Consider the following 113,490-nt stretch of genomic DNA (forward strand, 5'->3'; position numbering starts at 1 on the left):
GCCGGGGTGAGTTCGGCGATGGAGAGCAGCACCTCCTGGAGCACCTGTTGCCGACGGGACGCCGACAGCGTCGGACGCCTGGAGGAGGTGACGGTCATCGCCGAGCACAGGCCCCGTGCCAGCAGTCGGGACCCGCGCTCGTCCAGGTCCGGCCTGCGGTCCGCGATCATCGACGCGATGAGCCGCATGCTGCGGGAGACCTCGCCCCGCAGCAGTCCGTACTGCTCGGCCGGGAGCCCCCGCGCCTCACGGACCCAGAGCACCCCGAGCCGGTCGTGTTCCGTGGCGGTGCGGGCCAGGCTCCGCGTCACCGTGTCCAGATCGGCTCCCCGGACCTCGGCGATGGTCTCCCGGAACGGTTCCATCTCGTTCGTCACCGCGGCGGTGAGCAGCTGCGGTTTGCCGCGGAAGTGCCGGTAGAGCGCCGAGGGGCTCACGTTGACGGCGTCGGCGACCATGTTCATGGACACGGCCTCGTAGCCGTGCCGGTGGAACAGGTCGGTCGCCGCCGCGATGATCAGTTCGCGGCGGTTGCGGGGCCGGGTGCCGCGCTCGGGTCCCTCAGCCACCTCGTCTGCCATGGTCCTCCCCACTCACCGGCCGCGCCGCCTCGCCCGGGGCCCCGTGGGCCCCCTCCCGGTGAGCCCTGCGGAGCTCGCGTTTGAGGATCTTACCGGTGCCTGCCAGCGGCATCTCGGAAACGAGCTCGGAACTCCGGGGCGACTTGTAGGACGCGATGTGCGCCAGGCAGTGCTCGCGCAGTTCTTTCGTGGAGGGCTGGTGCCCCGGCCGCGGCACCACCACGGCGTGCACGCGTTCCCCCCAGACGGGGTCGGGGACGCCGATCACCGCGCACGAGGCCACCCCGGGGTGGCCGGCCAGCACCGACTCGACCTCGGCCGAGTACACGTTCTCCCCGCCCGTGATGATCATGTCCTTGATGCGGTCCACCACGTGGACGTACCCGCGACCGTCCATGAACCCGGCGTCCCCGGTGTGCATCCACCCGCCGCGCAGGGCCCGTTCCGTCTCCTCCGGGCGTTGCCAGTAGCCCACCATCACGTGGTCGCCGCGCACGACGATCTCCCCGACCGTGCCCCGTTCCACCTCCCGGTCCCGCTCGTCGACCACCCGGACCTCGGAGTGCGGCGCCGCCCGCCCGGCCGAACGGCGCAGCTCCTCGTGTTCGTGGTCGGCGGGGAGCAGGACCGTGGCGATGGGGGCCAGCTCGGTCATGCCGTAGGCCTGGGCGAACCCGGCTCGGGGGAAGAGCTGGCGCACGCGCTCCAGCAGGGCGTCGGAGATCGGCGAGGTCCCGTAGGTCACGTGCCGGACCCCGGACAGGTCACGCCGCTCCGCGTCGGGGTGGTCGACCATCATCTGGAGCATGGTCGGCACCAGGAGCACGTCGGTGACCTGTTCGCGCTCCAGGACCTCCAGGACCTCGCCCGGGTCGAAGGACGGCAGGAACAGGTGCGTCGCCCCCCGGATGAGTCCGGTGAGCCAGATGAAGGCCCCGGCCAGGTGGAACATGGGTGCCACGTGCAGCGCGCGGCCGCCGGTGCCGGTCGTGTCCCCGGACGCCAGGAAGCCCAGCGCGCTCACGGCGACGTTGTCGTGGCTGAGCATGACCCCCTTGGGGGTGCCGGTCGTTCCTCCCGTGTAGAAGATCCCGAACAGGTCGTCGCCGCCCCTGCGTGAGTCGGGGACCGGCCCCGCCCCCGCGACCAACTGCTCGTGGTCGACCATGTCACTGGGGCAGGGCCGGCTTCCGGAGTGGACGAGTTCCCGCAGGTCGGGGCAGCGGTCGAGGAGTTCGCGGCCCGCCTCTCGTGTGTGGTCGTCCACGAACAGGACCCCGACCCCCGACTCGTCCACGGCGTGGGCCAGCTCGGGCACGCTCCACCGGAAGTTCAGCGGGACGAGCACGGCGTCGGCCCAGGGCACCGCGAGCAGCACCTCGTGGAAGTGCTCGGAGTTGAGTGCCAGGACACCCACCCGGTCACCGGACGACACCCCCCGCTCGCGCAGTGCTCCGGCCAGGCGGGCCACCCGGTTGACCGACCGGGCCACGGTGAGGTCGCCGTCGCGGTGCCGTACCAGCGGGCGGCCGGGGTCCTGCTGGAGGGCGTTGTGCAGGTACTGCGTCAGGTACATGGCGTGCTCCGTCACGGTGTTCGGGGGGGCGGCGACCGCGGCGGGCGGCGCGCTCGGTGGTCGAGAGGTCGGGGGGCGGCGGACCAAGGGGGCGGGGGTCAGAGCTGGCGGGAGATCACCTCCTTCATGATCTCGGTGGTGCCCCCGTAGATGCGCTGGACCCGCTGGTCCACCCACAGGTGCGAGATCGGGTACTCGGCCATGTAGCCGTAGCCCCCGTGCAGCTGGAGGCACTGGTCGACCACCCGCGACGCGCGCTCGGTGGTCCAGTACTTGGCCATGGCCGCCGTGGCGGCGTCCAGTTCCCCACGCAGGTGCCGGGCGAGGCAGTCGTCGAGGAACGTGCGCGCCACCCTGGCCTCGGTGGCCGCCTCGGCCAAGGTGAACCGCGTGTTCTGGAAGTCGAAGACCCGACGGCCGAAGGCGGTCCTCTCCTTGGTGTAGGCGAGCGTGCTCTCCACGGCGGTCTCCATCGCCACGACCGCGGTGATGGCGATGGTGAGCCTCTCCTGGGGCAGCTGTTCCATCAGCTGGGCGAACCCCCGGCCGGGTTCGCCGCCCAGCACGCGGTCGGCGGGCACCCGCACCTCGTCCAGGAACAGCTCGGAGGCGTCCTGGCCGCGCTGGCCGATCTTCTCCAGGACGCGACCGCGCCGGAATCCGGGCCGGTCGGACTCCACGAGGATCAGTGACAGACCGTGCGCTCCCTCCCCGGGCCCGGTCCGGGCCACCACGATCACGAGATCCGCCTGGGTGGCGTTGGTGATGAACGTCTTGGACCCGCTGATCACGTACTCGTCACCCTCGCGACGGGCCCGTGTGGCCACCGCCTTCAGGTCCGAACCCGTCCCGGGCTCGGTCATCGCGATCGCCGCCACCACCTCGCCGGTGGCCATCGGCGGCAGCCAGGCGCGCCGCTGCTCCGGCGTTCCGTAGGCCAGCAGGTAGGGGGCCGCGACGGTGGAGTGCACCGCCACTCCCCACGCGGTGTCGCCCGCGCGCGCCTGTTCCTCCACGAGCACGGCCTCGTGCGCGTAGGTGCCGCCGCCACCGCCGTACTCCTCGGGGATGGACAGGCACAGCAGTCCCGCCCGCCCCGCCCGGTGCCACAGCTCGCGGTCCACCTTGTGCTGTTCACGCCAGCGCTCCTGGTGCGGCACCAGCTCCCGCTCGCAGAAGACGCGCGCCAGCTCGCGCAGTGCGGCCAGGTCCGCCGCGTCGGTCCCCGTCTCCTCGGTTCCCCGCATGTGTCCGTTCCCTCCTAGACCATGAACCCGCCGCCGCAGACCAGGGTCTGTCCGCTGACGTAGTCCGACTCGGGCGCGCAGAGCAGGTAGACGGCACCCGCCGCCTCCTCCGGGGTACCGCCCCGTCCCAGGGGGATCGAGGACTCCATGTGCCGCAGCAGCTCGGGGTTCAGACCGACCCTGAGGTCTCGGCCCTGGATGTTGACGGTGGTGTCGCCGTCGGCGGAGGCCGCCGTCAGCCGGGTGTGGATCATGCCGAAGGCGACGGCGTTGACGGTCACGTTGTAGCGCCCCCACTCCTTGGCCAGGGTGCGGGTGAGTCCCTCCACCCCGGCCTTGGCCGAGGCGTAGTTGGCCTGCCCCGCGTTACCGCCCACCCCCGCGATGGACGAGATGTTGACGACCTTGCGGCACGGCACGGTCGCTCCGGCGGCCCGTTCGGCCTTCACGGCGGCCGAGATCACCGGCTGCGCGGCGCGCAGGAGCCGGAACGGTGCCTTCAGGTGCACGTCCAGGATCGCGTCCCACTGTTCGTCACTCATGCGCTGGATCACGTTGTCCCAGGTGAAGCCGGCGTTGTTGACGATGATGTCGATTCCGCCGCAGGCCTCCACGGCCGTGTCGACGAAGGCTTCGGGGAAGGAGGGGTCGCTCACGCTCCCCACGTGGGCGGTCGCCCGACCACCCCGTTCACCGATGAGCTCCACCGTCTCCCTCGCGGGGCCCTCGTCCAGGTCGTTGAGCACCACGTGGGCGCCCTCGGAGGCCAGCTTGAGGGCGATCGCGCGGCCGATGCCACGCCCGGCCCCGGTCACCAGCGCGGACCTACCGTCCAACTTCGTCATCGTTCTCCGTGCCCTTCGTCAGTGGGTCGAGTGCCACGGTCGCCTCGCCCGTCAGTGTGGTGGTGCCGTCGGCGAGCCGGACCGTCAGCCGGATCGTGGCCCGCCGTTCGCCGTCCCCGTCCTCGATCGCGCTGACCGTTCCCGAACAGACGGGACGCGCGTGGACCGGAGTGATGGCGGTGAACCGCACGCGCAACGACCGCAGGCGCTCCTGCGGCGCCCAGGCCGTCAGGAACCGCCCCACGTAGGCCATGCTGAGCATGCCGTGGGCGAACACGTCGTCCATGCCCGCCCCGCGCGCGGCGTCGAGGTCGATGTGCACGGGGTTGTGGTCGCCGGACCCGCCCGCGAAGAGGGCGAGCGTGGTCCGTGAGACCGGTTCCAGGCGCAGGGGCGGCAGGTCGTCTCCGACACGGAGTTCCGTGCCCGTCACCGGTCGGCCTCCGTACCCCTGACGACCACGACGTCCTCCAGTTCGGCGACGGTTCCGCCCGTCTCGTCGGTGACGACGAAGGAACGGGTGAGCAGTTCCATGGCCCCGCCCTTCTTGACCGTGTGGCCGGTGACGCTCCCGCGCAGCGTGACCGTCTGGCCCGCGTGCACCATGCGGTGGTAGGTGAAGGCCTGCTCCCCGTGCAGGACGCGGCGCGGATCGGCGCCCAGTTCCTCGATCCAGCGGAGGGGCTGGGGGACCTCGTGCTGGATCGCGGCCAGGAAGGTCGGGGGGACGGGCAGGTCGGGGTGGCCGGCGGCCCGGGCGGCCGCCACGTCCAGGTACACGGGGGAGGTCTCTCCGATCGCCTCGCAGAACAACCGCAGTCGGCCCCGTTCCAGCAGAAGGGACGCGTCCGGCATCGGGGTGCCGACCACCTCGGCGGAGAGCGGCATGTCAGTCCTCCCGCTGGTAGAGCGTGACCACGCAGGCTCCGCCCAGGCCGATGTTGTGCTGGAGGCCCACACGCGCCCCCTCCACCTGGCGGTCACCGGCACGGCCCTCCAGCTGCCACACGAGCTCGGCGCACTGGGCCAGTCCGCTCGCCCCCAGCGGATGGCCCTTCGAGAGCAGCCCTCCGGAGGGGTTGGTGACCACGCGCCCGCCGTAGGTGTTCTCCCCGTCCAGGACGAACCGCTCGGCGGTCCCCTCCCCGGTCAGGCCCAGGGCCTCGTAGGTGAGCACCTCGTTGGTGGTGAAGCAGTCGTGCAGCTCCACCACGGGAATGTCCTCCGGTCCGATCCCGGCCGTCTCGTAGACCCGCGCGGCGGCCCTTCGGGTCATGTCCGCGCCCACCAGGTCGATCGGGTCGCCCTCGAAGGACACGGGCCGGTCGGTGGTCATGGACTGCGCCACCACACCCACTCGGGCGTCCAGTCCCCGTTCCCGGGCGAACCCGGCGTCGCACACCAGCACCGCCGCCGCCCCGCAGGTCGGGGGACAGCACTGCGACCTGGTCAGTGGTCCGAACACCGCGGGCGCGGCCATGACCTCCTCGACCGTGACGGGATCGCGCAGAACCGCGTTGGGGTTGGCCGCGGCGTGCCGACGGGCCTTCACCGCGATCCGTGCGAACAGGTCCGGGCGGGTGTCGTAGCGCTCGGCGTAGGCCGCGCCCGCGCCGCCGAAGAGCCGGGCCGCGAGCGGGGCACCGGGGTCCGACCCCGGCACCGCGTCCAGCGCCGCGGTGAAGCGGTCGAAGGGGCTGGGGCGGTCGTCCCAGACCGTGCCCAGTGCCCCGGGGCGCATCTGTTCGAAGCCGAACGCGAGCACGCACCGGGCCGCCCCGCTCTCCACCGCCTGTCGCGCGAGCCACAGCGCGGTCGAGCCCGTCGAGCAGTTGTTGTTCACGTTGACCACAGGGACTCCCGGGAGTCCGACCTGGTAGAGGCTGTTCTGACCAGAAGTGGAATCACCATACACATAGCCCGCATAGGCCTGATCAATGTCGGCCAGCTCCACGCCGCTGTCAGTCAGCGCCGCCGTGATCGCCTCTACCGCGAGGACGTCGTAATTTTCACTTCTTCTTGGCATCGAGAATCGGGACATGCCGACCCCCGCGATGCGCACACGCGACACCATCTTCACCCTCCCGCAGAATCCCCGGCTACACATATTGTGCTTCTCTGAGAACGCTGATTCACTTACTGTGTACACGAAAGTCGGGGCCCTGCCAATGGTCCCCCCAAGAGAAGGACGGTCCACGGTGACGAAGCAGCAGACCGCAGCGGTGGTGAAGGACGGCTTCCAGTACCTCGAAGGGGCGCGCTGGTACAAGGGAGAACTCTGGTGCTCCGACATCCCCCGAGGCCTCGTCCACCGCCTGGACCCGCGCACCGGCGAGTCCCACGTGGTCGCCGACCTTCCCGACGCCAAGCCCTCGGGCCTCGGCTTCCTCCCGGACGGCACCCCCCTGGTGGTCACCCAGGCCGACTCCGTCCTGCGCCGCATCACCCCCGGCGGCACCACCGAGGTGGTCGCGGAACTCGGCGACGTCGCCGTCGCCGCCAACGACATGTGGGTGGACGACCAGGGCCGGGCCTACATCACCCAGATCGGCTACGACCTGTTCAACGGGGGCGAGGTCGCCCCCGCTCCGGTCGTGGTGGTCAGCCCCGAGGGCGAGGTCTCCACGGCGGGCGAGGGGCTGGTCTGCCCCAACGGCGTCGGCCTCAGCCCGGACGGCGGCACCCTCTACGTGGCGGAGACCTTCGGGTTCCGGCTGAGCGCCTTCGACGTCGACGCGGGCGGCGCGCTGTCGAACCAGCGGGTCCTGCGCCAGTTCGACAGCCTGGAGCGCGACGCCCTGGACGGGCTCTGCGTGGACTCCGAGGGAGGGGTCTGGGTCACCGCGCCGTTCTCCAGCCAGGTCCGTCGGCTCTCACCCGAGGGCGAGGTCACCGAGGTCGTGAACACCGCCACCGCTGGCCACTGGGTGGTCTCCTGCGCACTGGGCGGCCCGGACGGGCGGACCCTCTACCTCTGCGCGGCCGAGACCGACATGGGGCGGATGGCCAACAACTTCGAGGGCTCCTCCCGTCTGGAGGCCGCCACCGTACGCATACCCGGCCCCCTCGTCGGCTGAGGAACGACACCCATGCCCACGTCCCACCGCGCCCCCTCGGCGCGTCCCCCCGTCCGACTGTACGAACCCATACCCGACGACCGCGACGCGTTCTGGCGGCAGCTCAGGCAGACCTACGGAGAGGTCGCCCCGGTCTACCTGGAACCGGGGGTGCCCGCGTGGCTCCTGCTCTCCTACGAGGTCAACTACCGGGTGATGTCCGACAACGCCACCTACCGGTGCGACCGCGACTACTGGCACGACCTCGCGAAGGGGGTGATCCCCGCGGACTCCGGGGTCCGGGCCATCAACGAGAAGCGCGAGTCCGTGCTCTACGTCGACGGAGAGGAACACCGCTTTCTCTCCGAGGGTATGCAGAAGGCCTTCAGCGCACTGGACGAGCGGCGCGTGATCGGCCAGATCCAGGAGGTGGCCGAAGACCTCGTGGACTCCTTCTGCGAGCGCGGCCGGGCCGACCTGATCGGCGAGTACGCGCGGCTCCTCCCCCTGCACGTCCTGGGCCGCCTCCTGAACCTGGGGCCGGAGGACGTGAACGAGCTCGCCACGTCCATGGGCAAGCTCTGGGGAGGCGGCGCGGACTCCCCCGAGGGCGCCCGCGAGCTGAAGGTCCTCCTGACCCAGTTGGCCAGGAGCCGGCGGGCCGCCCCCGGCGAGGACCTGCCCTCGTACCTGATCGCCAACGGGCAGAGCGACTCCCAGGTCTGTGACCAGCTCACCCTCATCGTCGCGGGAACCAACGACCTCGTCACCAACTCCATCGGGGCGTCCCTGCGTCGACTCCTGATGGACCAGTGGCTGGCCTCCCACCACACCGGCTCCCAGATGCTGATCTCGGAGACCGTGAACTACGTGTTGCTGCACTCCACCCCCATGGAGGTGCTGGTGGGCCGGTTCCCCACCCGTGACGTACGCCTGGGTGACTACCACATCAAGGCCGGGGACTGTCTGCTGCTGGGCTTCGCCGCGGCCAACACCGACCTGCTCGACCGCACCCCCCACGCGCAGACCGCCTTCACCCGGGCGCACCTGACCTTCGGAACCGGGGCGCACCGCTGCCCCCGGTACGGCCGGGACCTCGGGCAGTCGATGGCGGAGATCGCCCTGAGCACGATCACCAGTCGACTCCCCGACCTGCGTCTGGCCGAGCCACCCGAACGGCACCGCTGGGTGCCCCACGTCAACGTGCGGGCCCTGGTGGACCTGCCGGTGCTGTTCACCCCCGCGCACCCCAGGTCGGCCCCCAGCCCCCTGCGGCACCGGCACTCCCAGCCGAGGAACCGGCCCGAGACCCCCGGGCCCGAGAGCCGCTCGGAACCCACCCCCTGGTGGCGGCGGTTCGGGCTCTGGGGCTGACGCCGGAGCCTCCCCGACCGCACGCCGCCCCGGAGCCTCCTCCCATCCCCTTCGGGGTGGCGTGCCCCCTCAGCTGCAACCGCTGGTGGCGCCGCAGCCCTCGCACGCGTAGCAGCTGCCGGCCGGGCGCATCCTGGTCCCGCACGTGGTGCACAGGGGCGCGTCGGCCACGAACCCCTCGGAGAAGTGCTCGCTGGGGTGGCCCTCCCCCGCCGGGGCCTCGCTCGGGGCGGCCGACTGCGCGTACGACTCCACCTGCACGGCCGCCTGGGCCGGGTCCTCGGCGTGGAGCCGGGCCTCGCGCTCCGAGGCGGAGAGGACCCCCAGAGCCGCCCGCTCCTCGTGTGGAAGGTGGTCCAGGGCCAGGCGGCGGAAGATGTAGTCCACCACCGACTGCGCCATCCGGATGTCCGGATCGTCCGTCATGCCCGCCGGGTCGAACCGCATGTTGGTGAACTTCTCCACGTAGGTCTCCAGCGGCACCCCGTACTGGAGGGCGATGGAGATCGCGATGGAGAAGGCGTCCATCACCCCGGCCAGGGTGGAGCCCTGCTTGCCGAGCTTGAGGAACACCTCTCCGAGCCCGCTGTCCGGGTAGGAGCCCGCCGTGATGTAGCCCTCGGCTCCGCCCACGGAGAACGAGGTGGTCTCACTCGGCCGCTTCTTGGGCAGGCGCCGCCGCACCGGTTGGGGCGCCTCGCCCGCCTCCCCCGACGTCCCCGAGGCGGACAGCGGCTGCCCCACCTTGCAGTTGTCCCGGTAGACCGCCAGTGCCTTGAGTCCCAGCCGCCAACCCTCGTGGTAGATCTCCTCGAAGTCGGTGACGGTCGCGGCCTCCGGAACGTTCACCGTCTTGGAGATCGCCCCCGACAGGAACGGCTGGGTGGCCGCCATCATGCGCACGTGCCCCATGGGCTGGATGTAGCGGCGCCCCATCGCGCAGTCGAACACCTCGTAGTGTTCCCGCCGCAGCCCGGGCGCGTCGACCACGTGCCCGTGCTCCGCCACGTGGTCGACGATCGGTGTGATCTGCTCGTCCGGGTACCCCAGGTTGCGCAGTGCGCGGGGGATCGCCTGGTTCACGATCCGCATGGAGCCGCCGCCGACCAGCTTCTTGTACTTGACCAGGGAGAAGTCGGGTTCGATTCCGGTCGTGTCGCAGTCCATCATGAACCCGATGGTGCCCGTGGGGGCGAGGAGGCTGGCCTGGGCGTTGCGCCATCCGTGGCGTCGACCGACCTCCAGGCACCGGGCCCACTCCTCGGTGGCGGCCGCGTGGACGGGTTCCTCCAGGGTCCCGACGGGGCGCAGGTCGTCGTTGGCCGCCGCGTGTTTGAGCACGACCCGTTCGTGGGCCTTCGCGTTGCGCCCGTAGCCCTCGTAGGGGCCGACCACCCCGGCGAGTTCGGCCCCGCGCCGGTAGGCGGCGGCGGTCATCAGCGAGGTGACCGAGGCGGCCACGGCCCGTCCGCCCTCCGAGTCGTAGGCGTGGCCGGTGGCCATGAGCAGGGCGCCCAGGTTCGCGTAGCCGATCCCCAGCTGCCGGTAGGCGCGGGTGGTCTCACCGATCCGCTCCGTGGGGAAGTCGGCGAAGGTGATGGAGACGTCCATCGCCGTGATCACCAGTTCGACGAGGCGGGTGAGGCCCTCGACGTCGAACGTGTCGTCCTCGCGCAGGAACTTGAGCAGGTTGACGGAGGCCAGGTTGCAGGACGAGTCGTCCAGGCTGAGGTACTCGCTACACGGGTTGCTCGCGGTGATGCGGCCGCTCTCGGGGGTGGTGTGCCAGTCCTGGATGGTGCCGTCGTACTGGATGCCGGGGTCGGCGCACTCCCAGGCGGCCCGGGCCATGCGGTGGAAGAGGTCCCGGGCGTCGACGGTGGCGATGACCTCGCCGGTGGTGCGGGAGGTCAGGCCGAACTCGGAGCCGGTCTCCACGGCGCGCATGAAGGCGTCCGTCACCCGCACGGAGTTGTTGGCGTTCTGGTACTGGACGCTGAACATGTCGTCGCCGCCCAGGTCGACGTCGAAGCCCGCGTCGCGCAGGGCGCGGATCTTGTGCTCCTCGCGGGCCTTGGTCTCGACGAACTCCTCGATGTCGGGGTGGTCCACGTCGAGCACCACCATCTTGGCCGCCCGCCGGGTGGCGCCGCCGGACTTGATGGTCCCGGCGGAGGCGTCGGCGCCCCTCATGAACGAGACCGGGCCCGAGGCGGAACCGCCGGAGGACAGGAGCTCCTTGCTGGAACGGATGCGCGACAGGTTCACTCCGGCACCGGAGCCGCCCTTGAAGATCAGCCCCTCCTCCTTGTACCAGTCCAGGATCGACTCCATGGTGTCGTCCACGGACAGGATGAAGCAGGCGGAGACCTGGGCCTTCGAGGTGGTTCCGACGTTGAACCAGACCGGGGAGTTGAAGCTGAACAGCTGGTGGGCCAGGGCGTACTTGAGCTCGTGGTCGAAGACCTCGGCGTCCTTGTCGGTGGCGAAGTAGCCGTGGGAGCGGCCGGTCTCGGTGTAGACGCCCACGACGCGGTCGATGAGCTGCTTGAGGCTCCACTCGCGTTCGGGGGTGCCCACGGTGCCCCGGAAGTACTTGCTCGCGACGATCTGGGTGGCGTTCACGGACCAGCTGGCGGGGAACTCGACGCCGCGCTGCTCGAAGTTGACGGACCCGTCGCGCCAGTTGGTGATGACGACGTCGCGGAGTTCCCACTCCAGGGTGTCGTACGGGTGGACGCCCTCGGTGGTGTTGAACCGGTCGATCGTCAGCCCCCCGGCCGCGCGCCCCGTCGTACCGCTGCTCTTGCGTGCCATGGCGGTGTCTCCCCCCGAAGGTCATGCGCGGACCCGGCGTTGACCGCGCGGACGTCTCATGTGTGTTCGGGGTGGCGCGGAGGGCGCGGCGTTCGCCGTGCTCCCGCCCACCTCGCGGTGGCCGTACCGGCGCGGCCCGTGCTACCCGGTGGTGTCGACCACGGGCTCCCCCTCGCGGTCCTGTCGCAGGCTGGCGATCTCGGCCTCGAAGTCGGCGAGGCTCTCGAACCCACGGTAGACGCTGGCGAAGTGCAGGTAGGCGACCTCGTCCAGGTCGCGCATGGGGCCCAGGATGGCCAGGCCGATCTCATGCGCGGGCACCTCGGCCACTCCCCGGCCGCGGATCTCCTCCTCGACCTGCTGGCCGAGTTTGGCGAGGGCGTCCTCGGACACGGGGCGGCCCTGGCAGGCGCGGCGCACTCCGGCGATGATCTTGGTGCGGCTGAAGGGTTCGGTCACCCCGGAGCGCTTGGCCACCATCAGCAGGACGGTCTCCTGAGTGGTGAAGCGGCGCTCGCAGACGGGGCAGGTCCGTCTGCGGCGGATGGCCGCGCCGTCGTCTGTGGACCTGCTGTCGATCACCCTGGTGTCCGGATGACGGCAGAACGGACAGTGCATCCCGGTTCACCTGGCTTTCTCTACCCGACCAACAACCCTAGGCTTCTACTTAACCACAACTTGTTGACCACAGCCCCCATGCCAACACCAGATGTTGTGGTCGAACCTAGGTGTTGAGACGGACGCCCGCAACCCTGGCACCGGCGCGTCCCCAATCCCGGGACAGGGGGCGCCGAAGCACACGGTTCGGGGAGGTGGAAACGGGGATGTGCGGCCCTGGGAGCCGTTTCCCAGGATAAGGGGGCGCGGGCGCGCGGCCCGCCGGACGCCACACCGTGACGCGTCCGAATTCCCCCGCGCCCGTCCGGCGCGCGACGCGGACGCGGCGACGCGAGACGAACCCCATACGGAGGTCGCGCATTCGGACGACAACGGCCCCCCTCGTGTCCGCGCATATGTGCGACCCGGAAAATCGGCGCGCGAAAACACAATGGGAAATCGCCGGGACCCGTCCACGGCTTCTCGAACGCTTGTTTGATATCACCGTGTGCAAGGACTAAAGTTGACCTTGATTTCACACCGGCTTCGCCGTCCGGTCCGCGTGGCCCGTGACCGGCCGCACACGCGGGCCCTGACCGAACCGAACACCGAGGAGGCCCGGCCGTGCCGGAGGACAAGCCCGGAGCCGTCGGCTCAGGACCCACCACCGTTCTTTCGCCCGTGGGCGACCCGGGCGCGTCCGCGCCCGACACCCCCAGACTCACCGCACGCCAGCAGAGCGTCCTCAACTGCATCCAGAAGTACGTCCGCGAGCGGGGGTACCCGCCGTCCATCCGGGAGATCGGCGACACGGTCGGCCTGTCCAGCCCCTCCAGCGTGGCGCATCAGCTCAAGGTGCTCCAGCGCAAGGGGTACCTGCACCGGGACCAGAACCGGCCGCGCGCCGTGGAGCTGCGCACCCCCGGCCGCGGGGCCTCCCAGACCCTCACCCAGGAGGAGCTCACCGCCGACTCCACCCGCGCGGCGTCCGTCCCGCTGGTCGGCCGGATCGCCGCCGGCGGCCCGATCCTGGCCGAGGAGGCGGTCGAGGACGTCCTGGCGCTCCCCCGGCAGCTGGTCGGTGAGGGGCGCCTGTTCATGCTCACCGTGGTCGGCGACTCCATGATCGACGCCGCGATCACCGACGGCGACCTGGTCGTGGTGCGCCAGCAGCAGACCGCCGAGAACGGCGACATCGTCGCGGCGCTGCTCGACGACGAGGCGACCGTCAAGGTGCTGCGCCGGGAGCCGGACGGGCACGTGTGGCTGATGCCGCGCAACGACGCCTACGAGCCCATCCAGGGCGACCAGGCCACCATCCTCGGCAAGGTCGTCACGGTCATGCGCCGCGTCTGAGCTACTGGTCCCGGAGCCGGGGGCGCGGGGCGGGCCGCTACGCTGAGGGCGTGTCGACACCTGCCTGCGCTCCCGTTCCTCCCGCCCCGCACCGGCTCCGGGCCGCCCTGGCCGCCTCCGTGGCCGCCGCGGTCCTGATGGTCAGCGCGTGCGCGCCCGACGACGGCGCCGACCCGGTGCTGCCCGGCGCCCCCGGGCGGGAACGCGAGGTCTCCTTCGAGGGCGGCGGCTTCACGGTGCCCGGAACCTTCACCGCGCCCGCCGACACCGGCGGCACCGTCCCCGGGGTACTCATCATCTCGGGCAGCGGCCCCACCGACCGCGACGGCAACGGCAGTGTGCGCCCCGACGCCGACACCAACCTCAACCTCGCCCGCGTGCTGACCGGCGCCGGGGCGGCGTCCCTGCGCTACGACAAGTTCGGCAGCGCCGACCCGGACCGGATGAGCGAGGCCGAGGAGGAGGCCCTCGACCAACCGGTGGACCCGCTGGTCTTCGACCGGCAGATGGCCGCCGCCTACGCCGAGCTGGTCGCCCAGCCCGAGGTGGACCCCGAGCGCACCCTCGTCCTGGGGCACAGCGAGGGGGCCCTGTTCGCACTGCGCGCCCATGAGGTCCTCGACGCGGAACCCGCCCTGGTACTGGCCGCCCCGCCGGGTACGCGCATGCTCGACCTGATCGACCGGCAGGTCTCCGAGCAGGTGCGCGTCGCCGAGGCCCAGGGCGGCATCGACGAGGCGGGCGCCGCGCGGATGCTGTCCGACCTGCGGGCGGGGCGGGCCTCGGTCCGCTCCGGCCGCGCCCTGCCCGAGACCGACGCCACCGGCCTGTTCGACGAGAACGGCGCCGACTACCTGGCCTGGATCGACGCCTTCGACCCGGTGGAGCTGGCCGAGGACCTGCCCGAGAACACCCCGGTGCTGGTCCTGTGGGGCGAGCGGGACGCGCAGGTGAACCAGGAGGAGGTCGACCGGCTCATGACCGGTCTGCCCGGCGCCGAGCGGGTGGACCTGGCCGGGGCCGACCACATCCTGCGGGAGTACGACGACTCCCCCGGGGCCGTCGCACCCGACGCGGACCGCGCGTTCTCCCCCGACGTGGCCCCGGCGCTGGAGCGCTTCCTCGACGGCCTCTGGTAACGGGGCGGAGCCGCCCTAGTCGTCCTCGGGGGCGGGCAGCTGGTCCACGACGGAGCGGGCGAGGAGCTGGGCCCTCTCCTGCGCCGTCGCGCCGTCCAGGGAGTCGAGTGCGTCGTAGTCGGTGGCGGCGGTGTAGCAGGACTCCAGGTACAGGTTGGAGACCCGCACCCCCACGCAGCCCACCTCGAAGGCGCCCTCCTCCACCCAGGTGAGGGCCTCGTCTCCGAGACCGTCGACCGGGCTGGCGTCGTTGCCGTCCGCCGTGGCGCGCAGGGTGTCGGCGGCGGTGTCCTCGCCTCCCTCGACGGGGGCCGCGACCAGGACGAGGGTGGCGGCGGAGGGCACGGAGCCGCCGGTGCCCTCGGGCGTGGCCCAGCGGCACTGCCATCCGGTGCCGAACGCGTCCTGGGCGGTGCCCACGGTCTCCTCGAGCTCGTTCTCGTAATCGGGCACCAGATCGGCGAGGGTATCGGTCTCCCCGACCCCGCACTCGGGGGCCGCCTCGAACTCTCCGCGTTCCACGCGGTCGCCGAGCAGGTACCAGGCGAGCCAGCCCGCCAGGGCGAGGACGGCCGCGACGAGCACGACCAGCAGGGTGACGGCCAGCGCCCGGCTCTGCGGCGGGGTGGCCCCGGGGTCCTCGCGGGGACCGGAGACGGGCGGGGGGCCGGGGTGCGGGGAACTCACAGGACCTCCCCCAGCTGTTCGGCGAAGCCCACCACGGTCTCACGGGCACGGTCGAAGGGCACGGGATCGTCCTCCTCCACCGCGCTGTAGGACACGCGGACCAGGAGGTTGTCGTGGTGGAAGGCGAGTTCGGCGGTGCCGGGGACCTGACCGCGCCAGACCTCGGCCCGGCCTCCGGAGCCCAGCTCCACCGGCCGACCGCGCTGCGGGACCACGTCCTCCTGGGCGCGGGCCGCGGCCTCGTCACCGGTGACGACGGGTTCGGCCGAGGCGTCGGTGAAGCGCGCCGACAGGTCCACCCGCAGCACACCCTGGGGGTCGGTGTCGAGCCCGGCGGTGGTCCACACGCACGCCGTGCCCTCTCCACCCGCCAGGGGACCCCCGGTGTCGGTCTCCAGGACCGCGCCGGGCAGTGCCCGGGCGACGGCGTCCTCGGGGACCACCCCGCACGGTGGCGCCGAGGTGTGGGCGTCGCCGCCGTGCGGCTGGTCGGGGTCGTCCCCCGTGAGCCAGAGGCCACCGCCGACCGCGGCGGCGGAGACCACCACGGTGCCCGTCACCACGACAGCCGCCCGTACCCAGGGCCGGGGTCCAGCACCCGTCGCAGAGCCCACCGGCCACCGCCTCCCCATCAGTTGTCACACCCAAGGTAGAGGGCGGTGGTCGCGGCCGCGACCACCGCCCCGCACGACGGATCAGCCGACGACGATGTTCACCAGCTTGGGCGCGCGGACGATGACCTTGCGCACGGTCTTGTCCCCGATGAAGCCCTGGGCCTTCTCCGAGGCCAGGGCCAGCCGCTCCAGCTCGGCGGGGTCGATGTCGGGAGAGACCGACAGCTTGTCCCGGACCTTGCTCTGGACCTGCACCACGCAGGTGACGGACTCCTGGACCAGCAGGGCCGGGTCGGCCTCGGGCCAGTTGCCGACCGCGACCGAACCGGTGCGGCCGAGCTTCTCCCAGCCCTCCTCGCCGATGTAGGGCGCGAAGAGGGACAGGGCGACGGCCACGAACTCGGCGGCCTCGCGGACGGCCGGGTCGGCGGCGCCGGGGCCGGAGTCGATCGCCTTGCGGGCGGCCGAGACCAGTTCCATGCAGCGCGCGATGGCGACGTTGAAGCGCTTGTCCTCGACCAGGGCGGTGACCTGGTCGATGGTGCGGTGGGTGAAGCGGCGCAGATCGGTGTCGCCCCGGGCGGGGTCGGCACTCGGGGCGCTGCCCGCGCCCGCCTCGCTCATCACCCGGTAGGCGCGGTTGAGGAACTTCTGGGCGGCCACGACGGACACGTCAGCCCAGTCCACGTCCTCCTCGGGCGGGGAGGCGAACAGCATGGTGAGCCGGACCGCGTCGACACCGTAGGCGTCGATCTCCCTGCCCAGGTCCACGCCGTTGCCCAGTGACTTCGACATCGCCCGGCCCTCGTTGATGACCTGGCCCTGGTTGGTGAGCCGCCGGAAGGGCTCGGTGAAGCCGACCATGCCCATGTCGTACAGGACCTTGGTGAAGAAGCGCGCGTACATCAGGTGCAGCGTCGCGTGCTCCTTACCGCCGATGTAGTGGTCGACGGGCCCCCACTTGTTCACCTCGTCGGTGTCGAAGGGGGCGGTGTCCAGGTGCGAGGAGACATAGCGCAGGAAGTACCAGGACGAGTCCACGAAGGTGTCCATGGTGTCGGTGTCCCGCTCGGCCGGACCGCCGCAGGACGGGCAGTCCACGTGCAGCCACTCCTTGGCGGCGGCCAGCGGCGAGATGCCCTTGGGCGCCAGCTCGGCGCCCTGGAGGTCGGGCAGGGTGACCGGCAGCTGCTCGTCGGGGACGGCGACCTCGCCGCAGGACGGGCAGTGGATGATCGGGATCGGGGTGCCCCAGTAGCGCTGGCGGGAGAGCAGCCAGTCGCGCAGGCGGTAGTTGACCGTGGCGTCTCCGGTGCCGCGCTCGCGCAGGATACCGATGATGCGCTCGATGGCGTCGGTCTTGGTGAGGCCGTCCAGCGGACCGGAGTCCCGCAGGAGGCCCTCGCCCGCGGTGGCCACCCCGGTCTCGGACGGGTCGGCCTCGCCGGTCTCGACGACCACCCGCACGGGCAGGTCGAAGGCCAGGGCGAAGTCGAGGTCGCGCTGGTCGTGGGCGGGCACCGCCATGATGGCGCCGTGGCCGTACCCGGCGAGCACGTAGTCGGCGGCCCAGACGGGCATGCGCTCGCCGTTGACCGGGTTGATCGCGTAGCGGCCCAGGAACACGCCGGTCTTGGGGCGCTCGGTGGTCTGGCGCTCGATGTCGGAGAGCTTGGCGACGTCGGACCGGTAGTTCTCGAACGCCTCGCGCCGCTCGGGCGCGCACAGCTCCTCGGCCAGGTCGGCGTCGGCGGCGACGACGAAGAAGGTGGCCCCGTACAGGGTGTCGGGCCGGGTCGTGTAGACGGTGACCGGCTCGTCGCGGCCCTCGATCTCGAAGTGCACGTCGGCACCGGTGGAGCGGCCGATCCAGTTACGCTGCATGGCCAGGATCTCGTCGGGCCAGCGCCCGTTGTCGAGCTGGTCCATGTCGTCCAGCAGCCGCTGGGCGTAGTCGGTGATCTTGAAGTACCACTGGTTGAGGGCGCGGCGCTCGACCTCGGAGCCGCAGCGCTCGCACCGGCCCTGCACGACCTGCTCGTTGGCGAGCACGGTCTGGTCCTGCGGGCACCAGTTGACCAGGCCGTCCTTGCGGTAGGCCAGCCCGCGCTCGAAGAAGCGGGTGAACAGCCACTGGTTCCACTTGAAGTACTCGGGGTCGCTGGTGTGCAGGCGGTGCGACCAGTCCAGGGCCAGCCCGTAGCGGCGCATCGAGGACGCCTGGGTCTCGATGTTGGCGTACGTCCACTTGTAGGGGTGGTCGTTGTTCTTGATGGCCGCGTTCTCCGCGGGCAGGCCGAAGGAGTCCCAGCCGACCGGGTGCAGGACGTTGTCGCCGCGCTGGAGGCGGTAGCGGCCGATGACGTCGCCGATGGCGTACGCCTCCGCGTGGCCCATGTGGAGGTCACCGGAGGGGTAGGAGAACATGTCGACGACATAGGAGCGGGGCCGGGTGTCGCCCGGGTCCATGTCGGCCTCGAACGGAAGCTCGGCGGCCCAGCGCGCCTGCCACTTGTCCTGGAGGGCGCGGGCGTCGTAGGTGTCGCCCGTCGTCTGGTCGCCGTCTACCGCTGTCATCGCTGAGTGTTCCTTAGCCGGTTCTGGGTGTGTTGCCTTCAGGTTAGCGGCTGGGCCGCCCGTGCGAAGACCGGTTTCCCGCCATCTGGGACGAGCCCGGGAACCCAGCCCCCGTCACGGAGGGTGAGCGCCGTGCCGGAGGCCAGGGAGCCCAGCGCCCCTCCCCACCGACCGCCCGGTTTGTTACTCTGCCGTCAAAGTGGCGCAGAACACGCGATACAGGTCACACCTGTCTCTCGTTTCACCTGTCCGGATTCACTTGTCTGCGGGAGGCCCCCATGTTCAACCTGTCTGTTCTCCTTGAGGACGGCGCGCGTTCCGCGCCCGAGAAGGAGTGCCTGGTCTTCGGCGACACCCGGCTCAACTACGCGGTCACCGACATGATCGCCAACCAGGTGGCCAACCTGTTGGTCGCCCGGGGCGTGCGCCCCGGCGACAGGGTGGCGCTGGCCAGCCCCAACCTCCCGTACTTCCCGTTCGTGTACTTCGGCGCCCTCAAGGCGGGGGCCGTGGTGGTGCCCCTGAACGTCCTGCTCACCCCGAGGGAGATCGCCTACCACCTGGAGGACTCGGGTGCCCGGGCCCTGTTCGCCTTCACGGGAACCCCCGAACTCCCGCTGGGAGAGCGCGCCTTCGAGGCGTTCGGCCAGGTGGAGGGCTGCGAGATCTTCGTGGACATGCCCGCGTCGGCGGGGGCCACCGAGTCGGCGATCGACGGCGCCGAGACCCTCTGGTCGGCGCTGGCCGGCCAGCCCGGCACCTTCGAGTCCGCGCAGTCCGGGGCGGACGACACCGCCGTCATCATCTACACGAGCGGCACCACCGGTAAGCCCAAGGGCGCCGAGCTCAGCCACCACAACCTGATGATGAACGCTGTGGTCGCCTCCAGCCTGGTCAACGCGCATCCGGACGGCCGCGACGTCTCCCTGACCGTCCTCCCCCTGTTCCACATCTTCGGCCAGACGGTGATGCTCAACGCCTCCCTGTACCGGCACGGCACCATGGTGCTCATGCCGCGCTTCGACGGCGACCAGGCGCTGGAGCTCATGCAGAAGGAGGGCGTCACCGGATTCGCGGGCGTGCCCACCATGTACTGGGGCCTGCTGAACGCCGCGCGCGGCGCCGAGCCCGGCCGGTACGACCTGGAGGGCATCGCCGCCAACGTGGTCGACGCCGTCTCCGGGGGTTCGGCCCTGCCCGCCCAGCTCGCGGAGGACTTCACCAAGCTGTTCGGCGTGGGCATCAAGGAGGGGTACGGCCTGTCGGAGACCTCACCGGTGGCCTCCTTCAACAACCCCGCCACCGGCGCCAAGACCGGCTCCATCGGCCGTCCGGTCTGGGGCGTGGAGATGAAGCTGATCGACCCCGAGTGGAACGAGGTCGTGAGGGAGGGCGAGCGGGAGCCGGTCGGCGAGATCGCGGTCCGGGGCCACCTGGTCATGAAGGGCTACCACAACCGCCCCGAGGTCAACGCCGAGGTCATCAGAGACGGCTGGTTCCGTACCGGCGACATCGCCCGCCGCGACGACGACGGCTTCTACTTCATCATCGACCGTTCCAAGGACATGATCATCCGGGGCGGTTACAACGTGTACCCGCGCGAGGTCGAGGAGGTCCTGATGACCCACCCGGGCGTGAGCCTGGCCGCGGTCGTGGGCATCGCGCACGAGACGCACGGCGAGGAGGTGAAGGCGTTCGTGATCCCCAAGGAGGGCGCGGAGGTCTCCTCCGAGGAACTGACCGCCTTCGCACGCGAGCGGCTGGCCGCCTACAAGTACCCGCGTGAGATCGAGTTCCGTACCGAACTGCCGATGACCTCCACCGGCAAGATCCTCAAGCGCGAACTGCGCGCCGACGGCTGAGCCGTCCCGTCCGCCTCCCTGGACCCCGCCGCTCAGGCGTGCGGGGTCCAGAAGGCGGCCAGGTGGGCCGTCCCGTGTTCCAGGGACTTCCAGGAGCCGGTGAACGTCAGCACCGCGACGGAGGAGGTCGGGAAGCCGGAGCGGTTCGTCCGGGCCAGCAGATCGCCCTCGGCTCCACCCGCGAGGGCGTCGGCCACGGCGTGCAGTCCGGGGTTGTGTCCGACCACGACCAGGTCCGCGACGTCGTCGTCCGTCTCGTTGAGCACGGCGATCAGGTCACCGGTGGTGGCCTCGTACAGGCGCTCGTCGTACACGGTCCGTGGTCGCCGCGCCAGTTCCGGGACGACGAGCTTCCAGGTCTCGCGGCAGCGGGTGGCCGTGGAGCACAGGGCGAGGTCGGGGGTGATCCCCGACCCCGCCAGCCAGCGCCCGACCGCGGGAGCGTCCCGGCGCCCGCGGTCCGCGAGGGGGCGTTCGTGGTCGTCGGTGTCGGGCCACTCGGCCTTGGCGTGGCGGAGGAGGACGATGCGGTGCGGTGTGTTGGTCACGCGGTCTTCCTGCCACCGGGGGCCGCCGGTCAAACACCCTCCGCCGGTCCGGTGCGGCCGCTACCCCTTGACCGCTCCCTGGACCAGACCGGAGACCATCCAGCGCTGCACCAGGACGAAGAACACCATCACCGGGATGGTGATGATCGTGGAGGCCGCCATGACGTGCCCCCAGTCGTTCGCGTACTGGCCGAAGAACTGGCGCAGGCCCACGGCCACCGTGTAGTTGGAGCTCTGCGTCATGAAGGTGAACGCCAGCACGAACTCGTTCCAGGCGACGATGAACGAGAAGATCGCCGTGGCCACCAGCCCCGGGGCCACCAGGGGGAACAGCACCTTCCAGAACATCTGGGGCCAGGTGGCGCCGTCGATGTAGGCGGCCTCCTCGACCTCCTTGGGGACCGCGGCGACGAAGCCGCGCATCATCCACACCGCCAGGGGCAGGGACAGCGCCACGTACACGATGCTCAGCCCGATCACCGTGTTGAGCATCTGGAGGTCGCGGACCTGGATGAACAGCGGGATGACCAGCGCTTCCAGGGGCACCATCTGCACGATGAGGATCATCACCAGCACCGCGGTGCGGAACCGGAAGCGGAACCGCGCCACCGCCACGGCCGCCAGCATCGACAGCACGCACGCGAAGGCCACGGTGATGGCGGCGACCGTCAGCGAGTTGCGCAGGTAGGTACCGAAGTTGCCCTCGGTCATGACGTACGTGAAGTTGTCCAGTGTGAACGAGGTGGGCAGCAGCGCCCCGGTCCCCGAGGTGGTGCTGTCCGAGAACGCGCTCATCAGCATGAAGTACACGGGGAACAGGGTGAAGAGCAGCAGCACGCTCACCCCGGCGGCCTTGCCGACCACCCGCCAGGCCCGGAGCGCGCCGCCCCGGCGCCGGGAGGCCCGGACCCGCGCCTCCCACGCGTCGGAGGGCGTCTCAGCGGTGTGCGTGTCCATCGGACCTCCTCGAACGGGCGGGGCGCTGACGGTGGCGGGCGAACGGGTCGGGGATCATCTGAGTTCGTCCTCCCGGAACAGCGCGCGCAGGTAGACGACGGTGATCCCGAGCAGGAGCAGGGTGAGCAGGGCCGCGATGGCCGAACCCGTGCCGAAGTCGTTCTGCCCGAAGGAGCGCACGTAGGCCCACACGCCCAGGTTGAGCATCTGGGAACCCCCGACGTCGCCGCCGGGCATCAGGTAGATCTGGGCGAACACCTTGAAGTCCCAGATGGTGGACAGGACCGTCACCACGGCGAACACCGGGCGCAGTGTCGGGAACGTGACGTGCCAGAAGCGCTTCCACGCCCCGGCTCCGTCGATCCGGGCGGCCTCGTGCAGTTCCTTGGGCACCGTGAGCAGCCCCGCCAGGACCGTGACGGCCACGAACGGGAACCCGCTGTGCACGATGTTGAGCGTCACGATGGCGTAGAACCAGAATCGGTCGGCGAACCAGTTGTAGCCGGAGGGGTCGATCAGGCCCAGTGACTTCAGCGCCTGCGCCACCACCCCGTGGTCCACGTCGAAGATCCAGATCCACACGTAGGTCCCGCTCACGGCGGGCATCGCCCAGGCCACCATGACGCACGAGACCACGACCACCCGCGTGATCGGCCGGAGGTTGGCCAACAACAGGGCGACGAGCGTCCCCAGGACCACGGTCGCCACCACCGCCACCAGGGCGAACACCACCGTGTTGACCAGCACGACCCGCCACAGGTACGGGTCCGTCAGCAGGGAGAGGTAGTTGTCCAGCCCGATGAAGTCGGACTCCCCCGAGACCAGGTTGCGCAGCTTGAAGTCCCGGAAGGACAGCCACACGATCCGGCCGATGGGGAACAGCAGCAGGAGACCGATGACCCCCAGCGGGGGTACCAGGAGCACCCAGGGCAGGAGGGCGCGCCGCCCCCGCATTCCCAGGAGCGGCGCGCGTCGGCCGCCCCTGGGCGGCCGGACCGGTGTTGCGGGTTGCAACCTAGTTTCCTCCGTTGAGGATGGTCTCGATGGACTCGGCGGCGCGGTCGGTCGCCTCCTCCACGGTCGCTTCGCCGTTGAGGATGTCCTGCTGCATGCCGACGATGATCCCCTCGGCCTCCACCTGCGACCAGGCGGGGACGGCCGGGGTGCTCTTGCCCGCCTCCAGCAGCTGGGTGGCGAAGGGCTCGACCAGCGGGTCACCGGACTCGGCGTAGGCCTGGATCTGGTCGACACCGGCCGGGAAGAAGCCGCTCTCCTCGCCCCAGCGGTCGAAGAACTCGCCGTTGGTCAGGAGGTCGACGTACTCCCAGCCCGCCTCCTCGTTGCCGGTGCCCTCGAACACCGACAGCAGGGAACCCCCGGCGAAGGAGTCCGTGTACCCCTCGTCCTGACCGGGCAGCACGAACGCGCCGAGCTTGCCCTCCAGGTCGGGGTTGGACTCGACGATGGCCTTGGGGTTGGAGCTGTTGGAGATCGCCATGATGGCGTTCTCGTCGGCGAGCGACTCCATGACGTCGATCTCGTTCCAGTTCACCGCGCCCGTGGTGGACAGGCCGTCCTCCAGGGACAGGTTGGTGAAGAACTCGACTCCGGCGCGGCCCTCCGGCGTGTTGATGGTGGAGGTCCAGGTGCCGTCGGACTCCTGGACGGCGACCTCGCCTCCTCCGCCCCAGATCCACGGCATGACCGAGTACTGGGCCTGGCCGGGCACGGGGAAGCCGATCATGCCGTCCTCGGCCTCGGCGAGGTCCATCGCGGTCTCGCGGAGCTCCTCCCACGAGGTCGGCTCCTCGTGACCGTGCTCCTCGAAGATGTCCTTGCGGTAGATGATCGAACGGATCGACGCGTACCAGGGCACACCGTAGACGGCGTCGTCGATGACGCCCATGGAGTACATGTCCTGTTGGAACCGGGAGGGGTCGTCGACGTAGCCGGAGAGGTCGTGCAGGGCTCCCGCGTCGGCGAACTCTGGCGTGAAGGTGGTGCCCAGCTCGACGACGTCGGGCATGGTGCCGCCCGCGATCGCCGTGCTGATCTTGTTCTGGGCGTCGGACCAGGGCACGAACTCGACCTCGACGTCGGTACCGGTCTGCTCGGTGTAGGCCTCGTTGACCTCGTCGAAGAAGGCGCTGGCGTCCGGGTTGGTGCCCTCCATGATCCACACCGTGAGGGCGTCGGTGGAGCCGCCGCCGTCACCGTTCCCGCCACCGCCGCCACCGCAGGCGGTCGCCGCAAGCACCAGGGTCAGTGTGGCTGCGGGGAGGGTGACGTACTCGTGTACTCGTCTGCGGGCCATCGGCTCGCCTCCCGTTCCTTTCGAGGGTCCCCTGAGGGTTGGTAGGAAACCTACGTAAAGAACGACGACTTGTGAAGTAAACCACTGCGACTTGTGTCTGACCTGTTAGCGGGCGAATCCGACCGGGGTTCCCGGCCGGTCGACCCGGCCGGTCAGTCGCCGAGGCCGGTCACCTGACGCAGGGTCGGGACCAGTTCGGCACGCTTGTAGACGGCCAGGCCGATGGCGGCGCAGAACGCGGCGAGCATGTGCGCGAACACCATGCGGTCGCCCTGCGCGAGGCGCTCGGCCGTCTCCTCCTCACCGATGGAGTGGGCCTCCCAGGCCGTGGAGACGGCGAACTCCAGCTCCGGCGGGAGCATCTCGGCGACGGTGCGGGCCACGGCCTCGCGCGAGTCGGCCGGTTTCCACACCACACCGGTCTCCTGCACGCGGCGGCCCAGGAAGGCGGCGATCACCCTGAGTTCGGACAGGACGTCGTCGACGTCGTCCGCCGCGCGGGGGACGACCCGGTCGAGTTCCTCCCGGTTGTGGTCCGCGTAGGCGCCGATCAGGTCGATCGCGGTCCGCCGGACGTGCTCGGGCAGGTCGTGCGCGGGGGTCGGGTCGCCCTGGGGCGCGTTGTCGTCGGAGGACACGGGGTGGGTCCCTTCACGGCTGCTGAGTGTGACGGCTCCATGATGCCGCCTCGGGGCCCCCGCGTCGCGCAGGCCGGGGCCGGACACCGGGGTGTCCGCGCAGCGCGAACACCCCGGCGCGGTCAAAAGTCCGGACGCAGCGGCATGTGCGCGTCGGTACCGTCGAGCCGGACCCCGAGGATCTGGTGGAGTTGGACCACGTCCCGCTCGAAGCCCAGGACGCACCCGGCCATGTAGAGCCGCCACACCCGCGCGGTCCCCTCCCCCACCTCGGCGACCGCCTCGTCCCAGTGGCGTTCGAGGTTGGCGCCCCAGTGACGCAGGGTGAGGGCGTAGTGCTCGCGCAGGTTCTCCTGGTGGCGGATCTCGAAGCCGGCGTCGTTCATGGCGGTCTGGATCTGGGCCGGGCCCTCCAGCTCGCCGTCGGGGAACACGTACCTGTTGATGACACCCTTGGTGTTCATGGGCTTGAGGTTGTTGCTGGGCCGCGTGATGCAGTGGTTGAGCAGTCGGCCTCCCGGCACCAGCTTCGCGTGCAGCGAGGCGAAGTACGGGTCCAGGTTCCGGGCGCCGATGTGCTCGGTCAGCCCGATCGAACTGATCCGGTCGAAGCTGGCGTCCGGAACGTCCCGGTAGTCCATGTGGCGGATCTCGGCGAGACCGGTCAGCCCCTCCTGGGCGATCCGTTTGGCTCCCCACTCCGCCTGCTCCTTGGACAGGGTCACCCCGACCGCGCGCACGCCCAGCTCACGGGCGGCGTGGCGCACCATGCCGCCCCACCCGCAGCCGACGTCCAGCAGACGCATGCCCTTCTCCAGCCCCAGCTTGCGCGCGACCAGGTCGTACTTGCGGAACTGGGCGGACTCCAGGGCCCCGTCGAAGGAATGCACCCGGTCCAGGGCCCCGTCCTCCTCGTCGAAGACCGCGCAGGTGTAGGTCATCGACGGTCCCAGGACCAGCTCGTAGAACTCGTTGGAGACGTCGTAGTGGTGGTGGATGACCTCGGCGTCGCGCTGTCTGGAGTGTCTGGGCCCCCGTCCGAGCAGGGCGCCCCTGCGCATCTCCTGCGGTGGGGGCGCCACCCGGTTCACGAACTTCACCCACCCCACCGACCCCACGATCGCGAACAGGTCCCGGACGGTGACGTTGACCCCCTCGGCGAAGGTGAAGTCCGCCATGTGCCTCAGCGCCGTGTACATGTCGCCCTCCAGCTCCAGGTGTCCGGAGACGTAGGCGCGGGTCAGGCCCACCGCGTTGGGCGACTGGGCCAGGTAGTTGACGGCCACCGGGGTCCGCACGTTCACGGTGACCTCGCTGTTCGGGTCGCCCGCGCGGCTCCCGTCGTAGGCGGTGAACCGGATGGGCGCGTCGGGTCCCACGACGCGCTCGAAGATCTCTGCAAGCCGCATGCTCTTGTCCTTTCCGTCCCGTGTGCGGCCCCTGCCTCGGGCCACCGCCCGGTGGAGCCGTCAGTGCTCGGCGATGGGTGCTTCAGCGGTTACGCACGCACTTGGCGTACAGGTCCAGGAGTCGGCCCCGGGGGTCGTAGGTCTCCTTGAGGTCCTGGTAGTCGGCGCCGTTGTAGAGCGCCCAGAAGTCGTCCTCCGAATAGAAGGAGTCGGAGTACAGGGACTTGTGGCCGCCCAGCCGGGTGACCTCCTCCTCGACCCTGCGGTTGTGGTGGGCGCGACGCTGCCCGGGGACGGTGTCGACCAGGCCCCAGAACCCGAAGTTCACGTACAGGCGGTCGTTCTCCAGGGGGTAGAGCGGCCACACGTGCTGGTCGGCGGCGAGCCCGGCGCGACGGGGTTCGCGAAGCCTGAGCGGGCACATCCACAGGGGGGTCATGCCGATCTCGGCGTGGTAGAAGTCGAGGAACTCCGCCCCCCGCTCCACGCCCACCTCGACGTCCTGGATGAGGGGCTCCTGCTGGGGGCGGCCTCGGTAGTGGTTCAACAGCCGGGAGAAGTCGGTGCGCCGGTCCCACGCGACCAGCCTGCGGTAGACGTCGGACCGCTTCAGGGACCGGGGCCACAACGGGCGGACGAACCGGTTCTGGGTGCCGAACGCGCGGGAGCACCAGAACCAGTCGGTGTCCCAGCGCCACAGGTAGTCGTGCACGGTGAGGTAGTCGCCGGGCCCGACGGCTCCCCCCACCGGGTCGGCGTAGCGCGGGATGGACCGGTAGTAGACGTCGTTCCCCGTGTAGTCGCTGGTCCAGGGGGCGTGGTCGGTGAAGCGGGCCAGCGTGAGGTACAGCTCGTCGGGGCCGAACACCACACCGTCCGCGAAGTCCACCGGCTGGCCCTCGTGGGAGGCCTCGGCGCAGATCAGGGCGAGCGCGTCCATCGCGGTCGCCGCGTCGCGGAACCGCAGGTGGCGCAGGTGCACGTAGGGGGAGACGGGGTCGAGTTCCACACGCAGCCGGAGGGCGTACCCGAGGGTGCCGTAGGAGTTGGGGAACCCGTGGAAGAGGTCGGCGTGCGCGTTGTCGCGGGTGGCGGTGACGACCTCGCCGGAGCCCGTGAGGATCTCCATCTCCTGGACGGCCTCGTGCGGGAGGCCGTTACGGAAGGAGGAGGACTCGATTCCGAGGCCGGTGACGGCCCCGCCCAGGGTGATGGTGCGCAGCTGCGGGACGACGGTGGGCATGAGGCCGTGCGGGAGGGTCGCGGCGACCAGTTCCTCGTAGGTCGTCATGCCGCCGACGTCGGCCAGGCGCTCGACCGGATCGATGGAGATGACGCCGGAGAAGGCCGACACGTCCAGGGCGGGCGCGGAGGAGCGTTCACGGAACCGGAAGAGGTTGGAGGTCGGCTTGGCCAGTCTGACCGGGGCGCCCTCCGGAAGGGCCCGGTAGTCGCGCAGTAGGCGCTGGACGGCCGCGACGTGTCCGGCGTGCCCCGAACCGGAGGACGGCCCCCGTGGGGACCGGGGGCCGGGGCTGGAGGTCGTACCGGGCTGTTTCGGAGTCATACCGGGTTCCCCTGACTGTCGGCGACACGGTGCGGGTCGGCCAGGACCGGTGGTGGCATGCCGCGGCAGGCCGATCCCCTCAGTTCTACCTACCGGTATCCGTCCACGGCCACCCCATTTCGGTACGTGTCTTACCCGCTCTCGGGCGGGGACGCTCGGCGCGGGGGCGGTGGAATCCGCGAGACCGAAACCCTCGTCACGGCCGCCACCTGGAGTGACGCCGGTGTTACCGCACGGTCCGCATAGGATGCCGTTCTGTGCGCATCGCTCTCGTTGACTCCGGTATCGGCATGCTGTCCACGGCCTCGGCCCTGCACGCGGCCCGCCCCGACGCCGACCTGTACCTGTCCATGGACCCCGACCACATGCCGTGGGGCCCCCGCACCCCGGAACAGGTGATCGACCGGGCCCTGGCCGGGGCCCGCGCCGCCCTGGAGGCGGCGGGCGACCTGGACGCCGTGGTCGTCCCCTGCAACACCGCGTCGGTGCACGGACTGGAACGGCTGCGTACCGAACTGGAGCCGGGTATCCCGGTGATCGGGACGGTCCCCGCGATCAAACCGGCGGCCGCCGCGGGCACCCCCATCGCGGTGTGGTCCACCGAGGCCACCACTCGGAGCTCCTACCAGCAACGGCTCGTGGCCGACTTCGCGCGGGGCGTGGACGTGACGCAGGTCGCGTGTCGGGGGCTGGCCGAGGCCGTGGAGTCCGCCGACCCGTCGCTGATCGACACCGCGGTGGCGTACGCGGCCTCACTCACCCCGCCCGAGGTCAGGGGTGTGGTGCTGGGGTGCACGCACTACGACCTCGTGGACGCCGAGATCTCCGGGGCCCTCTCCGGGCGGGCCGAACTGTTCACCGCGGCCCGGGCGGTGGCCGCCCAGACCCTGCGCAGGGTGGGCGGAGCCGAACACACCGACGGGCGCGGTACCCCGGCCCCCGACCGGGTCGGCCGGGTCACCGTCCTGACCAGTGGTCGGGCGGCAGAGCTGCCCCGGGCCGCTCTGGCCTACCCGGCGGGCCGGTCACTCCTGCCCCGCTGAGCACAGGACCGGCCGCGCGTCATCTGCTCCGGAGTTCTAGGCCGACCTCTGGTCGCCCGCCCGCGAGTGGGCCGGGGCCAGCCGCTGTCCGCGCACCGGAGCCTCGTCGGGAAGGGTCCGGGGTTCCTCCACCCGAGGTCGGTCCGGAACGGTCCGCTGCTCCAGCACCGGCGCGTGGTGGCGCACCGGCTGGTGGTCGTCCGCCGACGCGTACTCCTCCACCGGGCGAAGACCCGCCCCGGGGGCACCGGTGACCGGACTGGTCCCGCCCGGCCGCTCGCGCACCCGAGCGGGATCGGGGACGATCGCGCCCGCGGCCAGCGTGCGGACGAGGTCGCGCACTCCGGCGGTGTCGTTGTCGTGCAGCAGCGTCTCCAGCAGGGACAGCGCGGCGCGCTGGTCGCCCGGCTGCTCGCGGACGTGCCTCCACTGCGGCTCGGTGGCCACGTCGGAGAGCATCAGGGTACGGCCGACCTGCCCGAGTGCGCTCAGCAGCGCGGAGTCGTGCGGACGTTCCATGAGCGCCACGTTGACCTGCTCGGCCTGCTGCTCGGGGTTGACCTCCTCGGCCTTCTGCGCGCGGAGGAAGTCAAGGATGCCCGTGGCAGGGGCAAGCGGCCGGATCGTCTGCATTCCCCGCACCATGGACCTCACCTCCACCAGGTCTCCGGTGATCTCCTCGGCACCGCCGAGTTCGCTGATGAGGCGCTCGGCCCGCTGCGCCGAGCACTCCGCCACCCAGCGCGCGCCCCGGCCGCTGGCCAGCCTGGACGCCGCCAGTGCCAGCTCGGCGCCCCGACGGGGGGCACCCACCCGCTCGAAGTAGCGCGACCAGGTGGTCACACGCACACCGAGCCGCCAGTCGTTGCGGACACTCCCCTGGCACACGAGGTTCTCCACCGACTCCACCCACGCCGCGCGCAGCTTGGGGTAGGTCTCGGCCTCCTCCACCGTGGGCAGCAGGCCGATGGCCTGGCGGGCGTCGCACAGACCCAGCCGGGCCAGCCACGACAGCAGCCGCGCGCGCTCGAACCGGATCACCCGTTGCAGGGCGGTACGGCGCGGGTTGGCGACGGCCCCCTCGCCCGTACGGCCCCCCAGGGCGAGCTCGGCCTCCATGCGGTCCAGCGCGTCGAGGGCGTCGGTGTGCTTGTCCTGGTGACGCAGGGCCCTGACCAGGGCGAAGACACCGTCCGCGCCGAGCACCGCCGGGCCCGTGGCCGTGTGGTCGTAGCGGCGCAGCTCGGCCTCGGCGCGGTCCGCCTGGCCCTCGTCGATGAGGAGGTGGACCCGGGCCAGGGTGAAGGCGGGCCAGGCCGGGGTGCTCTCCCAACCGGACAGGCGCCTGGCGGAGAGGAGTTCGCGGCGCTGGTCGGTGGTGCCCCTGGCGTCGATGTTGGCGTGGCAGCGGACCAGCGTCTCCAGCGCGGAGACCGGCAGCGGCCCGTACTGGTGCGGCGCGGGTTCGTCCTCGACGACCGCGCGGGCCTGCTCCAGGGCCCGGCGGCCCTCGGCGAGCGAACCCACGCGCACGGCGAGCGGCCAGTGCGCCAGGAAGAACAGCGTCGGCGGCCCGAACACCCCCGGCACCGAAGCGGGAACCGCCGTGGGCGCGGGGTTGTCGGACTTCGTGGCCTCCCCGACGAGACGGCGGGCGGTGCGCATCGACGACCGGGCCAGCGCCTCCACCCTGACCGCGTCGCCCGCCTCGCTGAGCTCGGGCAGCGTGGTGACGGCCTCGGCGAGCTCGTCCTGCCCGGCGGCGCGGAGCTGGCGTCCGGTCTCCCCCACCCATGTCCACATCGTCATGGTGTCTCCCCCCTGTGCCATGTGCGAACAGAACGTAGCAGCGCGGTGACGGAGCTGTCTGGAGAACGCGCAAACCCGGTGCGGCCCGGGCGGTCCGGCCCCTCAAGGGCCGGGCCACGGCCGATAGGATCGGAGGTGTCCAGCGAGCGGCTGGTGTACGGCGGCACGAGGGAGACGAGAGCACCGATGGGATGGCGCGACCGGTTCGGACTGCGCAAGGCCAACCGCAAGGGCAAGGCCCGCTTCGACCGGGCCTCCGAGGATTCGGACATCAAGGCCCTGATCGACTTCGCCAAGAGCCGGGTGGGCGTGGAGTTCTTCGTGGAGCCCGAAACCTTCGCCACACGGACCACCGCCGTCGCCGTCGCCACGGACGGCGAGTGGATCAGGCGGCGCTGCGGCTCGCCCGACGTCATCCGCAAGGTCGCCAAGAACCTGGCCAAGCCCGCCTACGACGTACAGATCGTGGGCTACCCGCAGCGGATGCGCGACTGGACCGCGCGGAACAAGCGCGGCCTGTCCATGGACGAGTGACCCCCGGCTGGTGCGGGCGGAGCCTACCGTCCCGGGGTGAGACCTGCCACGTCCGCACCCCCTCTGAGCATGTCCGAAACCCGTCACCGGGTCATTTTGGGCATTGATGACGAGTCCTTGCCGCGACTTCCTCGCCGAACGGGTTCCCTAACGGCCTCCATCCGTCGCATACTCGCCTGGGAGGGGGGACTCTGATGAAGCAGGATCTCACTGCCTTGTGTTGCGAGTGCGGCATGGTCCGCGAGGTGAGCGACCACCAGAGTGTCGGCGAGGCGCAGTCCGCCTACGGGCTGGCCCGCTGCGTGGTCTGGCGCAAGTGCCGGCCGTGCGGCTACCGCACCTACCACGCCTACCTGCGCGCGGACGAGGAACGCGACGAGCTGGAGGACGCCCTGCGGCTCGACGGCGCTCTGGCCGCCGAGGCCCTCGACGAGGAGGTCGAGCAGCTCCGGCTGTGCGGGATCGAGATCGGCCACGCCCCGGTGCCCGCGATCTGGGACGGCCAGTCGGTGGGCATGGTGACCCAGCGGCTCACCGACCACGCCTACGCGATCGTGCTCGACCCCGAGGCCTCGGTGGTGTCCCGGCTCAAGCTCATCGACATGATGTGGAACGAGCTGCTGGTGGGCGAGCACGACGACCGCTGGCAGATCCAGGAACCGGAGGACGACTCCCCCGGATACGCGATCCGTCTCTTCGGCTACCGCACGCGCGGCTGAACGTCCCCCGCCACCGGCCGTGGCACGGCCCCGCGCCACGGCCGGTGGGTCAGGCCGCGGACTCGTCCTGGTCGGCCGCGGCCTTCTCCGCGAGTCTGCGCAGCGCGGAACGGGCCACCTCGGGGTCGGCCGTCCCCCAGTAGGGCGGTAGGGACGCCCGCAGGAACCCCCCGTACCCGGCGGTGGCCAGGCGGGGGTCGAGCACGGCGATGACGCCCCGGTCGTGGGTCGAGCGCAACAGGCGCCCCGTGCCCTGGGCGAGCAGCAGCGCGGCGTGCGTGGCCGACACCGACAGGAACCCGTTACCGCCGTGCGCGGAGACGGCGCGCTGCCGCGCCGAGGCCAGCGGGTCGTCGGGGCGCGGGAAGGGGATGCGGTCGACGATCACCAGCTGGAGCGAGGGCCCCGGCACGTCCACGCCCTGCCACAGGGACAGGGTGCCGAACAGACAGGACCGCTCCTCCTCGGCGAACCTGCGGACCAGCTGCCCGGTGGAGTCCTCCCCCTGGCACAGAATGGTCTGGTCCAGGCGTTCGCGCAGTTCCTCCGCGGCCTGTTGGGCGGCGCGCATCGAGGAGAACAGGCCCAGAGCCCGCCCGTCGGAGGCCTCGATGAGTTGGGCGATCTCGTCCAGGTAGGCCTCGGAGAGGCCGTCCCGGCCGGGCTTGGGCAGGTGGCGGGCGACGTAGAGGATGCCGCTCCGACCGTGGTCGAAGGGTGAGCCGACGTCCATGCCCCGCCAGCGCGGCTCCCCGGCGGCACGGTGCGGACCGTCCTCGTCGGTGTCCCCCGCGGCCTCCGGCGCGCCCGGGTCGGGCGGCTCGGGCGCGGCTGCCTCCACCGGAGCGGGTTCGGGTACCGTCGCGACCCGGGCGGCGCGCTCGGCCGCCTCCTGGGCGACCTCCCGTCCCAGCCCCCACTGCCGGGCCAGGGCGGTGAAGTCGCCGCCCAGGGTGAGGGTGGCGGAGGTGAGCACCACGGTGCGGTCGCCGAAGAGCTTCTCCCGCAGCAGCCCGCCCACTCCGAGCGGTGCCACGTTGAGTGTCGGCGGCCGCGCCGGGACCTTGGTGAGCCAGACGATCTCCGTGCGATCGCGCAGCGGTGGCTCGAAGGACTCCAGGACCCGTTCGGCGGCCTCGCGGACCTCGCCCAGCGCGGCCAGGGCCAGACGCCGCTCGGAGGCGGTATCCGGGTCCAGCTCACCGCCCGGGGAGGGCCCGATCGCCGCGACGCACGCGGCGGAGGCGTCCCGGGTGGCGGCCACGGCTCCGGCGAGCCCCTCGTCGATGTGGTCCAGACGCCCCTCGGGCACCTCGGTGAACATCAGGGCGAGACCGTCCGCGCACTCGGAGAGGCGTTCGCTGATCCCCGGTTCGACCAGGCGGGCCGCGCGCTTGGCCGCGGTGGTGACGGAGCGCTCGGTGAGGCTGCCGGTGGCCACGGACGTGGCCCGGTCGACGAGTTCGTGCGCCTCGTCGATCAGGATCGTGTCGTGCTCGGGCAGGATGTGGTAGCCCTGCGACATGTCGATGGAGAGCATGGCGTGGTTGGTGACCACCACGTCCACCCCGGTGGTGGCCTCGCGCGCGAACTCGGCGAAGCACTCCTGGCCGAAGGAGCACACCCGTGCGCCCATGCACTCGTTGCCGCCCACGGACACCTGGCGCCAGGCGAGGTCGCTCACGCCCGGGACCAGCTCGTCGCGGTCGCCGGTGAGGGTCTCCTCGGCCCACTCGTGCACGCGGGCGACCTGGCGGCCCAGGGACGAGAGCTGGCGGGCGTCGAAGAGTTCGCTGCCCTCGGCCTCCTCGTCCGAGGCGGTCTGCATACGGTTGCGGCACAGGTAGTTGCGGCGTCCCTTGAGCACGGCGAACGTGGGTTCGCGAGGCAGCAGCGGGGCGAGGGCGGCGGCCAGTCGCGGCAGGTCGCGGTCGATGAGCTGGTTCTGGAGCGCGATGGTCGCGGTGGAGACGACCACGGGGGTCCGGGTCAGCATCGCGCGTCTGATCGCGGGAACCAGGTACGCCAGGGACTTGCCGGTGCCGGTACCGGCCTGGACCACGAGGTGTTCGCGTTCCTCGACCGCCGCCGCGACGGCCTCGGCCATGGTCTGCTGGCCCACTCGACTGCTGCCGCCCAGGGCCTTGACGGCCGCGGCGAGCAGAGTGGGAACGTCGGGGAGATCTGCCACGGATCGACAGTACCCGCCGGTGACGACAGGTTCGGCGTTGTCCACAGGCAGGGCTGGTCCGGCCCTCGCGCCGAACCGCCCCGCCCGTGGTTCGGGCGAGCGTGGCCCGGCATGCCCTCGAACTCGAAGGCGACCCTCCCAGCGGTCCCGGTACCGGCCCACCCACTCGTCGACCTGCTCCCACGGGCCCTCCGTCAAGGACGAGGAGCCATGCCGAGCGCGCGGCGACCACGGGGACGTACGTCATCCACGGGAACGACGGCTTGGTCCACGTCATCCGGTTCGAGGAGAGAGGCGCTTCGGATCAGGACCGGCGGACGCCACGGGGATCGCTCACCGTGGCGTCGACACCGGCGTCGGCCAGCTCGCTGAGCTCGGCGGCCAACAGCGACCGGGCGGCGTCGCTCAGCCCGGAGACCCGTTCCAGGGCCACGCTCACCGACGTCACCCGGGCGTCGTCGATCGCCTCCTCCAGACGGGACACCACCTGTTCCGCCGCGAGGAAGTCGATCTCGCCCCGCAACCGCACGTTGAGCCGGTTCCCCTCCCGGGTCACGCTGTGCATCGGCGACGGCGGCTCCGAGGGCGTCTGGAGCATGTGCAGGTCGTAGTCGTCGGAGAGCCGCTCCAGGGCCGCCACCCCGCGCACGCTGTTGCCGGCGTCGTCCAGGGGCGGACTGAACACGCCCACCCCGAAGGCGCCGGGAGCGGCCGCGAGGATGCCGCCGCTCACCCCGCTCTTGGCGGGGATGCCGACGCGCAGCCCCCACTCCCCGGCCCGGTCGTACATGCCGCAGCTGTTCATGATCGACAGGGTGTGCCGCGCGGTGCGCTGGGAGACCACCCGCTCCTCCGTCACCGGGTTGACCCCGCCGACCGCCAGCGTCGCGGCCATGACCGCCAGGTCGCGCACGGACACACTGAGGGAGCACTGCCGGAAGTAGTCCTGGACGGCGTCCTCCACCTGCCCCACCAGGACGCCCCCCGCCAGGCTCAGGTACCCCAGGGCCCGGTTCCGGTGCCCGGTCTCGGCCTCCGAGCGGTAGACGTCCCCGTCCACCTCCAGGTCGCGCCCGGCGAAGGAGGACAGCACCGAGCGGATGCGCTCGAAACGCCGGTGCGGATCGGCGTTCTCCACCAAAGAGGTGGTGACGATCGCGCCCGCGTTGATCATGGGGTTCTCGGGACGACCGTGCTCGTCGAGGCTGATCGCGTTGAAGGGTTCTCCGCTGGGTTCGGCTCCCACGTGCTCGTGCACCACGTCCAGCCCGAGCTGTTCCACGGCGATGGCGTACACGAAGGGCTTGGAGATCGACTGGATCGTGAACCGGTGTTCGGACTCCCCCACGCAGTAGGAGCGGCCGTGGGCGCTGACCGCCGCGATCCCGAACCGGTCCGGGTCGGCGCCCGCGAGTTCGGGGATGTAGTCCGCCACCCGGCCGCCGGTGAGCCCGGCGACCTCCTCACGGATCTTGTCCAGCACCTGGATGACGGGGCTGGTCTCGTCGGCGGGGTCGTGGTCCATCCGCCCAGTCTAGGAAGGAGGGGGACGGTGGGGGCACCGGCCACGCGGACCCCACGAAAACGACGAAACGACCCCGCGAGGAGGACGGAGTCCCCCGAGCGGAGTCGTCTCGGAATCGAGTGGAGCTATGGGGATTCGAACCCCAGACCTCCTCCATGCCATGGAGGCGCGCTACCAACTGCGCCATAGCCCCGTGCGCCTTGCGGCGACGGTTCGATTCTATCGGATGTCTGGCAGTGCCGGGAACATCGTGGGTGTCGGGCACCCCACAACGGCGCGGCGCACCGCTCGGGCCCGAGTTCACCCGGGCTTCGGCACGGATACCCCCATGTTGGACACGGGCGTTTCCGGGGTACCGGATGGTGGTTCGAGTTCTGGACATCCCCCGACAGAGAGGCCTCCCCCGGATGCGTGTCCGTTTCCTGATCCCCACGGTGATCACCGCACTCCTGCTGGCGTTGGGCGCGGTCCCCGCGTCCGCCGCACCACAGGGCACCCTGGCCCTGGCCGAGGGGGAGGACTTCACCTTCTCCTACTCGACCCCCGAACCGCACGCCGCCAACTGGGTCGGCCTGTACCGCTCCTCGGGGGGCGGCCCCGTGGACGAGGAGTACGTGGCTCCCTCGCTCGTCTGGCAGTACGCGCCCGAGTCCGAGGGAACGGTGCGGTTGTCCGCCGACTCCCTGGAGCCGGGGTCCTACACGGCCTTCTTCCTGGCACGCGACGGCTACGCCTGGCTGGCCGAGCCCGTGGAGGTGCGCCGCTCGGCCCAGGGGCCGACTACCTTCCCCGTCGAGGCGGCCACGCTGCACAACGCGCGACAGGGCGAGGCGTACGAGGCGACCCTCGGCGGCCTGGTCTCGGGAGGCGGCGGGGGCACGGAGTTCACGAAGGTCAGCGGTGACGCCTGGGTGAAGGTCTCCCCGGACGGCACCCTCACCGGCACCCCGCGCGCCTCCGCCCACCGCGAGCCTCCCGCGGGCGTCACCCGCCCCGACCGCTCCTCCGCGAGCGTGACGGTGGAGGCCACCGGCGTGGACGGTTCCTCCGCGCGGCTGGACGTCACCATCCCGGTCCGTCGCCACACCGATCCGCTCGTCGACGAGCTGGGCGTGATGAGTCTCAACACCTGGCACGGCGGCACGCAGGTCAACGGCTACCACGAGAAGCAGTTGCGGTTCCTGTTGGAGAGCGGCGCCGACGTCGTCGGGCTCCAGGAGACCCAGGGCAGGCACGCGGCCCGGCTGGCGCAGGCCCTGGGCTGGTACCACTGGCAGGGTTCGGGAAGCCTCGGGGTGATCAGCCGGTATCCGATCGTCGAGGAGTACGGCGAGGTCAACGCCTCCGGCGGCGTGCGGATCGCGCTGGACGGCGAGGAGTCGCAGGTGAACCTGTGGAACGTGCACCTGGGGTACACGCCGTACGGCCCCTACGACTTCTGTTTCGACGGCATGGACGTGGAGCGGGTGCTGGAGCGGGAGTCGGCTTCGGGCCGCACTCCGCAGATCACCGACACCCTCGCCGCGATGTCCCACCAGGTCGACGCGGCCGATGACGTGCCGGTGCTGCTGGTGGGGGACTTCAACGCACCCTCGCACCTGGACTGGACCGAGGAGCTCCGCGAGAAGAACTGCGGGTACGCCGACGTGCCCTGGCCAACCTCGGTGCTGCCGACGGAGGCGGGGTTCACGGACTCCTACCGGGTGGCCAACCCCGACCCGGTGAGCGCGCCCGGCATCACCTGGTCTCCCCTGTATCCGTTCAACGAGGGGTCGACCGGCCGGGTGGAGCCGCAGGACCGGATCGACTTCGTGTACCACGCCGGCGACCTCACGGTGCGTGAGTCGCGTGACGTGGTCGTCGGCGACCCGGCTCCGGTGCCCGAACACCGGGACAACGAGTGGACCACCGACCACGCGGCCGTACTCACCTTCTACTCACTGCCCTCCTAGCCGCTCGCGGCCGACCGGACCCGGGGCTCCCCCCGCCGTACGCCGCCCCCAAGGCGAGGCAGCGGTGAACTCCCCCTCCGGTCGGTCCTCGGCCGCTGCCTGCCCCGCCCCTCCCTTCGAAGGGGCGGGGCAGGGGCCCGGGGCTCGCGCTCCGGGCGCCCCACCGGCACGGCGGAGCCCGCGAACCCGGCTCCCGTCCCGGGCGGCGAACCCGCCTCCGGTCCTGGCGTCGACGCGCCCACCCCTCATAGGCTGGGAGGGCACGCCACAGCGAAGGAGGAGCCGATGGCCTCCGACCGGGACCGGTACGTCGCGGCCCTGCTGCGCTGGGAGGAGCACGGTGCGCTGTGGCGGGTGGTGGCGCGCACGGGTTCCACCGCGACGGTGTCGCTGCTCACCTGCGACGGCGGTACCGAAGTGGACCGCATCACCTCGGACTCCCCCGACCTGCTCTCCTTCCTGGGTGAGCGGACGAGTTCCGAGGAGCCACTCAGTCGCGCTCCTCGGCGATCGACCTGATCCCTTCGAGCCTGCGGTCCCAGGCGGCGGCGATCCCGCGCAGGTCCCGCCCGACCTCGTCGAGCCGGGCTCCCTCCACCTCGTACACCACCGATCGTCCGCTGCGCCGGGTACGCACCAGGCCTACTCCGCGCAGCACCTCCAGGTGCTTCACGATCGCCTGACGCGTCACGGGCAACTCGAGGGCGAGTTCCGACGCGGAGGCGGGTTCCCTCCCGAGCCGGACCAGGATGCTCCAGCGGGTGTCGTCCCCCAGGGCCGCGAAGACCGGTGACAGGGCCGAGTCCACCCGCCTCATCTCCTCTGCGCGCGAACGAGTTCCACCAGCGCGGCGAGACCGCCGTCCCACCCCCGCAGCTCCGCCGAGGCGCTGTCGGCGGCGTCCCCGAACCGATCCGCCAGGGCGTCGAACCCGACCTGGACCACGGTGAGCAGGCTCCCGCTCCCCGAGGCCCGCACCTCGAAGGTCACCAGGGTGCTGTCGGCCGCTCCGGGGTCGGTCTCGGGCTCCATGGCGATCCGGTAGGCGAACCGGCGCGGCGCGTCCACCTCGACGACCCGGCCCCGGAAGGTCCCGTGCTCCTCCCATCGCAGTTTCATCGGCGCCCCCACGCGGGCCTCGAACTCGGCCCCGTCGAAGGCGAACCAGTTCGCGAAGTGCTCCGGGGTCGTGAGGACCCTCCACAGCCGTTCGGGGCTGGCGTCGACGCGGACGGTGCGCTCGACGGTGCGGGGGTCGAGCAGGCTGCGCGCGGCGGCGAGCTCGACCTCCCAGCCCTCGCTCCGTTCGGCCACGTGCCGACGCAGCTCGGCCTCGGCCAGCCCCAGACCCTCGAACCCGCTCTCCACGACCGAGAGCGTGACCCCTCCCGGCCGCTCCTTGACCCAGATCTCCACCCGCGTGGACTGGGTTTCCTCCACCCTGCCGAGCCAGCTGAACACGGCGTGGTGCGGGGGGTCGAGCTGGTCGGTGCGGACCCTGAACTCCCCGTGGGTGGGGTCGTGGATCAGGTGGACGCCGTCTCCCAGTTCCTCGATCCGGTGGTCGACCACCCGTCCGTCGTTGATGAACCAGCCCGGCCGCGAAACCAGGGCCCAGACCCGCTCGACGGTGGCGTCGATGTCCACCGTGCGCTCGATGCTGTCCATACCAGCCTCCCTTGTGCAACTCCAGGGTTGCACAAGGAGTCGCGATAACGCAACCCCGGGGTTGCACCATGGCGTGCCGTCTAGGATCGCTGTACGAGACCCCCTGTTCGGAGCCCCGCATGAACGCACTGCTGTGGTCCGGAGCCGTCGGCTCCTGGCTGTTCGTCGTCGTCTTCCTCCTCGACGGGCTCACCCGCCCCGGCTACCGCCCGGTCCGACACCCGGTGAGCGCGCTCGCGCTCGGTCCGCGCGGGTGGGTCCAAACGACCAACTTCGTCCTGTGCGGCCTGCTCGTCGCGGTGGGCTCCCTCGCCCTGCCCGGGTCCACCGACAGTGTCGCCCTGGCGCTCGCCGTGGGGGTGCTCGGCCTGGCCCTGGCCGCCTCGGGCGTCTTCCGCATGGACCCGATGCGCGGCTACCCGCCCGGCACCCCCGACACCACCCCGGAGGCGTACTCCCGCGCCCACCAGCTGCACGACTGGGCGGGCATGGTCGTGTTCCTCCTGCTTCCCGGCATCGCGCTCATCGGGGTGTTCGCCCTTGGAGGCCTCGGGTGGAAGCTCGGATCAGGGGTCGTCGCGGCCGCGGCCGCCTGGGCCAGCTGGACCTTCGGCGTCCTCTGGGAGAGGGACGCGCCCCGCACCGGTCTGGTCCAGCGGGCCGCGATCGTCACCAGCCTGTCCTGGCTCGGCGTGGTGTTCGCCCACGGAGCCGCCTGACCGGGGGCCCACAGCCAGAGCCGGTTCAGCGCGAACTCCCCCGGGGGCGTGGGGGGTCGCCCCCCACAGAAACGACGAGACGACCCGGCGAGCGCGTTCACGCGCGAGCAGAGTCGTCTCGGAGTCGAGTGGAGCTATGGGGATTCGAACCCCAGACCTCCTCCATGCCATGGAGGCGCGCTACCAACTGCGCCATAGCCCCTGGTAGGCCGGGCGGTTTCCCCGCTCGGCACGCCTCAACTCTACAGGAGGTCGAGGGCGGGTCGGACCAGTGGGGAACCCGGGGTGACCGTGGGGTGTTCCGGGGCACGGGGTCGGGCTCCGGTCGGGCCGAATACTCTGGTGGGGTGGCCGAATCAAAGTTTGAGATCCAGATGCTCCATGACCGCCTGCTGGTGAAGACGGTCCCGGACACGAGTGAGCGTCGCAGCAGCGCGGGTCTGGTCATCCCGGACACGGTGAAGCTGGCGACCCGCCTGGCGTGGGGTGAGGTCCGGGGGGCCGGGACGGGGGCCCGTCACGTGAAGACGGGCGACCGGGTGCTCTTCGATCCCGAGGAGCAGGGCGAGGTCGAGGTGAACGGCGAGCGTTACGTCATTCTTCGGGAGCGGGACGTCCACGCGGTCGCGAACGAGGCCCCGGAGCGGGGCACCGGCCTGTATCTGTGAGTGTCGGGGCCCGGCACCCGGGCCCCTCTCTCCGTGTCCGCCCCCTTTCACCCTTCGCCTGCCCGCCTCCTCTTCACCGCTCCCGCGAAATGGCCTTGACCAGTGACATGAGGCACAGGTTGTGCGCTTCCAGGGCGGGGACCCGGGCCGTGGTCACGTGGACCCAGCCCGCGTAGAGCGCGGACCACATGAGCTGCTGCGCCCACAGCGGGGTGATCCTGGGGTCGATGGTGCCGTCCTGGTGCCCGCGTTCGATGATTCCGTAGAGGGCGAGGTCGCTGGGGCCGCACTCCTCCTCGCCCTGTTCCCGAACCCCCTCCTCTGCCGTGAAGGAGAGCATGGCGACCTGGCGTAGCGCGAAGTACTCCGAGACGAGGCGGGAGAACGCCTCGATGGCGGTGCCCTCGGTGGTGCGTGCGCGTTCGGTGGCCTCGTTGGCCAGTTCGTCGGTGTAGTCACCGAGGGCCGCCACGAGGTCCGCGCGTTCGGGGAAGTAGCGCTGAAGCGTACTCCGGGCCACCCCGGCCCTGGTGGCCACCTGGGACAGCGGCGCGGACCGGTTCTCACCCAGCACGTCGACGGCGGCGTCGAGGATCGCCCGGCGGGTTCGCGCACGGGTCCTGGTCTCTTCCTCTGAGGGAGCGCTCTTCACCATGCCCCCAATAGTAGGGGCGTCGGTAACCTGTTGACAATAATCGGTCGCCTATGACCTAATTTCAACCATGACTGATCACCCACCGGCAGATGCCGCCCCAACCACGACCCCGACGGAAGCCCCGCCGGAACCGCGCTTCGCCCAGTTGAGGGTGCTCTGGTCCTTCGTCCGCCCGCACCGGAGCAAGCTCCTGCTGGGTCTGGTCCTGGCGCTGTTCGGCTCCGCCCTGGAGCTGGCCAACCCGATGGTGGTCAAGCTCGTACTGGACACCATCTCCGAGTCGGGCAGCCTCGCCGTGCCCATCGCGATCCTGCTCAGCCTGTTCGGTGTCGGCCTGGTCACCGGCCTGTGGCACTGGATCGTCCTCGGCACCGTGGCGGAGAAGGTCGTGCTGGAAGCGCGCACCTCCCTCGTGCGCCGCTACTTCCGCGCGGCCCTGCTCCCGATGTCCAGGCGCCCCTCCGGCGAGCTCGTCACCCGCGCCACCTCGGACACCGTCCTGCTCAAGGAAGCCGCCTCCAGCAGTGTCATCAGCCTGGTCAACGGCAGTGTGCTGATGGTCGGCACCCTGGTCATGATGGGCGTCCTGGACCTGGTCCTGCTGTCCGTGACCGTCGTCGCGGTGGTCGTCGTCACCGTCCTCTTCCTGACCCTCATGCCCGCCATCGCCCGGGCTCAGGAGAGGGCGCAGAACTCCCTCGGCCTCATGGGCGGCGTGCTCGACGGTTCGCTGCGGGCGATCCGTACGGTGAAGGTGAGCCGGGCCGAGGAGCGCCTGGGATCACAGATCCTCGAACACGCGGAGGACGCGGCCCGGTACGGCGTCCGCTCGGTCCGCCGCGAGGCCCTGGCCTGGACCATCGCCTTCGGCGGAGTGCAGCTGGCGATCATCGCCATCCTCGGTGTGGGTGCCACCCGGGTGGCCTCCGGGGAGATCGCGGTCTCCACCCTGGTCGCGTTCCTGTTGTACGCCTTCACCCTGATGAACCCGGTCATGGAGCTGTCCCAGAGCGTGACCACCCTCCAGTCGGGTATCGCGGCCGCCAAGCGCATCCGCGAGGTGGAGGACATCCCGCTCGAACCGACCGCCGTACCCCGGCACGGGTCCGACCCCGCGCCGGAGCCCTCCCCCGACGGGCCCCTGCTGGAGCTGAGCGGTGTCACGGCCCGGTACGCGCCGGGGGCGGCCGCCGCGCTGACCGGTGTCGACCTGGCCGTCCCCCGACGCGGCCACACCGCGATCGTGGGCCCGTCCGGCGCGGGGAAGACCACGGTCCTGTCGCTGCTCCTGCGGTTCCTGGAGCCGGAGGAGGGCCTGATCACGGTCAACGGCACCCCCTACCGGGAGCTGTCTCCGCGGCAGGTGCGCGGACACTTCGCCTACGTCGAGCAGGACACTCCCGTGGTGCCCGGCACCATCCGGGAGAACCTGCTGTTCACCAACCCGGAGGCCACCGACGCGGACGTCCGCCGGGTCCTGGACGAGGTCCTGCTGACGGAGAAGGTGGAGGCCTTGGAGGAGGGTCTGGACACCCCCCTTGAGGCGAACTCGATCTCCGGGGGCCAGCGCCAGCGCATCGCCCTGGCCCGGGCCCTGCTGGGTTCGCCCGACGTCCTGCTCCTGGACGAGGCGACGTCACAGGTGGACGCCATCACCGAGGCGGCGATCACCCGCAGCGTGCGCGGGCAGGCGGAGCGGGGAGCCGTGGTGACCATCGCGCACCGCCTGTCAACGGTGATCCACGCGGACCGCATCCTGCTGATGGAGGACGGCCGCATCCGCGCCCAGGGCACCCACGGCGAGCTGTTGGAGCGCGACGAACTGTACCGGGACCTGGTCGCGGCGCTGCACATCACCGAGACGGGCGACCGTGACGAGGAGGTCGCCGCGGCACCGGCGGGCTGACCGGGACACGGCGGTGGGTGCGGGGCCCGTGCCCCGTACCCGCGGCCTCACTCCCCCACGGGGGCTCCCACCCGTTCGCCCGCCCCGGGTGACGGAACCCCTCCCAGGTCGAAGACCGTGTCACAGGCGTCACGCACCGACGCGTCGTGGGTGGCGATCACCACCGCGCACCCCTCGTCGGCCATCTCCCCCAGGGTGTCGATGACCATGGCCCCGTTGGCGTGGTCCAGCGCTCCGGTGGGTTCGTCGGCCAGCACCAGGTCGGGACGCCCGACCAGGAGCCGGGCCAGCGCCACCCGCTGCTGTTCGCCCCCGGACAGGTGGTGCACCCGGTCCCGGCCCCGCCGGGGCAGGCGGACACGGGCGAGCGCCTCGCGCTGCCGTTCCCGGTCCCGGCAGACCACGTCGAGGTTCTGGCGCACGGTGGCGTTCTCGATCAGCGCGTAGTTCTGGAACAGGTAGCCCAGGTGGTCGCGGCGGAAGCGGCGGCGGCGCCCCGGTCCCCACCTGGTGACGGGGCGGCCGTCGAAGACGATCTCGCCGGAGTCGGGCTCCTCGAGGAGGCCGAGGCAGTTGAGCAGGGTGGTCTTGCCGCTTCCGGAGGCTCCGACGAGCGCCAGGAGCTCTCCGGGCCGGATGTCGAGACGAATCCCCTCCCAGAGGACGCGTCGTCCGAAGGACTTTCCGAGGTCGTGTGTGCTGATCACGCCGTACTCCTTGGGTCGGGGGCCTGGTCATGCCTGGGACGCGCCCTCGCGCACCACACGGCGGTGGAAGCCCGCGAGGGTGACGGTGACGAGCAGGAGGCCGGAGGCCGCGATGGCGACGGCCAGGAGGGGCTGGTACCCCAGCGCCGCCACCGATTCACCGGTGACGGGGTTGGCGGGGTCCGCCCGCCACGCGAGCTCGACCCGGGTCCGCCAGACGGCCCAGCCCACGAACAGCACGGCCAGGGCTCCCTCGACCGTGAGGAGTCGCCGGTGGACGGCGAGGAACCCCCACCCGGCGAGATGGCGGGCGAAGATCGTCTGGGCCCGGGTCCGCACGTGGATGACGCACACCGAGACAGCGGTCATGAGCAGGACCACGGTGGCCGCCGACAGGTTGAAGGTCTGGAGCCGCAGGTCGCGGACGAGCTGTGTCTGGAGGTCGGCCGCGCTGGTGACGACCATCTGGAGCCCGTTGACGTAGGTCGAGAACGGCGGTCGGGCGATGGACGCCTCCGCGACCCCGGGGTCGGGGAAGACCAGGCCCGCGCCGGTCGCGTAGGAGACGTAGCTGTGGTCGTCCAGGACTCCCCCGTTGGGCAGGACCACCACCACCGGGTCGTCCAGGTGGGACCGGCTGTGGTCGTCCCCGGGCTGCTGTGACCCGTACGTGAAGACCCGCTGACCGGCCTCGGTGGTCTCCACACGAAACTCCGGGGCCGGTTCCTCGCCGACGAACTCCAGCCAGGGGCCGAACCCCGCCACGAGCGCGTCCCTCTCCCCCGCCCGGTTCTCGGGAACGAGGAGGCGGACCCGCGCCTCCGGTTGAACGCGGTCGCCCCCGACCGCGATCACCTCCTGCTGATCCAGGTAGGTGTCGTTGACCACGAGCACGTCGTAGTCGGGGCGCGGCGTGCCGACCGGCAGGAGGTTCTCGGCCCGTTCCCGGGCGGTCAGGACGAGCTGGCCCTCGGCGTCGGCCTGGCGCAGCCAGCCCGCGACGAGCCCCTGCATGTCCTCCCGGTCGTCGGTCAGGTCGACGCTGCCGGTCAGGGAGAGTCGGGACGCCTGACCCGCCTCCGCGTAGCTGTCGAGGCTCTCCGCCTGGGCCCGGACGTTCTGGGCGGAGACGACGACGTGCCCGATCACCACGAGCACGAACACCAGCGCGGGGACCCGCACGAGGTAGGCCCCGGCCCCGGCCAGGCGGGCGGGAAGCCTCCCCTTGAGGGCGGCGGGGATGTCGGTGGCGTGCACCATGGCCAGAGCGAACGCGTGGGCGGCCAGGGCGGCGCCGAGGAGTAGTGCGAGGAGTTGGCCCGAGATCGCGGCGAACAGCGTCAGCTGTGACCACCGGTTGTAGACGTACAGGGCCAGGAGCACCAGGGCGGCGGCGCCGAGCCCCGGGCCCAGGTGGAGACGGGCCAGCTGGGCCAGGTCGCGTCCGAGGATGCCGGCGTAGGAGTGGCCCTGGAGCCGCAGTACGCCGTAGGAGCGGGCGTTGAGGAGGACTCCGGAGGCCGTGACCGTGACGGCGAACAGCAGGAGGATGACCAGCGCCGTGTCGAGGTCGCCGCCGTACCGGTACAGGTCGGTCCAGTTCAGGTCCTGGGCGCCGACGCTGGAGACCTCGCGCAGTCCGATCCCGGCGAGCTCCCGCTCGAAGCGTTCGGTGTCGGCCGCCGTCCCGAAGACGAGGTAGAACCCGCGCGGGTCGGGCTGTTCGAGGTGGGCGAAGGGGTGCACGTCCGTGCGCATCGTGTGCCCGAAGGAGGGGTATCCGGCCGTCAGCCAGTCCGCCGCGAGAGCCCCTTCGGCCCCGGGCGCCAGGTAGAGGTGCCGCATGTTGCCGGGGTCGTACAGGTCGGGTGTGTGCAGGGCGACGGAGACCCCGGTGTCGCGGGCGAAGCGCTCGACCGTGTCGACGATCGTCGGCAGGTCGGCCTCCCCGGTGTTGCTGTTCACCCAGACCACGCCGGAGGGGACGGTGATCGCCATTTCCTCGTAGGTGCGTACCGTGACGAATGCAAGAACGGCCGCGACCAGAAGAAGGACGACATGGGTGAAGGTGACACTCCGGTGCAACACCGAGCACTCCGATAATTAGGGGGAAAAGGGACGGCGGTTCGCCGCCGCCCCCGCGGCCGTTCAGTTCAGCAGGAACTGACGTCGTTGTTCCAGTAGGTGGCGTTGTTCCGGTCCGCTCGCGGTGCGCTCGCGTACGACCACCGGCCCGCGGGCGCCTTGCCGGTGGAGGTGACGGTGCCCACCGCCGTGGACGAGTGGCACACGGCTTCGTGCAGGTAGTTCGAGTAGACCCGGGACGTGGTCATGCCGTGGTCCCACTTCCCGCCGCCGACGTTCTGGATACGGGCGGCCACGGGAGCGATCGCAGCGAACGCGAGAAATCCGGACAGAAATACTACGAGAGACGTACGTTGAACACTGCGCACTAATTCACCTTCTCCTCGGATTGGGAGTGCACGACAATCCAAGCAGAGAGCGTCGATTCTTTTTGGGGAATCACCAGGAGAAAGGAGTAAACATGCCGAACGGCAGGATTCCCGCGCCGCGTGCGCGAAGAGAATTTCTGGTCGGGCCGCGAACCCGACCTCGGAACGACCCGGCGCACACCCGGGGGGCGTGGGGGGTCGTCCCCCCACAGAAAACAACGGAACGACCCGGCGAGGAGGACGAAGTCCCCCGAGCAAGGTCGTTCCGGAGAGAAGTGGAGCTATGGGGATTCGAACCCCAGACCTCCTCCATGCCATGGAGGCGCGCTACCAACTGCGCCATAGCCCCGTGTGGGAGTCGTGGGGGCGTGTGCCCTTCCGACTCCCTGAACCTTAGCGGATGTTGGGCGGTTCGTCGAAACGGGTTCAGGCGTCGTCGCTGAGCACCACGGGCTCGGGGAGGCTGGCGGCGTTGTGTTCCATGAGCCGCCAGGTCTGGCCCCGGGTCTGGAGCACGGACCAGCAGGCGTTGCTGAGGGGCCCGAGGATCTCGCGCTGGTCGTCGGGGATGCCGAGCATGCGGGCGATGCCGACCCTGAGGGCGGCCCCGTGGCTGACGATGACCAGGAGCCCGCCGGGGCGGGTCCTGGCGATGCCGCGGTCGATGGCGGCGTGCATGCGGTCCCCCAGGTCGGAGATGTGCTCTCCGTCCGGGATGTCCATGCGGGGGTGTTCGACGGGCCAGCGTTCGGCGAGTTCGGTGGCGGTGTGCCCTTCCCAGGAGCCGCCGAAGCGTTCGCGGAGCCCCTTGTCGTACTCGACGGGCAGGCCCGAGGAGCGGGAGAGGTATCCGGCGGTGTCGGCGGCGCGTTTGAGGTCGGAGGCGACGATGAGGTCGGGTGCCAGTGTGGCGAGCAGACGACCGGCCCGTTCGGCCTGGGCGTGGCCGACCGGGTCAAGGTCGATGTCGGTCTGTCCCTGGAAGCGCTTCTCGACGTTCCAGGCGGTGCGTCCGTGCCGCCAGAACAGCACACGAGGGGTGTCGCTCACGTGGTGTGTCTTTCTCGTTCGGCGACCGGGCGGCCGCGGAGGCTACGACTCGTCCAGCGGGGTGCGCTCGGCCCCGCGGGCGCCCTCGGGGAGTTCGATCTCCGGGCAGTCCTTCCAGAGGCGTTCGAGGCCGTAGTAGCCGCGCTCCTCCTCGTGCTGGATGTGGACGACGATGTCCGCGTAGTCCAGGAGGACCCAGCGGCCGTCGCGTTCGCCCTCGCGGCGGACGGGCTTGGCGCCGGACTGGATGCGGAGCTGGTCCTCGATCTCGTCGACGATGGCGCGGACCTGGCGGTCGTTGGGCGCCGAGCACAGGACGAAGGCCTCGGTGATGACGAGCTGCTCGCTGACGTCGTAGGCGATGATCTCCTGGGCGAGCTTGTCGGAGGCGGCCTCTGCGGCGACCTTCACGAGTTCGAGGGCCCTGTCGGTGGCTGTCACGTTGTGCCTGCTGCCTTACTTGGTCGGGTGCGGGTCCGCTGGGTGCGGTCAGGGCTCCAGGTAGAGCCCGGTCTTGTGGATGTAGCGGACGATGCCGTCGGGTACGAGGTACCAGATGGGTTCGCCCTTGCGGACGCGTTCGCGGCACTCGGTGGAGGAGATGGCGAGCGCGGGGACCTCCACCAGGGAGACCTTGCCCTCGGGCAGGCCGGTGTCGCTGAGGTGGTGTCCGGGCCGGTTACAGCCTACGAAATGCGCGAGGTCGAAGAGTTCGTCGACGTTGTGCCAGCTCAGAATGGCGCCCAGGGCGTCTGCTCCGGTGATGAAGAAGAGCTCCACGTCGGGGCCGTAGGTGGCGCGCATCTGGCGGAGGGTGTCGAGGGTGTAGGTGGGGCCGGAGCGGTCGATCTCGACGCGGTCGACCCTGAACTGGGGGTTCTCGGCGGTCGCGATGACCGTCATGAGGTACCGGTCCTCGGAGGGGGTGACCTTGGCGAGGTCCTTCTGCCAGGGCTGGCCGGTGGGGACGAAGACCACTTCGTCGAGCCCGAAGAGGTGGGCGACCTCACTCGCGGCGACGAGGTGGCCGTGGTGGATGGGGTCGAAGGTCCCGCCCATGATGCCGACCCGGGTCGGCGCGGCGCCGCCCGGTCTGGCGGGCGGGCTCCCCCCGTGGGAGCCGCCGGTGGCCTGGTGTGTCACTGTGCGCTCCGTTTCGCCGTGGCGCTGGGGTCGTGCCGGTTTCGGCCAACCGAGATTAGCCGACCCCATGGGCCGACGCCGCTCTCCGGGCGGGCGGCCCGGTAACAGCTGGAACGCGGGGCGGTGTCCCGTACTTCCCGGAGGGGTTCGTGAAACACTCGGGAATCACGTCATATCTCGATGGCCCGTAACCGTGGCCAACGGGCATCGTGCCGCATAACATGCCGATATGGCCAACTCACCAGACCGCGTACGCGTCCGGCTCACCGACATCTCCCCGCGTGCCTACGAGCACCCCGCCGACCGTGGCGCCCTGGTCGCGCTGCGATCGCTGTCGGGCTTCGACACCCTCGTCAAGTCCCTGTTCGGGCGGATCAACGAGCGTTCGCTCCGCCTCATGTTCCTCTCCAGCGCCGTGCGGGTCAGCCCCACCCAGTTCCCGGAGCTGCACGACTACCTCCGTGACGCCGCCTACGTCCTCGACCTGGACGAGGTTCCCGAGCTCTACGTGAAGATGGACCCGCAGCCCAACGCGATGGCGATCGGCCGCAAGAAACCGTTCATCGTCATGACGACCGGCCTGTTCGACCTCTTCAACGACGAGGAGAAGCGGTTCGTCATCGGCCACGAGGTCGGTCACGTGCTGAGCGGGCACTCGGTGTACCGCACCATGCTCCTACTGTTGGTGTGGCTGTCCACGAAGATCATGTGGATTCCGCTGGGCGCCATCGCGATCCAGGCGATCCTGGCGGGGCTGCGGGAGTGGCAGCGCAAGTCGGAGCTGTCCAGCGACCGCGCGGGGCTGCTGGCCTGCCAGAACCCCGAGGCCGCCAAGCGTGCCCTGATGAAGCTGGCAGGCGGCTCGAACCTCTCCCAGATGAACCCCGACGCGTTCATGGAGCAGGCCCGCGAGTACGAGAGCGGCGGCGACGCCGTGGACAGCGTCCTCAAGCTGATGACCACCCTCCCGCAGAGCCACCCGTTCGCGGTGGTGCGGGTGGCCGAGCTCCAGCGGTGGACCGAGAGCGGCGAGTACCAGCGCATCCTGGACGGCCAGTACTCCCGGCGTTCCACCGACCGGGACGCCAGTGTCTCCGAGGAGGCGGCGAACGCGGCCAACTCCTACCGCGAGGGCTGGAGCCGTTCCTCCGACCCGCTGGTGAAGACCATCCGGGACGTGGCGGGCGGCGCGGGGCGTGCCGGGGGCCAGATCTTCGACACGGTGGCCGACCGCTGGCGGGGCGGCCAGAGCGGCGGCTCCGACGGTGACGCGAACCGGGGCGGCGGCCAGTAGCCGCGTCACGACCGCGCGGGGGCGGTGCCCGGTCCGGCCGGGTACCGCCCCCGCGGCCTGTCCGGAGGCCGGCGGTTGGCCCGGCGCCCGCCGTCCCGCTGCCGCCGTTCAGCCGCGGCCCGGGAGGCTCCGGTCCGGCCCGGACGGTCAGCCCCAACCGCGCGCGAGCGCCGCGCGTACCTCCTGCCAGGCCGCGCGTTCGGGGTCGATGACGGCGAAGTGGTCGATCCCCGGGACCTCCCGGTAGTCGACGGTGTCCCCCGCCCGGCGCGCGGCCGCCACGTAGTCGCGGCTGTGCTCGACGGGAACGCGCTGGTCGAGGTCCCCGTGCACGACCAGTAGGGGCAGGCCCACGGGGAGCCGGTGCAGGGGCGAGGACTCCGCGTAGAGCTCCGGCGCGGGGTCGGCGCCGAGGAAGGGCACGACGGCGTCCTCTCCCAGTCGGGCCTCGGCGCAGCGGCGTAGGTCGGTGATGGGGGCGAGCGGCACCACGGAGGTCACCGGGGAGTCGGCGGCGGTCATGAGTGCCAGGTGACCCCCGGCCGAGTGGCCGACGGCGACCACGCGGGAGGTGTCGAGGCCGGGGTCGCGGTCGGCGGTGGCGGCGAGGAGGTCGAGGGAACGGGCGACGTCGTCGCGGGTCTGCGGCCACCCGCCGCCGTCGTCGCCGGTGCGCCGGTACTCGACGTTCCACACGGCCCATCCGGACGCGGCGAGGTCGCGGGCGAGCGGGTCCATCAGGCGGGCGTCGTGCAGGTCCCGCCACCAGCCGCCGTGCAGGAGCACCGCGACCGGGGCGGGCCCGTCGGTGCCCTCGGGGCCCCTGCGGTGGACGATCTGGCTCGGGTGCTCACCGTAGGACGTCGTCGTCACCGGGGTCTCCTCGTCTCGTGTGCGGTCCCGGCGCTCCTTCGGGGCTCTCCGGAGGCGCCGGTGCCGCCCGCGCCGTGGGGTCCGCCGGGCTGCTCGGACGCCACCGCCGGTGCCGGGTGGCCGGTGCCTCGGAGGAACGTAGCAGGTCGAGGCGGGGGCGCGGCCCGTCGGCCCGTCCCGTGGGAGGCCTGCGGCTGCCCGCCCGGAAGGGCGCGGGCCAGGTGGCTCCCGGGCCGGAGTAGTCCTGGTCGGCGGCGGCGTGGAGAGTCCACTGGGGGTCGTAGAGGTGCGGCCTGGCCAGGGCGCACAGGTCGGCGCGGCCCGCCAGGACCGTCGAGTTGACGTCGTCGTGGGAGGAGATGGCGCCGACCGCGATGACGGGCACCCCGAGTTCCCGGCGGACGCGTTCGGCGAAGGGCACCTGGTAGCTGCGCCCGTAGGCGGGCCGCTCGTCCGGGGTGACCTGTCCGGTGGAGACGTCGATGGCGTCGGCGCCCGCGTCGGTCAGTGCGCGGGCGATGCGCACGGCGTCGTCGGCGGTGGTGCCGTCCTCCACCCAGTCGGTGGCGGAGATGCGGACGGTGAGGGCCTTGTGCTCGGGCCAGACGGCGCGGACCGCGGCGAAGACCTCCAGCGGGTAGCGGAGCCGTGCCGTGAGGTCGCCCCCGTAGCGGTCGGTGCGGTGGTTGGTGACCGGGGACAGGAAGGAGGAGAGCAGGTAGCCGTGGGCGCAGTGGAGTTCGAGGAGGTCGAATCCGGCGCGGTCGGCGGAGCGGGCGGCTCGGACGAAGTCCTCGCGGACGCGGGCCATGGCGGCGGGGTCGAGTTCCCCGGGCACCTGGTTGACGCCCTCCCGGTAGGGCAGCGGTGAGGGGGCGACCAGGGGCCAGTTCCCGGCGGGGAGGGGCTGGTCGATGCCCTCCCACATGCGCCGGGTGGAGCCCTTGCGTCCGGCGTGGCCGAGCTGGACCCCGATCCGGGCTCGGCTGTGGGCGTGCGTGAACGCGGTGACGCGGCGCCAGGCCGCCTCCTGCTCGGGCGTGTACAGGCCCGCGCAGCCGGGGGTGATGCGGGCGTCGGCGGACACGCACACCATCTCGGTCATGACCAGTCCGGCGCCGCCGAGCGCCTTCCCGCCCAGGTGGACGAGGTGGAACTCGCCGGGCAGCCCGTCCACGGCCGAGTACATGTCCATGGCCGAGACGACGACGCGGTTCTCCAGGAGGAGGGGGCCGAGCCGGAAGGGGTGGAACATGGGCGGTCGAGGCGCGGGTGCGGCGGTCTCCGGGGCCGGGGTTCCGGCTCCGGCCGGGGGCGGGGCCGGGGCCGCGGCGGGCCGCCCCGTCCCGGGAGACACGGCGGCCGGATCGGCGGTCTTCCTCGCGGGCTCCTCGGACGGGCGGTCGGCGGGCCCCGCCAGATCGCCCGCGACCTGGCGGGCGAACCAGCGGTCGACCCGGGCGACGAACTCCGGGTCGCGCAGGCGCAGGTTGTCGTAGGTGACCCTGCGGCTCCGGGTGAGCAGGTCGAAGGCGAACTGGAGCGGTTCGGCGTCCACGTGCAGGGCGATGTCCTCGAACCACTCCAGGCTGGCCCGCGCCGCCCGCTGCGTACTGGCCACGACGGGACGGCGTTCGTCCTCGTAGGCGCGCAGGGCCGCCTCCGTGGTGGGCTGTTCGCGTAGGCACACGGCGAGGGAGAGCGCGTCCTCCATGGCCAGTTTGGTGCCGGAACCGATCGAGAAGTGGGCGGTGTGCGCGGCGTCGCCGAGCAGGACCGTGGTGCCGTGGTGCCAGGTGCGGTTGCGCACGGTGGTGAACCGCTGCCAGCGGGAGTTGTTGGGGCGCAGGCGGTGCCCGCCCAGGACTCCGGCGAAGAGCTCCTCACAGCGGGAGACCGCCGCCAGGTCGCTCTCCCCCGGTGCCAGGTCGCGGTCGGTGAACCCGGCCGCGCTCCACACGTCCTCGGTCATCTCGACGATGAACGTGCTGGCGTCGGCGGAGTAGGGGTAGCAGTGCAGCTGAGCGACCCCGTACGGGGTCTCCAGCACGTGGAAGTTGAAGGCGTCGAAGACCAGGTCGGTGCCGAGCCACATGAAGCGGTTGCGGTGCCGTTCGAGCTCGGTGCCGAAGTCCGCGGCGCGGGCGGTTCGGGTGCGGCTGTGCGCACCGTCCGCCGCGACGACCAGGTCGTGGGTCCGGGCCAGTGCGTCGGCGGGCGGGGCCTCGGTGGAGCCGATGGTCCGGACCCCGAGTTCGTCGCAGCGGTCCCGCAGAATCCGGAGCAGCCGACGGCGGCCGATGGCGGCGAACCCGTGCCCGCCGGAGGTGGTGACGCGGCCCCGGTGGTGGACGTCGACGTCGTCCCAGCGGGCGAACTCCGCCGCCATCGTCTCGTAGACCACCGGGTCGGCGTGTTCGATGCCGCCCAGGGTCTCGTCGGAGAGCACCACGCCGAACCCGAAGGTGTCGTCCAGGGCGTTGCGTTCGTAGACGGTGATGTCGTGGGTGGGATCGAGCTGGCGGGCCAGGGCCGCGAAGTAGAGTCCCGCGGGCCCCGCCCCGATACACGCGATGCGCATCGTGCGGCCTTCCTGTTCTGAGGTGTCCCGTCACCGCGCGTCCGGGTCGGCTCCCTCACGGAGCCGGAACCGTTGGAGCTTGCCGGTGGCGGTGCGGGGCAGCGCGGTGAGGAAGACGACGGCGCGCGGGGTCTTGTAGGGGGCGATGCGCGCGCGGACGTGCTCCCTGAGCCGGTCGGCCAGCGCCGTGTCGGGGGTCAGCCCCGCGCGGGGCACCACGTAGGCGCGGACCGCCAGGCCCCGGTCGGGGTCGCGGACGCCGACCACCGCGGTCTCCTCGACGTCCGGCGAGGTGAGCAGGGCCTCCTCCACCTCCGCCGGGGCGATGTTGTACCCGGCGGAGACGATCATGTCGTCGCTGCGGGCGCGGTACCAGAAGTACCCGTCCTCGTCGCGCACGTAGGTGTCACCGGTGTGGTTCCACCCGTGGCGCACGTACTCGCGCTGGCGTTCGTCGGCCAGGTAGCGGCAGCCGACCGGCCCCCGGACGGCCAGGTGTCCGGGTTGGCCGTCGGAGACGGGAGCGCCCTCGTCGTCGAGGATGGCGGCCTCGAACCCGGGGACGGGGCGCCCGGTGGAGCCGGGGCGCATGTGCTCGTCGGTGGCGGAGACGAAGATGTGCAGCATCTCGGTGGCGCCGATGCCGTCGAGCATCCGGATACCGGTGGCGTCGTACCAGGCCCGCCAGGTGGCGGCGGGCAGGTGCTCGCCGGCGGAGACGCAGCGGCGCAGCGTGGACAGGTCGCGGCCCTCCAGCCGGGGCAGCATCGCCCGGTAGGCGGTGGGCGCGGTGAACACGATCGTGGCGCCGCGCTCGGTCACCGCGTCCAGGAGCGTTTCGGGACGCGGCCGTTCGAGGAGGACCGTGGCGGCCCCCGCCCGCAGCGGGAAGACGAGCAGTCCGCCGAGGCCGAAGGTGAAGGCGAAGGGCGGGCTGCCGACGAAGAGGTCGTCCGGTTCGGGCCGCAGGACGCGGGCCGAGTAGGTGTCCGCGACGGCCAGGACGTCGCGGTGGAAGTGCACGCAGCCCTTGGGCTCGCCGGTGGTGCCGGAGGTGTAGGCGATCATGCAGGCGTCGTCCGCCGCGGTGCGAACGGCGTCGAAGCGTGCGGGCGCCCCGCCGTCCCGGTGGGCCGCGACCCGGGCGCTGAGGTCGTCGGGGCCGGAGCCCCCGTACACGAGGACGTCGGGGGCCCGGTCCCCGAGGTCGGCGCCCGCCTCGGTGAGGTCGTCCAGGAAGCGGGCGTCGCAGAGCGCGTGGGTGATCTCGGCGGATCGGAGCAGGGTGGCCAGCTCCCCGGCACGCAGGACCGGCAGGACGGTGACCACCACGCCCCCGGCCTTGAGGACGGCGAGCCAGCAGGCGGCCAACCAGGGGGCGTTGGGCCCGCGCAGCAGGACCCGCTGCCCGGGCCGCAGGCCGTGCTCGTCCACCAGGACGCGCGCGACGCGGTCCACGCGGTCCCGCAACTGACCGTAGGTGAGACTCTCGTGCTCGCCGACCACACAGCGGCGGTCGGGGCCCAGGCGTGCGATGGTGCCGTCGAGCAGCTCCTCGGCGCAGTTGAGGCGGTCGGCGTGCTCCAGCGGCCGGATCAGCGGCCATTCCTCGGGCGGGGGCAGGTGGTCCCGGGTGAAGGTGTCCTCGTGCGCCGAGGCGGTGAGCGTCACGGCGGCGGGGGTCGCGGGCGGGGTCGGTTCGCCGGTGGGGGTCGAAGGGTCGGCCGGGTTCTGGTGCGACATGCTGGGCCTCCGTTGGGCGGGGGACGTCAGCCGGTGGTGCCGGGGCCTGTTCCTCGGATTGTCGCGCGCTCGCGTCGCCGGCCCGCGAAGGCATCCACAGGACGTCCTAGAGGTGGCGGGCGATGATCTGGCGTTGGACCTCCGAAGCGCCCTCGTAGATCCGTGGTGCCCGTACCTCCCGGTAGAGGTGTTCGAGCAGGTGCCCTCGGCGCAGGGCGCTGGCGCCGTGCAGCTGTACGGCGGCGTCCACCACGAACTGGGCGTTCTCGGTGGCGACGAGCTTGGCCATGGCGGACCGTGGTGTGATGTCGGGGCCGCCGGAGTCGTACTCGCTCGCGGCCGCGTAGACCATGAGCCGGGCGGCCTCGGTGCGGGTGGCCATCTCGGCGAGGGTGTGGGCGACGGTCTGGAGAGCGTCCAGTGGTCCGCCGAACGCCTGCCGTCGCGCGGCGTGCTCCCGGGCGGCGGCGAGGGCGGCGTCCGCCATGCCCACGGCGAAGGCTCCGACACTGGGCCGGAAGAGGTCCAGGGTGCGCATGGCCACGGCGAACCCGTGGTCGGGAACGCCCACGACGTCGTCGGGGCCGACCTCGACGCCGTCGAAGACCAGGTGGCCCAGGGCGTGCGGGGAGAGCATCTCCAACGGGGAGCCGGTGAGCCCGGACCGGTCGGCCGGGACGCAGAAGGCGGTGACCCCCCGGGAGCGGGCACCGGGCGTGGTGCGGGCGAACACGGTGTAGAAGTCGGCGTCGGGCGCGTTGGAGATCCAGGTCTTCTCGCCGTGCAGGCGCCAGCCGGACCCGACGGGGTCGGCGCGCAGCGCGAGGGCTGCGGCGTCGGAGCCCGCGTCGGGTTCGGTGAGGGCGAAGGCGGCGACGGCCCGGCCGGTCGCGGCCTCGGGGAGCCAGCGCCGCCGTTGGTCGTCGGTGCCGGACTGTAGGAGCGGGTAGGCGCCCAGTCCCTGGAGGGCGAGCGCGGTCTCGGCGTGGGTGTCGACGCGCGCCAGGTGTTCGCGCAACAGGCACAGGCGGGTGGCGGGTGCCTCGCGCGGGGGGCCGTCGCCGGTGGCGCCCGGGAAGAGCGCCGGAAGCAGGCCGGACGCTCCCAGCCGCAGCAGCAGGGCGCGGTCCACCCGGCCCCGGGGTGCGGCGACGGCCGCCGCAGGGGGCGTCGCGGCGGGCGTCGCGGCGCCGAGATCGGCGGCACGCTCACGGACCCAGGACGCGAACACGTGGTCGATGTCGATGCGGGGGAGCTCCATGGGCGGCCTCGGCTCTCGTCGTTACGTGATCCACGCCACATCATCAATGTACAATAATCTTGACGACCGTCAACAGTCCTCTATGAGGTGTGGTGTGGCGCGCACCGGACCTCCGATGGCGACGGGCGCCGTCCGGGGGCGGAGCGCGGAGGCCGCTATCGTGTCCGCGTGACGTCCAACAGCGACCGGCGAGCCGGGGCCGCCGACCCCCCGCCGGACGAACCCACGCGTACCGCGACGGAGGCCGAGCGCCGACGGCCCCGGTCACTGATCGTCTCCTTCTTCGGCACCCACGCCCGTGACCTCGGCGGATGGATCGGCGTGGGCGACCTCATCGCACTGATGTCCGGGCTCGACGTGGACGGACCCGCCGTGCGCTCGGCCGTGTCCCGGCTCAAGCGTCGGGGGCTGCTGGAGCCCGAACGGCTCGGCGGGGCGGCCGGGTACCGCCTGTCGGAACGGGGGCGGCGCATCCTCGCCGAGGGGGACCAGCGCATCTTCGGCCACCGGGTCGCCCGCGTCGAGGACGGCTGGGTGCTCGTGGTGTTCTCGGTGCCGGAGTCCGAGCGGCGCCGCCGACACGCCCTGCGCGCCCAGCTCACCCGGCTGGGTTTCGGAACGACCGCCGCCGGTGTGTGGGTCGCCCCCGCCCACCTGGCGCCGCAGGCCCGCGCGACGCTGCGCGACCTCGGCCTGGAGGAGCACGCGGAGCTCTTCCACGCCTCCCATCTGGGATTTCGCGACCTCACCTCGTCCGTGGAGCGCTGGTGGGACCTCCCCGGACTCCAGGCCATGTACCAGGACTTCCTCGACGAGCACGAACCGGTCGCGGCCGCGTGGCGGCGTCGGAGCACCGAGGACTTCCAGGACCGGCACACGCGCGCGGCGGCCTTCGCCGACCACCTGCGGGCGGTGGACGCCTGGCGCCGGATGCCCTACCTCGATCCCGGCCTCCCACCGGAACTGCTCCCCGACCGCTGGGCGGGCAGCCGGGCGGCGCGGGTCTTCTTCGAGCTGCACGCCCTGCTGCGCGGCCCCGGCCTGGAGCACGTCCGATCGGCCTCGGCTCCGGGCGGCCCCGCCGACCCGTAGCCCGACCGGGCCCGGCACGGTCGGGAGCGCCCGGACGCCGGTCCGCCTAGGCGACCGGGCCGGGGACCACGGCGACGCCGACCAGTTCGACCAGGGCGTCCGGCTCGAACAACTCCACCACTCCGAGCAGTGCCATGGCCGGATAGTGCCGGCCCAGGTGGGCGCGGTAGGCGCGGCCGATCTCGCGGGTCGCCGCCCGGTAACCGGGGACGTCGGTGGTGTAGATGGTCAGGCTCACCAGGTGTTCGGGGGCGCCCCCGCAGGCCCGCAGCGCGGTGACGACATTGGCCAGCGCCACCCCGAACTGGTCCGGCAGCGGCCCGGCCGCCAGGGCGCCGTCCGGCCCGGAGCCGATCTGCCCCGACAGGTGGACGGTGCGTCCCGGAGCGGGTACCACCGCGTGCGAGAAGCCGGGGGTGGGTCCGAGTTCGGGCGGGTTGACGAGCGTGTGCGGGCTGGCGGGCAGCGGCATGGCTCCGGGGTGGTCGGTCTCCACTAGCGCCCCTTCCACTCGGGGTCCCGGCGGCCGGTGAAGGCGGCGTGGAACTCGGCGTAGTCGGCGCTCTTCATCAGGAGCGCCTGGGTCATGGCCTCCAGCTCGATCGCCCCGGACAGGCCCATGTCGAGCTCCCGGGAGAGCAGTGCCTTGGTCTGCGCGTACCCGAAGGCGGGCCCCTCGGAGAGCCGGGTGGCCAGCCGGTCGACCGCTTCGTCGAGGGCGTCGTCCTCGACCAGCTGGCTGACCAGCCCGTAGCGGTCGGCCTCGGCCGAGTCGAGGGTGTCGCCGAGCATGAGGATCTTCGTCGCGTTCCCCAGGCCCACCATGCGCGGGAGCAGGTAGGCGGCGCCCATGTCCGCGCCGGACAGCCCCACCTTCGTGAACAGGAAGGCGAAGCGGGCGGAGCGGGCCACCACACGGAAGTCGGCGGCCAGGGCCAGCACTGAGCCCGCCCCGGCGGCGATCCCGTGCACCCCCGCGATCACCGGCACCGGGCACTCGCGCAGGGCACGGACCACCTCACCCGTCATCCGGGTGAAGGCCAGCAGGTCGTCGGGGTCCATCTCCAGGGTGCGGCCGATGATCTCGTCGACGTCTCCGCCCGAGCAGAACCCCCGGCCCGCGCCGCGCAGGACCAGGACCCGGGTGTCGCCCCGGTGCGGGAGTTCGGTGACCAGGTCGCGCAGGTCCGCGTAGGCCTCGAAGGTCAGCGCGTTGAGCCGGTCCGGCCGGTCGAGGGTCACCGTGGCCACCCCGTTCTCGCGGCCGAACCCGAAGTGGCGCCAGTCCTCGGTCAGGGGCGCGGACGCCCGGAAGGGGCTCATCGTTGGATACCTCCGCCGTCGATGGTCAGTGACTGGCCGTTGACCGCCCCGGCCAGGGGGCTCGCCAGGTAGGTGACGGCGGCCGCCACCTCCTCGGGTTCGATGAGCCGCCCCAGGGGCCCGGCCGTGGCCAGTGCCGCCTCGGCCTCCGCGAGCCCGCGACCGGTGTGTTCGGCGATGCGGGCCACGGAGCGCTCGGTCATGGGGGTGCGGACGAAGGAGGGGCAGACCGCGTTGCTGGTGACCCCGGTGCCCGCGACCTCGGCGGCCACCGACCGCGCCAGGCCGAGCATCGCGTGCTTGGAGGCGGCGTAGGCGGCGGTGTAGCGGGAGCCGGTGTGCGCCGCGGTGGAGGCGACGAAGACGATCCGGCCGCGATCGCGTTCGAGCATTCCGGGGAGGATCGCCCGGGTGAGGAGGAAGGCGGAGGTGGCGTTGGCGCGCAGGTGGTCCTCCCACAGGTCGAGCCCGGTGCGCCGCAGGGGTGCGCTCCGTGCCGTGCCCGCGTTGTTGACCAGGACGGTCACCGGCCCCAGTCCGTCCGCGAGGGACTCCACGGCCCGTTCGTCGGTGACGTCGCAGACCCGGGCGGTGACGCGCAGACCGTGCGCGCGGGCGCGGCGTTCCATGGCGGCGAGCCGCCCGGAGTCGCGCCCGAGGGCGACCACCTCGTCACCGGCGTTCGCCAACGCGAAGACGACGGCCCGCCCGATACCGCCGGAGCCACCGGAGACCACGACACGCCGTTCGGAGTCAGCCATGCCCGGAATGTATCACCGGACCGTGACCGTCGTCACTGTTCCGACATAAGACTGGTGTGTATGGGACAGAAGGAACGGAAGGTGTCTTGGGTGGGGAGGGCGACCCCAACGGGACGGCGCCGACGACACGGGGGTCGTCGGCGCCGCGAGGGGCGGACCGGTGCGGCCACGGGGGCCGGGCGGGCTAGAAGGCGGGACCGGCCTCGAGGGCGTCCTCGATGGTCTGGGCGCGCTGCTCCTCCACCGTCTCGACCAGCTCGGCCTCGTGCGCCTCGATCTCGGCGGTCACCTCGGCGGCCAGCGCGCGCAGCGCGACCTCCTGGGTGACGATGCCGCCGCGCACGCGGTTGTTGTCGCCGACCTGCGCGGTCGGGCTGTTGTCGGAGGCGGTCAGGGTGCCGCCCACGATGTTGTTGTCGATGTACACGCCACCGCTGACGCCGGTGACCGTCAGGTCGCCGTCGATGTAGTTGAGCGAGCTGGCGAAGCCCTCGGTGGCGCCGGCGCCCACGGCCACCGGGCCGTTGCCGCCGGTGTAGGTCGCGTCACCGATGACCTCGCTGTCGACCAGGACACCGCCGGAGCCCGCGTCGGTGACGGACAGGTCGCCGCGGACGACGCTGTCGAAGATGTCCACGTACTCGACGCCCTCGGCGCTCACGCCGCCCAGGCGGGAGCCGCTCACGTAGACCTCACCGACACTGGCGCTGACGGAGGAGGCGGAGGAGTCGACCACGAAGACGAAGCCGTCGTTGTCGGCGCCCTCGGCGGCCGCGGCGCTCAGACCGGAGACCGAGGTGCCGTCCTCGAGGTAGGTGCCGTAGGAGCCCGAGTTGACGACGTCGCCGCCGACCTCGGTGTCCGACGCGTCGAAGTAGCCGCCGTTGGAGACGGTCACGGTGCCGTCGATCTGGCCACCGATGATGTGCAGGTTGGCGTCGCCCTCGACGGTGACCTTGCCCTGGATGACGGTGCCGTCAAGGAAGCAGCTCGCACCGGCCGGAACCTTGAGATCAGTGGGCAGGGTGACCGCGCCACCGTGCCCCGAGCAGAGAGTGACCAGGTCCGCCTGGGCGGGGGCGGCCATGAGGGTGACGCCGCCGATGGCCAGGGCCGCGGTGGCGGTGGACGCAGCGATCTTGCTCCCGAGCTTCATGCGGGGGAATTCCTTTCGTCGTGACCGGTGGGGTCCGACGCTCCTGAGGAGGGTGCGGGAAGAGCGCCGTGTGGACACCACAGAGAAAGTACCGAGCCCACAGCGCTTTGGGAATACTTGCAGGAGAAGATTCGCCTCTGTCCAGGTTTCCACCAGAAGAACGATCTCTGTGACCTCGGTTACCTCTGGGGCGTGGGAAACCCCCTGGTGAGCGCGTGCTCCGTGTGCCGGGAACGGAAGTGGGCCGCCCGGTGTCCCGAGCGGCCCGAGGGGCGTGCGCCCCGAGGTCCGGTACCTACTTCAGATGGCCGTCGCCGGTGACCACGTACTTGGTGGAGGTCATCTCCGTGAGCCCCATCGGCCCTCTTGCGTGCAGTTTCTGGGTGGAGATACCGATCTCCGCGCCGAAGCCGAACTCGCCGCCGTCCGTGAAGCGCGTGGAGGCGTTGACCACCACGGCCGCCGAGTCCACCCGGCTCACGAAGTACCGCGAGGTGCTGAGCGAGTCGGTGACGATCGCCTCGGTGTGCTGGGTGGAGTAGCGCCTGATGTGCGCGAGGGCGGCGTCGACGTCCGGCACCACCCGGACGGCCAGGTCCAGGGACAGGTACTCGGTCGCCCAGTCCTCCTCGGTGGCCTCGACCACCGTGGCGCCGGTCGGGTGGGCGGCGGCCGCCGCGAGGACCCGCGCGTCCGCGTGCACGGTCACCCCGGCCTCGGCCAGGGAGGCGAGGACCCGGGGCAGGAACGCGTCGGCGACCGCCTCGTGCACCAGCAGCGTCTCGGCGGAGTTGCACACCGAGCATCGCTGGGCCTTGGCGTTGGTGGCGATGGCCACCGCCTTGTCCAGGTCGGCGTCGGCGTCCACGTACACGTGGCACAGGCCCTCGCCGGTCTCGATGACGGGGACCGTCGAGTCGCGGACCACCGCCTGGATGAGCGAGCCGCCGCCGCGCGGGATGAGCACGTCGACGAGGCCACGGGCCCGCATCAGAGCCGTGGAGGACTCCCGGGTGCGGCCCGGCACCATCTGGACGGCGTCGACCGGCACCCCGGTGCCCTCCAGGGCGTCGCGCAGCACGCCGATGATGGCGGTGTTGGAGTGGTAGGCGGAGGAGGAACCGCGCAGCAGTGCGGCGTTGCCGCTCTTGAGGCACAGGGCCGCAGCGTCGGCGGTGACGTTGGGGCGTCCCTCGTAGATGATGCCGATGACACCGAGCGGGACCCGGATCTGCCGGAGGTCCAGGCCGTTGGGCAGGACACCGCCGCGCACCGACTCCCCCACCGGGTCCGGCAGCTCGACGACCTCGCGGACCGCCTCGGCGATGGCCTCGACCCGCGCCGGGGTCAGGGTGAGCCGGTCGACCATGGCAGCGCTCGTACCGTCCCTGCGGGCCCGTTCGACGTCCTCGGCGTTGGCGGCGGTGATCTCGTCCGCCCGCTTGACCAGGGCGTCGGCGATGGCCAGCAGGGCGCCGTCCTTCACCGCGCGGCTCAGCGGGGCGAGCTCGGCCGCCGCTTCCCTGGCGCGTTCGGCGACCGCGTGGACCGCGCGCTCGATGTCACTCATGGCAGTCATCCTTGTCAGGGCTTCCTTGCTCGGGAGGCCGCCCGGGCCGGTGGACCCACCCCTTCGTAGGGCACCGGACCAGCGGAATCCCTCTCAGCGTATAGCGCCGCGCCGCCGCGCACGCGGAGTTGTCCACAGGGTGGGACGCCGCCTCCAGATACCGCTCAGGTCCAGCCGTAGCGTTCCCGCAGGACCGCCGCGACCCGCCAGAACAACTCCTCGTCCATCACGGCGGCCTCCCTGCGGATCGACGCCTCGTCGAACTCGAAGAGGCGGTCGACCCGTACGAAGGAGTCGCGGCCCTCCCGGTCCCAGGCGCCCGCGCCGATCGGCAGCCAGTCCTGGCGTTCGCGCTCGTCCGGCACCTGGGAGGAGAGCATGAGGCCGTGCAGGCGCTCGCCCCGGCGGCCGACCACGAGCAGGGGGCGGTCCTTGCCCTGGGCGGGGTCCTCTTCGTAGGGCACCCAGGTCCACACGACCTCGCCCGCGTCGGCGAGGCCATCGCGCTCCGGCGCGTAGACGAGTCGGGTGGCGTTGCGCCCGGTGGGCACCTCCCGCACTGCGCCCTCCTGAGGGTGGGCCTCCGTGCCCTGTTGGAGACCGCGTCGCGGAGCCGCCTCCGCGCGCCGGTCGGTGCCGTCGCGCCCGGGGGTCTCGCCCCGGCGCGGGTTTCCTTGTTGTGTCGTGTGTTGGCTCACGCACCGCATCCTAGGACCCGTTCGGCCGCTCCGCACCGTGCGTCGACGGACCGGGCACGGACGGTGGGCGGAAGGCGGCGGGCGCCAAGGGGCGCCTCGGGGCGCCGCGAGGCCGGGCCGTAGTGTCGACCGCATGCACCCCGCACCACTGCCCCCCGTCCACGGTTCCTCCCCTCCGGTCCCGCGGTGAGCGCCCCCTCGAACGGGACTCCCGGCGACGGCTCGGGCCGACGCGTCCTGGTCACCGGCGGCGCCTCCGGGCTGGGCGCCGCCCTGGTCCGCCGGTTCGCCGCGCGCGGTGACCGGGTGATCGCCACCGACCTCGCCGAACACGCGCCCGACGCGCTCCCTCCGGGCGTGGCCTACCTGCGCCTGGACGTCACCTCCGACCACGACTGGGCGAACGCCCTCACCCGTGTCGAGGACCTCTGGGGCGGCCTGGACGTCCTGGTCAACAACGCCGGGATCGCGGCGGGCGGGCGGATCGACGTCCTCACTCTCGACGACTGGCGATCGATCACCGACGTCAACCTGTTCGGCGTGGTCCGGGGCTGCCGGACCTTCGCCCCGCTCTTCAAGGGTCAGGGTTCGGGGCACGTCGTCAACGTGGCCTCCATGGCTGGGCTCGTGCACCCGCCGGTGATGAGTTCCTACAACGCGGTCAAGGCGGCCGTGGTCGCGCTCAGCGAAACCCTCCGGCACGAGCTCGCACCCTACGGCGTCACCACCTCGGTGGTCTGCCCGTCGTTCTTCCGTACGGGACTGGCCTCCTCCCTCAGCGGCAGCGACCCCGAGGTGGAGGCGTCGGCGACCCGGCTGATCGACGGGTCGAGACTGTCCGCCGAGGACGTCGCCGCGCGGGTACTGCGGGGTGTGGACCGGCGTCGGCCCGTCATCCTCACCGACCGGGCGGGACGGACCGCCCTCCGCGCCAAACGGTGGCTGCGGCCCCTGTACGACCTGGCCATGCGGCGGGTCGCCGAGGGCGTGCGCCGCCGCGTCGATCCCGCCTCCCTCACGGCGGACCACCCCACGGAGAACCGCGTATGAGCAAGGGGACCATCATCATCACCGGGGCCTCGGCCGGGCTGGGCGCCGAGATGGCGCGCCAGTTCGCCGCCCTCGGCTACGACCTCGGACTGTGCGCCCGGCGCACCGCACCGATGGAGGAGCTCCGGGACGGGATCACCTCCGCCCATCCCGGGCGCCGCGTGGTCCTGAGGGCCCTGGACGTCACCGACGACGACGCGGTGTTCCGGGTCTTCGGGGAGATCGCGGGCGAGTTCGGCACGGTGGACCGGGTGATCGTCAACGCCGGGCTGGGCAAGGGCGCTGCCCTGGGCACCGGGCGCCACGACGCCAACCGGCGGACCGCCATGACCAACTTCGTCGGGGCCCTGGCCCAGGCCGACGCCGCCATGGAGATCTTCCGCGCGCAGGGGCGCGGCCACCTCGTCCTGGTCTCCTCCATGTCGGCTCTGCGCGGGATGCGCCGGGCCATGACCGTCTACGCGGCCACCAAGGCCGGGGTGAGCGCGATCGCGGAGGGGCTGCGCGCCGAGCGGGTGCCGGGCCTGGACGTCTCGGTGGTCCACCCCGGCTACATCCGTTCGGAGATGAACGAACACGTCACACAGCGGACCCGGTTCATGGTCGACACCGAGCCGGGGGTCAGGTCCATGGTGGCCGCCATCGAGCGGCGCCGGGTGAGCGCCTACGTACCCGCGTGGCCGTGGGTGCCGATCGGCTTCCTCATGAAACGGCTGCCCCTGTCCGTGGTCACCAGGCTCACCTGAGTCCGACCGCTCCCGAGCGCCGGGGGTTCCGGGGCGACCGCCTCAGAGCTCCCGCACGGTCCGCATGATGCGCTCGCGGGCGTGCCCTCCCTCCGGGACGGGCACCAGAGGATGGATGTGGAAGGCGCCCTCCTCCTCGTGGAACTCCACCGACCCTCCGGCCGCGCGGACCCGGTCGCGCAGGAGCCGGGTGTCCGGCAGGAGCAGGTCGCGGGTGCCGATGTACAGGTCCACGGGCGGCAGCCCGGCCATCGGCCCGTACAGCGGGCTGAGCCGGGGGTCGGTGAGGTCGTCGCCGTCCGCCCACTCGGCCGCGGCCTCCAGCATCCCGGCGGGGGCCAGCCAGGGGTCGGACCCCTCGACCTCCGCGATGTCGGGGTTGGACATCGTCAGGTCGGTCCAGGGGGAGATCAGCACCAGACGTGCCGGAACGGGCAGACCGGCCCCGGTCAGCGTCTGGGTGAGGGCCAGCGCGAGCCCTCCCCCAGCGGAGTCGCCCGCGACCAGGGTGCGCCCGGGTGACACGTCCGCCAGGAGCCCGCGGTAGACAGCGGTCACGAACGGGAAGGCCTCGCGGTAGGTGTACTCGGGGGCCAGGCCGTAGACGGGTACCTCCACGCGGCAGCCCGCGTCGGCCATCCGGGAGACCAGTACCCAGTGCCACGCGGAGACCTCGCTCACGTAGGTGCCTCCGTGCAGGTAGAGCACGGCCCTCTCCGGCGCCGTACCGACGCGGGGACGCACCGTGTACACGGGGAAGCCGCCGGTCTCCCGACGGTTCACCCAGTGCCGAGCGGTGAGCCAGTGCGGAGGGTCGGCGTCCTCCTTGGGCCCGTGGAGCCACGCGCGGGTGTCCGCCGCCGACTCCAGGGTCGGCTTGCGCAGGACCCTCAGGGCCAGCGCCGCCAGGTGCGTCACCAGACTCGCCACGCGTGCCACCCTCCTCGGTACGTCCCGTCAGCGGCCCCGGTCGGGTCCGTCAGAGCACCACGAGGTCGTCGCGGTGCACGAGCTCGCGCTCGTAGGAGGGGCCCATCTCCCGCGCCAGCCACCGGGTGGATCGGCCCATGAGGTCGGGAACCTCGGCGGCGTCGTAGTTGACCAGCCCCCGGGCCACCACCGCCCCCTGCTCGTCGCGCAGGTCCACCGGGTCGCCCGCGCTGAAGTCCCCCTGGACCCTGACCACCCCCGCGGGCAGCAGCGACGCCTTCTCCCGCACCACCGCCCTCACCGCGCCCGGGTCCAGGATCAGGCTCCCCCGGCCCGCAGTGGCGTGGGCCAGCCACAGCTGGCGGGCGGAGGGGCGTCGGCCGTCGGCGGGGGCGAAGAACGTCCCCACCCGCTCGCCGGACAGCGCAGCCCGGGCGTTGGCGGCCGAGGTCAGCAGGGTGGGCACCCCGGCCTCGGTGGCGATCCGCGCGGAGTCCACCTTGGTGACCATCCCGCCGGTGCCCACACCCCGCCTGCCCGCGCTCCCGATGTCGATCCCGTCCAGGTCGGCCCGGCCGCGCACGAGGTGCACCACCGAGGTCCCCTCGTCCGCCGGGTTGCCGTCGTAGAGCGCGTCGACGTCCGACAGCAGGACCAGGGCGTCGGCCCGCATCAGGTGCGCCACCAGGGCGGCGAGGCGGTCGTTGTCGCCGAACCGGATCTCGTGGGTGGCCACCGTGTCGTTCTCGTTGACGATCGGCAGGGCGCCGATGTCCAGGAGTCGGCGCAGGGTGCGCTGGGCGTTGCGGTGCTGCACCCGCCGCATCATGTCCTCCACCGTGAGCAGGACCTGGGCGGCGGTCAGCCCGTGCCCGGCCAGCTCCGCGGCGTAGGAGGCCACGAGCAGGCCCTGGCCCACGCTCGCGGCCGCCTGCTGCGAGGCCAGGTCGTGCGGGCGGCGGGCCATACCGAGCGGCGTCATCCCGGCGGCGACCGCGCCGGAGGAGACCAGGATGACCTCCTGCCCGAGGGCCCGCCGGTCGGCCAGGACCTCGACCAGGTCCCGGATACGACCGGAGTCGATCAGACCGTCCGGGGTGGTCAGTGAGGAGGACCCCACCTTGACCACGACCCGGCGGGCTCCGGCGACCGCCGACCGTCCGGCCGCCTCCAGGGCGTCGACGTCGCTCCGCCCGGCCCGCCGGCCGGTGTTGTACTGGGTGTCTGCGCTGTGCACCACGAGGGGCTTTCCATCCGTGGCACGGCGCCCTGCCGAGCGCCGTGCTCGTACCTTGTCTGGGTTCGGCTGGTGTGGAGCGGTCGGTCCCCGCGCGGTTCAGCCCAGCCGGGCGTCGGACCCGCGCGGGCCGGACGGGACGGCCTCGGCGTCCAGCGAGTTGTCCCAGTCGAAGACCACGGCGTCCTCGTCGGTGCCGATCTGCACCTCGGCTCCCTGGACGGCCCCGGCCTTGGCCAGCGCGTCCTCGATACCGAGGCGGTTGAGGCGCTCGGCCAGGTAGCCGACGGCCTCGTCGTTGGAGAAGTCGGTCTGGCGCACCCACCGGGCGGGCTTGTCGCCGCGCACCTGGAAGGAGTTGTTCCCGAGCGGCACGACCTCGAACGGGACGTCACCGATCATCTTGGGGCGCAGGACGATGCGGGTGGGCTCCTCGACCGGGGCGCTCCGGCGGGCCTGCGCCACCTGCTCGCCCAGCGCGAAGGAGAGTTCCCGGAGCCCCTCGCGGGAGGCGGCCGAGACCTCCATCACCCGGTAGCCGCGCTCCTCCAGCATGGGGGTGACCATGTCGGCGAGGTCGCGGGCCTCGGGCACGTCGACCTTGTTCAGGGCGACGATGCGCGGACGGTCGGACAGGTCCACCCCGGCCTGCTCGCCGTACGCGGACAGCTCCGCCTCCAGGGCGTCCAGATCGCTCACCGGGTCGCGGCCCGGCTCGTAGGTGGCGCAGTCCAGCACGTGCAGCAGGGTGGAGCAGCGCTCGATGTGGCGCAGGAACTCCAGGCCCAGGCCCTTGCCCGCGCTCGCGCCGGGAATCAGTCCGGGCACGTCGGCGATGACGTACTGGGTGGAGCCCGCCTCGACCACGCCCAGGTTGGGGACGAGGGTGGTGAACGGGTAGTCGGCGATCTTGGGCCGGGCCGCCGACATCGCCGCGATCAGCGACGACTTCCCGGCGCTGGGGAAGCCCACCAGGCCGACGTCGGCGATGGTCTTCATCTCCAGGCGGACGTCGAAGGCCTCGCCCTCCTCGCCCTTGAGGGCGAAGCCGGGGGCCTTGCGCTTCTTGGAGGCCAGCGCGGCGTTGCCCAGGCCGCCGCTGCCGCCCTGGGCCAGGACCAGGCGGGTGCCGTGGCCGACCAGGTCGGCGAGGACCTCGCCGTTCATCCGGGTGACCACCGTGCCGTCGGGGACGGTCAGGACCAGGTCCTGGCCCTTGGCCCCGGCCCGGTGGCCGCCCTGGCCGGGGGTGCCGTTCTGGGCGTCGCGGTGCGGGCGGCGCTGGTAGTCCAGCAGGGTCGCGCTCTGGGTGTCGACCTCCAGGACGACGTCGCCGCCCTGACCGCCGTTGCCGCCGTCCGGTCCGCCCAGCGGCTTGAACTTCTCACGGTGCACGGAGGCACAGCCATGCCCGCCGTTCCCGGCCTTGACGTGCAAGACCGCCTCGTCGACGAAGTCAGGCATAACTCTCCCCGTTACTCATGCGGTCCCCACCACCCGGAGGGAACCGGTACTCCACGCGTGTCACCAGTGACAACGCGAAGGGCGGGCCAGTGTTCCCTGGCCCGCCCCGAAGAATCGCCGTTCCGGCGCGGCCTAGACCGCGGCAGGGACGATGTTCACGGCCTTGCGGCCGCGGAAGTTACCGAACTTGACCTCACCGTCGACCAGGGCGAACAGCGTGTCGTCGCCGCCGCGGCCCACGTTGGCACCGGGGTGGAACCTGGTGCCGCGCTGACGGATGAGGATCTCGCCGGCAGAGACGGTCTGACCGCCGAAGCGCTTCACGCCGAGGCGCTTGGCGTTCGAATCACGACCGTTCTTGCTGGAAGAAGCGCCCTTCTTGCTTGCCATGTCTCCAGGCCTCCTACTTCGCCGCGATGCCGGTGACGCGCACCTGGGTGTGCTTCTGGCGGTGTCCCTGGCGCTTCTTGTAACCGGTCTTGTTCTTGTACTTCAGGATGTTGATCTTGGGGCCCTTGGTCTCGCCGAGGACCTCGGCGGTGACCGTGTAGCCGCTCAGCTTGTCGGCCTCGCTGATGACGTTGTCACCGTCGACCACAAGGATGGGCTGCCACGTCAGGGTGGCGCCGGTCTCGTCGGAGACCCTGTCGATGTTCAGGACGTCATCGACAGACACCTTCTCCTGTCGGCCGCCCGCTCGCACGATCGCGTACACCGGGTAACTCTCTTCCTGCTCGCTCAACGAATAATGCGCTCACTCATGACCGTGATGCCACGATCCACGAATCGCCTGTAGCGGGGCGCGGGGATCTGAGGGAAACAAACCCCTTGGTGGAGAGCACTGCGGTCTCGGGGCGCGCGAACATTTGGGGCGCGCCGACGCACCGTCCATCAGATTACCACCGACCCGACACAGGCCCGCACACGTGCCCTGGCCCGGAACCGGTCGTGACCGGTTCCGGGCCAGGCTGTCTTCCCGCCTGGACCGCTGGTCAGCCCACGTCGACCGCGGTGCTCTCACTGGTCTGCGAGGTCGCCGCCGCCTTGGTCCGCCGCGTACGGCGGCGCTTGGGCCGTTCGGTGGCGCCGTCGGCGTCACCGTCCGCGGAGGCGGGTGTCTCGGTGGCGTCGGTGTCCGAGCCCTGCTCGGCACCGTTCGCCTTCGTCCGCTCACCCTCACCGCTGTCGGTCGGGGCCGCCTTGCGGGTGGTGGTGCGCCGACGGGTCTTCTTGGCCGGGGCCTCCTCGGCGGCGGGGGCCTCAGCGGCCTCCTGGGCGGGCTCCGCCTCCTGGGCGGCACCCTCCGGGGCCTGGGCGGGCTCCGCGGCCTTCTTCGCGCGGGAGGAGCGCTTACGCGTCTTCTTCGCTGGTGCGGCCTGCTCGGCCTCGGGGACCCGCTCGGACTCCGGCGCGGCCTCCTCGACCGCGACGGGCTCGGGCTGGTCGGCCTCGGCGGACGCCGGCTCCGCGGCCCTGCGGCCACGGCTCCTCTTGGCGGGCTTCTCGGACTTCTCCGGCTTCTCGGCCCCGCCGGACCCCTCCGTCTGCTCGACGGGCTGGTCGGCGGTGTCCTCGGCGCTCACGGGCCGGTCGTCGCCGTCCTGGCGGTCGGCCTTGGCGGAGGCGTCCTTGTCGCCGGAGGCGTCGGCCTCGCCCTTGCCCTTCTTCTTCTTGCGCCCGCCGGTGCCGCCACCGCCGCCGCCCTTGTTCTCCACCGGGTCGCTGGAGAGCAGGAGGCCACGGCCGTTGCAGTGGTCGCAGGTGTGCGAGAAGGCCTCGAGCAGCCCCTGGCCGACCCGCTTGCGGGTCATCTGCACCAGACCCAGCGAGGTGACCTCGGCCACCTGGTGCTTGGTCCGGTCCCGGGAGAGGCACTCCAGCATGCGGCGCAGCACCAGGTCGCGGTTGGACTCCAGCACCATGTCGATGAAGTCGATGACGATGATGCCGCCGATGTCGCGCAGGCGCAGCTGGCGGACGATCTCCTCGGCCGCCTCCAGGTTGTTCTTGGTGACCGTCTCTTCGAGGTTGCCGCCCTGACCGGTGAACTTGCCGGTGTTGACGTCGACCACGGTCATGGCCTCGGTGCGGTCGATGATCAGCGAGCCGCCGCTGGGCAGCCAGACCTTGCGCTCCAGCGCCTTGTTGATCTGCTCGTCGATCCGGTAGGCGGAGAAGACGTCGCGGTCCTCTCCCCAGTGCGAGAGCCGCTCGGAGAGGTTGGGCGCCACGTAGTCCACGTACTCGTGGACGGTGGTCCAGGCCTCCTCCCCGGAGACGACCAGGCTGGAGAAGTCCTCGTTGAAGACGTCGCGCACCACGCGCACCGTCAGGTCCGGCTCGCTGTTGAGCAGGGACGGGGCGTTGGCCGACTTGGACTTGCGCTTGATCGAGTCCCACTGCTTGGCCAGACGCGTGATGTCGCGCTCCAGCTCCTCCTCGCTGGCACCCTCGGCGGCGGTGCGCACGATCACGCCGGCGCCGGAGGGCATCACCTTCTTGAGGATGGTCTTCAGGCGCGCGCGCTCCTTGTCCGGGAGCTTGCGGCTGATGCCGGTCATCGACCCGCCGGGCACGTACACCAGGTAGCGGCCGGGCAGGCTGATCTGGCTGGTCAGGCGGGCGCCCTTGTGGCCGACCGGGTCCTTGGTGACCTGCACCAGGACCGACTGGCCGGACTTGAGCACCGACTCGATGCGCTTGGGCTGGCCGTCCAGGCCGAAGGAGTCCCAGTTGACCTCGCCCGCGTACAGCACGGCGTTGCGGCCCTTGCCGATGTCGACGAAGGCGGCCTCCATCGACGGCAGGACGTTCTGGACCCGGCCCAGGTACACGTTGCCCACGTAGGAGCGGTGCGTGGCCCGGTCCACGTAGTGCTCGACCAGGATGTCGTCCTCGAGGACGGCGATCTGGGTGCGGTCGCCGGTCCGGCGCACGACCAGGTCGCGCTTGACCGCCTCGCGGCGGGCCAGGAACTCCGACTCGGTGACGATCGGCGCGCGGCGCCGGCCCTGCTCGCGCCCCTCGCGGCGGCGCTGCTTCTTGGCCTCCAGACGGGTGGAGCCCCGAACCGCCTGGACCTCGTTCTCGATCGGCCGTTCCTGACGCGGCTCGCGCACCTTGACCACGGTGTTGGGCGGGTCGTCGTGGGTGCCCTCGCCGCCGGAGCCCGAACGGCGGCGACGGCGACGGCGGCGACGGCTGCCACCGCGCTCACCCTCGGCCGCGTCGTCCCCGGACTCGTCCTCCGCGCCGTCCTCGTCGGCGGCGGAGCGGTCGTCAGCGCCCCGGTCGGCGGTGTCCTCGGGTCCGGCGGAGTCGCCGCGGGCGTCGTCGGTGTCGGCGTCCTCGCCGCCCCGCGAGCGTCCGCGTCCGCGTCCGCCCCGGCGACGACGCCGGCGGCTGGGACGCTCGTCGGTACCGGTCTCCTCGGCGGGGGCCTCGGCGGTCGCGTCCTCGGTGTCGTCCTCGTCCTCGTCGACCTCGACGACCGGTTCTGCCTTGGGGCGGGTCCGGGCGGGAGCGCTGGCGACGGGGGGCTGGAAGAGCATCCCGCCGGGCGGCTGGAAGACGGTGCCGCCGGTGTCGGCGACGTTCTCCTCGGCCTCCTCCGCGGGCTGGTCGACGGTCTCCGGGGCGGGGGCCCCGGACCGGGCGGAGCGGGTGCGGCTCCGGCCGCGCGCACGGCCGCGACCGTTCTCCCCGGCCTCCCCGGTGCCGGTGTCGCTCCCGGCCTCGACCGGAGCGTCGGCGGCCCCGCTGCTCTCCGGCGCCGCCTCCGCGGTCGCGCGGCCACGGCCCCGGCGCTGCGGTGCGGCCACGGGGGCGTCGTTGGGCCTGCCCGCGGCGCGCACGGTACGCCTGCGCGTGGCGGAGGCGGTCACCGAGGTGTTCACGGTGCCGACCTCACCGGTGCCCGCCAGCTTGGTGACCGGCGTGGTGGGAGCGGAGAAGACGTCGTCGGGTTCGGGGGGTGGTCCCGCAGCGCGGCGAGCGCCCTTGGCCGGAGCGGGAGTGGTCACCCGCACCGCGCCGTCCCCCTCCGGGGGCGCCGCCGCCGTGTTCTTGGTTGTTTCAGTTGTACCCGCGGCGCCTTCGGCACCGTTGTTGGGCTCGTTGTCGAGCATCCGGGCGGTCTCCCGTCAAAGCGCTCGGGCGCACCTCGACCTCATCGGTCGGCGGGGCGGCTCGCGAGAGCTGTCGTCGCTGTGTCAGCGCCGACGGCACCAGGTGTGCCGTCGGGGCAAAGTCCTGTGGTTCGCCCATGTTTCCCCGCTTCGGGGCCCTTCATGTCGAAGGACCCGCCATGGGCGGTGACGTCCGTGGTGAGCGGGTGCGTCGATCGTTCGTCTGGTCGTGCGCGGCCCCGGTGCTCCCTGTCGCGGCAGCTTCGGGTCGGTCCGCGTCGAACGGATCAGCGATCACACCTGTCGCCTCGTCCAGTGGCCCCTGCGCCAGCCTGGTCATCGTCGGTGATGACGGCGGCGCGAGGTCGGCCAGATGGCGGAGGCCGGTCAGCACGTCGTCTGGTCGTACAGCAGGTGTCGTGTGCCGTATGACCATTCGAAGTATGGCATATGTCGCGTGTCGGTCCCCAGGGACGCGCCCGTGGGATGCGCGACATACGTCGATGTCGAGGACGGCCGGGCGGGTGTCGAAGCGGCGCCGGCCCTTCTTCGTCATCCGTTCCACCTCGACGCTCTCGGCGGCCAGGTAGGTGGCCACCGCCTTGGCGGCGTCGTCGGGGTCGACGTCCGCCATCTCCACGCGCCACTCGGAGGCCTCCAGCCGTTCGGCCAGGCCCGGAGTCCGGGCCTCGACGACCTCGACCACGTCGATCCCCTCGGGCATCGCCGCGTCGATCGCGGTCCTGACCTGGTCGGGACGGCGGGCCTCGGCCAGGGTGAGCTCAAGGTACTCCGCCTCGCTGGCGACCCCGGTCGGGGCCGCGCCGGTGTAGGAGACCTTGGGGTGCGGTGAGAAGCCAGCGGAGAAGGCCACGGGTACCGAGGCCCTGCGCAGGGCTCTCTCCAGTGCCCGGGCGATGTCCCGGTGGCTGGCGAAGCGCATGCGGCCGCGCTTGGCGTAGCGCACGCGCAACCTCTGACCGGGGTTGGCGGTGGAGGGTGAGGTGGTGCCCTCGTGTGCGGGGGGCAGCTCAACTCCTTTCCTCAGTGCCCCCTTGGAACCGGGCCGCCCGCGGCGGCCCTCAGGGGCTGTTCCTCGTCCTGTTCAGCGTACGGTGCGCCGAAGTGCGCACGCGCCAACGGGACACGCATACCGGTACCTCCCCCGACCGCCCCCGATCGAAAAGTCCCGACCGGGTCCGAGCGAACTTCCGAACCGGCGTTCACCACGAGAACACAGGGGTCCGGAAAAAAAATCCAAAGAAATCCCGCAACCGTGGCAACCCCCGGGACCCCCCGCGAGTCTTACTTCACGTACGGCCCGGCGCGAGCGGGGCGCCGGGCCGTACACCTTCCTTCCCGGACACTCCCCCGGTGCCATCGGCACGACGGGGTCGAGCCACACGGCGGAGAGCGCCCGGAGCGCGAATCCTACTCCCTTTCCCCCCGGTGCACACCGATCGCCCCGGTTGTCCCGGTTCTGCCTCCGTGCGCACGGGCCCCGCACCCCACGCGAGGGGCCGGTCCCACCCCCGGCGGGACCGGCCCCGTTCCTTCGTCTCAGAGCACGCTCAGCGGCAGCATGGGGCGCCCCCCGGCCTGGTCGTTGATCTGGATCTCCGTGCCCATCGTGGGGCACACACCGCAGTCGTAGCAGGGGTTCCAGCGGCAGTCGTCGATCTCCAGGGACTCCTCGCCGTGCAGGGAGTCCTGCCAGTCCTGCCAGAGCCACGAACGGTCCAGCCCGGCGTCCAGGTGGTCCCAGGGCAGGACCTCGTCCTCGTCGCGCTCGCGGGTGGTGAACCAGTCCACGTCCACGCCGGTTCCGGCCAGACCGGTCCGCGCCGCCCCCATCCAGCGGTCGTAGGAGAAGTGTTCGCTCCAGCCGTCGAACCGGCCGCCCGCCCGCCACACCTCCTCCACGACCCGGCCGACCCTGCGGTCGCCCCGGGAGAGCAGGCCCTCCATGATCGACGGGCGCCCCTCGTGGTAGCGCAACCCGATGGACTTCCCGTACCGGCGGTCGCCGCGGAGCCGGTCGCGGAGCTTGCGCAGCCGGGCGTCCACCTCCTGGTGGGAGGTCTGGGCGGCCCACTGGAACGGCGTCTGCGGCTTGGGCACGAACCCACCGATCGAGACCGTGCACCGGATGTCCTTGCGGCCGGTGACCTCGCGCCCGACCCGGATCACCTCGGCGGCCAGGTCGGCGATGGCCAGGACGTCCTCGTCCTCCTCGGTGGGCAGCCCGCACATGAAGTACAGCTTCACCTGGCGCCACCCGGCCGCGTAGGCGGCGGTGACGGTGCGGACGAGGTCCTCCTCGGTGACCATCTTGTTGATGACCCGCCGCATGCGCTCGCTGCCGCCCTCGGGGGCGAACGTCAGCCCGGAGCGGCGCCCGTTGCGGGTGAGCTCGTTGGCCAGGTCGATGTTGAAGGCGTCCACGCGGGTGGAGGGCAGGGACAGGCCGGTGTTGGTGCCCTCGTAGTGGTCGGCCAGGTTCTTGGCGATATCGCCGATCTCACTGTGGTCCGCGCTGGAGAGCGAGAGCAGGCCGACCTCCTGGAAGCCGGAGGCCCGCACGCCCTCCTCCACCATCCTCTGGACGGTCTCCTGGTTGCGTTCGCGCACCGGACGGGTGATCATCCCGGCCTGGCAGAACCGGCAGCCGCGCGTGCACCCCCGGAAGATCTCCACGCTGTACCGCTCGTGCACGGACTCCGCCGTGGGGACGATGGGCCGCTTCGGGTACGGCCACTGGTCGAGGTCCATGACGGTGTGCTTCTGTACGGTGTCCGGCACCCCGGGGCGGTTGGGCGCGTACCCGGCGATCCGTCCGTCGTCGTGGTAGGACACGTCGTAGAAGCGCGGCACGTACACGCCGCCGGTGGCGGCCAGGCGCAGCAGGAGCCCGTCGCGGCCCCCGGGCGAGCCCTCGTCCTTGAACTCGCGGATGATCTCCGTGATGGCGAGCGTGATCTCCTCGCCGTCACCCAGCACCACGGCGTCCAGGAAGTCGGCGATGGGCTCGGGGTTGAACGCCGAGTGGCCCCCGGCCAGCACCACCGGGTCCTCGTCCGTGCGGTCCGCGGACCGGCGCGCGATCCCCGCCAGGTCCAGCGCGGTGAGCATGTTGGTGTAGCCCATCTCGCTGGAGAAACTCATCCCGAGCACGTCGAAGGCGCGGATCGGCCGGTGGGAGTCCACCGTGAAGTGCGGGACCCCGTGCTCGCGCATCAGCCGTTCCATGTCCGGCCAGACCGCGTACGCGCGCTCGGCCAGGACGTCCTCGCGCTCGTTGAGGACCTCGTACAGGATCTGCACGCCCTGGTTGGGCACGCCCACCTCGTAGGCGTCCGGGTACATCAGCGCCCAGCGCACCCGCGCGGACTCCCAGGGCTTGACCACCGAGTTGAGCTCACCGCCCACGTACTGGATCGGCTTGCTCACCTGGGGAAGCAGGGCTTCGAGGCGCGGGAAGAGGCTGTCGACGGACATGGTGTGGGCCTTCGATCGGCGGACATCGTGTCTGGCTTGATCTCCCCAGGTTAGCCCCCTCGCCCGGCCCGGCGACGGTGTCCGCGTGCCCCGGGTGGGGGCACCGTCCGGGGCACGCGCCGGACCGCCGGGCGACGGGCGGTGCCCGGCGGTCAGAACTCGAAGCCGCGGTCGCGCGAGTTGACGCTCAGCACCAGACCGAGGGCGAACATGTTCGCGACGATCGCCGTACCGCCGTAGGAGACGAAGGGCAGCGGCAGACCGGTGACCGGCAGGATGCCCAGCCCCATACCGATGTTGATGAAGGACTGCAACCCGAACCACGTCGCCACGCCCACGCACAGCAGTCGCGGGTAGGGCTGGTCGCACCCCCGGGCGATCCGCAGGACCCGCCAGATGACCACGGCGAACAGCGCGATGATGACCGCGGCGCCGACGAACCCCAGCTCCTCCCCCGCCACCGTGAAGATGAAGTCGGTGTGCTGCTCGGGGACGAACCGGCCGTGGGTCTGCTCCCCCTGGAACAACCCGGTGCCCTCGAAACCGCCCGACCCCACCGCGATCAACGCCTGCGCCGAGTTGTAGCCCGCGCCCTGCGGGTCGGCCGCCGGGTCCATGAGGGTGGCGATCCGGTCCACCTGGTAGGGCTCCAACAGGTCGAACCACCACACGGCCAGCGCCCCGAGCGCCCCGGTGGAGAGCATCCCGGCCACCCACACCACCGGAGCTCCCGACAGCGACAGCATGCCGAGGAAGATCGCGCACAGGACCAGGCTGGTGCCCAGGTCGGGCTGGAGCATCACGAGCCCGAGCGGGACCGCCACCACCAGCAGGCAGTAGAGCACATCCCGGGTCATCGGCCGGGTCTCGCCGTCCCGGGGCTCACCGAGCAGTGTGGCCAGCACCAGGATCAGACCGACCTTGGCCAGCTCGCTGGGCTGGAACTGGAAGCCGCCGATCACGATCCACCCGCGCGAACCGTTGATCACCGCGCCCAGCGGGGTGAGCACCAGGACCAGCGAGACCACCGTGACCGCGTAGACGATCGGCGCGTACGCGCGCGTCGTCCGGTAGTCCACGGCGGCTACCAGCAGGCACACCGCCGCCGCCACGCCCAGGTGCACCAGGTGGCGCACGAGCTGGTCGACGGAGTCCAGGGGGTTGCCGCCGTCCCCCGGAAGGGTCGCCGACCACACCAGCAGCGAGCCGATCCCGGCCAGTGCCAGTACGGAGCCGAACAGGACCCAGTCGAGGCGGCGGGCCCCGCCCGCCGCCGAGCTCAGCGTCCGCCCCAGGTCGTGTCGGCGCCGGGGCGGACGGCCCATGTTCGTGATCATCAGGGCTCCAGCGTCTCGATGGAACCGTCCGGACGGACGACGGGAAGGTCGGTGTGCGGCTTGCCGCCGGGCAGGAGCGGTTCGCCCCGCTTCACGTCCTCGGTGTCCCCGGAGGACGAGAACCCGTAGAGGCCCTCGTAGATCTCACGGGCGATCGGCGCGGCGGTCTCACCACCGGTACCGCCCTGGGACACCAGGACGACGACGGCGTACTGCGGGTCGTCGACCGGCGCGTAGGAGGCGAACCAGGACGACACCTGGCGGCCCTGCGCGTCCGCGCTACCCGTCTTGCCCGCGACGGCGACCTGGTCCTGCGGGAAGCTGGAGAAGGCGCCGCCGCCCGTACCGGACGTGGTCACCTCGGCCAGGGCCTCCTGGAGGTACTTGATGGTCTCGTCACTGACCGGCACCTCGTTCTTGACCACCGGCTCGATCTCCTCTACCCGGGAACCGTCCGCGGCGACCATGGCCTTGGCCACGCGCGGTTCGTACAGGGTGCCGCCGTTGGCGATGGACGCGTAGGCGCTGGCCAGCTGGAGCGGGCTGACGAGGACGTCGCCCTGGCCGATCGCGAAGTTGATCGCCTCGCTGGCCCGCCACTCGAAGCCCTCCACACAGTGCTCGTAGGCGAGCTGCTTGAGGTAGGCGGCCTGGGACGGGTCGCTCTCGGCGATGTCCGGGTACCCGGACTCGGCCCGGGCGCAGTTGGCCTCCCGGGTCTCCTCCCAGAAGGTGCGCTTCCACTCCCGGTCCGGGATGCGGCCGCCCGTCTCGTACGGCAGGTCGACACCGGTGGGCGTGCCGAACCCGTACCCGCGCGCCATGTTCGCCATGGCCTCCTCGGGTTCGCCGTCCGGGTGGAGCCCGCCGTCCTTGGACCACATCTGGTAGCCGAAGTTGTAGAACACGGTGTTGCAGGAGGCGATGATCGCCTGCTTCAGGGTGATGCTGCCCTGGCCCGCGCCCGCGTAGTTCTCGTAGCTCTGCCCGGCCAGGGTCACCGAACCCGGGCAGGCGTAGGTGCTGCGCAGCTGGTACCCGTTCTCGACGGCGGCGGAGAGCGACGACACCTTGAAGGTGGACCCGGGCGGGTAGGTGCCCTGGACGGCGCGGGAGAGCAGCGGCTCACCGGCCTCCTCGCTGAGCATGGCGTCGAAGGTCTCCTGGTCGATACCGCCGTCCCAGATGGTGGGGTCGTAGGTGGGCATGCTGGCCATGGCCACGACCCCGCCGTTGGTGACGTCCAGGACCACGGCGGCGCCCGAGTCGGCCTTGTACTTGGGCCGCGCGCCCTCCATACCCCTGGCCAGGGCCTCCTCAGCGACCTTCTGGACGTTCATGTCCATGTGCGTGACCAGGTGCATGCCCGCCTCGGGCAGGCTGTCGGAGATCACGTCCATGATCTCGCCGTGGTTGTTCACCCCCAGGGTGCGCAGTCCGGCGTTGCCGCGCAGCTCCTTGTCGTAGACGGCCTCCAGGCCGTCCCGGCCCACCATGTCGATCCCGGTGAACTGGGTGCGCAGCTCCTCCCGGGCCTCCAGCTCCTCCTGTGTGACGGGCTGGAGGTAGCCGAGCATCTGGCCCGCGTGGGCACCGTAGGGGTACTCACGCACGGCCTGGGCCTGGGCGGTGATCCCGGGGAAGTCGTCCGCGCGTTCCATGATCTGGAGCGCCAGCGCTCCCTCGACGTCCTCGGCGAGGGTGACGGGCTGGTAGGGCGATCCGGGCCAGCAGGGGCGCTGCACCTCGGGCCCGCACAGGCGCATCCGCTGCTGGAGCTCCTCCAAGGGAATGTCGAGGATGCCGGAGAGGTCGCTGAGGACCCTCTCCCCGCCGTCCTTCATCCGCTGGAGCTCGTGGTAGTCGGCCGAGACCAGGAGCTGGGTCTTGTTGCTGACCACGACACGGCCGCTGGAGTCGAGGATCTGGCCCCGGGTGGCCGGGACGACCAGTTCCTGGTGGTGGTTGGACACGGCGAGCTCGCGGTAGTGGTCGGCCATGGGCACCTGGAGGTACCAGAGCCGGGCGACCAGGACCGCGAAGAGGGCCAGGACCAGGAACTGGGCCAGGAAGAGACCGAACCAGCCGAGCTTGCGACCGGGAAGCGCGGGATCGGTGGGTGGCTTGCGCACCGGTCACCACCCGCCCAGCGACGTGGGTCCCTGGATGGTGGCGAAGTCGCTCTCGGAGAGCGCGAAGCGCACCCACAGCACGGGCAGTGTGACGACCACGGCGAACAGGCCGGTCAGCAGGGCGCCGAACCCGACCTGGGCGACGACCGCGCCGAGCGTGACGTTGCCGTCTCCCGCCAGGTAGCCGAGGGCCGCGTAGGCCAGGCCCGTACCCACCGCCGCGACGGCGGCGACGACCAGGGCGGTCAGGGGCGCGACCACGCTGCCCGCCGCCCCGCCCAGCCCCGTGTTGGCGCGCAGCAGCGAGACGAGGTAGGCGGCCACGCACAGAACGAGGGCGTAGCGACCCAACGGGTGTTCGGCCGGCGGCAGCAGGTCCATGGCCAGCCCGGCCGCGAACCCGCACCCGGCGGCCGCAGCGGGGCGGGTGGTCAGAGCGACGCCGACCACGGCCGCGAGGACGAGGTCAGGCCCCCACTCGAAGGGCAGGCGGTTGACGATGGTGGCCTGGGCGAGCACCGCGACGGCCACGAGGAGCAGGGTCGCTGCGCCCTTCACTTGTCCTCCTTGGGGTCGGGCTTGGCCGGGAGCACGGAGTCGCGCGGGTCCTCGGCCGGACCGGAGACCACCACGCCCACCACGTCCAGGGACGCGAAGTCCACGGCCGGAACGATCCGGGCGATACGGCTCAGCGCGCCGGGCGCCACGTGCACCTCCTCGACGGTGCCGATCGGCACTCCCGGGACGAACGGCGCACCGTCGTGCGAACCGAGGGTGACCACGCGGTCGCCCTCGTCGATGGGCGCCTCCATGTCGAACAGCTCCAGGGTGAGGTCCGCCTCGGGTCCGCCCGGGACGCTGCCGCCGCTGATCGCGCCGATCTTGCGGGTCTGCTCCAGCCGCGCGCCGACCGTCGAGTTGACGTCGGTGACGAGCTTGACGGTGGCGAGCCGGGGACCGGCCTCGATCACCCGCCCGACCAGCCCTCCCCCGCTGACGACGGTCATGTCGGCGCGGATGCCGGAGTCGGTGCCCGCGTCGATGGTGATGGTGTGGGCGTAGCCCTGGGCGGTGGTGCGGGTGACGGCCTGGGCCGGGACGACCTCGTAGCCGCCCAGCCCGGACAGGTGCAGGAGCTCGTCGAGCTGCTCGGCGCGGTCGTCGTCGACGCGCGCGGCCTGGAGTTCGGCCTCCAGCTCGGCGTTGGCGGCCTCCAGCTCGGAGATCCGGGCGGCCGCCTCGGGCCCCTGGCTCACGCCCTCGTAGAACGTCGTGGCGGGTCCGGCCACCAGGCCGACACCGGCGGCGACCGGGGAGAAGACGAGTTCGCCGCCGCCCCGGGCCATCGACAGGACCTGGTTGTTCCCGGCTCGTGAGTCCAGGACCATCAGCACCACGGCGGCCGCGACCAGCAGGGCGAGGCACAGCCGGGACCGCGAGGAGTCGCGGAGCATGTCAGCGCCGCCGTTCCGGAACGAGGACCTGGTGGAGGCGTTCGTAGTTCTCCACGCAGGTGCCCGAACCCACCGCGACCGAGTCGAGGGCGTTGTCCGCGACGTGGATGGGCATCCCGGTCTCGTGCAGCAGGCGGTCGTCCAGTCCGCGTAGCAGGGCGCCGCCGCCGGTGACCGCCACGCCCCGGTCCATGATGTCGCCGGACAGCTCGGGCGGGCACTTGTCGAGGCTGGTGCGGACGGCGTCGATGATCGCCGTGACCGGTTCCTCGATGGCCTGGCGCACGTCGGACTCGGACAGCACGATGGTCTTGGGCAGGCCGCTGATGAGGTCGCGGCCGCGTACCTCGGCGTGCAGCTCCTCGGCCCCGGTCGGGTAGGCGGAGCCGATGGCCAGCTTGAGCTCCTCGGCGGTGCGCTCCCCGATCATCAGGGAGTACTCCTTCTTGATGAAGGTCATGATCGCCTGGTCGAGTTCGTCGCCGCCCACCCGGATGGACTGGGAGGTGACGATGCCGCCCATGGAGATGACGGCCACCTCGGTGGTGCCGCCGCCGATGTCGACGACCATGTTGCCGGTGGGCTCGTGGACGGGGAGCCCGGCGCCGATCGCCGCGGCCATGGGCTCCTCGATGATGTAGACGCGGCGCGCACCGGCCTGGTAGCCCGCTTCCTTGACCGCGCGGTGTTCGACCGAGGTGATGCCGCTCGGGACCGCGACGATGATGCGGGGCTTGGCGAAGTGGCGGCGGCGGTGGATCTTCTGGATGAAGTACCGCAGCATGCGCTCGGTGACCTCGAAGTCGGCGATGACGCCGTCCTTGAGGGGCCGGATCGCGGTGATGTTGGTGGGTGTGCGGCCGATCATCTGCTTGGCCTCGATACCGACCGCCACGATCTTGCCGGTCGAGGTGTTGAGCGCGACCACCGACGGCTCGTTCAGGACGATGCCGCGTCCGCGTACGTACACGAGTGTGTTGGCGGTACCAAGGTCTACGGCCATGTCCCGGCCGAGAAATGCAAGGTTGTTCGGCATGTAACGTCCTCAGAGGCGCCGTGTCGGGCGGGGACGTGCCTCACGACCATACGTGGTCGTTCCAGCACGTTAGGTATCCAGTCCCCCGCATCGTAACGGTCGGCACTTAGTCCGTTACGCAAACACACCGAATTGTTGCCTCGTCGCCGGACAAGGGTGAGGAAAGAAAGGTGTCCCGGGGCGCGGACGCACCCGGGACACCCAGCCTAGGGCGCGCGGTCCCGCGCCGCCCCCGTGGCTCACCGGCCTAGAGGCCGGGGAAGAACAGCTTGATCTCGCGCTCGGCCGAGTAGGTGGAGTCCGACCCGTGCACGATGTTCTTCTGCACCTCCAGGGCGAAGTCGCCGCGGATCGTGCCGGGGGCGGCCGTCACCGGGTCGGTGGCACCGGCCAGGGCGCGGAAGGCCTCGATGGCGCGCTCGCCCTCGACCACCATGGCGACCAGCGGGCCGCCGGTGATGAACTCCACCAGCGAGTCGAAGAACGGACGCGAGGCGTGCTCCTCGTAGTGCGTCCGGGCGGTGTCGGCGTCGAGCGTGCGCAGCTCCATCGCGACCAGGTGCAGGCCCTTGCGCTCGATACGCGAGATGACCTCACCGACGATGTTGCGGCGGACACCGTCGGGCTTGATGAGAACGAGAGTGCGCTCCACGTGCGTTTCAACTCCTCACTGGGGACCCCCGCGTGGCGCGCGCGGGCCCGGGGGCCGAGGCGGCGTACGCACGCGGTGGGGTGAACGGGTGTGTGCCCGGGACTCGGGGACGAGGCGGGGGAACGGTCCGCCGTGCGGGTCCGCCCGTCTGCCCGGACGTGCGTCACACTATCGCGTTTGCACCCCGGTCGCGGTGGGAGGACCGATCCCTAGACCGCCCCGCCGACACCGGCGCCCTCCTCGCGGGCGGCGCGCTCCGCGTGGGCCTCGCGCAGCGCGTCGACCCTGCGCCCCATGATCACACCCGTCACCCACAGGGACACGAACACGATCGCGACCAGCGGAGCACCGGTGACCATGAAGGAGCTGAACAGGAACGCGGCCTGGAGCACCCACGCCGCGTAGTGCGCCCAGGTGTGCCTCTGGAGGCCGGACAGCACCAGGGCGGCCAGCGCCATGCCGCCCCAGACCCCGCCCGCCACGGCGGGGTCGGCGCCCTCAAGATTGATGGCGATGGGAATCGCCAGACCGATCACGATGACCTCGAACACGAGGACTACGGCGCAGAGTGTGCGCACGGCGTTCTCCCTTCGTCAGTGGATTACCGGCCCCCGGAACCCCGTGGGTCCCTACTCGCCCGAACCCCGCAGCAGGTGGACGGCGTCGCCGGAGGTGACGACCGAACCGGTGACCAGCACGCCGACCCCGCCGAACTCACCGCCCTCCTCGGCCAGGCCCACGGCCCGGTCGATGGCGTCGTCGAGCCGGGCGGCCAGGTGCACGCGGTCCTCGCCGAAGACCTGTGCCGCCACGGCGGCCAGCTGCTCCGGGTCGAGGGAACGCGGTGAGGAGTTGCGGGTGACCACGATCTCGTCGAGCAGTGGTTCCAGGGGCTCGAGGACACCCTCGACGTCCTTGTCGGCCATGATCGCGACCACGCCGACCAGCCGGGAGAAGGAGAAGGCCTCCTCCACCGCCGCCACCGTGGCGATCATGCCCGCCGGGTTGTGCGCGGCGTCGGCGATCACGGTCGGACTGGTGCGCACGACCTCCATACGGCCCGGGGAGTCGATCCCCGCCAGGGCCTCGCCGACGATGACGGGGTCGAGCCCCGCCGCGTCCTCGGAGGCGGAGAAGGCCTCGACCGCCGCGATGGCGACCGCCGCGTTGCTGGCCTGGTGCTCGCCGAACAACGGCAGGAACAGGTTCTCGTAGGTGCCGGTGAGGCCCTTGACGGCGATCTGCTGACCACCCACGGCGACCTCACGGGAGGCCACACCGAACTCCAGGCCCTCACGGGCCACCGTGGAACCGACCTCAGAGGCGTGTCGGAGCACGACCTCGGCGGCGGGCAGCGGCTGCTGCGCCATCACGGTGACCGAGCCGGGCTTGACGATGCCCGCCTTCTCCTCCGCGATGCCGTCGAGGGTGTCGGGCAGGTACTCGGTGTGGTCGATGCCGATCGGCGTGATGACGGCGACGTCGCCGTCGACGACGTTGGTCGCGTCCCAGCTGCCGCCCATGCCGACCTCCACCACCGCGACGTCCACGGGGGCGTCGGCGAACACGGCGTAGGCCATCACGGTGAGGATCTCGAAGAACGACAGGCGGACGTCGCTCATCTGGTCGGCCATCTCCACGTACGGCCGGATGTCGTCGTAGGCCTCGACGAACCGCTCCTGCGAGATCGGCTCGCCGTCGACCACGATGCGTTCGCGCACCGTCCGCAGGTGGGGGCTGGTGTAGCGGCCCACCCGCAGGCCCCGGCCACGCACGAGCGCGTCGATCATGCGGGCGGTGGACGTCTTGCCGTTGGTCCCGGTGACGTGGACGACGCGGAAGTTGCGGTGCGGGTCGCCCAGCAGGTCCAGGACGGTGCGGACACGGTCCAGCGTGGGGTCGATGTCGGATTCGGGAGCGCGGGAGAGAATCTCCGCGGTGACCTCGGCGTAGCGCTCATGGGCGCCCGCGCCACTCACGGCGTCTCGGTGGTCGGGGTGTACACCCGCGCCAGTCTACGCGGCCCCACCTGGGCTCGGATGCGGGGTCGGGCATGGCACGGCCCATACTGGGAGGCATGCCCAGCTTCGACCCGAACGTCGCACCCTTCTTCTCCGAGTGGGCGGGGCGCCGCCCCGGACAGCGCCGCGACCCGGACCGCGCGTCCGCCCTCCTGTCCGTGCTGGACCTGGACCCGGTTCCCCTTCCCGTGCTCGGAGTGGTGGGGTCCAAGGGCAAGGGGAGCACCGCCACCTACGCCGCGGCCGCGCTGTCCGCCGCGGGTCTGCGGACCGTCCTGGTGACGGGTCCGAGCTTCCGGGGGTACCGGGAGCGGGTACGGGTGGACGGGGCGTCGGTCTCCGACGACGAGCTCGGCTCCCTCGGTCTGACGGTGGAGGCGGCGCGCCGCGCCCTGCCCTCCCCCGAGGAGAGCGGCGGCTACCTGGCACCGAGCGGATTGTTCCTGGTGGCCGGGTTGCTGCACGCCCGCGCGGTGGGCGCGGACGTCTGCGTCCTGGAGGCGGGCATGGGCGGGTACCGGGACGAGCTGCGCCTGCTGACCCCGGACGTGGTGGCGCTGGGCATGGTCTTCGCGGAGCACGTGGGGGTGCTCGGCGACACGGTGGCGGAGATCGCGCGCGAGAAGACCCGGGTGGTGCACCCCGATCGCACCCGGGCGCTGGTGACCCTGCCCCAGGGCCCCGAGGCCGCGCCCGTGGTGGCCGGGACGCTCTCCGAGGTCACCGGGGGGCGCCTGTCACCGGAGGTCGTGGACCCGGCGACCGCCGAGGAACCGCCCGAGCGCCTGCGCCCGCGCGGCCTGTCCGCCGCCAACGGCGTGCTGGGCACAGCGGCGGCCGCCCGGGCCCTGGAACTGTTCGGGCGTTCACCGGCCGACCGGGAACGGCTCCACGCGGTGCTGGGTTCGGTGCGCCTGCCCGCCAGACTGTCGCGGCACACCGTGCCGGGTTCGTCGACCGAGGTGGTGGTGGACTCGGCGATCGACCGTGTGGGGGTGGCGGCCGCTCTGGCGTACGCCCGCGACCTGTGGGGCGGCGTCGACCACGTGCTGTTGTGCCTGCCCGACCACAAGGACGTCTCCGGAGCGGTCGAGGCCCTGCGCGGGGTGGCGGTGACCGCCGTCCGCCTGCCCGAGGAGCACCTGCGCTTCGACCACGCCCTGCCCGACCACTGGGGCCGGGTCCGCGCCGAGGACCTGTCCCCGGCGACCGTCTCGGCACTGGGAGGCCGGGTCGTGGCTCTGGGCACGGTCTACTTCACGGGCCGTATGACGGAGGTCCTCGACGCCCCCACCGACCGCCTCTTCGACCCGCATACCGCATAGCCCTCTCGAACTTCCCGCACGAATCCGGCCGTGGCACCAGAATCACCCTTGGTCACCCCTGGTCGTCCCATGCCGTGATTCGTCACGCGCTTCGGACCCTCAACTCCGAGGAGCCGTATGCCCACACGAGAGCACGAGATCCCCCTGCGGCTCGTGCAGAACCAACCCGCGCTGGCACCCGTGCTGGTACGGGCGCTGGGTTTCGAGATCCCCCGCCACACCGAGGTGGTCAACACCCACATGGCACTCACCAACTGCGATCCCAAGGAGCTCAACGCCGACGGCGCGGTGGTCCTGCGTGACGGGCCCCGGAACGTCATGGCGGTGGTGGTCGAGCGCCAGAACGGCCGCGACAAGGAGAAACGTCTGACCTGGCCCGCCTACCTGGTCAACCTCCACACACGGCTGGAGTGCCCGACCCTGCTGGTGGTCCTGTGTCCCACGGACGCCCTGGCGAGCTGGTGCGCCGCCCCGATCCGCACCGGGCACCCCGGATTCGACCTCGCTCCGCTGACCGTCGGCCCGAGCAGGATGCCGGTGATCGCGCATGACGAGCAGGCCCGTGAACTCCTCGAGCTGTCCGTCCTGTCCGCCCACGCGCACGGGAACACCGATCCGCGCACCCTGCGTGCCGTGGTGGAGGCCCTGGATTCCACGCCCGAGCGACATCGGGCGTTCTACTATGACTATGTGCTGTCCGGCCTCAACGAGGCCGCCCGTGAGGAGCTGGAGGGCTTGATGGCTGTGGAGACCTACGAGTGGCAGAGCGACTTCGCCCGCAAGTACGTTGGAATCGGCCGCGAAGAGGGGCTCGAAGAGGGCCGTGCCGCGGAGGCCGCCCGCAGTGTCGTCTCGGTGCTGGAAGCGCGCGGGTTCACCGTCTCGGACGAGGTTCGTGAACGCGTCGGGCGCTGCACCGACCTGGGAACCCTGGAGAAGTGGGTCCCCGCGGCGGTCACCGTGGACCGCCCCGAGGACCTCTTCGACTGAGGCGATCGACGGTACGGGGCCGGGGGATGCGCCTCGGCCCCTGATCCTCTGAGGTCGCTCGCTCACCTGACCGCCCGTGAGGAGCTGGAGGGCTTGATGGCTGTGGAGACCTACGAGTGGCAGAGCGACTTCGCCCGCAAGTACGTCGGAATCGGCCGCGAAGAGGGCCGGGAGGCGGGGCTCGAGGAAGGCCGGGAGGCGGGGCTCGAGGAGGGCCGTGCCGCGGAGGCCGCCCGCAGTGTCGTCTCGGTACTGGAAGCGCGCGGGTTCACCGTCTCGGACGAGATTCGTGAACGCGTCCGGCGCTGCACCGACCTGGGAACCCTGGAGAAGTGGGTCCCCGCGGCGGTCACCGTGGACCGCCCCGAGGACCTCTTCGACTGAGGCGGGGCCGGGGAGAGCCTCCCCGGCCCCGTACCGCCGGTCTACCGTCCGGGACGGTAGACCGGCTGGGTCTGCGGGTTGAACTCCTCGTACCTCACGCGCTCGGCCGCGCGCAGGCGCGGGTCGGTGAGCTTGAGGACGTCCAGCCCCCGGTCGATGTCGGACGAGTACACGTAGCCGTTGTAGTAGTACGTCGACCACGTGTCGTTGTCCTGGATGCCCGGCTCGACCCGGGAGTCGGCGTCGAAGTAGCCGATCTCGCGCGGGTTGGCCGGGTCGTTGAAGTCGATCACGGAGATCCCGCCCTGGTACCAGGACTGCACGAAGTAGTCCTGGCCGGGGACCGGGATCAGCGAACCGTTGTGCGCCACGCACACCTGGTCGCCCTGGTGGCGGTCGATCTTGAAGTAGCTCGCGAACTCCAGCGAGGAGTCGGCGCCTTCGCCGTCGAGAGTGTAGATGGCGTTGGCGCCGCGCTCCGGCCCGATCTCCTCGGTGCACGTGGGCGCGCCGCCGCCGCCGAGCTCGTCGGTGAACAGCACCGTGCGGGCGTCGTTGGTGAAGGTCGCCGAGTGCCAGAACGCGAAGTTCTCGTCCTGGACCACCTCGGTGACGACGGGGGCGGCGGGGTCGGAGATGTCCATCAGGACGCCGTCACCCATGCAGGCGCCCGCTGCCAGGTCCTTGGACGGGAACACCGTGATGTCGTGGCAGCCGGAGGTGGTGCGGTGGCCGCCGTCGGGGAACAGGACCGGCTCGTTGACCAGGGCGGCCTCGTCCGGGGCGTCGAGCGGCACCTCGATGACGCCGATCTTGTCGTGGGGCGGCTGGCAGTTCGGGAAGGTGGCCGAGGGCGAGTACGAGGACACGTACACGTACTCGCGCTCCGCGTCGCCCGGGACGAGGGTCAGGGTGTGCGATCCGCAGTCGGTGCGCACCGCCGACACGTACTGCGGGTTGGCCTTGTCGGAGATGTCGAAGATCCGGACGCCCTCGAAGCCGTTCGGGTCGGTGACGGGCACCGCGGGGGCGCCGCACTCGTCGTTGGCGCGCGGGTAGTCGACCGCGAAGTACAGCAGGTCGCCGCTGACCGCGACGTCGCCCTGACCGCCCGGGCAGAGCACCTCGGAGACGATCCTGGGGTCCTCGGGTTCGGAGATGTCGTAGACCACGAAGCCGTCGTAGTTGCCGCCGATGGCGTAGTCGCCGGTGAACGCCAGGTCCGAGTTGGTGTTGCTGACCGCCTCGGGCTTGGGGACGTTGGCCACGTGCTGGACGTTGTCGCTGGAGATCGCGTCGGAGGGCGGGGTGTCGGCGTATGCCGCCGCCGGGCCGAGGAGCCCGGCGAACAGGGTGGCGGCGGCCGCCGTCGCCACTGCGGCGACGCGGCGCGGGGAGGTGCGCATGGGTCTGCCTTTCCTGGTGGGGGCGGGGGTGGGAACAGCGCGCGGGGTGCCGCGCGTGGCTCGCGCGGCACCCCGGTGCGTCATGGTCGGCTACCGTCCGGGACGGTAGACCGGCTGGGTCTGCGGGTTGAACTCCTCGTACCTCACCCGCTCGGCCGCGCGCAGGCGCGGGTCGGTGAGCTTGAGGACGTCCAGGCCGCGGCGCATGTCCGAGGAGTAGACGTGGCCGTTGTAGTAGTACGCGGACCAGGTGCTGCCGTTCTCGACGTCCGGGTCGATCCGGTTGTCGGGGTCGAAGTAGCCGATCTCACGGGGGTTGCTGAGGTCGTTGAAGTCGATGACCGACACGCCGCCCTGGTACCAGGACTGCACGAAGTAGTTCTTCCCCGGAACTGGGATGAGCGACCCGTTGTGGGCGACGCAGGACTGCTGGTCGCCCTGGTGGCGGTCGATCTTGAAGTAGCTCGCGAACTCCAGGCTGTGACCGCCGTCCGGGGTCGTGTCCAGGGCGTAGATGGCGTTGGCGCCGCGCTCCGGGCCGATCTCCTCGGTGCAGGTGGCCGCACCGCCGCCGCCGAGCTCGTCGGTGAACAGCACCGCGTCACCGTTGTTGGTGAAGGTGGCCGAGTGCCAGAACGCGAAGTTGGTGTCCTGGACGACCTCGGTCACGACCGGGTTGACCGGGTCGGAGATGTCCATGATGATGCCGTCGCCCATGCAGGCCCCGGCGGCCAGGTCCTTGGACGGGTAGACGGTGATGTCGTGGCAGCCCTCGGTCGGCCGGAGCAGGCCGGGCTGGTCGTGGTTGCCGCCGTCCGGGAACAGGACCGGCTCGTTGACGATGGCGGCCGCACCCGGGTCGTCCAGGGGGACCTCGATGATGGCGATCTTGTCGTGCGGCGGCTGGCAGTTCGGGAAGGTGACCGAGGGAGCGTAGGAGGAGACGTAGACCAGTTCGGTGTCGGGGTCGGCGTTGGGCACGAGGGTGAGGGTGTGCGATCCGCAGTCGGTGCGCACCGCCGACACGTACTGCGGGTTGGCCTTGTCGGAGATGTCGAAGATCCGGACGCCCTCGAAACCGTCCGGGTCGGTGACGGGCACCGCGGGGGCGCCGCACTCGTCGCTGGCGCGCGGGTAGTCGACCGCGAAGTACAGCAGGTCGCCGCTGACGGAGATGTCGCCCTGGCCGCCGGGGCAGAGCACCTCGGAGACGATCTTGGGGTCGGCGGGTTCGGAGACGTCGTAGATCACGAAGCCGTCGTAGTTGCCGCCGATGACGTAGTCGCCGGTGAACGCCAGGTCCGAGTTGGTGTTGCTGACCGCCGCCGGCTTGGGGACGTTGGCGAGGTGTTCGACGTTGTCGCTGGTGACGCTGTCGGAGGGCGGGGTGTCGCCGTATGCCGCCGCCGGGCCGAGGAGCCCGGCGAACAGGGTCGCCGCCGCGGCGAGCGCGACGGTCGTCGCGCCGCGCAGGCCGCGACCGGCCCGTGACGGGGGAGCTGCGGGCATGGTTTCTCCAGATCGTAGGGGGACGGGGGCTGGGGGGCGGGACGCGGCGGGGCCGTGACCTTCGGGCCACGGCCCCGCTCTCTCTCCCGTTTGCCCTGGCTCCCCAGGAGGAGCCACCGGGAGAGGTTCGTGGCGCGCGTCAGCGGCCGGGTCGGTAGCTCGGCTGTGACTGGGGGTTGAACTCGTCGTAGGTGACGCGCGCGGCGGAGCGCAGGCGCGGGTCGTCGAGCCGGATCACGTCGAGGCCCCGGGTGATGTCGGAGGAGTAGACGTGGCCGTTGTAGTAGTACGCGGACCACGAACCGCCCAGGATCAGGTTGTCCTCGTCGATCGGGGCCCGGTCGAAGTACCCGATCTCGCGCGGGTCGGCCGGGTCGTTGAAGTCGATGACCGACACGCCGCCCTGGTACCAGGACTGTACGAAGAAGTCCTGGCCGGGAACGGGGATCAGCGACCCGTTGTGTGCCACGCAGTTCTCGGTGGCGCTCTGCACGCGCGGGATCTTGTAGTAGCTCTCGAAGTCGAGCGCCGGTGCCCCGGTGGTGCCGCCGACGGTGTAGATGGCGTTGGCTCCCCGCTCCACCCCGTAGTCCTCGGTGCAGATGGCGCCGCCACCGCCGCCGAGCTCGTCGGTGAAGATCACGGTGCCCGCGTCGTTGGTGAACGTGGCGGAGTGCCAGAAGGCGAAGTTGGTGTCCTGGACGACGTCGGTGACCACGGGGTTGGCGGGGTCGGAGATGTCCATCAGGATGCCGTCGCCCATGCACGCACCCGCCGCGAGGTCGCGCTCGGGGTAGGCGGTGATGTCGTGGCAGCCGGTGGTGTTGCGGTTGCCGCCGTCGGGGAAGAGCACGGGCTCGTTGACCACCGCGGCCGAGGAGGGGTCGGCCAGGGGGATCTCGATCACCGAGATCTTGTCGTGCGGCGGCTGGCAGTTCGGGAAGTTGGCGGAGGCCGAGTACGAGGAGACGTAGACGTAGTCGCTCTCGCCGTCCTTGCCGGGCACCAGGGTGTTGGTGTGCGAACCGCAGTCGGTGCGCACGGCCGCGACGTACTGGGGGTTCGCCTTGTCGGAGATGTCGAAGACGCGGATGCCCTCGAAACCGTCCGGGTCGCTGGTGGGGACCGCCGGGGCGCCGCACTCGTCGCTGGCCCGGGGGTAGTCGACGGAGAAGTAGACGAGGTCGCCGCTGACGGATACGTCGCCCTGGCCGCCGGGGCAGAGCACCTCGGAGACGACCGTGGGCTCCTCGGGCCGGGAGATGTCGTAGACGACGAAGCCGTTGTAGTTGCCGCCGATGGCGTAGTCACCCGTGAAGGCGAGGTCGGTGTTGTAGTCACCCATGGCCTCGGACTTCGGGACGTTGGCCACATGGGTGACGTTCGCGCTGGTCTCGGCGTCGCTCTCGAAGGGAATCCGGTCCGCCGAGGCGGCCGCCGGGCCGAGGAGGCCCAGGGTCAGGGCGGCGGCACCGGCGAGAGCGAGGCCGATGGTGCCGCGGCGGTACTGGGGGCGTCTTGACGGGGAGGGGGCGGGGGACGACGCCATGCGTACTCCTGGTTCCTAATGGAGCGAAACAGGAAGAACGTACACAGTTCAACATCAATATGTATAGAGGGAAACAAAAGAAACATGGTTGTTTACACGGTGTCGAGTCGACCCGATCCCGCTACGCACCGTGTCGAGGACGGCCCGTTCCGGGTGCGGCGGCGCGCGGCCGCCGCACCGGGACGGATCAGTCGGGGAGCTCCGGCTGGGACTGCGGGTTGAACTCGTCCTGCCGCACGGATTCGGCACCGGCGAACCGGGGGTCGGTGAGCGCGAGGACGTCGAAACCGCGCTCCATGTCGGACGAGTAGACATGCCCGTTGTAGTAGTAGGCGGACCACGATCCGGCCGTGCGCAGCTGCGTCGGGTGGAAGGGCCCCCGGTCGAAGTGGCCCACCTCGACGGGCCGGTCCGGGTCGTTGAGGTCGATGACCGACACCCCGCCCTGGTACCACGCCTGGACGAAGAAGTCCTGGCCGGGAACGGGGATCAGCGACCCGTTGTGCGCCACACAGTTCTCCGTATCGGACTGGTGCCGCGGCAATTTGTAGTAGCTCCGAAATTCCAGTTCAGGGCTTTCCCCGCTCGTGTCCAGCGCGTAGACGGCGTTGGCACCGCGCTCCGGCCCGATCCGCTCGTTGCAGGTCGCCGAGGAACCCGAGCCGAGCTCGTCGGTGAAGACCACGTTCCGGGCGTCGTTGGTGAAGGTCGCCGAGTGCCAGAAGGCGAAGTTCTCGTCCTGGACGCGCTCCACCACCTCCGGCTGGAGCGGGTCCGTGATGTCCAGCAGCAGGCCGTCGCCCAGGCAGGCCGCGGCGGCCAGACCCCGGGCCGGGTAGGCGGTGATGTCGTGGCAGCCGGTGGTGGTCTCGTGCCCGCCGTCCGGGAAGAGCACCGGCTCACTGACCACGGCCGCGTCCTCGGGAGCGTCGTGCGACACCTCGATCACGGTGATCTTGTCGTGCGGCGGCCGACAGTTCGGGAAGGCCTCCGACGGCGAGTACGAGGACACGTATACCACGTCGCTGCGCCCGTCCGCGCCGGGCACCAGGGTGTTGGTGTGCGAACCGCAGTCGGTGCGCACGGCGGCGACGTACTGGGGGTTCGCCTTGTCGGAGATGTCGAAGATCCGCAGCCCCTCGAACGCGTCGGCGTCCGTGGCCGGGGCGGAGGGCGCGCCGCACTCGTCGCCGGCCCGGGGGTAGTCCACGGAGAAGTACAGCAGGTCGCCGCTGACGGAGACGTCGCCCTGGCCGCCAGGGCACACCACCTCGGCGACGATCCTCGGGGCGGCGGGCTCGGAGATGTCGTAGACGACGAATCCGCTGTAGTTGCCCCCGATCGCGTAGTCGCCCGTGAAGGCGAGGTCGGAGTTGGGCGACCTCCCCATCGACTCGGGTTTGGGCACGTTCGCCAGGTGCACCACTCCCCCGCTGGTGGTCACCCCGTCGTCGGCGCCGGCGCTCGGAACCGCGAGCCCGGCCAGCGCGACCACCGAGGCGGCCGCGACGGCCCCACGTCTGCGTCCCGTTCCCGAAGCCATACGCCCCCACCCCCGAAAACCACCCAAAGACGCCAGTTGACTACTTTGGGTTGTACCTGCACGAGAACGCACAAGCCAGACGAAACGCCGAGAACGGACAGCTCAGAGGCGGCGCGCGGCCGGACACGGCCGCGCCGACGGACCCCCGAGACTGGACAAAACACCCTTCGAGTGAGTAGAAAACCCGCAGGACGTCGGGTCAGCCGACAACGGCGGGCGCCCGGCCCGCCCGCCCCCACCCCTGGAGGAGACCTCGTGCGTCGCCTGGCACTCGCAGCCGGAACCGCCCTCGTGTTGCTCGGAGCCGCGGCCTGTACCAGTGACGAGGGTGAACAGTCCGCCAACGTCATCGCGCCCGGTGCTCCCGGCGAGTCCTCCACCCCCGCCACAGCCGACCAGATCGCCGCGCTCGCCGAGGAACAGGGCCACAACGAGGCCGACGTCACCTACCTGGTGAAGATGATCGAGCACCACAGGCAGGCCCTGGAGATGACCGACCTGGTCGAGGACCGCTACGAACGGGACGGCATCGAACGCATCGCCGACCGCATCTCCGCGGCCCAGGGGCCCGAGATCTCGGCCATGGAGAGCTGGCTGGAGGTCAACGTCTTCGGCCCGGCCAGGGAGAACCCGGCGCACCAGAACTTCTGCGGCCTGGAGGGCGACGGCAGCCACCACGGCGATGACGACGAGGTCGTGGCCTGCGACCTCCAGGTCGACCACGACGACATGGAGGGCATGGTCTCCGACGAGGACATGGGCCGCCTCGCCGAGGCCGAGGGAGACGACTTCGACCAGCTCTTCGTGGAGCTCATGACCGCCCACCACGCGGGCGCGGTGACCATGGCGGAGGAGGCCATGGCCGAGGGGAAGGACCAGGAGGTCCTGCGCATGGCCAACGACCTCATCGCCGAGCAGAACACGGAGATCGCGCGCATGGAGAAGGTCCTCAAGGGCGAGGAGTGACCGCGGGCCCCGGGGCCGCCCGGGGATCGGCCGACACACCGGGGGCGCCCTCCCCCACGGGAAGGGCGCCCCCAGACCTCACCAGACCTCCCCCACGGACCCGTGGGCCGACGCGGGGGTGCGGCTCAGGCCGACTTCTCCTGGCGGTCGTCGTCCGCCTCCAGCTGGGCGCGCGGCACGATCGTCGGGTTCACGTGCTGCTCCACCGACTCGCGGGTGATGATCACCTGGCCGACGTCCTCCCGGCTGGGCACCTCGTACATCACCGAGAGCAGGACCTCCTCGATGATCGCGCGCAGGCCCCGGGCGCCGGTCCCCCGGATGATGCCCTGCTCGGCGATCGCCTCCAGGGCGTCCTGGGTGAACTCCAGCTCGACGTTGTCCAGTTCGAACAGCCGCTGGTACTGCTTGACCAGGGCGTTGCGCGGCTCGGTGAGGATCTGGATCAGCGCGGCCTTGTCCAGGTTGTGCACGCTGGTGATCACCGGCAGACGGCCGATGAACTCCGGGATCATCCCGAACTTCAGCAGGTCCTCCGGCATGACCTCGCCGAACAGGGCGGTCCCGGCCATCTCGCTCTTGGGCCGCAGCACGGCGTTGAAGCCCATGCCCTGCTGCCCGGTGCGGGACTCGATGATCTTCTCCAGCCCCGCGAAGGCGCCACCGCAGATGAACAGCACGTTGGTGGTGTCGATCTGGATGAACTCCTGGTGCGGGTGCTTGCGGCCGCCCTGCGGGGGCACGCTCGCGGTGGTCCCCTCGAGGATCTTCAGCAGCGCCTGCTGCACACCCTCGCCGGAGACGTCGCGGGTGATCGACGGGTTCTCGCTCTTGCGGGCGACCTTGTCGACCTCGTCGATGTAGATGATGCCGGTCTCGGCCTTCTTGACGTCGTAGTCAGCGGCCTGGATCAGCTTCAGCAGGATGTTCTCGACGTCCTCGCCCACGTAGCCCGCCTCGGTGAGGGCGGTGGCGTCCGCGATGGCGAAGGGGACGTTGAGGATCTTCGCCAGGGTCTGCGCCAGCAGGGTCTTGCCCGAACCGGTCGGCCCCAGCAGGAGGATGTTCGACTTGGCGATCTCGACGTCCTCGTCCCCGGGACGGTCCGTCTCCGAACGCACTCTCTTGTAGTGGTTGTACACCGCCACGGAGAGGGCCTTCTTCGCCTGCTCCTGCCCGATCACGTACGAGTCGAGGAAGTCGAAGATCTCCCGGGGTTTGGGAAGGGAGTCCCACGTGAGCTCAGTGGCGTCGGCGAGTTCCTCTTCGATGATCTCGTTGCACAGATCGATGCACTCATCGCAGATGTACACGCCGGGGCCAGCGATGAGCTTCTTCACCTGCTTCTGGCTCTTACCGCAGAATGAGCACTTCAGCAGGTCCCCGCCGTCGCCGATGCGTGCCACCCAGCCACTCCTCAAAACTAAGGCCGCCCCGTTACGGGCGTGCGCGGCGCCGAACGGACGGAAGGACTCGACTCCCGTGTGATCGTTCGCGACCGGCCAGCCACGAACGGGGCGATCTGTGTGTCGCTCTCCGCCAGACTAAGCGAAAAACCGGACCGGCTTCACCACCGGGCTGTCCCAGGCGGGTCAGAAACCGGTCCGGTGAGTACTTCGGGGCGCCGGATTCCCCTCCGGGACCGCCGCGTGAGCGAGGCGGCCCCGGCCGGGGAGGTCCGGCGACCGGTGTCCCTACTTGAGGGAGGCCTTGCGGTAGGGCAGGACGAAGTCGATGAGACCGTACTCCACGGCCTCCTCGGCGGTGAGGATCTTGTCCCGCTCGATGTCCTTCGAGACCTGCTCGTGGGAGCGCCCCGTGTGCTTGGCCAGAGTGGTCTCCAGCTGCGTGCGGATACGGGTGATCTCGTTCGCCTGGATCTCGATGTCGCTGGCCTGACCGTGCATACCCTCGGTCGCGGGCTGGTGGATCATCATCCGGGCGTTCGGGAGGGCACCACGCTTGCCCTTGGTGCCGCCCGCCAGCAGGATCGCGGCGGCCGAAGCGGCCTGTCCGATGCACACCGTCTGGATGTCGGGGCGCACGAACTGCATGGTGTCGTAGATCGCCATGAGGGAGGTGAAGGAACCGCCCGGCGAGTTGATGTACATCTGGATGTCCCGCTCGGAGTCGAGCTGCTCAAGGGTGATGAGCTGGGCCATCAGGTCGTTGGCCGAAGTGTCGTCGATCTGGACGCCGACGAAGATGATCCGCTCTTCGAAGAGCTTGTTGTACGGATTCATCTCCTTGACGCCGTACGACGTACGCTCCACGTAGGACGGCAGGACGTAGCGGCTCTGGGGAGCCATCGAGGCCGCGCCGCCGATGAGACTGGGGTTGAACTCGGTCATTTCACGCCTTCCACGCACTGCGCCGATTCATGGACTGGGCCAGGTGCTCTGGACTGTCAGCTGGTCACGTCGAGGGTGCCCTCGAGCACCTCGTCGATGAAGCCGTACTCCTTGGCCTCCTGAGCCGTGAACCAGCGGTCCCGGTCGGCGTCCTTCTCGATCTGTTCGACCGTCTGCCCGGTGTGCTCGGAGATCTTCTGGATGAACATCTTCTTCACGTAGAGCAGCTGGTCAGCCAGAATCCGGATGTCGGAGGCGGTACCCCCGATGCCACCGGACGGCTGGTGCATCATGACGCGGGTGTGCGGCAGCGCGTAACGCTTGCCGGGCGCACCGGCGCACAGGAGCATCTGGCCCATCGACGCGGCCATACCGATACCCACGGTGCGCACGTCGTTCGGGATGTACTGCATGACGTCGTAGATCGCCATACCCGCCGTCACGGAACCACCCGGCGAGTTGATGTACATCGTGATGTCCCGCTGGCGGTCCTCCGCGGACAACAGCAGGAGCTCACCGACGAGGCGGTTGGCGATGTCATCGTCGACCTGCTGGCCGAGGAACACGATTCGCTGGCGCAACAGGCGCTGAGGCGTCTGCTCAATAAAAGGGGAAAGCTGCGGATCCGACGTACGAGCGTCGAATCGCTGGGACTCATCAAAGGTCGGCGGCACTCTCGTCACCTGCTCCGGAATCGAAACGGTTGCGATACAGCGACACTAACGCCGACGGACGCCAGGCTCGTCCGGATACCGTCCCTGTTCGCTTTGAGCGCAGGGTGGGCCCGGTCGGGAACACACCCCTTCTCCTGACAGCGAACATCCGGCCGCAGGTGGAAGGGAAGGGGCCCCGCCCCACCCTGAGCGGGTCGGACGGGGCCCCTGGGAGCCGTGGCGCCTCGCGGCACCGTGAAGCCTCGGACTACTTGGAGTCGGCCTTGTCGGCGTCCTCGTCGGCCTGGGCGGCCTCGGTGGCCTCCTCGGCCTGGTCAGCCTCGGCGACCTCGGCGGAGGCGGCGGCCAGGACCAGGTCCATGGCCTTGCCGCGGACGACCTCGGTGAAGGCCACGCGGATCTGGTTCGACTCGACCAGGTGCTGGGCCAGCTGGTCCGGGCTCACACCCATGCGCTGGGCCTGCTCGAACACGTACTGGCTGAGCTCGCCCTGGTCGGCGCTCAGGTCCTCCTGGAGGGCCAGCTGGTCGAGGATGAAACCGGCCTTGACCGCCGAGTTGGCGCCGGTCTTCAGCTCCTCCTCGAACTCCTCCTCGGTCTTCTCCTGCGACTCGAGGTAGGCCTCCTTGGTCAGACCGCTCTGGGCGAGCTGCTGCTCGAGGCTCTGGCGACGGCGGTTGATCTCCTCGTCGACGACCGCGTCGGGGAGCGGGATCTCGACGGACTCGATCAGCTTCTCCAGCGCCTTGTCACGGGCGGCGGACAGCTGCTGCATGCGACGCACGTCGGCCATGCGCTTGCGCACGTCCTCGCGCAGCTCGTCGATCGTGTCGAACTCCGAGGCCAGCTGGGCGAACTCGTCGTCCAGCTCGGGCAGCTCCTTCACCTTGACCGTGTGCACGGTGACGGTGACGTCGGCTTCCTTGCCCTCGTGCTCGCCACCGACGAGGGTGGTCTTGAAGGTGGCCTCGCCACCGGCCTCCATGCCGCGCAGGGTCTCGTCGAGGCCCTCCAGCATGGTGTTGGTGCCGACCTCGTAGGAGTAGCCGCTGACGGCGACGTCCTCGAGCTTCTCACCGTCGATGGCGGCGACCAGGTCGATGGAGAGGTGGTCACCGTCCTCCACGGGGCGGTCGGCGCCGACCAGGGTGGAGAAGCGCTCGCGCAGGGTGCCGATCTGCTCGTCGACCTGCTCGTCGGTGACGGTCGCGTTGTCGACGGTCACCTCGATGCCCTTGTAGTCCTTCACCTCGAACTTGGGCCGGATGTCGACCTCGGCGGTGAAGGCGAGCTGGTCGTTGTCCTCCAGCTTGGTGACCTCCACGTCGGGCTGGCCGAGCGCGAAGATCTCCTCCTTCTGGATGGCTTCGTTGTAGAGCTCCGGAACGGCGTGGTTGACCGCTTCGCTGATCACCGCGCCACGTCCGACGTAGCGGTCGATCAGCCGCGCCGGCGCCTTGCCCGGGCGGAAGCCCTTGATCCGAACCTGCTTCGCGAGCGACTTGTAGGTCACGTCGAAAGCGTGCTCGAGCTCCTCGAAGGGCACCTCGATGGTCAGCTTGACCCGGGTCGGGCTGAGCTCCTCGACATCGGTCTTCACGGGGCGGTACTCCTAGGTTTGCCGGCTGGTGTCCGCGTCGGCCCGCAGGCGCACCACACGAACGGCGAATGCACGCGCGCACCCCCGGTCAGTGGTGACCACGTTCCTTCGGGGTGCCCTGCGACGGGCTGGGACTTACAGTTTCCTGCTGATCGCACCAAGTCTAGGGCAGACAGACAGGGGGCCACGGCGCACGGCCCTGAGGCCGAACCGCCGCGGACGGTTTCGTCGGGGTGGCGGGATTCGAACCCGCGGCCTCATGCTCCCAAAGCATGCGCGCTAACCAAGCTGCGCTACACCCCGTCACCCGGCGCGGACACACCTCACCGAAAATCGGGTGTGCGACCAACGCCCCGGAGACGGTACTGTTGTCTCCGTCGGCTCCACGAGTCTAGAGGAAACTCAAGGGCTCCGATGCCACGCGGGCGTAGTTCAATGGTAGAACCCCAGCCTTCCAAGCTGGTCATGCGAGTTCGATTCTCGTCGCCCGCTCCACTCGAAGCGAGCTGTGTGCCTCAAGGCACCAGCTCGCTTCGCCGTTCCACCCGGGGGACGACCCCCACACCCCCGACCCACTCGAAGCGAACCGTGTGCCTCACGGCACCGACTCGTTTCGCCATCCCACCCGGGGGACGACCCCCACACCCCCCGCGCCCGTCCGACGGGGCTCCTCACACCAAGCGGGCCGACGCGCTCGATGCGCACCGGCCCGCCGCCGACTCCCTCAGAGGAACGGCCGGAAGGACTGGAGGAAGTGCGGATCGGGTTGCGCGTCCTCGACCGGACGGGGCTCCTCACGACCAGGCTCGACGCGCTCGGCCACGGTGACGCGGAAGTGGAAGTCGGTGGTCGCGCCGTCCACGTTCACCAGGTACTCGTCCGGGGAGATCCGGTACACCTGCCGGTCCCGCTCCGACCACGGGTTGGCGGGAAAGTGCGCCGCGGTGAGCCTCAGCGCCTCCTCCCGGGCCTGCTCGCGGTCGTCGAAACTGGCATTGCGCGCCCCCGCCGAGGGAGCCGTACCCCAGCGCAAACGGTCACCGCTCCCCCGGACCTCCTCGATCAACACGGTCCACGCCATGGACACCCCTCCCTCTCGAATCCGCTTTCCGTGATGGGACTCACCCAGCGAGGGCGGAGTTTTCGGTGACGTGGGCCACACCCACCGAACACGATTCGGCTCCGCCCCCGCCACGAGGCGGAATACCGGACTCCAGCGGGTACGTTGACCTTTCGGGCGGACCCGCCGGCGCGGCCCGGTGCGGCGCCCCAGCGGTTCGGTGAAACGGGGGCCAGATGACGGACGCGGACGGCACGGACGAGCAGGCGACACCGCTCGACCTGCTGTGGTTCCAACGACCGGAACCGCAGGAGGGGCCGGTCGTGGTGACCGGCGTCTTCGACGTCCTGCACGTCGGACACGTGCGCTTCCTCCAGTCGATCGCCGCCCGGGGGCTCCCCCTCGTCGTGGGCATCGAGTCCGACGAGCGCGTACGCGCCTGGAAGGGGCCCGGACGCCCGGTCAACCCCGCCGAGGAGCGCGCCGAGACCATCGCCGCCCTGGCCTGCGTCGCCGGTGCCTTCGTCATCGAGGGCCCGCCCACGGTCGCCGACTGGGCCGCCTACGCGGACCTGCTCCGCCCGCTCTCCCCCGCGGCCCTGGCCTTCACCGCCGGGGACCGCTACACGCAGGCCAAGATCCGGGGCGCCGACGCCCTCGGGGCGCAGGCCTGGGAGCTGCCCTTCACGCCGGGCCGCTCCACGACGGCCGCGCTCGGCCGTCTCGCCTCCTCGCTCTGACCGCCCCGCGCCGACGTCCCTCCTCCTCCCACAGCCGACCGGGAAGCAGCTCACCCGCTCCGGTGTTGAGGCATGGGTGGCGAGTGGTGAACGGAAACGAGGCTGTGGATGATGTCAGGGAGGCCCTCCTACAGGGCACTGGTCAACGACGGGAGCGCACGGGGGCAGGAACTGCCTCCGGGGACCACCAGGCGCGTGATGTCCTACGCGACACCGCACTGGCGGCCGATCCTGCTCTTCCTCGCGGTCACGGCGGTGGGAGCGGCCGTGGTGGTGGCCAACCCCCTGCTGCTGCGGGCCATCATCGACCAGGGCATCCTGCCGGGGAACACCTCGGTGGTGGTCTGGCTGGCGGTCGCCGCGGCGGTGCTGGCCCTGCTGGAGGGCGTCATCACCCTGACCGGCCGGTGGCTGTCGTCCCGGATCGGTGAGGGCGTCATCTACCTGCTGCGCACCCAGGTGTTCTCGCACGTGCAGCGGATGCCGATCTCCTTCTTCACCCGCACGCAGACGGGTTCGCTGATCAGCCGCCTGAACACCGACGTGGTCGGCGCCCAGCGGGCCATCACCTCGGTCCTGCAGTCGGTGGTGTCGAACCTGATCAGCGTGGTGGCGGTGCTCATCACGATGCTGGCGCTGTCCTGGCAGGTGACCCTGCTGGCTCTGGTCCTGGTGCCGCTGTTCGTCCTCCCGGCGAAGCTGCTGGGCCGCAGGCTCGCGAACATCTCGCGCGAGGCCATGGACAACAACGCCGCGATGAGCTCGCTCATGACCGAGCGGTTCAACGTGGGCGGGGCCATGCTGGTCAAGCTCTACGGCCGCCCCGACGAGGAGACCAGCGCCTTCTCCGACAAGGCGGCCCGGGTGCGCGACCTCGGGGTGCGTCAGGCGGTGATCGGCGGCCTGCTGTTCACCATGCTGGCCACGATCACGGCGCTGGCCATGGCGATGGTCTACGGCGTGGGCGGTGTGCTCGCGGTGGACGGTTCGTTCGAGGTGGGCACCCTGGTGGCGCTCACCACCCTGCTGGCCCGGCTCTACGGGCCGATCACCACGCTGTCCAACGTGCACGTGGAGATCATGACGGCGCTGGTCTCCTTCGACCGGGTCTTCGAGGTGCTGGACCTGGAGCCGCAGATCAAGGAGAGCCCGGACGCGAGGCCGCTGCCCGACGGCCCCCTGGGGGTCGAGTTCGACCGGGTGTCCTTCCGCTACCCGGGCGCCTCGGAGACGTCGGTGGCGTCCCTGGAGCTGACTCCACAGGCGGAGGCGTCCGACGACACCCAGGTGCTGAGCGGGGTGTCCTTCCGTGCCGAACCGGGACGGATGGTGGCGCTGGTGGGCCCGTCGGGAGCGGGCAAGTCGACCCTCACGCACCTGGTGTCGCGGCTGTACGACCCGAAGGAGGGCGCGGTGCGGATCGGAGGCCTCGACCTGCGCGAGACCACCTCCGACTCCCTGCGGGAGGCCGTCGGGGTGGTGACGCAGGACGCGCAGCTGTTCCACGACACGGTGGGCGCGAACCTGCGCTACGCGCGCCCTGGGGCGACCGACGCGGAGCTGGAGGAGGCGCTGCGGATGGCGCGGCTGGGCGGGCTCCTCGACCAGCTGCCCAACGGCCTGGACACCATGGTCGGCGACCGGGGGTACCGGCTGTCGGGCGGCGAGAAGCAGCGCCTGGCGATCGCGCGGCTGCTGTTGAAGGCCCCCTCCGTGGTGGTCCTGGACGAGGCCACGGCGCACCTGGACTCGGAGTCCGAGGCCGCGGTGCAGGAGGCGCTGTCGGTGGCGTTGGAGGGCCGGACCTCGCTGGTGATCGCGCACCGGCTGGCCACGGTGCGGGAGGCGGACCAGATCCTGGTGCTGGAGGACGGCCGCATCCTGGAGCGCGGCACGCACGAGGAGCTGCTGGAGGCGGGCGGCCTGTACACGGCGCTGTACCGCACGCAGTTCGCGTCCCAGTCGGGTTAGGGGGCGGGGCGGTTCCGTCGATCGGCGGGGCCGCCCCTCACTCCCGGCCGGGCCGCTTCCCCGCCTTCTCCTTCTTCGGGCCCTTCCGCTTCTTCTTTTCGGACTTCCCGGACCGCTTGCCGCCCTGGTCTTCCTTGGCGGCCTTCCCGTCCCCTCCGCGCTTGCCCCCGCCCTTCCCGGCCTTCGTGCCCTTCCGTGACTTCGTGTCCTTTTCGGCCTTGTCGGCCTTCTTGGCCTTCTTGGCCTTCTTCCCCTTCTTCGGCTTCTTGGCGTCCTTGGAGGTCACGTGGTCCTCCAGGAGCGCGGGGAGCGGGGCCAGGCCGGGACCTCCCTGGAAGATCCAGTCGTCGAGGGCCTCCAGGAGGCGGTCCTCGGTCATCCGGCCCAGCCAGACGGGGCGTCCTCCGGCCGCGCGGCCCTCGTGGGAGGGTTGGACGACAACCACGTTGGCCTGGAAGCAGATGCCCAGGCACGTGCTGGTGCGGACCGGAACCCGGCGGGCGGCGTGGTCGTCGATGACTCCGAGGCGGGCGAGCTGCGCCGTGTGGTCGACGCCGGGCACCTTCTTACGCGTGCCGCAGCAGCAGCCCCGGCAGACCGTGAGCTTGCAGGGCGCCCCCTCGACCGCGCTCACCGCACCTCCCCGTCCGGACCGCGTGACGTCGTCCCCTCATGTCCTGGTTCCAGGGTATTCCCGCGGAACAACCTCCTCACCAGCGAGGACAGTGCCCGGTCCGGTCACCTCGACGGGGCGCCAGGTCTCGGGCAGCCCCTCGTCCTCCGGGTCCGCCGCCTTCCAACCGGGCCCCCAGACCATCGGCAGCCCGGCGGCGAAGAGCGGGTGGGGCCGGTCCATCAGCTGCACCCGGACCTGGGGTTCGGTACACGCCCCGGAGTTGCCGCACGCGGCGACCGGCTGGCCCGCCGCCACGACGTCGCCCGGGGCCACCGCGGCCGAGCCCCGGCGCAGGTGGCCCAGGAGCACGTACGCACCGCCGACGTCGATGACCACGTGGTTGCCCATGAGCCCCGAGGGCCCGCGCAGCTCGCGCAGGGTGTTCTCCACGACGGCCCCGAACAGCCACGGCCAGGAGTTGCGGCTGCGGTGGTCGCGCTGTCGGTCGTGCACCCTGACCACGGTGCCGTCGGCCGGGGCGTACACGGGGGCGCCGAACGCCGGGAAGTCCTCCGGCGGGCGGCTGAGCGGCCGCCAGCCGATGTCCGGCCGGGTGCCGTCCTCGGCGACCAGACCGAGCGCGTGGGTCTGGCCGTAGGCGTGGGTCCCCTGGCTGGGCACGTGGTCGACGGGGCTGGTCAGCGGCATCCAGCGCCCCCGCACCGGCGGGGCCAGCACCCTCGGCGCGCATCTGGGGGTACCCAGCCTCAGGTGCACCGCGAGCGCCACCACCAGCAGGGTCGCGCCCACCCACCAGGACAGGCCGAGGTATCCGGCCAGGAGGGCGGCCATGGCCGCCCACATCAGGGGCATGCGCAGGCGGGCGAGGAGCCGGGGCAGCAGACGCGGAACGGGCGAGACCATGCCCCATTGTGGGCCGGTCTCCCCCGTTCCGCGCCACGGTCCCGGGTCCCGAGCGGGTCCTACTCCTGGTCCCGCTTGTTCTCCTGTGCGCGTTTGCGCAGGTAGTCGGTGGCGGCCCCGGCGCCCTTGTCGATCTTGTCGTCGTGGGCCCCACCGGTCGCCTTCTTGGCGGCGTCGGCGACCTTCCCGACGACTCCCTCGGCCTTGTCGGCGTGGTCGTTGACGGCCTTCTTGAGCCGGTCGAACGTGTTTCCGCTGTCGGACATGGAACCCCCTAGACGTGTCCGGTCTGATGGTGCGATACCCGTTTCACCTGGACTTCAAGCGAAACGTCCGTCACGGTTCACAGCCCCAGCACCATGCGGGCCACCGAGAAGTAGATGAGCAGACCGGTGGCGTCCACGAGGGTCGCGACCATCGGCGAGGAGACCACGGCGGGGTCCACCCCCACCTTGCGGGCGAGCAGGGGCATCGCCGATCCGATGATCGCCGCCCAGGTGCAGATGGCGATCACCGACAGGGCGACCACCACGGCGATGTCCGCGCCGACCAGAACCGACCCGATGACGAGCGCGATCCCGGCGAGCATCACGCCCAGGAGCAGGCCCACCCGGCTCTCCTTCCAGATCACCGACGGCAGGTCGCGCACGCGCACCTCCCCGACCGCGAGGGCGCGCACGATGGCCGTCGCCGACTGGGCTCCCACGTTGCCGCCGGTGCCGATGAGCATCGGAACGAACATCGCCAGCGCCGTGACCTCCTCCAGGGTGGCCTCGTACACCTGCATGACGTTGACGGTGAGGGTCGCGGCGACGATGAGCAGCATGAGCCACACCGAGCGGGCGCCGACCAGGCGCAGCACCCCGACGGACACGTAGTGGTCGTCGATGGGGCTGGCACCGGACTGGCGGGCCATGTCCTCGGAGTCGGCCGCCTCGATGACCTCCAGGGCGTCGTCGAAGGTGAACAGGCCGACGAAGCGGTCCTCCGAGTCCACCACCGGCAGGGAGACGAGGTTGGCCTCCTGGATGAGCCGGGCGGCGTCCTCGACCGGTTCGCTCACGCTCACCCGGGGCGCGAGGACGTCGACCAGGTCCTTGAGCACGCGGTCGTCGTCGCTGACGACGAGGTCGCTCAGGGTGATGGTGCCGACCAGTCGGCGCCCGTCGCTGACCACCGGGAGCGTGTAGATGGTCTCGGCGTCGGCTCCCTTGGCGCGCACCACCTCCAGGGCGCGGCCCACGGTGAGGTCCCGGTGCAGGATGACGGTCTCCGGCGTCATGTGCCGGCCCACCGAGTCCTCCTCGTAGCCGAGGAGCGCGGCGGTCATCTTGCGTTCGGCGGAGCTCAGCCCGGCCAGGGCCCGGGTGGCGATCTTGGCCGGGGCCTCTCCGATGAGGCGGGCCCGGTCGTCCGGGTCCATCTCCTCCAGGATCTGGTGGAAGTCGGGGGCCCGCAGGCCGAGGAGGATGGCCTGCTGCTGCCCGGGGTCCAGTTCCTCGAAGACCTCCAGCTCGCGGTCCTTGTCCAGGAGCCGGAAGGGGATGATCGCCTCGCTGCTGGACATGCGGGCCAGTTCGTCCGCGATCTCGTGGGGCCTGTGTTCGGCCAACCAGAGCCTGATGCCGGTCAGGTCGTTCGTCTCGACCAGGTCCGTGAGTTCTTCAGCGCGCTCGCCGTCCATGCGAAGCACCCCCTTGCGTCTCCATCGCCCGGCGGGCACGCCCGCGGGGCCGCGAATTCTGGGAAGTCCGGGTCCTGGGGACCGGTCCGGCCCCTCGTCACTGGTGTGGTGGTCCGTGCGGGCGTCGGCGCCCAGGGGGCGGAGAGGGCGAGCACGGGGGTCCGTGAACGGGTACGAAGACCTCGTACCGGGGTCGGGGAACATGTCGACCCTACCCCCAGGAGGGGCCGGGGACGCTCACCCGGGCCGGTGGGCGAGCGGTCGGGGGTCAGGTCCGCCAGAGCACCACGAGGGCGCAGTCGTCGTTCTTGTCCTTGCTGAGGGTGTCGACCACCTCGCCCGCTCCGGTGGCGAAACCCTGTGTGACCAGTGTGTCGGCGGCTCCGAGAAGCCGGTCGATACCCGCGTCGAGGTCCTCGCCCGGCGTCTCGATGAGGCCGTCGGTGCACAGCATGATGGCGTCGCCGGGCCGGAGCTTGCCCTGGACTGAGGTGTAGGTCATCTCGGGGATGACACCGAGGACCACGCCCTTGGCCTCGGTGGTGCTCCACACCCCGCCGCCGCCGTCGAAGTGCAGGGCGGGCGGGTGCCCCGCGGAGGCGACCTGGTACTCGCCGGTCTCGGTGTCCACGCTCAGGTGGACCGCGGTGACGAAGCCCTCCCCGCCGCTGTTGCGCATGAGGTAGTCGTTGCAGTGGGCGAGGAAGTCGGCGGCGGGGACCGCGCCGATGAGCCCGCTGAAGGCGCCCGAGAGCATCAGCGCGCGGGTCCCGGCGTCCACCCCCTTGCCCGAGACGTCGACGACGGCGACGTCGAGCCGGTTGCCGCGGCGGTTGGAGACGACGAAGTCGCCGCCGAAGGAGGAGCCGCCCGCCTGGCGCAGGACGGCGGTGCGCCCCCAGCCGTCGGGGACCGGGGGGAGCCTCCCCTGGTCGCGGAGGCGGTCGCGCAGGTCCAGCAGCATCATCTCGCCGCTCAGGCCCTGCACGCCGAGGCGTTCGCGCACGCCGGACAGAAGGTAGGACAGGACTCCGGTGACGCCGATGGTGACGACGAGCCCCGGGCCGACCTGGCCGAAGTCGAGCATGTAGGCCACGAACAGCAGGACGGCGACGACCACACCGAGCAGGAAGGCGAGGCTCTTGCGTTTGAGCAGCAGCCCGCCCGCCAGGACGGTGAGGATGGTGGAGCTGGGCGGGAACCAGCCGGCGGGACCCCACACGGCGCCCACGCCGATGCCCACGGCGATGGCCACCAGGGTGATGAGGACGAGGCGGTAGCGGAAGAGCACCTTGCGCCGGAGCACCGCGACAACGCGCTGCACGGTGGATCGCAGCAGTCGGGTGGCCCTGGCGGTCGGTGTGGGGTTCATTGATCCTCTAGGCTCGGCACGCCCGCTCACCCGCGGGACTCACTCCTGGTCGTGGTAGGGCGCACCGGCGCGCTCTCGGTCGCGTTCGGGGGCCTGGTCGGGGTCGGCGGAGGGGGCGCTGTGTGGGGGCACGGCCCGGGTCGCGGAGGCTGGTTCCGCCGAGGGGCGGGCACCGATGGACGCGGACAACACGGTGTCTCGGACTACGATGGCCCGCCGCTGTGCACGAACTGTAGCGCTTGGGGTGCTGGCCTGGCACGTACTACCAGCGGCGATCCGCCCCATAACCCCGGGTTTGGGTTCCGCCTAAACCCGGGCGCCCGGGGTCGGACTCGGGCACCCGTAGGGGAACTTCCCGGCGATGTCCGGAACTCACCCCTCTCCCGGACACCGCTCCCGGGTCGGGTGTGTCCCGGACGCACCCGGGCACGCGTCCGCCCCCGGGCGCGGGGCGCGCGGGGGCGGACCAACGGTCCCGCACCGGAGCGGGACCACGGACGGGGTTACGGAAGCGGGGGGAGCTCGCCGGTGCTCTCGTAGTCGCTCAGCATGGCGATGCGGCGGGTGTGCCGCTCCTCGTCGCTGTACGGGGTGGCCAGGAAGACCTCCACGAACCGGGTGGCCTCCTCCAGGGAGTGCATCCGACCGCCGATGCCGAGCACGTTCGCGTCGTTGTGCTCGCGCGCCAGCCTGGCGGTGTCCTCGCTCCAGGCCAGGGCGGCGCGGACGCCGGCGACCTTGTTGGCCGCGATCTGCTCACCGTTGCCGGAGCCGCCGATCACGACACCCAGGGAGCCCGGGTCCTCGGCGACGCCCTCGGCGGCGCGCAGGACGAAGGGAGGATAGTCGTCGACCGCGTCGTAGACGGCCGGTCCGGCGTCCACGACCTCGTGGCCGTTCTCCTTCAACCAGGAGACGAGGTGTTCTTTGAGCTCGAAGCCCGCATGATCTGATCCAAGGTAAACACGCACGTCACCAGTGTGACAGCTCCCGGGAACAGAAGAAGCCGCGCCCCTCGCCGACCGTGGGGCCGGTGCTGGGCGCGGCGCGCGTCGTGCCGGTCGCGGGTTCAGGCCCCGGCGGCGGCCGCCGCGACGCTCAGACCGAGGGCGGCGAAGCCCGCCATCGACAGGATCGCGATCAGGTTGTACACGAGGATCGACTTGAGGTCCTTACTGAGGGGACCTGCCTTGGAGACCGCGGGCTTGTTGCTCAACTCACACCTCGATTGGTTTCGACCAGGGGATGACCAGTCGGAATCTTTCCACACGGCACAACGCGCGCGTCACCGGGTCCGATTCCGTCGGACCATGGTAAGGGCGGTGAGAACGGCCACAGGGTTCACCGTTGCACGGACTTGACCTCGCAGAACTCCACCAGGCCCGGCAGTCCCCACTCGCGACCGTTGCCGGAGCGCTTGTACCCGCCGAAGGGGGCGCGGGGGTTGAGCGCGCCGCCGTTCAGTTCGACCTGTCCCGCGCGCAGGCGCCGGGCCACCGCCATCCCCTCGTCGGGGTCGGCCGACCACACGGCGGCGCTGAGCCCGTACACGGTGTCGTTGGCGATCCGCACCGCCTCCTCGACGGTGTCGTAGGGGATGAGGGCCAGGACCGGGCCGAAGATCTCCTCCTGGGCGACACGCATGTCGTTGCGCACGTCGGCGAGGACGGTCGGGCGGACGTAGTAGCCCACGGGCCGCTCCTCGACCGGCCCGGGTCCGCCGGTGACCACCCGGGCGCCCTCCTCCATGCCGAGGTCGACGTAGGAGCGGACCCGGTCCCGCTGCGCGGCGGAGACCAGCGGTCCCAGACGGGTGGAGTCGTCCTCGGGGTCGCCCGGGACGTACTTGGCGGCGGAGGCGGCGGCCAGTTCCACCGCCTCCTCGTAGGAGTCGCGGTGCACGAGCATACGGGTGAGGGCGTTGCAGCTCTGGCCGGTGTTGCGCATGACGTCGGCGACACCGCGCCTGACCGCCTTGGCGAGGTCGGCACCGGGCAGGATCACGTTGGGCGACTTCCCGCCCAGTTCCAGGGAGACCCGCTTGACCGTCTCGGCCGCCACCCGCGACACCCGGACTCCGGCGCGGGTGGAACCGGTGAAGGAGACCATGTCCACTCCGGGGTGGGCGGCGATCGCCTCGCCCACCACGGCCCCGGTGCCGGAGACCAGGTTGAACACGCCCGCGGGAAGACCGGCCTCGTGCAGGACCCCCGCGAGCCAGTAGGCGCTGAGCGGTGCGACCTCGCTCGGCTTGAGCACCACGGTGTTGCCCGCGAGGAGGGCGGGGACGACCTTCAGGACGACCTGGTGCAACGGGTAGTTCCACGGGGTGATGGCGCCGACCACGCCGACCGGCTCGTGCACGACCAGGCTGTTGCCGACCTCCTCGCCGCCGAAGTAGCGCTCCCCGTGCTCCTCGACGAGATCGATGTAGGTGCGGAACACGCGCGCGGGCAGCCCGGCCTGCACCTTGGTCGCGAAGGTGGCGGGGGCGCCCACGTCGGCGGTGAGCACGCGGGCGACCTCGTCGAGCCCCGCCTCGAACAGTTCCAGCGCGCGGGACAGGTGGGTGACGCGCTGGCCCGGGGAGAGCGCGGACCACGCGGGGAGGGCCGCTCCGGCCGCGGCGACCGCGGCGTCGACGTCGGCGGCGGCCCCCGCCGGGACGGTGTCGATGACCTGTTCGGTCGCCGGGTTGACCACGTCGATGGCCTCGGTGGAGGCGGAGTCGCGCCAGGCGCCGTCGATGTAGAGGGATCGCATGGCCCCACTGTCGCAGAACGCGGTTCGGGTTGGCCAGGGCGGCCCGGGTCCGGAACGGGTTCGGGGCGGGTGGCCGCGGGAACCACGGTCACCCGCCCCGAAGGCGTGTGTCGGAGCCGCGCCGTGCGCCGCTCGCGGGTCAGCCCCAGTGCGGGGGCCGGTCGGCGATCAGCCGCGCGGTGGAGTCCTCGTCGCTGTCGCCCCACCCCTCGGAACGTTCGTCGCTCGTGGTGTCGGGCAGGAGGTCGAGGTCGTCGAGGAAGGTGGCGCGGCGGTCGCCGTCAGGCCCTGGCATCGGTACTCCCGGTGGTCAGTCGAAGATGGGTGAGCGCGTGCGGGTGCGCTTGAGCTCGAAGAACCCGTCGGTGCCGGCGACCAGGCGCACGCCGTCCCACAGCTTCCCGGCGGCCTCGCCGCGCGGGACCGGGGAGACGACCGGGCCGAAGAAGGCCACGTCCTCCACCTGGACGACGGGCGTGCCGACGTCCTCCCCCACCAGCTTCATCGCCTCGGCGTGCGAGGCGCGCAGGGCCTCATCGTACGCGGTGGAGTCGGCGGCCTCGGCCAGGTCCTCCGGCAGCCCGGCGTCGGCCAGCGCGGCCCGCAGGGTGTCGGTGGTCCGCGGTTCGCCCTCGTGGTGGTAGCGGGTGCCCAGGGCCGTGTAGAGGGCGCCCAGCACCTCGGGGCCGAAGCGCTGTTCGGCCGCCACGCACACGCGCACGGCCCCCCACGCCCGGTCGTTGAACCGCCGGTAGTCCTCGGGCAGGTCACGTCCCTCGTTGAGCACGCTCAGGCTCATCACGTGCCAGCGCACGGTCACGGGGCGGACCGTCTCGACCTCCAGCAGCCAGCGGGAGGTGATCCACGCCCAGGGGCAGGCCGGGTCGAACCACATGTCCGCGTACACGGTCTCCCGCTCACCGGACCGCGCGGGGGTCTCGTTCATCACTGCTCCTCGTCTGGGGCCGAGGTGATGGCCCCGGGGGAAGGTCGGTTCCGGTGGCCGCGCGACCGAGCCCGGACGCACCCCCACCACCGATCGTCAACCACGGTGATCGGTTGCGCATTCCAGTCCGGTGCGTGGCAGGATCGATCCGACGACAACGACCTCCGACCCCGACGGCCCACCCCCGGTCGGCGGGCTCGACCCGGTCGACAACCGATTCCGGCCGACGACGAAGACGGCCGTGAAGGGAGCGTGGCGTGGCAGGGAACCTGACACGGGACGAGGCCAAGGAGCGGGCCCGCATTCTCAGCGTGGACTCCTACGCCGTGGAGCTGGACCTCACCACCGGTGACGAGACCTTCCGGTCCACCACCGTGGTGCGCTTCTCCAGTTCGGAACCGGGTGCGCGGACCTTCGTCGACCTGGCGGCGCCGAGTGTGCGCAGCGCCGTCCTGAACGGGCGCGAGCTGGACGCGGACCAGCTGTTCGACGGCGAGCGGCTCACCCTGCCGGACCTGGCCGCGGAGAACGAGCTGACGGTGGTGGCCGACGCCGCCTACATGCGCACGGGCGAGGGCCTGCACCGCTTCGTCGACCCGGTCGACGACTCGGTGTACCTGTACAGCCAGTTCGAGACGGCCGACGCGCACCGCATGTTCACGTGCTTCGACCAGCCCGACCTCAAGGCCACGTTCGAGCTGACCGTGTTCGCCCCGCCGTCGTGGGAGGTCGTCTCCAACAGCGCCCCGGACGTGGAGCGCGAGGCGGCGGGCGAGGAGCGCGTGCGCTGGCACTTCCCCGCGACCCAGGTCATGTCCACCTACATCACCGCGCTGATCGCCGGCCCCTACCACGTGGTCCGCGACGAGCACGACGGCATCCCGCTGGGCCTGTACTGCCGCGCCTCGCTCGCCGAGCACCTGGACTCCGAGGCGCTGTTCGAGGTCACCAAGCAGGGCTTCGACTTCTTCCACGGCCTGTTCGACCTGCGCTACCCGTTCGGCAAGTACGACCAGCTGTTCGTGCCCGAGTTCAACGCGGGCGCCATGGAGAACGCGGGCGCTGTCACCTTCCTGGAGGACTACGTCTTCCGCTCGCGGGTCACCGACGCCCGCTACGAGCGGCGCGCCGAGACGATCCTGCACGAGATGGCGCACATGTGGTTCGGCGACCTCGTCACCATGCGCTGGTGGGACGACCTGTGGCTGAACGAGTCGTTCGCGACCTACGCGAGCGTGTACTGCCAGGTCAACGCCACCCAGTGGTCAGACGCCTGGACGACCTTCGCCAACGTGGAGAAGGCGTGGGCGCTGCGCCAGGACCAGCTGCCCTCGACCCACCCCATCGCCGCCGACATGGTCGACATCCAGGCGGTGGAGGTCAACTTCGACGGCATCACCTACGCCAAGGGCGCCTCGGTCCTCAAGCAGCTGGCCGCGTACGTGGGCGTGGACGCGTTCTTCGCGGGCGTGCGCGCCTACTTCAAGGAGAACGCGTTCGGCAACACCGAGCTGCGCGACCTCCTCAAGCACCTGGAGGCCGCCTCCGGCCGCGACCTGTCCGGCTGGTCGAAGGAATGGCTGGAGACCACGGGCGTCAACACCATGCGCCCGGAGTTCGAGGTGGACGCGGACGGGAACTTCACGTCGTTCGCGGTCCTCCAGGAGGCCGACCCCGAGCACCCCACGCTGCGCTCGCACCGGCTGGCCGTGGGCCTGTACGACCGCACCGCCGACGGCGTCGTGCGACGCGAGCGCGTGGAGCTGGACGTCAGCGGCGCGCGTACCGAGGTCGCCGAGCTGGTGGGCAGGGCGCGGCCTGACCTGGTGCTCATCAACGACGACGACCTGACCTTCACCAAGATCCGTCTGGACGAGCGCTCCCTGCGCACGGTGGTGGAGGGCGCGGGCCGCATTCGCGAGTCGCTGCCGCGCGCGCTCGCCTTCGGCGCCGCCTGGGACATGACCCGCGACGGCGAGATGGCGGCCCGGGACTACGTCGACCTGGTGATCTCCGGGATCAGCGGCGTCGACGACGTCACCGTGGCCCAGACCCTGCTCCGCCAGGCGTCGGGGGCGCTGTTCAACTACGCCGCCCCGGAGTGGCGCCCGACCGGTTTCGCCCGGCTGGCCGACCGGCTGAGCGAGCTTCTGTCGTCCGCCGAGCCCGGCGGCGACCTCCAGCTGGCCTACGTCAACGCCCTGGCCGACGCCGCCGTGACCGACGCCCACCTGTCCCTGCTGCGCGGGTTGCTGGACGGCGCGATCACCGTGGAGGGCCTGGAGGTCGACACGGACCTGCGCTGGACCCTGCTGCGCCGCCTGGTCGCCGCCGGTGAGGCGGGAGAGGCCGAGATCGCCGCCGAGCTGGAGGCCGACCCGACGGCCGCCGGGCAGCGCAACGCCGCGGGCGCCCGGGCGGCGATCCCCACGGCCGAGGCCAAGGAGACCGCGTGGGAGCGGATCGTCGGCGGGGAGCTGGCCAACGCCGAGTTCCGCGCCACCCTTCTGGGCTTCACTGAGCCGCGTCAGGCGGAGCTGTACCGCCCCTACCTGGAGCGGTACTTCGCCCAGCTGGC

Annotated in this window: 100 protein-coding genes and 5 tRNA genes (2 of these 105 running past the window's edge); 25 read left to right on the forward strand and 80 right to left on the reverse strand. The window is 71.2% G+C overall.

All coding sequences use genetic code 11. The features are described 5' to 3' along the window. The 7 genes from ACFYL4_RS17470 to ACFYL4_RS17500 all read right to left on the reverse strand — a co-directional run. Positions 1-581, reverse strand: the start of a protein-coding gene (locus ACFYL4_RS17470; protein WP_387519255.1) for a TetR/AcrR family transcriptional regulator. Its footprint begins 616 nt before the window's first position; the window shows 581 of its 1,197 coding nt (coding positions 1-581); the start codon lies at positions 579-581; the stop codon falls past the left edge of the window. Continuing rightward, complete coding sequence (locus ACFYL4_RS17475; protein ID WP_357761248.1) at positions 562-2,157, reverse strand: long-chain-fatty-acid--CoA ligase; 1,596 nt, start codon at positions 2,155-2,157, stop codon at positions 562-564. The genes ACFYL4_RS17470 and ACFYL4_RS17475 overlap by 20 nt, the downstream gene beginning before the upstream one ends. A 98-nt stretch (positions 2,158-2,255) precedes the next feature. Next, complete coding sequence (locus ACFYL4_RS17480) at positions 2,256-3,404, reverse strand: acyl-CoA dehydrogenase family protein (RefSeq protein ID WP_387519257.1); 1,149 nt, start codon at positions 3,402-3,404, stop codon at positions 2,256-2,258. A gap of 14 nt (positions 3,405-3,418) precedes the next feature. Beyond that, the gene (locus ACFYL4_RS17485) at positions 3,419-4,249 is read right to left on the reverse strand and encodes an SDR family NAD(P)-dependent oxidoreductase (RefSeq protein WP_387519259.1); all 831 of its coding nucleotides are present in this window, start codon (positions 4,247-4,249) and stop codon (positions 3,419-3,421) included. Then, the gene (locus ACFYL4_RS17490; RefSeq protein WP_387519261.1) at positions 4,230-4,682 is read right to left on the reverse strand and encodes a MaoC/PaaZ C-terminal domain-containing protein; all 453 of its coding nucleotides are present in this window, start codon (positions 4,680-4,682) and stop codon (positions 4,230-4,232) included. The genes ACFYL4_RS17485 and ACFYL4_RS17490 overlap by 20 nt, the downstream gene beginning before the upstream one ends. Beyond that, complete coding sequence (locus ACFYL4_RS17495) at positions 4,679-5,137, reverse strand: MaoC family dehydratase N-terminal domain-containing protein (protein WP_357761237.1); 459 nt, start codon at positions 5,135-5,137, stop codon at positions 4,679-4,681. Before ACFYL4_RS17495 ends, ACFYL4_RS17490 begins: the two co-directional genes overlap by 4 nt. Position 5,138: 1 nt before the next feature. Further along, on the reverse strand, positions 5,139-6,356 hold the full coding sequence (locus ACFYL4_RS17500) for a lipid-transfer protein (RefSeq protein ID WP_387519263.1): 1,218 nt from the start codon (positions 6,354-6,356) through the stop codon (positions 5,139-5,141). Between the two features lie 91 nt (positions 6,357-6,447). On the opposite strand from ACFYL4_RS17500, the gene ACFYL4_RS17505 reads away from it, so the two are divergent. Both ACFYL4_RS17505 and ACFYL4_RS17510 read left to right on the forward strand, forming a co-directional pair. Further along, entirely contained in the window at positions 6,448-7,326 is an 879-nt protein-coding gene (locus tag ACFYL4_RS17505; RefSeq protein WP_357761231.1) for an SMP-30/gluconolactonase/LRE family protein, read from the forward strand. 12 nt (positions 7,327-7,338) lie between these two features. Beyond that, positions 7,339-8,679 (forward strand): cytochrome P450, encoded by a 1,341-nt coding sequence (locus ACFYL4_RS17510; RefSeq protein ID WP_357761228.1) that lies wholly within the window; start codon positions 7,339-7,341, stop codon positions 8,677-8,679. A gap of 69 nt (positions 8,680-8,748) precedes the next feature. Here the strand turns inward: ACFYL4_RS17510 and ACFYL4_RS17515 are convergent, their stop codons facing one another. Together ACFYL4_RS17515 and nrdR are read right to left on the reverse strand one after the other, a co-directional pair. Next, entirely contained in the window at positions 8,749-11,496 is a 2,748-nt protein-coding gene (locus tag ACFYL4_RS17515) for a vitamin B12-dependent ribonucleotide reductase (protein ID WP_387519266.1), read from the reverse strand. Between the two features lie 141 nt (positions 11,497-11,637). Then, positions 11,638-12,114 (reverse strand): transcriptional regulator NrdR, encoded by a 477-nt coding sequence (nrdR, locus tag ACFYL4_RS17520; RefSeq protein ID WP_357761223.1) that lies wholly within the window; start codon positions 12,112-12,114, stop codon positions 11,638-11,640. 660 nt (positions 12,115-12,774) lie between these two features. Here nrdR and lexA point away from each other — a divergent pair. Next, the gene (lexA, locus tag ACFYL4_RS17525) at positions 12,775-13,449 is read left to right on the forward strand and encodes a transcriptional repressor LexA (RefSeq protein ID WP_357761483.1); all 675 of its coding nucleotides are present in this window, start codon (positions 12,775-12,777) and stop codon (positions 13,447-13,449) included. A 50-nt stretch (positions 13,450-13,499) separates the two neighbouring features. After that, on the forward strand, positions 13,500-14,588 hold the full coding sequence (locus ACFYL4_RS17530) for an alpha/beta hydrolase family protein (RefSeq protein ID WP_387519268.1): 1,089 nt from the start codon (positions 13,500-13,502) through the stop codon (positions 14,586-14,588). Between the two features lie 15 nt (positions 14,589-14,603). Here the strand turns inward: ACFYL4_RS17530 and ACFYL4_RS17535 are convergent, their stop codons facing one another. From ACFYL4_RS17535 to leuS, 3 genes are all read right to left on the reverse strand, one after another. After that, the gene (locus tag ACFYL4_RS17535) at positions 14,604-15,275 is read right to left on the reverse strand and encodes a hypothetical protein (RefSeq protein ID WP_357761220.1); all 672 of its coding nucleotides are present in this window, start codon (positions 15,273-15,275) and stop codon (positions 14,604-14,606) included. After that, complete coding sequence (locus ACFYL4_RS17540) at positions 15,272-15,907, reverse strand: hypothetical protein (protein WP_387519270.1); 636 nt, start codon at positions 15,905-15,907, stop codon at positions 15,272-15,274. Before ACFYL4_RS17540 ends, ACFYL4_RS17535 begins: the two co-directional genes overlap by 4 nt. 63 nt (positions 15,908-15,970) lie before the next feature. Then, positions 15,971-18,466 (reverse strand): leucine--tRNA ligase, encoded by a 2,496-nt coding sequence (gene leuS, locus ACFYL4_RS17545; protein ID WP_387519272.1) that lies wholly within the window; start codon positions 18,464-18,466, stop codon positions 15,971-15,973. A gap of 278 nt (positions 18,467-18,744) precedes the next feature. Here leuS and ACFYL4_RS17550 point away from each other — a divergent pair, with 278 nt between their 5' ends. Further along, the gene (locus tag ACFYL4_RS17550) at positions 18,745-20,328 is read left to right on the forward strand and encodes a long-chain fatty acid--CoA ligase (protein ID WP_387519274.1); all 1,584 of its coding nucleotides are present in this window, start codon (positions 18,745-18,747) and stop codon (positions 20,326-20,328) included. A 32-nt stretch (positions 20,329-20,360) separates the two neighbouring features. Here the strand turns inward: ACFYL4_RS17550 and ACFYL4_RS17555 are convergent, their stop codons facing one another. The 7 genes from ACFYL4_RS17555 to ACFYL4_RS17585 all read right to left on the reverse strand — a co-directional run bounded on the left by ACFYL4_RS17555 (position 20,361) and on the right by ACFYL4_RS17585 (position 27,761). After that, on the reverse strand, positions 20,361-20,876 hold the full coding sequence (locus ACFYL4_RS17555) for a SixA phosphatase family protein (RefSeq protein WP_387519276.1): 516 nt from the start codon (positions 20,874-20,876) through the stop codon (positions 20,361-20,363). A gap of 60 nt (positions 20,877-20,936) precedes the next feature. Continuing rightward, positions 20,937-21,833 carry a carbohydrate ABC transporter permease gene (locus ACFYL4_RS17560; RefSeq protein ID WP_387519278.1) on the reverse strand — a complete coding sequence of 299 codons (897 nt, stop codon included), beginning with the start codon at positions 21,831-21,833 and terminating at the stop codon, positions 20,937-20,939. A gap of 54 nt (positions 21,834-21,887) precedes the next feature. Then, positions 21,888-22,787: a sugar ABC transporter permease gene (locus tag ACFYL4_RS17565; RefSeq protein ID WP_357761477.1), complete on the reverse strand. Its 900-nt coding sequence runs from the start codon at positions 22,785-22,787 to the stop codon at positions 21,888-21,890. A 61-nt stretch (positions 22,788-22,848) separates the two neighbouring features. After that, a complete protein-coding gene (locus ACFYL4_RS17570) occupies positions 22,849-24,147 on the reverse strand; it encodes a sugar ABC transporter substrate-binding protein (protein ID WP_387519280.1) in 1,299 nt (432 codons plus the stop codon). Positions 24,148-24,299: 152 nt separating this feature from the next. Further along, complete coding sequence (locus ACFYL4_RS17575) at positions 24,300-24,785, reverse strand: hypothetical protein (RefSeq protein WP_387519282.1); 486 nt, start codon at positions 24,783-24,785, stop codon at positions 24,300-24,302. Between the two features lie 122 nt (positions 24,786-24,907). After that, positions 24,908-26,194: a class I SAM-dependent methyltransferase gene (locus tag ACFYL4_RS17580; protein WP_387519283.1), complete on the reverse strand. Its 1,287-nt coding sequence runs from the start codon at positions 26,192-26,194 to the stop codon at positions 24,908-24,910. A gap of 82 nt (positions 26,195-26,276) precedes the next feature. Beyond that, positions 26,277-27,761, reverse strand: a complete 1,485-nt coding sequence (locus ACFYL4_RS17585; protein ID WP_387519285.1) for an FAD-binding oxidoreductase — start codon at positions 27,759-27,761, stop codon at positions 26,277-26,279. 257 nt (positions 27,762-28,018) lie between these two features. Between ACFYL4_RS17585 and ACFYL4_RS17590 the strand changes: the two genes are divergently transcribed. Next, positions 28,019-28,804 carry a glutamate racemase gene (locus ACFYL4_RS17590; protein ID WP_387519287.1) on the forward strand — a complete coding sequence of 262 codons (786 nt, stop codon included), beginning with the start codon at positions 28,019-28,021 and terminating at the stop codon, positions 28,802-28,804. A gap of 36 nt (positions 28,805-28,840) precedes the next feature. Here ACFYL4_RS17590 and ACFYL4_RS17595 read toward each other — a convergent pair whose 3' ends face one another. Next, a complete protein-coding gene (locus tag ACFYL4_RS17595; protein WP_357769037.1) occupies positions 28,841-30,613 on the reverse strand; it encodes a hypothetical protein in 1,773 nt (590 codons plus the stop codon). Between the two features lie 186 nt (positions 30,614-30,799). Between ACFYL4_RS17595 and ACFYL4_RS17600 the strand changes: the two genes are divergently transcribed. After that, complete coding sequence (locus ACFYL4_RS17600) at positions 30,800-31,147, forward strand: hypothetical protein (RefSeq protein ID WP_357769078.1); 348 nt, start codon at positions 30,800-30,802, stop codon at positions 31,145-31,147. Positions 31,148-31,341: 194 nt separating this feature from the next. Then, positions 31,342-31,866 carry a DUF6315 family protein gene (locus ACFYL4_RS17605; protein WP_357769039.1) on the forward strand — a complete coding sequence of 175 codons (525 nt, stop codon included), beginning with the start codon at positions 31,342-31,344 and terminating at the stop codon, positions 31,864-31,866. 49 nt (positions 31,867-31,915) lie between these two features. Here the strand turns inward: ACFYL4_RS17605 and ACFYL4_RS17610 are convergent, their stop codons facing one another. From ACFYL4_RS17610 to ACFYL4_RS17620, 3 genes are all read right to left on the reverse strand, one after another. Next, positions 31,916-34,057 carry an ATP-dependent DNA helicase gene (locus ACFYL4_RS17610; RefSeq protein ID WP_387519290.1) on the reverse strand — a complete coding sequence of 714 codons (2,142 nt, stop codon included), beginning with the start codon at positions 34,055-34,057 and terminating at the stop codon, positions 31,916-31,918. Positions 34,058-34,361: 304 nt separating this feature from the next. Then, positions 34,362-35,582, reverse strand: coding sequence for a glutaminase A (glsA, locus tag ACFYL4_RS17615; protein WP_357769043.1), 1,221 nt, complete (start codon positions 35,580-35,582; stop codon positions 34,362-34,364). A gap of 120 nt (positions 35,583-35,702) precedes the next feature. Beyond that, a tRNA-Ala gene (locus ACFYL4_RS17620) sits at positions 35,703-35,775 on the reverse strand. Positions 35,776-35,989: 214 nt separating this feature from the next. Here ACFYL4_RS17620 and ACFYL4_RS17625 point away from each other — a divergent pair. Next, the gene (locus ACFYL4_RS17625; RefSeq protein ID WP_387519292.1) at positions 35,990-37,534 is read left to right on the forward strand and encodes an endonuclease/exonuclease/phosphatase family protein; all 1,545 of its coding nucleotides are present in this window, start codon (positions 35,990-35,992) and stop codon (positions 37,532-37,534) included. A gap of 285 nt (positions 37,535-37,819) precedes the next feature. Continuing rightward, positions 37,820-38,053 (forward strand): hypothetical protein, encoded by a 234-nt coding sequence (locus ACFYL4_RS17630; RefSeq protein WP_387519294.1) that lies wholly within the window; start codon positions 37,820-37,822, stop codon positions 38,051-38,053. Here the strand turns inward: ACFYL4_RS17630 and ACFYL4_RS17635 are convergent. Together ACFYL4_RS17635 and ACFYL4_RS17640 are read right to left on the reverse strand one after the other, a co-directional pair. Further along, complete coding sequence (locus tag ACFYL4_RS17635; RefSeq protein WP_387519296.1) at positions 38,025-38,342, reverse strand: ArsR/SmtB family transcription factor; 318 nt, start codon at positions 38,340-38,342, stop codon at positions 38,025-38,027. The two genes, ACFYL4_RS17630 and ACFYL4_RS17635, sit on opposite strands and share 29 nt — an antisense overlap. 5 nt (positions 38,343-38,347) lie before the next feature. Continuing rightward, positions 38,348-39,202, reverse strand: coding sequence for an SRPBCC domain-containing protein (locus tag ACFYL4_RS17640; RefSeq protein WP_387519298.1), 855 nt, complete (start codon positions 39,200-39,202; stop codon positions 38,348-38,350). Between the two features lie 119 nt (positions 39,203-39,321). Here ACFYL4_RS17640 and ACFYL4_RS17645 point away from each other — a divergent pair, with 119 nt between their 5' ends. Beyond that, a complete protein-coding gene (locus ACFYL4_RS17645; protein ID WP_387519300.1) occupies positions 39,322-39,921 on the forward strand; it encodes a DUF998 domain-containing protein in 600 nt (199 codons plus the stop codon). 129 nt (positions 39,922-40,050) lie between these two features. Here the strand turns inward: ACFYL4_RS17645 and ACFYL4_RS17650 are convergent. Continuing rightward, positions 40,051-40,123, reverse strand: a tRNA-Ala gene (locus ACFYL4_RS17650). A 172-nt stretch (positions 40,124-40,295) separates the two neighbouring features. On the opposite strand from ACFYL4_RS17650, the gene ACFYL4_RS17655 reads away from it, so the two are divergent. Continuing rightward, complete coding sequence (locus ACFYL4_RS17655; RefSeq protein ID WP_357769082.1) at positions 40,296-40,589, forward strand: co-chaperone GroES; 294 nt, start codon at positions 40,296-40,298, stop codon at positions 40,587-40,589. Between the two features lie 73 nt (positions 40,590-40,662). On the opposite strand, the gene ACFYL4_RS17660 is transcribed toward ACFYL4_RS17655, so the two are convergent. Then, entirely contained in the window at positions 40,663-41,244 is a 582-nt protein-coding gene (locus ACFYL4_RS17660; RefSeq protein WP_387519302.1) for a TetR/AcrR family transcriptional regulator, read from the reverse strand. 151 nt (positions 41,245-41,395) lie between these two features. Between ACFYL4_RS17660 and ACFYL4_RS17665 the strand changes: the two genes are divergently transcribed. Then, the gene (locus ACFYL4_RS17665) at positions 41,396-43,150 is read left to right on the forward strand and encodes an ABC transporter ATP-binding protein (RefSeq protein ID WP_387519422.1); all 1,755 of its coding nucleotides are present in this window, start codon (positions 41,396-41,398) and stop codon (positions 43,148-43,150) included. A gap of 47 nt (positions 43,151-43,197) precedes the next feature. Here the strand turns inward: ACFYL4_RS17665 and ACFYL4_RS17670 are convergent, their stop codons facing one another. From ACFYL4_RS17670 to nadD, 7 genes are all read right to left on the reverse strand, one after another. Further along, positions 43,198-43,857, reverse strand: coding sequence for an ABC transporter ATP-binding protein (locus ACFYL4_RS17670; RefSeq protein ID WP_387519304.1), 660 nt, complete (start codon positions 43,855-43,857; stop codon positions 43,198-43,200). Positions 43,858-43,884: 27 nt separating this feature from the next. Next, a complete protein-coding gene (locus ACFYL4_RS17675; protein WP_387519306.1) occupies positions 43,885-45,945 on the reverse strand; it encodes a hypothetical protein in 2,061 nt (686 codons plus the stop codon). A 65-nt stretch (positions 45,946-46,010) separates the two neighbouring features. Further along, a complete protein-coding gene (locus ACFYL4_RS17680) occupies positions 46,011-46,628 on the reverse strand; it encodes a lactococcin 972 family bacteriocin (protein ID WP_387519424.1) in 618 nt (205 codons plus the stop codon). Continuing rightward, a tRNA-Ala gene (locus tag ACFYL4_RS17685) sits at positions 46,587-46,659 on the reverse strand. The genes ACFYL4_RS17680 and ACFYL4_RS17685 overlap by 42 nt, the downstream gene beginning before the upstream one ends. A 77-nt stretch (positions 46,660-46,736) precedes the next feature. Further along, positions 46,737-47,360, reverse strand: a complete 624-nt coding sequence (locus ACFYL4_RS17690) for a histidine phosphatase family protein (protein WP_357769060.1) — start codon at positions 47,358-47,360, stop codon at positions 46,737-46,739. A gap of 42 nt (positions 47,361-47,402) precedes the next feature. Then, entirely contained in the window at positions 47,403-47,801 is a 399-nt protein-coding gene (gene rsfS / locus ACFYL4_RS17695; RefSeq protein ID WP_357769062.1) for a ribosome silencing factor, read from the reverse strand. A gap of 48 nt (positions 47,802-47,849) precedes the next feature. Continuing rightward, positions 47,850-48,503: a nicotinate-nucleotide adenylyltransferase gene (gene nadD, locus ACFYL4_RS17700; protein WP_357769064.1), complete on the reverse strand. Its 654-nt coding sequence runs from the start codon at positions 48,501-48,503 to the stop codon at positions 47,850-47,852. Between the two features lie 229 nt (positions 48,504-48,732). On the opposite strand from nadD, the gene ACFYL4_RS17705 reads away from it, so the two are divergent. Beyond that, on the forward strand, positions 48,733-49,797 hold the full coding sequence (locus ACFYL4_RS17705) for a M48 family metallopeptidase (protein WP_357769066.1): 1,065 nt from the start codon (positions 48,733-48,735) through the stop codon (positions 49,795-49,797). 147 nt (positions 49,798-49,944) lie between these two features. Here ACFYL4_RS17705 and ACFYL4_RS17710 read toward each other — a convergent pair whose 3' ends face one another. The 4 genes from ACFYL4_RS17710 to ACFYL4_RS17725 form a co-directional block, all read right to left on the reverse strand. Then, the gene (locus tag ACFYL4_RS17710; RefSeq protein WP_387519308.1) at positions 49,945-50,670 is read right to left on the reverse strand and encodes an alpha/beta hydrolase family protein; all 726 of its coding nucleotides are present in this window, start codon (positions 50,668-50,670) and stop codon (positions 49,945-49,947) included. Then, the gene (locus ACFYL4_RS17715) at positions 50,648-53,251 is read right to left on the reverse strand and encodes a bifunctional salicylyl-CoA 5-hydroxylase/oxidoreductase (protein ID WP_357769070.1); all 2,604 of its coding nucleotides are present in this window, start codon (positions 53,249-53,251) and stop codon (positions 50,648-50,650) included. The genes ACFYL4_RS17710 and ACFYL4_RS17715 overlap by 23 nt, the downstream gene beginning before the upstream one ends. Before the next feature lie 30 nt (positions 53,252-53,281). Further along, entirely contained in the window at positions 53,282-54,994 is a 1,713-nt protein-coding gene (locus ACFYL4_RS17720; RefSeq protein WP_387519310.1) for an AMP-binding protein, read from the reverse strand. 106 nt (positions 54,995-55,100) lie between these two features. Next, the gene (locus tag ACFYL4_RS17725; RefSeq protein ID WP_387519312.1) at positions 55,101-56,255 is read right to left on the reverse strand and encodes an acyl-CoA dehydrogenase family protein; all 1,155 of its coding nucleotides are present in this window, start codon (positions 56,253-56,255) and stop codon (positions 55,101-55,103) included. Positions 56,256-56,423: 168 nt separating this feature from the next. Between ACFYL4_RS17725 and ACFYL4_RS17730 the strand changes: the two genes are divergently transcribed. After that, positions 56,424-57,347 (forward strand): PaaX family transcriptional regulator C-terminal domain-containing protein, encoded by a 924-nt coding sequence (locus ACFYL4_RS17730; RefSeq protein WP_387519314.1) that lies wholly within the window; start codon positions 56,424-56,426, stop codon positions 57,345-57,347. Positions 57,348-57,393: 46 nt separating this feature from the next. Here ACFYL4_RS17730 and ACFYL4_RS17735 read toward each other — a convergent pair whose 3' ends face one another. The 6 genes from ACFYL4_RS17735 to ACFYL4_RS17760 form a co-directional block, all read right to left on the reverse strand. Then, positions 57,394-57,819, reverse strand: a complete 426-nt coding sequence (locus ACFYL4_RS17735; protein WP_357769035.1) for a RidA family protein — start codon at positions 57,817-57,819, stop codon at positions 57,394-57,396. Positions 57,820-57,842: 23 nt separating this feature from the next. Next, positions 57,843-58,670, reverse strand: coding sequence for an enoyl-CoA hydratase family protein (locus ACFYL4_RS17740; RefSeq protein ID WP_357769029.1), 828 nt, complete (start codon positions 58,668-58,670; stop codon positions 57,843-57,845). Then, positions 58,667-59,431, reverse strand: a complete 765-nt coding sequence (locus tag ACFYL4_RS17745; RefSeq protein WP_387519316.1) for an SDR family NAD(P)-dependent oxidoreductase — start codon at positions 59,429-59,431, stop codon at positions 58,667-58,669. Before ACFYL4_RS17745 ends, ACFYL4_RS17740 begins: the two co-directional genes overlap by 4 nt. Before the next feature lie 184 nt (positions 59,432-59,615). Beyond that, positions 59,616-60,587, reverse strand: coding sequence for a hypothetical protein (locus ACFYL4_RS17750; RefSeq protein WP_387519318.1), 972 nt, complete (start codon positions 60,585-60,587; stop codon positions 59,616-59,618). Positions 60,588-60,882: 295 nt separating this feature from the next. Further along, complete coding sequence (locus tag ACFYL4_RS17755) at positions 60,883-62,157, reverse strand: glutamate-5-semialdehyde dehydrogenase (protein WP_387519320.1); 1,275 nt, start codon at positions 62,155-62,157, stop codon at positions 60,883-60,885. 164 nt (positions 62,158-62,321) lie between these two features. Next, complete coding sequence (locus ACFYL4_RS17760; protein WP_387519322.1) at positions 62,322-62,864, reverse strand: type II toxin-antitoxin system PemK/MazF family toxin; 543 nt, start codon at positions 62,862-62,864, stop codon at positions 62,322-62,324. 177 nt (positions 62,865-63,041) lie between these two features. On the opposite strand from ACFYL4_RS17760, the gene ACFYL4_RS17765 reads away from it, so the two are divergent. Next, positions 63,042-63,905 carry an SDR family NAD(P)-dependent oxidoreductase gene (locus ACFYL4_RS17765; protein WP_387519324.1) on the forward strand — a complete coding sequence of 288 codons (864 nt, stop codon included), beginning with the start codon at positions 63,042-63,044 and terminating at the stop codon, positions 63,903-63,905. Continuing rightward, positions 63,902-64,651: an SDR family oxidoreductase gene (locus tag ACFYL4_RS17770; protein WP_387519326.1), complete on the forward strand. Its 750-nt coding sequence runs from the start codon at positions 63,902-63,904 to the stop codon at positions 64,649-64,651. Before ACFYL4_RS17765 ends, ACFYL4_RS17770 begins: the two co-directional genes overlap by 4 nt. A 42-nt stretch (positions 64,652-64,693) precedes the next feature. Here the strand turns inward: ACFYL4_RS17770 and ACFYL4_RS17775 are convergent, their stop codons facing one another. The 16 genes from ACFYL4_RS17775 to ACFYL4_RS17850 all read right to left on the reverse strand — a co-directional run bounded on the left by ACFYL4_RS17775 (position 64,694) and on the right by ACFYL4_RS17850 (position 84,497). Then, positions 64,694-65,581, reverse strand: coding sequence for an alpha/beta hydrolase (locus ACFYL4_RS17775; RefSeq protein WP_387519328.1), 888 nt, complete (start codon positions 65,579-65,581; stop codon positions 64,694-64,696). A gap of 49 nt (positions 65,582-65,630) precedes the next feature. Further along, positions 65,631-66,818 carry a glutamate 5-kinase gene (gene proB / locus ACFYL4_RS17780; protein WP_387519426.1) on the reverse strand — a complete coding sequence of 396 codons (1,188 nt, stop codon included), beginning with the start codon at positions 66,816-66,818 and terminating at the stop codon, positions 65,631-65,633. Positions 66,819-66,917: 99 nt separating this feature from the next. Beyond that, positions 66,918-68,282: a GTPase ObgE gene (gene obgE, locus ACFYL4_RS17785; RefSeq protein ID WP_387519330.1), complete on the reverse strand. Its 1,365-nt coding sequence runs from the start codon at positions 68,280-68,282 to the stop codon at positions 66,918-66,920. 132 nt (positions 68,283-68,414) lie between these two features. After that, a complete protein-coding gene (gene rpmA, locus ACFYL4_RS17790; protein WP_357769011.1) occupies positions 68,415-68,672 on the reverse strand; it encodes a 50S ribosomal protein L27 in 258 nt (85 codons plus the stop codon). A gap of 13 nt (positions 68,673-68,685) precedes the next feature. Then, positions 68,686-68,997, reverse strand: coding sequence for a 50S ribosomal protein L21 (rplU, locus tag ACFYL4_RS17795; protein ID WP_017545212.1), 312 nt, complete (start codon positions 68,995-68,997; stop codon positions 68,686-68,688). Positions 68,998-69,274: 277 nt separating this feature from the next. Next, a complete protein-coding gene (locus ACFYL4_RS17800; RefSeq protein ID WP_387519332.1) occupies positions 69,275-72,409 on the reverse strand; it encodes an Rne/Rng family ribonuclease in 3,135 nt (1,044 codons plus the stop codon). 160 nt (positions 72,410-72,569) lie between these two features. Then, positions 72,570-73,352, reverse strand: coding sequence for a TIGR03936 family radical SAM-associated protein (locus tag ACFYL4_RS17805; RefSeq protein ID WP_357769031.1), 783 nt, complete (start codon positions 73,350-73,352; stop codon positions 72,570-72,572). Positions 73,353-73,969: 617 nt separating this feature from the next. Beyond that, positions 73,970-75,907 carry a TIGR03960 family B12-binding radical SAM protein gene (locus ACFYL4_RS17810; RefSeq protein ID WP_357769007.1) on the reverse strand — a complete coding sequence of 646 codons (1,938 nt, stop codon included), beginning with the start codon at positions 75,905-75,907 and terminating at the stop codon, positions 73,970-73,972. 152 nt (positions 75,908-76,059) lie between these two features. Next, entirely contained in the window at positions 76,060-77,244 is a 1,185-nt protein-coding gene (gene rodA, locus ACFYL4_RS17815) for a rod shape-determining protein RodA (RefSeq protein ID WP_387519334.1), read from the reverse strand. After that, a complete protein-coding gene (mrdA, locus tag ACFYL4_RS17820) occupies positions 77,244-79,376 on the reverse strand; it encodes a penicillin-binding protein 2 (RefSeq protein WP_357769003.1) in 2,133 nt (710 codons plus the stop codon). The genes rodA and mrdA overlap by 1 nt, the downstream gene beginning before the upstream one ends. 3 nt (positions 79,377-79,379) lie before the next feature. Continuing rightward, positions 79,380-79,934 carry a rod shape-determining protein MreD gene (gene mreD, locus ACFYL4_RS17825; RefSeq protein ID WP_357769001.1) on the reverse strand — a complete coding sequence of 185 codons (555 nt, stop codon included), beginning with the start codon at positions 79,932-79,934 and terminating at the stop codon, positions 79,380-79,382. Beyond that, the gene (gene mreC, locus ACFYL4_RS17830; protein WP_357768999.1) at positions 79,931-80,830 is read right to left on the reverse strand and encodes a rod shape-determining protein MreC; all 900 of its coding nucleotides are present in this window, start codon (positions 80,828-80,830) and stop codon (positions 79,931-79,933) included. Before mreC ends, mreD begins: the two co-directional genes overlap by 4 nt. Position 80,831: 1 nt before the next feature. Then, a complete protein-coding gene (locus ACFYL4_RS17835) occupies positions 80,832-81,866 on the reverse strand; it encodes a rod shape-determining protein (RefSeq protein ID WP_026129377.1) in 1,035 nt (344 codons plus the stop codon). 247 nt (positions 81,867-82,113) lie between these two features. Next, entirely contained in the window at positions 82,114-82,518 is a 405-nt protein-coding gene (gene ndk, locus ACFYL4_RS17840) for a nucleoside-diphosphate kinase (protein WP_357768997.1), read from the reverse strand. 209 nt (positions 82,519-82,727) lie between these two features. Continuing rightward, positions 82,728-83,096 (reverse strand): DUF4233 domain-containing protein, encoded by a 369-nt coding sequence (locus ACFYL4_RS17845; protein WP_387519338.1) that lies wholly within the window; start codon positions 83,094-83,096, stop codon positions 82,728-82,730. Positions 83,097-83,147: 51 nt separating this feature from the next. Then, the gene (locus tag ACFYL4_RS17850) at positions 83,148-84,497 is read right to left on the reverse strand and encodes a folylpolyglutamate synthase/dihydrofolate synthase family protein (protein ID WP_357768993.1); all 1,350 of its coding nucleotides are present in this window, start codon (positions 84,495-84,497) and stop codon (positions 83,148-83,150) included. 98 nt (positions 84,498-84,595) lie between these two features. On the opposite strand from ACFYL4_RS17850, the gene ACFYL4_RS17855 reads away from it, so the two are divergent. The 3 genes from ACFYL4_RS17855 (at position 84,596) to ACFYL4_RS17865 (ending at position 87,238) form a co-directional block, all read left to right on the forward strand. Next, positions 84,596-85,864: a hypothetical protein gene (locus ACFYL4_RS17855; RefSeq protein ID WP_387519340.1), complete on the forward strand. Its 1,269-nt coding sequence runs from the start codon at positions 84,596-84,598 to the stop codon at positions 85,862-85,864. Between the two features lie 117 nt (positions 85,865-85,981). Further along, positions 85,982-86,854, forward strand: coding sequence for a hypothetical protein (locus ACFYL4_RS17860; protein ID WP_387519342.1), 873 nt, complete (start codon positions 85,982-85,984; stop codon positions 86,852-86,854). A 96-nt stretch (positions 86,855-86,950) separates the two neighbouring features. After that, positions 86,951-87,238 carry a hypothetical protein gene (locus tag ACFYL4_RS17865; RefSeq protein ID WP_387519344.1) on the forward strand — a complete coding sequence of 96 codons (288 nt, stop codon included), beginning with the start codon at positions 86,951-86,953 and terminating at the stop codon, positions 87,236-87,238. 41 nt (positions 87,239-87,279) lie between these two features. Here the strand turns inward: ACFYL4_RS17865 and ACFYL4_RS17870 are convergent, their stop codons facing one another. From ACFYL4_RS17870 to ACFYL4_RS17885, 4 genes are all read right to left on the reverse strand, one after another. After that, positions 87,280-88,644 (reverse strand): LVIVD repeat-containing protein, encoded by a 1,365-nt coding sequence (locus ACFYL4_RS17870; protein ID WP_387519345.1) that lies wholly within the window; start codon positions 88,642-88,644, stop codon positions 87,280-87,282. 90 nt (positions 88,645-88,734) lie between these two features. Next, entirely contained in the window at positions 88,735-90,153 is a 1,419-nt protein-coding gene (locus ACFYL4_RS17875; RefSeq protein ID WP_387519347.1) for an LVIVD repeat-containing protein, read from the reverse strand. Positions 90,154-90,292: 139 nt separating this feature from the next. Then, positions 90,293-91,702 (reverse strand): LVIVD repeat-containing protein, encoded by a 1,410-nt coding sequence (locus ACFYL4_RS17880; RefSeq protein WP_387519348.1) that lies wholly within the window; start codon positions 91,700-91,702, stop codon positions 90,293-90,295. A 187-nt stretch (positions 91,703-91,889) separates the two neighbouring features. Then, positions 91,890-93,245 carry an LVIVD repeat-containing protein gene (locus tag ACFYL4_RS17885; RefSeq protein WP_387519350.1) on the reverse strand — a complete coding sequence of 452 codons (1,356 nt, stop codon included), beginning with the start codon at positions 93,243-93,245 and terminating at the stop codon, positions 91,890-91,892. A 255-nt stretch (positions 93,246-93,500) separates the two neighbouring features. On the opposite strand from ACFYL4_RS17885, the gene ACFYL4_RS17890 reads away from it, so the two are divergent. Next, positions 93,501-94,211 carry a DUF305 domain-containing protein gene (locus ACFYL4_RS17890; protein ID WP_387519352.1) on the forward strand — a complete coding sequence of 237 codons (711 nt, stop codon included), beginning with the start codon at positions 93,501-93,503 and terminating at the stop codon, positions 94,209-94,211. 125 nt (positions 94,212-94,336) lie between these two features. Here ACFYL4_RS17890 and clpX read toward each other — a convergent pair whose 3' ends face one another. The 5 genes from clpX to ACFYL4_RS17915 form a co-directional block, all read right to left on the reverse strand. After that, the gene (gene clpX, locus ACFYL4_RS17895; protein ID WP_357765665.1) at positions 94,337-95,617 is read right to left on the reverse strand and encodes an ATP-dependent Clp protease ATP-binding subunit ClpX; all 1,281 of its coding nucleotides are present in this window, start codon (positions 95,615-95,617) and stop codon (positions 94,337-94,339) included. Between the two features lie 288 nt (positions 95,618-95,905). Beyond that, entirely contained in the window at positions 95,906-96,562 is a 657-nt protein-coding gene (locus tag ACFYL4_RS17900; protein WP_017545193.1) for an ATP-dependent Clp protease proteolytic subunit, read from the reverse strand. Positions 96,563-96,618: 56 nt separating this feature from the next. Then, a complete protein-coding gene (locus tag ACFYL4_RS17905; protein WP_357765670.1) occupies positions 96,619-97,236 on the reverse strand; it encodes an ATP-dependent Clp protease proteolytic subunit in 618 nt (205 codons plus the stop codon). Positions 97,237-97,483: 247 nt separating this feature from the next. Then, positions 97,484-98,836 carry a trigger factor gene (tig, locus tag ACFYL4_RS17910; protein ID WP_387519355.1) on the reverse strand — a complete coding sequence of 451 codons (1,353 nt, stop codon included), beginning with the start codon at positions 98,834-98,836 and terminating at the stop codon, positions 97,484-97,486. A 228-nt stretch (positions 98,837-99,064) separates the two neighbouring features. Then, positions 99,065-99,139, reverse strand: a tRNA-Pro gene (locus tag ACFYL4_RS17915). 118 nt (positions 99,140-99,257) lie between these two features. On the opposite strand from ACFYL4_RS17915, the gene ACFYL4_RS17920 reads away from it, so the two are divergent. Then, positions 99,258-99,331: transfer RNA gene (locus tag ACFYL4_RS17920), tRNA-Gly, on the forward strand. A gap of 229 nt (positions 99,332-99,560) precedes the next feature. Here the strand turns inward: ACFYL4_RS17920 and ACFYL4_RS17925 are convergent. Then, positions 99,561-99,917 (reverse strand): hypothetical protein, encoded by a 357-nt coding sequence (locus ACFYL4_RS17925; protein WP_357765675.1) that lies wholly within the window; start codon positions 99,915-99,917, stop codon positions 99,561-99,563. 215 nt (positions 99,918-100,132) lie between these two features. On the opposite strand from ACFYL4_RS17925, the gene ACFYL4_RS17930 reads away from it, so the two are divergent. Both ACFYL4_RS17930 and ACFYL4_RS17935 read left to right on the forward strand, forming a co-directional pair. Continuing rightward, on the forward strand, positions 100,133-100,636 hold the full coding sequence (locus ACFYL4_RS17930; RefSeq protein WP_357765678.1) for an adenylyltransferase/cytidyltransferase family protein: 504 nt from the start codon (positions 100,133-100,135) through the stop codon (positions 100,634-100,636). A 108-nt stretch (positions 100,637-100,744) separates the two neighbouring features. Beyond that, positions 100,745-102,607, forward strand: a complete 1,863-nt coding sequence (locus ACFYL4_RS17935; protein ID WP_387519358.1) for an ABC transporter ATP-binding protein — start codon at positions 100,745-100,747, stop codon at positions 102,605-102,607. 37 nt (positions 102,608-102,644) lie between these two features. Here ACFYL4_RS17935 and ACFYL4_RS17940 read toward each other — a convergent pair whose 3' ends face one another. From ACFYL4_RS17940 to ACFYL4_RS17985, 10 genes are all read right to left on the reverse strand, one after another. Then, positions 102,645-103,241, reverse strand: coding sequence for a (2Fe-2S) ferredoxin domain-containing protein (locus ACFYL4_RS17940; RefSeq protein WP_387519359.1), 597 nt, complete (start codon positions 103,239-103,241; stop codon positions 102,645-102,647). A 36-nt stretch (positions 103,242-103,277) separates the two neighbouring features. Next, positions 103,278-104,147 carry a peptidoglycan DD-metalloendopeptidase family protein gene (locus ACFYL4_RS17945; protein ID WP_387519361.1) on the reverse strand — a complete coding sequence of 290 codons (870 nt, stop codon included), beginning with the start codon at positions 104,145-104,147 and terminating at the stop codon, positions 103,278-103,280. Between the two features lie 59 nt (positions 104,148-104,206). Then, a complete protein-coding gene (locus tag ACFYL4_RS17950) occupies positions 104,207-104,413 on the reverse strand; it encodes an antitoxin (protein ID WP_357765687.1) in 207 nt (68 codons plus the stop codon). 77 nt (positions 104,414-104,490) lie between these two features. After that, complete coding sequence (gene mgtE, locus ACFYL4_RS17955) at positions 104,491-105,831, reverse strand: magnesium transporter (protein ID WP_357765690.1); 1,341 nt, start codon at positions 105,829-105,831, stop codon at positions 104,491-104,493. Between the two features lie 268 nt (positions 105,832-106,099). Continuing rightward, a complete protein-coding gene (locus ACFYL4_RS17960) occupies positions 106,100-107,203 on the reverse strand; it encodes a PP2C family protein-serine/threonine phosphatase (RefSeq protein ID WP_357765693.1) in 1,104 nt (367 codons plus the stop codon). Between the two features lie 503 nt (positions 107,204-107,706). Then, positions 107,707-108,174: a ribose-5-phosphate isomerase gene (locus ACFYL4_RS17965; RefSeq protein ID WP_357765696.1), complete on the reverse strand. Its 468-nt coding sequence runs from the start codon at positions 108,172-108,174 to the stop codon at positions 107,707-107,709. Positions 108,175-108,272: 98 nt separating this feature from the next. Continuing rightward, positions 108,273-108,419 (reverse strand): hypothetical protein, encoded by a 147-nt coding sequence (locus ACFYL4_RS17970; protein ID WP_357765699.1) that lies wholly within the window; start codon positions 108,417-108,419, stop codon positions 108,273-108,275. Positions 108,420-108,544: 125 nt separating this feature from the next. After that, positions 108,545-109,966: an aldehyde dehydrogenase family protein gene (locus ACFYL4_RS17975; RefSeq protein WP_357765702.1), complete on the reverse strand. Its 1,422-nt coding sequence runs from the start codon at positions 109,964-109,966 to the stop codon at positions 108,545-108,547. A gap of 139 nt (positions 109,967-110,105) precedes the next feature. Continuing rightward, on the reverse strand, positions 110,106-110,261 hold the full coding sequence (locus ACFYL4_RS17980; protein ID WP_357765705.1) for a hypothetical protein: 156 nt from the start codon (positions 110,259-110,261) through the stop codon (positions 110,106-110,108). Positions 110,262-110,276: 15 nt separating this feature from the next. Beyond that, positions 110,277-110,912: a DsbA family protein gene (locus tag ACFYL4_RS17985; RefSeq protein ID WP_387519365.1), complete on the reverse strand. Its 636-nt coding sequence runs from the start codon at positions 110,910-110,912 to the stop codon at positions 110,277-110,279. A 257-nt stretch (positions 110,913-111,169) separates the two neighbouring features. On the opposite strand from ACFYL4_RS17985, the gene pepN reads away from it, so the two are divergent. Next, positions 111,170-113,490 carry the 5' portion of an aminopeptidase N gene (gene pepN / locus ACFYL4_RS17990; RefSeq protein ID WP_387519366.1) on the forward strand. It continues 223 nt past the right edge of the window, so the window shows 2,321 of its 2,544 coding nt (coding positions 1-2,321); it begins with the start codon at positions 111,170-111,172; the stop codon falls past the right edge of the window.

The sequence above is a fragment of the Nocardiopsis sp. NPDC006938 genome (assembly GCF_042869555.1).
In the GTDB taxonomy this organism is placed as follows: domain Bacteria; phylum Actinomycetota; class Actinomycetes; order Streptosporangiales; family Streptosporangiaceae; genus Nocardiopsis.

Excerpts from the sequence above, each read along its gene's own strand:
- ACFYL4_RS17985 (WP_387519365.1), bottom strand. The coding sequence starts at position 110,912 with ATGAACGAGACCCCCGCGCGGTCCGGTGAGCGGGAGACCGTGTACGCG.
- mgtE (WP_357765690.1), bottom strand. The coding sequence starts at position 105,831 with ATGGACGGCGAGCGCGCTGAAGAACTCACGGACCTGGTCGAGACGAAC.
- ACFYL4_RS17975 (WP_357765702.1), bottom strand. The coding sequence starts at position 109,966 with ATGCGATCCCTCTACATCGACGGCGCCTGGCGCGACTCCGCCTCCACC.
- ACFYL4_RS17935 (WP_387519358.1), top strand. The coding sequence starts at position 100,745 with ATGATGTCAGGGAGGCCCTCCTACAGGGCACTGGTCAACGACGGGAGC.
- leuS (WP_387519272.1), bottom strand. The coding sequence starts at position 18,466 with ATGACAGCGGTAGACGGCGACCAGACGACGGGCGACACCTACGACGCC.
- ACFYL4_RS17745 (WP_387519316.1), bottom strand. The coding sequence starts at position 59,431 with ATGGCTGACTCCGAACGGCGTGTCGTGGTCTCCGGTGGCTCCGGCGGT.
- ACFYL4_RS17855 (WP_387519340.1), top strand. The coding sequence starts at position 84,596 with ATGCCCAGCTTCGACCCGAACGTCGCACCCTTCTTCTCCGAGTGGGCG.
- ACFYL4_RS17770 (WP_387519326.1), top strand. The coding sequence starts at position 63,902 with ATGAGCAAGGGGACCATCATCATCACCGGGGCCTCGGCCGGGCTGGGC.
- ACFYL4_RS17735 (WP_357769035.1), bottom strand. The coding sequence starts at position 57,819 with ATGCCGCTGCCCGCCAGCCCGCACACGCTCGTCAACCCGCCCGAACTC.
- ACFYL4_RS17740 (WP_357769029.1), bottom strand. The coding sequence starts at position 58,670 with ATGAGCCCCTTCCGGGCGTCCGCGCCCCTGACCGAGGACTGGCGCCAC.
- ACFYL4_RS17515 (WP_387519266.1), bottom strand. The coding sequence starts at position 11,496 with ATGGCACGCAAGAGCAGCGGTACGACGGGGCGCGCGGCCGGGGGGCTG.
- ACFYL4_RS17605 (WP_357769039.1), top strand. The coding sequence starts at position 31,342 with ATGAAGCAGGATCTCACTGCCTTGTGTTGCGAGTGCGGCATGGTCCGC.
- ACFYL4_RS17625 (WP_387519292.1), top strand. The coding sequence starts at position 35,990 with ATGCGTGTCCGTTTCCTGATCCCCACGGTGATCACCGCACTCCTGCTG.
- rpmA (WP_357769011.1), bottom strand. The coding sequence starts at position 68,672 with ATGGCAAGCAAGAAGGGCGCTTCTTCCAGCAAGAACGGTCGTGATTCG.
- ACFYL4_RS17810 (WP_357769007.1), bottom strand. The coding sequence starts at position 75,907 with ATGTCCGTCGACAGCCTCTTCCCGCGCCTCGAAGCCCTGCTTCCCCAG.
- ACFYL4_RS17640 (WP_387519298.1), bottom strand. The coding sequence starts at position 39,202 with ATGGACAGCATCGAGCGCACGGTGGACATCGACGCCACCGTCGAGCGG.
- ACFYL4_RS17865 (WP_387519344.1), top strand. The coding sequence starts at position 86,951 with ATGGCTGTGGAGACCTACGAGTGGCAGAGCGACTTCGCCCGCAAGTAC.
- ACFYL4_RS17900 (WP_017545193.1), bottom strand. The coding sequence starts at position 96,562 with ATGACCGAGTTCAACCCCAGTCTCATCGGCGGCGCGGCCTCGATGGCT.
- ACFYL4_RS17835 (WP_026129377.1), bottom strand. The coding sequence starts at position 81,866 with ATGCCGAACAACCTTGCATTTCTCGGCCGGGACATGGCCGTAGACCTT.
- ACFYL4_RS17880 (WP_387519348.1), bottom strand. The coding sequence starts at position 91,702 with ATGGCGTCGTCCCCCGCCCCCTCCCCGTCAAGACGCCCCCAGTACCGC.
- ACFYL4_RS17565 (WP_357761477.1), bottom strand. The coding sequence starts at position 22,787 with ATGCGGGGGCGGCGCGCCCTCCTGCCCTGGGTGCTCCTGGTACCCCCG.
- ACFYL4_RS17595 (WP_357769037.1), bottom strand. The coding sequence starts at position 30,613 with ATGACGATGTGGACATGGGTGGGGGAGACCGGACGCCAGCTCCGCGCC.
- ACFYL4_RS17870 (WP_387519345.1), bottom strand. The coding sequence starts at position 88,644 with ATGCGCACCTCCCCGCGCCGCGTCGCCGCAGTGGCGACGGCGGCCGCC.
- ACFYL4_RS17475 (WP_357761248.1), bottom strand. The coding sequence starts at position 2,157 with ATGTACCTGACGCAGTACCTGCACAACGCCCTCCAGCAGGACCCCGGC.
- ACFYL4_RS17645 (WP_387519300.1), top strand. The coding sequence starts at position 39,322 with ATGAACGCACTGCTGTGGTCCGGAGCCGTCGGCTCCTGGCTGTTCGTC.
- ACFYL4_RS17800 (WP_387519332.1), bottom strand. The coding sequence starts at position 72,409 with ATGCTCGACAACGAGCCCAACAACGGTGCCGAAGGCGCCGCGGGTACA.
- ACFYL4_RS17960 (WP_357765693.1), bottom strand. The coding sequence starts at position 107,203 with ATGAACCCCACACCGACCGCCAGGGCCACCCGACTGCTGCGATCCACC.
- ACFYL4_RS17500 (WP_387519263.1), bottom strand. The coding sequence starts at position 6,356 with ATGTGTAGCCGGGGATTCTGCGGGAGGGTGAAGATGGTGTCGCGTGTG.
- ACFYL4_RS17885 (WP_387519350.1), bottom strand. The coding sequence starts at position 93,245 with ATGGCTTCGGGAACGGGACGCAGACGTGGGGCCGTCGCGGCCGCCTCG.
- ACFYL4_RS17495 (WP_357761237.1), bottom strand. The coding sequence starts at position 5,137 with ATGCCGCTCTCCGCCGAGGTGGTCGGCACCCCGATGCCGGACGCGTCC.
- ACFYL4_RS17760 (WP_387519322.1), bottom strand. The coding sequence starts at position 62,864 with ATGCGGTGCGTGAGCCAACACACGACACAACAAGGAAACCCGCGCCGG.
- ACFYL4_RS17550 (WP_387519274.1), top strand. The coding sequence starts at position 18,745 with ATGTTCAACCTGTCTGTTCTCCTTGAGGACGGCGCGCGTTCCGCGCCC.
- ACFYL4_RS17560 (WP_387519278.1), bottom strand. The coding sequence starts at position 21,833 with ATGGACACGCACACCGCTGAGACGCCCTCCGACGCGTGGGAGGCGCGG.
- rodA (WP_387519334.1), bottom strand. The coding sequence starts at position 77,244 with ATGATCACGAACATGGGCCGTCCGCCCCGGCGCCGACACGACCTGGGG.
- nrdR (WP_357761223.1), bottom strand. The coding sequence starts at position 12,114 with ATGCACTGTCCGTTCTGCCGTCATCCGGACACCAGGGTGATCGACAGC.
- ACFYL4_RS17750 (WP_387519318.1), bottom strand. The coding sequence starts at position 60,587 with ATGAAGCTCGGGAGCAAGATCGCTGCGTCCACCGCCACCGCGGCCCTG.
- ACFYL4_RS17945 (WP_387519361.1), bottom strand. The coding sequence starts at position 104,147 with ATGGTCTCGCCCGTTCCGCGTCTGCTGCCCCGGCTCCTCGCCCGCCTG.
- ACFYL4_RS17950 (WP_357765687.1), bottom strand. The coding sequence starts at position 104,413 with ATGTCCGACAGCGGAAACACGTTCGACCGGCTCAAGAAGGCCGTCAAC.
- ACFYL4_RS17655 (WP_357769082.1), top strand. The coding sequence starts at position 40,296 with ATGCTCCATGACCGCCTGCTGGTGAAGACGGTCCCGGACACGAGTGAG.
- ACFYL4_RS17485 (WP_387519259.1), bottom strand. The coding sequence starts at position 4,249 with ATGACGAAGTTGGACGGTAGGTCCGCGCTGGTGACCGGGGCCGGGCGT.
- obgE (WP_387519330.1), bottom strand. The coding sequence starts at position 68,282 with ATGCCTGACTTCGTCGACGAGGCGGTCTTGCACGTCAAGGCCGGGAAC.
- mreC (WP_357768999.1), bottom strand. The coding sequence starts at position 80,830 with ATGCTCCGCGACTCCTCGCGGTCCCGGCTGTGCCTCGCCCTGCTGGTC.
- ACFYL4_RS17980 (WP_357765705.1), bottom strand. The coding sequence starts at position 110,261 with ATGCCAGGGCCTGACGGCGACCGCCGCGCCACCTTCCTCGACGACCTC.
- ACFYL4_RS17805 (WP_357769031.1), bottom strand. The coding sequence starts at position 73,352 with ATGCGCTTCGCCAGCCACCGGGACATCGCCCGGGCACTGGAGAGAGCC.
- ACFYL4_RS17725 (WP_387519312.1), bottom strand. The coding sequence starts at position 56,255 with ATGGAGCTCCCCCGCATCGACATCGACCACGTGTTCGCGTCCTGGGTC.
- ACFYL4_RS17860 (WP_387519342.1), top strand. The coding sequence starts at position 85,982 with ATGCCCACACGAGAGCACGAGATCCCCCTGCGGCTCGTGCAGAACCAA.
- glsA (WP_357769043.1), bottom strand. The coding sequence starts at position 35,582 with ATGGACCACGACCCCGCCGACGAGACCAGCCCCGTCATCCAGGTGCTG.
- ACFYL4_RS17660 (WP_387519302.1), bottom strand. The coding sequence starts at position 41,244 with ATGGTGAAGAGCGCTCCCTCAGAGGAAGAGACCAGGACCCGTGCGCGA.
- ACFYL4_RS17720 (WP_387519310.1), bottom strand. The coding sequence starts at position 54,994 with ATGTCGCACCAGAACCCGGCCGACCCTTCGACCCCCACCGGCGAACCG.
- ACFYL4_RS17925 (WP_357765675.1), bottom strand. The coding sequence starts at position 99,917 with ATGGCGTGGACCGTGTTGATCGAGGAGGTCCGGGGGAGCGGTGACCGT.
- ACFYL4_RS17755 (WP_387519320.1), bottom strand. The coding sequence starts at position 62,157 with ATGAGTGACATCGAGCGCGCGGTCCACGCGGTCGCCGAACGCGCCAGG.
- ACFYL4_RS17570 (WP_387519280.1), bottom strand. The coding sequence starts at position 24,147 with ATGGCCCGCAGACGAGTACACGAGTACGTCACCCTCCCCGCAGCCACA.
- ACFYL4_RS17930 (WP_357765678.1), top strand. The coding sequence starts at position 100,133 with ATGACGGACGCGGACGGCACGGACGAGCAGGCGACACCGCTCGACCTG.
- ACFYL4_RS17480 (WP_387519257.1), bottom strand. The coding sequence starts at position 3,404 with ATGCGGGGAACCGAGGAGACGGGGACCGACGCGGCGGACCTGGCCGCA.
- ACFYL4_RS17630 (WP_387519294.1), top strand. The coding sequence starts at position 37,820 with ATGGCCTCCGACCGGGACCGGTACGTCGCGGCCCTGCTGCGCTGGGAG.
- ACFYL4_RS17715 (WP_357769070.1), bottom strand. The coding sequence starts at position 53,251 with ATGCGCATCGCGTGTATCGGGGCGGGGCCCGCGGGACTCTACTTCGCG.
- ACFYL4_RS17600 (WP_357769078.1), top strand. The coding sequence starts at position 30,800 with ATGGGATGGCGCGACCGGTTCGGACTGCGCAAGGCCAACCGCAAGGGC.
- ACFYL4_RS17585 (WP_387519285.1), bottom strand. The coding sequence starts at position 27,761 with ATGACTCCGAAACAGCCCGGTACGACCTCCAGCCCCGGCCCCCGGTCC.
- ACFYL4_RS17875 (WP_387519347.1), bottom strand. The coding sequence starts at position 90,153 with ATGCCCGCAGCTCCCCCGTCACGGGCCGGTCGCGGCCTGCGCGGCGCG.
- ACFYL4_RS17510 (WP_357761228.1), top strand. The coding sequence starts at position 7,339 with ATGCCCACGTCCCACCGCGCCCCCTCGGCGCGTCCCCCCGTCCGACTG.
- ACFYL4_RS17580 (WP_387519283.1), bottom strand. The coding sequence starts at position 26,194 with ATGCGGCTTGCAGAGATCTTCGAGCGCGTCGTGGGACCCGACGCGCCC.
- ACFYL4_RS17540 (WP_387519270.1), bottom strand. The coding sequence starts at position 15,907 with ATGGGGAGGCGGTGGCCGGTGGGCTCTGCGACGGGTGCTGGACCCCGG.
- ACFYL4_RS17705 (WP_357769066.1), top strand. The coding sequence starts at position 48,733 with ATGGCCAACTCACCAGACCGCGTACGCGTCCGGCTCACCGACATCTCC.
- ACFYL4_RS17680 (WP_387519424.1), bottom strand. The coding sequence starts at position 46,628 with ATGGCATGGAGGAGGTCTGGGGTTCGAATCCCCATAGCTCCACTTCTC.